Raw genomic sequence first — 112,038 nt, 5'->3', positions numbered from 1 at the left:
GGCGGCGTGCGGCAGAGGCCGTCTGAAATAAAATAAAGCTGGCAGGCAATCCTTGCTTTGTTATAAAATGTAATTGAAACCAGAAGGGCATAACTGCTTTATTTTTAATTTGTTATTTCAAAAAGGAAAACAAAATGTTTCCAGAATACCGTGATTTGATTGCTAAACTGAGACGGGAAGACGCACACTTCGCCCGTTTGTTTGACGAGCACAACGATTTGGACGACAAAATTACCGGTTTGACCAATAATCCCGTTACCGGCGGTTTGGATGAAATCGAGGTGCTGAAAAAACAAAAACTGCATCTGAAAGACCAGTTATACGCTATTTTGCGTAAAACCGAAGCCGAAAACGCGTAAGTGCCGAATAATGTGAAAAGGCCGTCTGAAAAGTTTCAGACGGCCTTTTTTACGGATTACAGACGCTTACATGCAGCAGCTGCCGAAACGCAGTTTTTTGCTGAACACCAGCTCGTGGGTGAGCTGTTTGAACACCAGAATATTGGTGTTGTTTTCCAGTGCGCGGATGCTGTGGGCTTCGTGCGGTTCCAAGCGCACCACTTGCAGACCTTTGGTATCGAGCGTTTCTTTTTCGGTGATGATTTGCGCGCTGCCGTTGAGCACGATCAGCAGGAGGATGGCATCGGTTTCGTAGGTAGGGATTTCGTTGTCTTTCTGAAGGGAAAGCTGCACGATTTGTTGGTCGTTGTCTTCGGCAATCACGCCGCCGATTAAGGCGTGGGGATCGAGAGTGTATTGCTTCATGGTTTTACCTTTGATGGGAAAGAAAATTACAGCCGGAATTATAAAGTTGCGGAAAAAGCGCAGGCAATTTTTTCAGACGGCATTTTGATGTAAGGCAAGTTAAGGGGAAGCGGCGGGCGGTAGCGGGTAGGGAAGAGGCCGTCTGAAAACAAACTTTCAGACGGCCTGCCGGCGGTTATCGCGTATTGCCGCTTTTGGCTTTCGAGGCCAGCATCGCCTGCAAACCGGCTAGATTGCTCTTGCCTTCTTCCTTACTCACAATCGGCTCGCCGCCTTTTCTGCCGAGGATTTTCAAATCTTCCTGCGGCATTTCGTCGATAAAGCGGCTGGGGTCGGGAAACTGCCATGTGCCTTGCCGTTTGCGCTTCACACAGTGGGTGAGCGTGAGCTGGCGTTTGGCACGGGTGATGCCTACATACATCAAGCGCCGCTCTTCCTCGACGTTACTCTCTTCGATGCTGTCGGCGTGGGGCAGCATGCCTTCTTCGCAGCCTACAAGAAACACATACGGATATTCCAAGCCTTTGGAGGCGTGGAGGGTAGAAAGTTTAACCGCATCTGTTTCTTCTTCGTTTTTGCCTTCTAGCAGCGTCATCAGGGCAATGGTTTGGGCGATTTCGATGATGTTTTTGCCGTCTTGCTCGCCTTTGCGCGCCAGCCAGTCGGTGAGGTCGGTAACGTTGCGCCATTTGATTTCGCCGGCTTTGCCTTCTTCGCTGCCGAGCAGATGGGCTTCGTAGGCGATGTCGGCCAGCAGGTCGTTGACGAGTTCGCCCGCGTCGTCGTGTTCGGCACGGGCGCGGTAATCTTCCATCAAGGCCATGAATTGTTGCAGGTGCTCGCGGTTTTGGGCGTTTAAGACGGCCTGTGCTTCGGGGTTTAACGCCGCTTCATACAGGCTGCATTCGTGGCTGTGGGCATAGGCGTTAAGTTTGCCGAGCGTGGCTTCACCGATGCCGCGTTTGGGTGTGGTAACGGCGCGTAAAAAGGCGGGGTCGTCGTTGGGGTTGGCGAGCAGGCGGATGTAGGACAATACGTCTTTGATTTCGGCCTTATCAAAAAAACTCTGGCCGCCTGAAAGCTGGTAAGGCACGCGCGCGCTGCGCAAGGCTTCTTCAAACACCCGCGCCTGATGGTTGCCGCGGTAGAGGACGGCGAAATCGGCGTATCGGGTTTTGTCGCCGCCCACCAGTTTTTGTTTCACAATCTGGCTTACCACCCATTCGGCTTCGTGCTGTTCATGCTGGCAGGCGACGATTTTGATGTGTTCGCCCATGCCGAACTGCGACCACAAGGTTTTTTTAAACAGCTTGGGGTTGTTTTCAATCACCTTGTTGGCCACTTTCAATATCCGCGCGGTGGAGCGGTAGTTTTGCTCCAGCTTGATTACCTTCATCTGCGGATAATCTTCCTGCATTTGGCGCAGGTTTTCCATGTTTGCGCCGCGCCATGCGTAGATGGATTGGTCGTCGTCGCCCACGGCGGTAAACATGCCTTCCGCGCCGGTGAGCAGCTTCATCAAAGTGTATTGGCAGGCATTGGTGTCTTGGCATTCGTCCACCAGCAGATAGCGCAGGCGGAGCTGCCATTTGTGGCGCACTTCGCTGTTTTGCTGCAACAGCACGGCAGGCAGGCGGATTAAGTCGTCGAAATCAACGGCCTGATAGCTCTCCAGCGTGGCCTGATAGCCGGCATACACTTTCGCCATTTGGCTTTCCCACTCGTTGGAGGCCGTCTGAAAAATTTCTTCGGGCGTTTTCAAATCGTTTTTCCACAAAGAAATCTGATGCTGGGCTTTGAACACCGCTTCTTTGCCGGTGCTGCCGAGCAGCTCGTTGATGATTTTGGCACTGTCGGTGCCGTCGAGAATGGAAAAGTTTTTCTTGTAGCCGATGTTGGCGGCTTCTTCACGCAAAATGCGCATACCGAGCGAATGGAAAGTACATATGGTCAGGCCGCGCGTTTGGCTTTTCGGCAGCATTTTGCCCACACGCTCCTGCATTTCTTTAGCGGCTTTGTTGGTAAACGTGATGGCGGCGATGTGGTGGGCGGGATAATTTACTTGGGTAATCAGGTATTTGATTTTCTGGGTAATCACACCGGTTTTGCCGCTGCCCGCACCTGCCAAAACGAGCAGGGGGCCGCCAAGATATTGCACGGCTTGTTGTTGCTGGGGATTGAGTTTCATAGAAGAGGCCGTCTGAAAGAAATGCGGGGCAGATTATAGCATTTTGTTGTTTTCAGACGGCCTTGGTTCGCTTGTTGAGTTAAAGGCGGAATAGCGAAACCGGTATAGTTAATCCACTTAAAAACCGCCTTAATACCATACCGGAGTGTAAATGGCTGACGGTGAATAAACGGCTACTGACGGTTTGAGCGGACAGACGGTATCAGGAATGTGATTTTTTTCTGAAGGCCGTCTGAAGTCAGCCGGAAAATTTAGGCAGGCGGCCGGCGAGGGCAATGCTGTCGGCCACAATGTTTCCGCTGCTTGCCAGATGGCATTCGGTTTCCACAATCAAAAGATTGGACGGCCGGCCCGCATGCAGGCTCATGCGCATTTCGGCAGGCACAAACGGCAGCTTGCGGGCGGCGGCGAAGGCTTGGGCACGCCGGTTGGCCAGATTCAGCATCGGCAGTAGGGTAATGTCGAGGTGGAAGCGGCGCACGCCTAAAACGATAATGCGGGCGGCAAACCAGTCGGCTTCTTCGGTAAATACGTTTGGGCTGGGCTGTTTGAAATCATGGCGCATCGCGGCAATCAGCGCGGCGACGGCGCGAATTTGCGGCAGCATGGCTTCACTTACCAGTGCGGTGCCGGCTGTTTCGGGCAGTTGCAGCGAAAACAGATCAGGACGGTGGGTATTGCCGTCTACAATGATACTACAGCGGTGCAATGGTGCCGGGTTGCTTTGGTTTGAGGTGTTTAACATAACGGCGGCTTTCATTTTTATTTACTCCTTGGGCTCTCGGGCGGCAAATAAAAAGGCCGCCTGTGAATTCGGGCGGCTCTATTTCGCGTTTGCTTAAAGTTTATCTGTATTTCAGACAAGCGCAAAAAAGTACCGCACTGTTGTGTGGTACCAATAAAAATAAGCAAAGGGGCGGTTGTTTGATGTATTCATGTGCGGCAGGTTAAAACAAAGTATTGATTACTGTCAACGAGTACCCAGAGTAAAAATACTTTATAAATTTTTAATTCATTGTAATAGAAAGATTTATTTTTCTCCCCATTTAGTCATCAAGGTGTGCGGAATGCGTAATTGGTCAAGAATACGTGCTACAACGAAGTCAATTAAATCATCAATACTCTGCGGATGATGGTAAAAACCGGGTGCGGGCGGCAGGATAACCGCTCCGAGTTGCGAAAGTTTCAGCAGGTTTTCCAGATGCAGTGATGAAAGCGGCGTTTCGCGCGGCACGAGTATCAGCGGGCGGCGTTCTTTCAGGCACACATCGGCGGCACGTTCGATAAGGTGGTCTGAAGTGCCGTGCGCCACTGCCGCCACCACGCCCATGCTGGCGGGGCAGATAATCATAGCATCGGCGGGATTGGTGCCGGAGGCGGGTGGGGCAAACCATTCGTCTTTGCCGAATACGCGCAGTTGCTCTGCGGGTACATTGAATTTTTCGCATAAAAACGTTTGGCAGGCGGTAGGGTTGGAAGGGAGGGAAAGGTTCATTTCCTGCCCGGCCACCACTTGTGCGGCCTGCGAATACAGCAGCCAAACGGTTTTGCCGCTGTGCAGCAGGCATTCCAGCAGCCGGATGCCGTAAGGCATGCCCGATGCGCCGGTAAAGGCGAGGGCAACGGTTTGAATCGGATGTGTTTGATGGTTCATAAGGTATCCGTCAATAAAACAGCGGGGTGCAAACGGTTAAACGGGCAATGTCGGGAGGCCGTCTGAAAAAGTCGGTTATACGTTGTCGGCGCTGCGTTCGATTTCTACACCGACTTCGCGCACATCGGGCAAAATGCCGGGCTTGATGATGCGCACACGTATCCATTGTGCGCCGAAATCCTGCAATACCAGTTCGGCTACATGTTCGGCCAAGGCTTCCAGCAGCAGGAATTGCTGGTTTTTCAGGCTGCTGCGCACGGCATCGCATACGTCGGCGTAGTGTATGGTGTCGTCGATGTTATCTGAAACGGCGGTTTTTTCGGGAATGCCGATAACCAAATCCAGCACCAGCGTCTGCATTTGCTCGCGTTCCCAATCGTATACGCCGATCAACGTTTCGGCTTTCATGCCGTTCAAAAAGATTTTGTCCATTTTGTGTTGCGCCGTTTTCACGTTAAAATTACGCTTTCATTCTAAAACAAAAGTAACGGTAATGTTTAATTTATTGGCGGTTATCACTTCTTATTTAATCGGTTCGCTTTCGTTTGCGGTAATCGTGTCGAAGCTTTTCGGTATGGCCGATCCGCGCACTTACGGTTCGGGCAATCCGGGGGCGACCAACGTATTGCGCAGCGGCAAGAAAAAAGCGGCGGCGTTAACGCTGCTCGGCGATGCGTTGAAAGGGTTGGTTGCCGTACTGTTGGCCTTGTGGGTGCAGGAGCCGCTCGGTTTGGATAACAGCACCATTGCGCTGGTAGCCGTGGCCGCGTTGGTGGGGCATATGTGGCCGGTGTTTTTCGGCTTTAAGGGCGGCAAAGGCGTGGCGACGGCTTTTGGTGTGCTGTTGGCTTTGTCGTGGCCGACTGCTTTGGTTTGCGCGGTGGTGTGGCTGGTGATGGCGTTCGGGTTCAAAGTGTCTTCGCTGGCGGCTTTGACGGCAACCGTTCTCAGCCCGGTTGCCGCTTACTTTCTAATGCCTTACGGTTCGTGGGTGTGGGCGACGGCGGTGATTGCCTTGTTGGTGCTTTACCGGCATAAAAGCAATATCCAAAACTTGCTCAGCGGCAAAGAAGGCAAAATCGGCGATAAAGCGGAATAGCAAAATAGTCGGGAAACGGAACAGGCAGCTTGGGCTGCCTGTCGGCTTTTGTGGCAAAATATAACGTGTAAATCCGATTTTTTTGCCATATGACAGGAATGCCATCATGCGAATTTCTTTTTCAGACGGCCTGAAAAAATGTTGTGTGTTATCGGCAGCGTTGCTGCTGTCGGCCTGCGCTCTGGTGCGTTATCCGCCTGTGGCGGCCATCAGCCGGATCGATACCGAAAAAGGCTACCGCCTGCAACATGCTTTGGAGCGGCAGGAGGGCGACGATACGTTTATCGTGCTGATGCTTTCGGGTGGCGGCACACGGGCAGCCGCACTGGGTTACGGTGTTTTGGAAGAATTGAGCAGGCAGAAAGTCTATATAGGCGGTAAAGAAATCAAATTGAGCGAAAGTATCGACCTGACCTACGGCGTATCGGGCGGTTCGGTGCTGGCGGCATATTTTTCGCTGCACGGGCAGAACACGATTCCTGCATTCGAGCGCCGCTTCCTAAAGCAGAATTTCCAACGCCAGTTTGCCAAGCAAGTGTTTTCGGCCGCCAATCTGCCGCGGCTTACCTCGCCTGAGTTCGGGCGCGGCGATTTGTTGCAGGAGCAGTTTGAAGCGACGCTATTTCGCAATGCCACCTTCGGCGATTTGGAAAAACGCCGCAAAGGGCCTTTCGCCGTGATTACCGCCACCGATATGTCGCTAGGCAACCGTTTGGATTTCACGCAGGAATATTTCGATGCGATGTGCCTGAACCTTTCCGACCTGCCCCTTGCGCGGGCGGTGGCGGCATCCAGCGCGGTGCCGCTGGTGTTCAGCCCCATCACGCTCAACAATAACGGCGGCAACTGCGGCTATACTTTGCCGCCGCGTTTGGAAAAAGCGGTGGAAAGGGATAGCGGCAAGCTGCAACGACATACCCGCAAAGAGTTTAAAGAAAATCTCAAACAATACGAAGACAGCAAAGCGCGCCCGTATATCCACCTGATCGACGGCGGCCTTACCGACAACCTCGGTTTGCGCAGTTTGCTCGACGTTACCGAAATTTATCCGAAAAACGTGCTTTACCGGCAGTTTATCGAAGGCAAAGTCAACAAAATCATCGTGATCAACGTTAACGCGCAAAACCAGATGAGCACGGCCATCGACAAAACCGCCGCCGTGCCGGGTTTTTACGATGTGTTGAACGCCATTATCAATATTCCCATCGACCAGTATTCGCAAGAATCCCTGCGCCGTTTCCGCGCGTTTACCGACCAATGGAACGAAGCGGTGGCAACCGGCTCCGGCGGGCGCAAAGTCAGCATGTATTTCGTGAGCCTGAATCTGCGCGATTTGCCGGAATCGCAGTTGCGCAAGAACGTATTGAACATTTCCACCAGTTTCTACCTGCCCCCCAACGACATCAACGATTTGAAAACCGCCGCGCGGGTGTTGATGGCGCAGTCGCCCGAATACAAACGGCTGTTGGATGATTTGTCCGCCGAACCGGTGCAGACTCCCGCGGCGGTTCACAAGCCCGTTTGGTTCGTCGGCGACGGGCCGCAACTGCCGGTGAAAGAGCCACAAAATTATGATGCGGCTTTGTTTGGCGGCAGTTAGATTGCTGTGCGGTTGAATGCGGATATTCGTGTGGAGGCCGTCTGAAAAACGCTTTTTCAGACGGCCTCTTTGTTATTGTTGTTGCTGCGGTTTGGGTGGCATGGGTATGGTGCGGGTAGCCCTCGCTTCAGCCTTCTCGCACGGAATAGCAGACGGATGGTTACCGGTTCGGGCGGGGGAAAGGCGCGCATGTGGGGTTGGGTGCGGATATTTGTATAGAGGCCGTCTGAAAAGATGTTTTCAGACGGCCTCTGGTAATTATTAGTGATGCGGTTCAGATAAGCATACGGGAAGAAGCGGGCGGCTTGCCGGTTATTTATGCAGGCCGCACTCTTTGCTGTCTTTATTTTCCCACCACCAACGTCCGGCGCGGATGTTTTCGCCGAGTTTTACCGGTCGGGTGCACGGTTCGCAGCCTATGCTGGGATAGCCTTGCCGGTACAGGGCGTTGAGCGGTACGCCGTATCGGTGCGCGTATGCCCACACGTCGGCCTCTTCCCAATCGAAAATCGGATTGAACTTGGCGATGTTGCGGGCGGTGTCGCGTTCTTCAAATTCCAAGCCGCTGCGGGTGTCGGACTGACTACGCCGTTGCCCGGTCAGCCATGCCGGTGCGCGGCATAGGGCGCGGTTGAGCGGTTCGATTTTGCGGATGTGGCAGCATCGGCGGCGCAGTTCCACGCTTTCATACATGGCCGCACTGCCGAATTGCCGTTCAAAGTCGGCAGCGGATTCGGGGGCAGGGCGGTACACTTCGATTTCAAACGGGTAGCGGGCATTGGTTTCTGTAATCAATGCAACGGTTTCGGCGTTGAGTTTGCCGGTATCGAGGGTGATGATGCGCAGCGACAGTTTCAGACGGCCTATCCGGTCGGCAACAACCATGTCTTCCACCGCCAAACTGGAGGCGAAAACGGCATGCGGATAGCGGTCGGCGATATGTTGCAGACGTTGGTTTAGCGCGGTTTCCAGTGTTTTCAGACGGCCCGAAGCGGCTGCGGCGGCAGGGGGAATCTGCCAGAGTTTGGGGGCGTATAACGACATGGCGGAGGTTCCTCGGGGTGGGTTTGCCGTATTTTCCGCCGTCCGCCGCGGTTGCGGAAAGAATGGTTTTTTATTTGGTTATAACCAAAGTACGGAGAGGCCGTCTGAAAAATTTTTTTCAGACGGCCTCGGGTGTCGGGCGAAAGGTTAATCCGCTTTGCCTTTGCGCAGCGTTTCCAGTTCGTCCAAAAGTTGCAGAATCAGTGCGGTGGCAGGCACGCTGGCTTCGAAATCGCGGCTGATGCGGCGGGCGCGTCGGATGCGGGCGAGTTGGAAGCCGCTGAAGCTGGCTTGTTGCGGGCTGCCGCTCACGGAGATGATTTCTTCTTCAATCACGCTTACCACCCAATCGGCATCGTTGCCGCAGGCATCTACGATTTCGTTGAAAGTCAGTTGTATGTCTTGATCTTGGTTCATGGCTTATCCTTTCGCGCCGTAGTGTTCGGCCAGTTGCTGCCATGCGGCTTTGTCGGCTTCGCTGTCGGCACGCGGCAGAACGATGTTGATGGTCAGATACAGGTCGCCGGCTTCTTTGGCGGGAATGCCTTTACCTTTCAGGCGCAGGTTTTGACCGGTGCGGCTGTTGGCGGGAATGTTGACGTTCAGACGGCCTGCGGGGGTGTCGGCTTCGATTTTGCCACCGACGGCCGCCGTCCACGGCATTACGTCGATGCGCCGGTAAACGTCTTTGCAGTCTTTCACATACAGGGTGTCGGATTCGCGGAAGCGCACTTTCAAATATAAATCGCCGTTGCCGCCGCCGTTGAATCCGGGCAGCCCTTGCCCGCGCAGGCGGATTTGCTGACCTTCGCCGATGCCTTTGGGGATTTTGACGTGTAGGGTTTTACGTTCGTAAGCCATTCGGCCGTCGGCGGTGAGGGTGGGCATGTCGAGGCTGAGGCTACGTTCGCCGCCTTGATAGGCGGCGGCAATGTCGATGCTCAATTCGGCGTGTTGGTCTTCGCCGCGTATCGGGCCTGCGGAGCGGGATGCGCGGCTTTGTCGGGCGTGTCCGAAAGCAGAGAAAATGTCGTCGAAGCGGAAATCGCCGCTGCCGAAAGGCTGGCCGTCGCCGAAACGGTTTTCGTCGAAACCGTAATAGCGGTAGCCGCCCTGAGCGGGATCGAAACCTTCGAAACCGTGGAAGCCTGATGCGCCGCCGTCATACTGCTGCCGTTTGAACGGGTTGGCGAGCATTTCGTCGTATTCGGCGCGTTTTTCAGGGTCTTTCAAGGTGTTGTAGGCCAGATTGATTTCACTGGTTTTCTTGTCTGCATCGGGGTCTTTGCTTACGTCGGGGTGGTATTTCCGCACCAGTTTGCGATAGGCTTTTTTGATGTCGTCGGCACTGGCATCTTTAGAGAGGCCGAGCACCTCGTAATGGGTTTTTTCGGTTGCCATATTTGCTTTCCGTTGTCGGTTTGTTAAGTGGGTTGGATGTTTGTCGCTACGGGAAAATATCCGGTTGCCGTTGCGGATACAGATATTTTCGAGGTAATGGCACAAACGGATAAATCAAGAGTCAAATCAAGGCTTTCGTTGGAGAAAAGGCCGCCTGAAAAGTTTCAGACGGCCTTTTGCATTGTTCGGGGCAAACAATCAGATTTCAAACATATTGCCCGGTTCGCCGGTGGTTCGGATCATACCGGCGGCGACGGTGTGGTTGGTGGCTTCGTCGATGAGGATGAACGCGCCTGTGGCGGGGTTTTCGGCATAAGTGGTAACACTTAACGGCTGTTGTGTTTTCAGGCTTACGCTGCCGATGTCGTTAAGGTTGAGGCTGTCTGCCGACTGCACGCGGCTGAGGGTGTGTACGTCCCACACATAAGCGATGCCGCTCACTTTTACCGCGGTGGTTTGTGTGCCTTGTTTCAACAAGTATTTGCGGCGCAGGTTGAGCGGAGTTTCGTCGAACCAGCATAAGGCCGTCTGAAAATCGCGGCTCGGCGCAACGCTGCTGTCGGCAGCCACAATGCTGTCTCCGCGGGAAATGTCGATGTCGCTGTCTAATGTAATCGTCAGCACATCGCCCGCCCGTGCGGAATCGGTTTTGCCGCCCACATGGTAAATGCCGTTGATTTTGGCGGTTTTGCCACCCGGCAGCACTTTGATTTCGTCGCCCGTTTTCAGACGGCCTGCTTCCAAACGGCCTTGGTAGCCGCGGAAGTCGTCGCTACTGCTGCCGTCTTGGCGGGCGACCCGCTGTACGGGGAAATGGGCGGGCAAGTTATCGGCGCGATTGTGGACAACGGGCAGCGATTCGAGCAGCGGCAGCAGCGGCAGGCCGTCGTACCACGGGGTGTTGCCGCTGGGGGTAACGATATTGTCGCCGTTCAGTGCGCTGATGGGGAGAAAATGGATTTGTGCGGTTAGGCCGATTTGTGCGGCCAGTTTTTGGTACGCTTTAATGATTGCCTGATATTTTGCGGCATCGAAACCGAGCAGGTCGAGCTTGTTTACCGCCACGATAATATGCGGCGTGCCCAAAAGTTTCAACACCGCACTGTGGCGTTTGGTTTGCGGCAGCAGTGTCGGTTCGCTCCCGTCGAAGTCGACGCGGGTGGCATCCACCAGCACAATCGCGGCATCGGCAGTAGACGCGCCGGTTACCATGTTGCGGGTGTATTGCTCGTGCCCCGGGGTGTCGGCAATGATGAATTTGCGTTTTGGGGTGGCGAAATAACGGTAAGCCACGTCGATGGTGATTCCTTGTTCGCGTTCGGCGGCAAGGCCGTCGGTTAGGCTTGCGAAGTCGGGCGTTTGTCCGTTTTGCGCAGCATGGTCGAGTTTGGCAAGCTGGTCGGCAAGCAGGGTTTTGCTGTCGTACAACAGGCGGCCGATTAAGGTGGACTTGCCGTCGTCAACGCTGCCGGCGGTGATGAAACGGAGAAGGGGGGCGGTGGTTGCGTTCATTGGAGTATCCTTTTTTCAGACGGCCGGAGAAGGCTTGTTGATGGCGGATACTGTAAACAGGCCGTCTGAAAAAAGGAAAGAATGGTTGGTTTTAATTTAAGATGATTTTGTTATATGAATTTGTTTTGTAAGGAAGGTTATCTTTGATTCACAGCAAAAAACGGTATTTATTTTTGTAAAGGCGGCAACGGGCAGGGTATGATGCCGAGTATCCGTTTAACAGGCTTTAACGTTTGCTAACCGGATGGATTTTGATTTCGGATTGTGCGTTTCATATCTGATATTGAGTTTGCTAAAAGGTTGTTTCATATTCTAATTTTAATATTTCAAAGGAAGGAAGTTGTCATGGCTGCGAAACTGTCTGTGTTAACCGTTTCTTTAATCGGCGTATTCCCGTTGTTGGCGGCGGAACAAGCATTGGCCAATAACCAATTCGGCGATTACGGTAAAGAAACATTATCCACTTTAATCAACCAATATGCAGGCCGATATTCGGGAACCGACAAAGAATTAAAGTCCGGCGACTATATGAAAGAGCGGATGACGTTCGGCGGGTATAACGGTGCGCCGCAGAAACAGCAATTCACTTTCAAAGCAGGCCGCGGCGTGTTGGCCGGTCAAAACGTAACCAGCAACAACATCGTGGTTACCAAGCAAGGTGTGGGCAACACAGGTAAAACCCTGTATGTGGGTGCACATTACGATACCGCAGCCACCGATAAAAGCAACGACCGCTCCAAACTGCAAGGCTTGGATGATAATTCTTCCGGTGCGGCCGTTTTAACCGAGCTGGCACGAAACCTCAGCGGTGTCGAAACCGAGCATAACCTGACCTTTATCGGTTTCGGCGCGGAAGAATACGGGCTGATCGGCTCAAAACATTTCGTCAGCCAAATGACCGATCAAGAAAAGAAAAACGCTATCGGTATGATTAACCTCGACAGTTTGATCACCGGCGATAAGATGTATGCCAACTCAGGCGACAGAGCCTATGACAAAGCCAAAAAAATGCCGGTTAAAAAATATTCCGAGCTGAGGGAGCATGCTTTGCGCATCGCAAAAGAAATGGGCATAGACTTGCAGATTAACAAAGGCGATAAAAACTTCCCCGGCACCAAAGAACCCTATAAGCCCTTCGGCGTAGGCTGCTGCAGCGACCAAGAATCTTTCGATAAAGCAGATATTCCCGTTTTGGGCTTTGAAGCGACCAACTGGGATATCGGCGATTTCGACGGCTATACCCAAACCAATAACCCGAAAATAGAAGGCGGTAAAACGTGGCACGACCAGAAAAAAGACAGCTACGAATACCTTACCAAGGCTTTCGGCAAAGAGAGAATCGACCAACGTATGCGTGATTTTTCCAAAATCATTTCCCGTTTGATTGTCGAACAAACCAATGCCGATGTTATCCAATCAATGAAAACAGCGGCTGCCGATCAGAACAGAATCAGCAGTTATTTGAAAGGATCGATCAACCAAGATACCGATGCCGTCAAATACCATGCGGACAACCTTGCCCTCAGCCCCACAGCGGCCGAGCGCGGCGCGAATTTCTGGGTAGACGGCAATTATCGCTATAACGATACGCACGACAACGAAGGAAACAACAACGTGCAGCTCGGCCTTTACGGAGAATTTGCCGTACAACCCAAATGGGCGGTAGGCGCAGGGGTGAGCCTGAAGCAAAGCCGCAATAACGACTTCATCGATAAAGACAACGCCTACGGCGTGAACGCATATTCGATCTACGGCGGCTCCGATTCCCCGTTATGGAACGTATCCGTTATCGGTTTGCACAAACACAAATTAGATTTGGAGCGTGAAGTAAAAGTGGGCGGAGGCAATACCCCCATCATCGTTCACAATAAAGAAGCAGGCAAAACCGATGCCACCGTGTTCAGCCTGAGCAACGAATTGGGCTACAACTTTATCCATCAGCCCAAAACCAAGCACGGCGCTTATCTCGGCCTGAACTACAACCGCGCGGTGGTCAACGCTTACGACAGCGGCAAAAACACTTCGAGAACGGCTCTTCACATTGATAAAACCAAAGACGACCAACTGGATTCGGAACTTGGCTATCAAATCAAGCACCAATTTACCCTTGCCAACAGACCCGTCGAATTGAAATCGCGCTTGGCTTATGTGCACGAATTCAATAACAAAGGCATCGAAAGCGTTACCGCCAAATCGTTTGCCGACGGCAAAGTAAGAGAAGGCCGCTATAAAGCCGATAACGACAAAGACTACGGTAAATTCCGCATCGGCGTGAACAGTGCCCTAACCGAAAAACTGCATGCCTATCTGCACGCGGATACCACGTTTGCCAAGAAAGACAACGACCGTTCCGTACAAGTGGGCGTGCAATATAAATTCTGATCGAAAGCAATAAATACCGGTCATATTCTCACCGGCAGACGGCTGTTTCGTCTGCCGGTTTTTGATTACGCCTTCCGGCAACACTTTAAATTTCAAAACAGCAGGTTTAAACTTCACAACCCGCAAATTTCAAAAAACAAAGGAAAAATTATGAATTGGAAAACCCTGTTTGCCGCCGCCTGCCTGACCGTGCTTGGCGGTTGCGCCGCTTCTTCCGAACCGGCTCCCGATCTGAAAAGAGTATGGATGCTCGACGAATGGCCCGGCTTTAGCCGCGAACAACTCCATCAGGCCAAAGCCGAAATGAATTTCACCGGCTTACCGAATGTATCCGCCTACATGGGCTGTAACCGCATGATGTTTGAAGCCGATATAGCAGACTCTTCTCCGACAGAGGGAAGGTTGACAATCGGCGTAATTGCCTCCACCCGGAAGCTCTGTGCCGACGGAATGGCTTTGGAGCAAGACTTCGGCAACCGTATCGGCAGCTTTACCCGCTATCGGATAGAAGGCCACCGCCTGATTTTGGAAAACGAGCAAGGCGAAACCGCAGAGTTTGTAGCTCAGGATTGAATATTTGGGATTCAGGTTAATGGTTGTTTCCGAGTGCAAGAGGCCGTCTGAAAAAAATTTTCAGACGGCCTCAGTGTTATAGACAGGCAAGTCGGTAGGGCGGGCATTTTTGCCCGTCGTGCACTTGTATGAGCTTGTTACCACTTGCCATCTTGGGTTTTTTGCTCTGCCGAGCAAACGGCGGGTAGGGATGGACGCCCTACGGTTTAATCGTGATATAAATTTTGAATTTCAGACGGCCTTTTTTCAGGTAGCCTGTTTTACTTCTCCCCCAACTTCTTCAAAACCGCTTTCACCGTCTGAATCCGTGTTTCCACATCTTCCATCACCGCGCTTACGCGTAATTTGTCCGCACCGGCCATGCGGTAGTTTTTGTTGCTTTGCATCAACAGGATAATCTGCGCGGGATCGATGTTGTGGTGTTTGCCGAAGGTAAGGGTAACGGCTTCGGCGGTGGCATCGATTGCGTCTATGCCCATTTCTTTGGCCGTCAGGCGGATGCGGTGGCTTTCGATTAGGGTTTTGACGGGTTGTTCGGGCAGGCCGAAGCGGTCGACGAGTTCTTCGTGCACGCTGTTGATTTGGCCCTCGGTTTCGCAGGTGGCGAGGCGTTTATAGAGCACTAGCCGCTCGTGGATGTCGGGGCAGTAGCTTTCGGGCAAGAGCGCGGGGCTGTGCAGTTTGATTTCGGTGGTTACGCCCAGCGGTGCGTCGAGGTCGGGCTGGCGGCCTTTTTTGAGGTCGCGCACGGCTTGTTTGAGCATTTCGGTGTAGAGAGTGAAGCCGACCTGCATCATTTCGCCGCTTTGCCCTTCTCCGAGGATTTCGCCTGCGCCGCGGATTTCCAAATCCTGCATGGCCAGCGTGAAGCCTGCGCCGAGTTCGTCGGCGGCGGAAATGGCATCGAGGCGTTTTTCGGCATCTTTGGTGATGTATTCGGGCGTGAGCAGGTAGGCGTAGGCTTGGTGGTGGCTGCGGCCGACGCGCCCGCGCAGTTGGTGCAGTTGGGCAAGGCCGAATTTGTCGGCGCGGTTGATGATGATGGTGTTGGCGTTGGGGATGTCGATGCCGGTTTCAATGATGGTGGAACACAGCAGCAGGTTGAACCGCTGTTGCAGGAAGTCGCGCATCACTTGTTCGAGTTCGCGCTCGCGCAATTGACCGTGGGCAACGCCGATGCGGGCTTCGGGCAGCAACTCTTGCAGGCGTTCGCGCATGTTTTCGATGGTTTCGACTTCGTTGTGTAAAAAGAATACTTGCCCGCCGCGTTTGAGTTCGCGCAGCACGGCTTCGCGCACGCTGGCTTCGCTGAAGGGCTTGACGAAGGTTTTAACGGCCAAACGGCGGCTGGGCGCGGTGGTGATGAGCGAGAAATCGCGCAATCCTTCGAGCGCCATGCTGAGGGTGCGCGGAATGGGGGTGGCGGTGAGGGTGAGGATATCGACATTGGCGCGCAGGCGTTTGAGCTGCTCTTTTTGGCGCACGCCGAAGCGGTGTTCTTCGTCGATGATAACTAAACCTAAGTTTTTGAATTGAATATCGTCTTGCACGAGTTTGTGCGTGCCGATAACGATATCGACCGTGCCGTCGGCCATGCCGGCGAGCGTGGCTTTGGTTTCTTTGCTGCTGTTGAAGCGGGAAAGCTGGGCGACTTTAACGGGAAAATCGGCGAAGCGGTCGCTGAAATTTTGTGCGTGTTGTTCCACCAGCAGCGTAGTAGGCGCGAGCACGGCCACTTGTTTGCCGCCCATCACGGCCACGAAGGCGGCGCGCAGGGCGACTTCGGTTTTGCCGAAGCCGACATCGCCACACACGAGCCTGTCCATCGGTTTGCCTTGGGTGAGGTCTTTGAGTACGGCGGCGATGGCGGCGGCTTGGTCTTCGGTTTCTTCGTAGCCGAAGCCGTCTGAAAAGGCTTGGTAGTCCAATTCGTTGAACTGGAATTTAAAGCCTTCTTGTGCGGCGCGTTGGGCGTAAAGATTGAGCAGTTCGGCGGCGGTGTCGCGGGCTTTTTCGGCAGCTTTGCGTTTGGCTTTGCTCCACGCGGCGGTGCCCAAGCGGTGCAGTTGCACGTTTTCATAGGCATGGCCGGAATAGCGGCTGATCAGGTGCAGCTGCGACACCGGCACATATAGCTGGGCTTCGTTGGCGTATTCGAGCAGCATCATTTCGGTGCTGCCTTCGCCCAAATCCATGCTGACCAAGCCCATATAGCGGCCGATGCCGTGCTCTTCGTGTACCACGGGGTCGCCGATGTTGATTTCGGCCAAATCGCGCAAAAGGCCGTCTGAAACTTGGGCGTGTTTCTTGCGGCGCGCGGTGCGGCTGCGGGCGACGTATTGGTAGAGATCGGATTCGGTGATGACGGCGAGGCCGGTTGTAGGCCGCGACATTTGCGCCGATTGTATTTTGTCGGATTCGGGAATCCGACCTACGGGTTCGGCCGATTCGGAAACACCGCCTGCGTTTTCAGACGGCAGCTGAAACCCGTACGCCAACTGCGTGACGGCAATACACAGCGGCGCATCGCTGTTTAAAAACGCCTGCCAGCCGTCCACGCTTTTCGGTTTCAGACCGTGCTGGGCAAAAAAGCCGAGCATGGTTTCGCGGCGGCCTGCGCTTTCGGCACACAACAGAATCCTGCCTTCAAAGGCCGTCTGAAAACCGTGCAGGGCGGCGAGCGGGGTTTCGGATTGGCGGTTCACGGCCACATCGGGCAATTGGTGCTGCTTGCCGTGAAAGTCGAGCAGGATTTGCGGATAAGGTTTCAGACGGCCTGCAAACTGGTCTTCACTGAGATACAAATGCTGTGGATGCAAAGGCGGGTAAGCATCATCGCCCTGCGCCATCGCATAACGGGTTTTCACGTCCGCCCAAAAGCGCGCAGCTTCGGCGTGCACGTCGCCGAGGCACACGACAACGGCTTCTTCGCCGATATAGTCGAACAATGTGGCGCATTCGTTTTCAAAAAACAGCGGCAGATAATATTCCACGCCCGCACCGAAATGGCCGTTGCTCACGGCTTTGTACACGGCGGCGGCGTTGTAGTCGCCCTCGATTTCTTCGCGGAAACGGCTGCGGAAGATTTTTTGCGCGTCGTCATCGGTGGGGAACTCGTGCGCGGGCAGCAGGCGGATTTCGCTTACCGGAGCAAGCGTGCGCTGGGTGTCGGGGTCGAAAGTTTTGATGCTGTCGATTTCATCGCCGAACATATCGAGGCGGTAGGGCAACTCCGCCCCCATCGGAAAAATATCCAAAATACCGCCGCGCACGGCAAATTCGCCGGCGGCAATCACGTTGGAAACATGGCTGTAACCCGCTTCAATCAAGTTTTCGCGCAACGCGTCGATATCGAGCGTTTGACCCGTTTTCAGCCAAAACGTGCGCCCGAGCAGAAACGACACCGGTGCGAGCTTCTGCATGGCGGTGGCCACCGGCACCACCAACACGTCGGCCTGCCCGTTTTTCAGCTGCCACAAAGCAGAAAGCCGCTCCGAAACTAAATCCTGATGCGGCGAAAAACGTTCGTAGGGCAGCGTTTCCCAATCGGGCAGAAACACCGCCTTATCCTGCGGGCGGAAAAACTGCCACGCGGTTTGCAGCCGCAAAGCCTGCTCCACGTCTTGCGTGAGAATGATTTTTACAGGTTGTTCAGGCAGGCATTCGGTAAGCATCAAAGGCAGGCTGCCGCGCGAAAGGCCGAGCCAGCGGGATTTTTGGGCGGGGGCGGGGATGGGATAATTCATATGGATACGGGTAGCAGTTTAGGCCGTCTGAAACATTTTCAGACGGCCTGTGTTGAAGATGCGCTTATTTTATCATGTATCCCCGTGCTCCATTTACAGGCCGTCTGAAAAAGGTTTAGCATGGAAGCATTGTTTGTTATTCAGGAGCCAATCAAATGTATCCGATTCAAGAGCCTTACAACAGCGGCTTGTTAAAAGTATCCGACATCCATCAGATTTATTGGGAAGAATCCGGCAACCCGCACGGTATTCCGGTAATTTTTCTGCACGGCGGGCCGGGAGCGGGGGCATCGCCGAAAGCACGCGGCTTTTTCAACCCCCGCAAATACCGCGTGTTGATTATCGACCAGCGCGGTTGCGGGCGTTCGCTGCCCTATGCCGAAACGCGCGAAAACACCACTTGGGATTTGGTAGCCGACATCGAAAAAGTGCGCGAAATGCTCGGCATACACAGTTGGCTGGTATTCGGCGGCTCATGGGGCAGTACGCTTTCTCTGGCTTACGCGCAAACCCATCCGGAACGTGTGCGCGGCTTGATTTTGCGCGGCATCTTCTTGGGGCGGCAGAGTGAAATCCGCTGGCTCAACGAGCAAGGCGGTGCGGAACACATCTACCCCGAACAGTGGCAGCATTATCTCGCCCCCGTGCCCGAAGCAAAGCGCGGTGCAATCGTACAGGCGTATCATGAAATGCTGTTCGGGCAAGACCGCGAACAGGCTCTGCGGGCGGCGAAAGCATGGGCGGAATGGGAAAGCTGGCTGGTGCAGTTCGACCCGCAACCGGTGGAAGAAGATGCGGAACAGGCGTTGGCGATTTCACGCATCGAAAACCATTATTTCGTCAACGGCTGCTGGCTGGAAAACGAAAAAGCGTTGCTGGCGAATATAGACAAAATCCGCCATATCCCCACCGTGATCGTGCAGGGGCGTTACGATATCTGCACACCGATGCAGAGCGCGTGGGAATTGAAGCAGGCGTTCCCCGAAGCCGATTTGCGGATTGTACAGGGCGGACATGCGGCGTTTGAGGGCGAAGTGGCCAAAGGCTTGGTGCAGGCGGCAGACGAATTTGCAGACAAGTTGGCCGTCTGAAAAGAGCGGCCCGTGTTTTCAGACGGCCTCAAACCGCAGGCTTTCAGGCCGTCTGAAATCCCGTACAATACGCCGACCGTTTTTTAAAGGAATCCGCCCCGATGAATACCGTAAAAATCAAAAACACCGTGCTGGGCGCAGGCAGCCCGAAAATCTGCGTGCCGTTGGTAGCCAAAGATTCAGACGGCCTGCAAACCGCCTTGGCAGGCTTGCAGGGCTTGGCTTTTGATGTGGTGGAATTTCGTGCGGACTTTCTCGAACGCGCGGCCGACAGCAGCTATGTCATGGAACGCCTGCGCGAAGTGCGCGCCGCCCTGCCGGATACGCCGCTGCTGTTTACCTTCCGCCGCGCCGAAGAAGGCGGCGAGTGCCCCGTGCCGCCGGAGGTTTATTTTTCGCTGGTTCAAGCGGCCATACGCTCCGGCCTGACCGACATCATCGATATCGAACTGTTTGCAGGCGAAGGCAAAGTGAAAGAAACCGTTGCGCTGGCCAAAGCCAACGGCGTGGCGGCCTTGCTGTGCAATCACGATTTCGACAAAACGCCGCCGAAAGAAGAGATAGTAGGCCGTCTGAAAACCATGCAGGATTGGGACGCGGACATCTGCAAAATCGCCGTGATGCCGCAATCCGCGGCCGACGTGCTGGTACTGCTCGATGCCACGCAAACCATGTTCAACCGATATGCGCGGCAGCCGCTGGTAACGATGGCGATGGGCAGACTGGGCGTGGTGAGCCGCTTGGCGGGCGAAACCTTCGGCTCGGCCATGACTTTCGGCTCGGCGGGAACCGCTTCCGCGCCCGGGCAGATCGGCGTGAACGATTTGCGCTTTATTTTGAATGTGTTGGCCGGGAAGTAAGCGGGTGTTTAGCAAGCATTCGGGCCGTCTGAAAAAGTTCAGACGGCCTCTTCTAGTTATTCGGTAGTAGTTATAAAGTGCAGTGTTGGGCATTTTGCTTCAATGTTAAAAACATTGTTATTCCGATTGCAAGAGGAGAGAGGATGAAACCGTATCAAACCGCTTTAAAAGCCGCTCTGGCCGCCGTTTTGATGGCTGCGTCCGCATCGAATGCGCTTGCCGCCGACATTACCGTGTCTGCCGCCGCCAGCCTGAGCAATGCGTTTAAAGACATCGCCGCCCAATACGAAAAACAGTATCCGCAAGACAAAATCAAGCTGAACACCGCCGGTTCCGGCACATTGCTTCAGCAAGTGCTGCAAGGCGCGCCGGTGGACGTGCTGGCGTTTGCCGATCAGGAAACCATGGATAAGGCGCAGGCTCAGAATGTGATCGATACCAAAACCCGCCGCAATTTCGCCCTTAATTCTTTGGTGATTGCCGCGCCGAAAGACAGCAAACTGAAAGTGAACACACTGGGCGATTTGGAAAGCGGGCAGTTCGACCGCATTGCCGTCAGCAATCCCGCTAGCGTGCCGGTGGGCCGTTATGCCAAAGCCGCGCTGGAAAAAGCGGGCATCTGGAATGCGCTGCAACCGAAAATCATCAACACCCAGCATGTGCGCCAATCGCTCGATTACGTGGCGCGCGGCGAAGTGGACGCGGGCTTTGTGTACAACACCGATGCCGCGTTGATGAAAGATAAAGTAAAAGTATTGAAAACCGTGCCGACCGAAAAACCGGTTTCTTACCCTATTGCTGTCGCCAAACAAACGGCGGTACGGAAAGAAGCCGAACGTTTCGCGGCGTTTGTACTGTCGCCCAAAGGACAGGCCGTGTTGAACAAATACGGGTTTAAAAAGCCCTAAGCCGTTTTAGGCTTGGTTGGAGGCCGTCTGAAAACCAGCCCGCAGCTTGACAGGCGGAAATGTTTCAGACGGCCTCGTTATGTGATTAAAAGGATTTTCCATAATGGCAGAAGCCGTTACCGTTACGCTGCTGCTTTCTTTGAAAGTAGCGGGGCTGGCGACCTTGCTGAATATCATCCTCGGCACGGCAACCGGGTTCGTGTTGGCGCGTCGGCGTTTTGTCGGCCGCAACGTGCTCGATACCGTGCTGACGCTGCCGATGGTAATGCCGCCGACCGTGCTCGGCTATTATCTGCTGGTGCTGCTCGGGCGCAACAGCGCATTGGGCGGCTGGCTGAAAGATACGTTCGGCATCAATCTGATTTTCACATGGCAGGGCGCGGTGATTGCCGCAACGGTGGTTACGTTTCCGCTGGTGTTCAAACCGGCGAGGGCGGCGTTTGAAGCCGTAAACCCCCAACTCGAACAGGCTGCGCGGGTGCTGGGGCTGGGCAAGTGGGCGGTGTTTTTCCGCGTGAGTCTGCCGTTGGCTTGGCGCGGCATTCTGGCTGGCGTGTTGTTGGCGTTTGCCCGCGCTTTGGGCGAATTCGGCGCGACGTTGATGATTGCCGGCAGCATTCCGGGGCAGACGCAGACTTTGTCGATTGCCGTTTACGAAGCGGTGCAGGCGGGCGACGATGTGCTGGCCAACCGGCTGGTGCTGCTGATTTCGGCGGTGTGCGTGGTGATTTTGCTGGCAGCCGGCCGTTTGGTGCGGGCGAGAGACGGGAGAGACTGATGCTGTTTGATATTGAAATCCGCAAGCGGCTGCCGTCGTTCGATTTGGAGGTGTGCATTCGATCCGACGTGCAAAAATTGGCTTTGGTGGGGGCTTCCGGTTCGGGAAAAAGCCTGACTTTGCAGCTTGTATCGGGGCTGTTGCAGCCGGATGGCGGCCATATCCGCATCGGCAGCCGAACATGGTTCGACAGCAAATCCCGCACCGATATTCCCGCACAAAAGCGCGGTGTAGGGCTGATGTTTCAGGATTACGCGCTGTTTCCGCATTTAACCGTGGCGCAGAACATCGGTTTCGGCTTGCGGCAGGGGTTGTTGAACCCTAAAGGCAGGCCGTCTGAAAAAGTGCGGTATTGGCTTGATTTGTTGCGGCTTTCCCATGTGGCGGGGCATTATCCGCATCAGATTTCAGGCGGCCAGAAGCAGCGTACCGCGCTGGCGCGCGCTTTGATTGTGCAGCCCGAACTGCTGTTGCTGGACGAGCCGTTTTCCGCGCTGGATGCCGACCTGCGCCGCCATACCCGTAGGGAACTGCTGCAATTGCAGGCGCAAAGCGGCGTGCCGATGATTTTGATTACCCATGACTGTGCCGATGCCGAAGTGCTGGCGGATGAAATCTGGCGTATGGACAACGGGCGGGTGGTAAAAGAGCCGGCATAAGCCCGTTTAGTCGACGGCGTTTGCAAAAGGTTTCGATGGGCATGGGTTGGTAAAGGGCCGTCTGAACAGATGTTTTCAGACGGCCTTTGCATGCCCGTTTAATTTTCGGGCTGCGGCACTTTGTGTTGCACGGCATACACGGCGGCCTGTACGCGGCTGGACAGCTCCAGTTTTCGCAAGATGTTCTGAACATGCACTTTGATGGTGGATTCGGCCAAATCCAAACGCCGGGCAATCACTTTGTTGCTGTGGCCGGCGGCAAGATAGCCGAGAATTTCCAGTTCGCGCGGGGTAAGGCTGGCCAGTTCGTTGTTTTTCGGCGACACAGAGGGAGAAATCAACGATTGCACCAAGCGGGCGGTCATTTCGGGGGAAAAAACATTGTCGCCGTCAACCGCTTTGCGGATGCTGTCGAGCAGAAAATCGGCGTTGATGTTTTTCAGCAGAAAGCCGCGCGCACCGATGCGCATGCACTCGGTTAAATCGTCGCTGTCTTCGGAAACGGTAAGCATTACCACGGTTTGCTCGGGGCGGGTGCTGAGGATTTGGGCGAGGGCTTCGCGGCCGTTCATCACAGGCATGTCGAGATCGAGCAATACGATGTCGGGGTTGAGCTGTTCGACCAGCTTGACACCGGATAAGCCGTCGGCCGCTTCGCCGATTACTTCCAAATCTTCTTGGCGCGATAACAGGGCTTTGATACCGCTGCGGAACAAGGTATGGTCGTCGATAAGTATGATTTTGATGGTCATGTGGCTGTTCTCTTGTTTTGTGGCAGTGTTAGTGTAATGCAGGTGCCTTGTTCGGGTTGCGATTGAATATCGAGCGCGGCTTGTATGCGACGGGCGCGTTCGTGCATGATGCCCAAGCCGACATGTTCGCCGGAAAGGTTTTTCAGGCGGTTTGTGTCGAACCCGGTGCCGTTATCGCAAATACTCATGGTGAAGTCTTGTTCGTTGGTAATCTCCAGTTTGACATGCTTGGCTTGGGCGTGTTTGCGGATGTTGGAGAGGCTTTCCTGCAAGATGAAAATCATTTGCAGTTGTTCGTCGTTGCTCAGGGGCAGGCCTTCTCCGCTCCAGTGGATTTCAACGGGAATCTGGGTTTGTTGTTCAAAACGTTTTACCAATGTGCTTACGGCATCGTTGAATTCTTTTTTGGTGATTTTGGTACGGAAGTTGAGTAACAGTTCGCGTACATCATCGTAACATTCCTGTACGCCGTCTTTGATAAAGCGCATATTTTCTTCGATTTGTTCGTGCTCGTCGGCCGCCAGTGCGCTTTCCAGCATCTGTACTTGAAGGTTGAGGAAAGTGAGGGTTTGGGCGATGCTGTCGTGCAGGCCTTGCGCCATCAGGTTGCGTTCCTGCAATACGGCAAGCTGGCGGCTTTCCTGCGCCAAGCGGCTGTTGGCAATGGATACGCCGAGTTGGCCGCACAGGGCTTGTAAAAATTCGGTGTCGGAAGGAGCGAGGGAATGGCCGTCTGAAAAATAGAGTGTGAAGATGCCGAGTTCTTGTTCTTTATAATAAACGGGGAATACGGCCACATCGCTGAAACCGGCGTTTTCACATAAGGTAGGCGGCGATTTCGACGGATGGGTGTCGAAAAAATATACCGGCTTTTCATTGGCTTCGCTGGCTGCCGCCCCGCACAGGCATTCTTCGAGACGTTCGCATTGCTCGGCGGTTTGCAGTTTATCCGGCAGGCCGATACTGGCGGCCAAGTCCATGCGTTTGCGGTCGAAGTCGATCAGCCGCACGCTGCCGGCTTGTGCGGACACTTCGGGCAAGATGCGGGCAAGAAATTTTTCGGCGGCGCGGGAAGGGGTGTGGCTTTGGTGTAAATCGCGGGTGGTTTGGTAAAGTGTTTCCAATTCGCGGTTTTTACGGGCCAGATTTTCGGTTTGCAGGGCAACTTGGCCTTCAAGATCGGTATAGAGCGTTTGCAAATGGGTGCTCATCAGGTTGAAGCCGTTGCCGAGCTGGGCGAATTCGCTCACTTTGCCGGTTTCGACCTGTGTGCCGAATTCGCCGCGCCGTATCGCCTGCACGCCCTCGCGTAAAATGTCGATGGGGCGGATCACCCATAAATAAAGCAGCACAACCATGACGGAAGAACCAACGATAACCAAAATCATCAAGGCCGTCTGAAACAGGCGTAAAAGCTCGGTGTTGCGGGTGTTGACGGTTTCAACGGAGCGCACGAAATTGTTGATAATGTTGACGAATTGAGTCAGTTCGGCGGCGGTGGGGGCTTCGCTGCGCTGTAGGCGGGGTTTGATGCTGTTTTGCCAGTCGTGTTGCATGGCCTGCATGTGCGAATGGATTTCGGGTTCGTCGGGCAGAAACAGCGGGCGGGCGGGATCACCTTTGCGGATGGTGTTAAGCGTATGTTCGAACGATTGGATTTGCTCTTGGATATTTTGCGGCGCGGCATGCTGGGTGAGCATATAGGCCAGCCGGTAAGTGCGCATCCGCAGGCTGCCGGCATCGTTAATGGCTGCTCCCGCGCCTTCTAGCCGCCAAGACAATACCAAAGTGAAGGCAATCGAAAATAAAGCCGCTCCCACCCAAACGCAGGTTAGCAGTTTCAATCGGGCGGAAAGGCTGAGGCCGTCGGACGGCGCAGGTAACATTTTCATTTGTAAGATAAATCATTGGAACTACTACTAAAGTATCATTTTATAGGGTTATATACAATCCTCCTAAAGGCTGAGGAGGGATTCGCCGAACGGTGCTGGGTTTTGGGGTAAAATTCTGCCACTATTCATTCAAATTTAGAGAAACCGTTTTTCAGACGGCCTGAACCGATATGATTACTATCTTATATTTCGGTGTGTTGAAGCAGCATCTGAACACAACTCGGGAGCAAATCGACTGGCAGGGAGGCACAGGCCGCACACTGCTGGCTTGTTTGCAGGCACGCGGCAGCGAATGGGAAAACGCGTTGGCGCAGGACAAAATTTTCCGCTTGGTGATTGATAAAAAAATCAGCGGCTGGGATGATGAAATTCCCGACGGAGCCGAAGTCGGCCTGTTGCCGCCTGTAACGGGGGGCTGAACCATGCAGCCGGTAATCCGCATTCAAACCGCCGATTTCAATCTGCAAAACGAATACCGGGCATTGCTGCAACAAGGCGGCAATATCGGCGCGGTAACGGGATTTGTCGGGCTGGTGCGCGACCGCGATACCGACATGCCGCTTGCTAGTCTCTTCCTCGAACATTATCCCGAAGTAACCGAAAACGAAATCGCCCGTATCGTTCAGACGGCCTCGCAACGTTGGCCGCTGACCGCCTGCACGATTATCCACCGCGTAGGCACATTGGCGGCGGACGAACAAATCGTGCTGGTGCTGGTTGCTTCCGAGCACCGCAAAGCAGCCTTCGCCGCCGCCGAGTTTATGATGGACTATCTCAAAACCGAAGCGCCGTTTTGGAAGAAAGAAATCTTTTCAGACGGCCTCGAAAGATGGGTGGAAGCCAAACAAAGCGATCGGGTCGCCGCCTTGCAATGGGAGGAGCGCCGATGAACGTAGGCGTACTCATTATGGCGGGCGGAGAAGGCAACCGCATGGGCGGGCAGGATAAAGGCATGGTAATGTGGAAAAACAAAGCCTTCATCGACCATGTAATCGACCGTATCGGCCCGCAAGTTAGCCACATCGCCATCAGTGCCAACCGTAATCTGGAAGAGTATGCCAAGCGCAGCACGCATGTTTTTCCCGATGCCCGCCAATGGCAGGGTTTGGGGCCGCTGGCCGCGTTGTGTACGGCCGCCAACGATATCCAACTGGCCAAAACCGATTGGCTGCTGATCGTGCCGTGCGACAGCTTGAACCTGCCTCACAATCTGGTGGAAACCTTTTTAAACGCCGCCCGCAAATCGCCGGTGGCCAGCGCGTTTTACGCCCAAACCGGCGCGCAGCCGCATTACAGCATCATGTTTATCCGCCCGCAGCTTTTGCAGAGCACGGTAGCCTATCTCTACACCGGCATGCGTACCCTGCGCGGCTGGTTGCAGCAGCAGCGTGCCCGTCCGGTGCCGTTTGCCTCCGAAGCCGAATTCGTTAATTACAACTCCCCGCAAGATATGGAGAACACGCCATGTTAGATTTCGAGATTGCCCGCCGCCGGTTGCTTGACACCCATCCATGCACGCTCGGCTGCGTCAACTTAACACTGGCGGAGGCGGCCAACCGCATATTGGCGGCATCACTGCCGGCCAAATATCCCAGCCCGATGTTTGATAACAGCGCGATGGACGGCTATGCCGTTTGTGATCCGGAAGGCCGTCTGAAAAACTTTACCGTCGTCAGCCGCATCCAAGCGGGCGAGATAGCTGCCGCACCGTTGCAGGTGGGAGAAGCCGTCCGCATTTTCACTGGCGCGCCGCTGCCCGAAAATACCACCGCCGTCGTGCCGCAGGAGCAAACCGAAACCGACGGCGAAGCCTTGCATGTTAGCGCCGATATCGAACCCGGCCAGCATATGCGCTTAAAAGCCGAAGAAATCGAAGTAGGGCAGGAATTGCTCGAAAAAGGCAGCAAACTCAATGCCGCCGCGCTCGGTTTGGCGGCATCGCAAGGTTATGAGCGTGTGCCTGTGTTTGAAAAACTGAAAGTAATCGTATTTTCCAGCGGCAACGAAATCACCGAACCGGGTATACCTTTGGCCGAAGGAAAAATCTACGATGCCAACCGCTACCAACTGATTGCATGGCTGCAAACCCGCGGTGCACAAGTGATGGACGGCGGTATTCTGCCCGATGATTTGGCCCGCACCGAAACGGCCTTGAGCTACGCCGCCAAAAAATTCGACGTTATCGTAACCAGCGGCGGTGCTTCGGTGGGAGAAGCCGATTATTTGAAGCAAGCGATTGAGAACATCGGTTCGCTCACCACCCATACGTTGGCCATCAAGCCCGGCAAACCGTTTGCATGGGGGTATATCGGGCCGGCAAAAGTGTTCGTTCTGCCGGGCAATCCCGTGGCCGCTTTTGTAACCGCCCATATGCTGTTGTTGCCGGTGTTGAATTCTTTAATGGGTAAAAAACACCGCAATTTAAGTTTGCCGAAAGTAACTGCCAAAGCCGCATTTGATACCCGTAAAGCCATCAAACGCCGCGAATTTTTGCGTGTTGCCACAGAGATCAACGAAAAAGGCGAAACCATTGCCAAACTGCTGCCGAACCAAGGGTCGGCTATGCTCAGCACATGTGCCGTAGCCGATGCTTTGTGTGAAGTGCCCGCCGGTACGGTGGTGCGGGAAGGCGATACGGTTACGCTGTATCTGCTGCCCGGCTAGCAAAGAGTATGGAGGCCGTCTGAAAAGGTTTTTCAGACGGCCTTTGTGTATAATGCACGGGTTAGAAAACCAACCACGGAAACATTATGCAAACCGAAGTCGAACTGAAAATCTTAAACCCCAAAATGGCAGACATGTTGCCCGCCTATGCAACGCCGGGTTCCGCAGGGTTGGATTTGCGTGCCTGTATTGATTCCGCCGTTACCCTCAAGCCGGGCGATACCTTTCTGGCACCTACCGGAATCGCCATCCATTTGGCCAACCCCGCCTATGCGGCCGTACTGCTGCCGCGCTCGGGGTTGGGGCACAAACACGGCATCGTGCTCGGAAATCTGGTCGGGTTGATTGATTCGGACTATCAAGGCGAATTGAAAGTGTCGCTATGGAACCGCGGAAAAGAAGCGTTTACCATCGAACCGATGGAGCGCATAGCCCAAATGGTTATCGTGCCGGTAATGCAGGCGGCATTTAAAATCGTTGAAGAATTCGATGTCAGCGAGCGCGGCGAAGGCGGTTTCGGCAGCACGGGCAAGTCCTAACAATGTCGGGCACTTTTGAAAAAACAACTCATTGATTATTGATTTAAGAGTTATTACAAAAGCAATGTTTGAGTAAAGGTTGCAATTTGTGCGAACTTTTGAAGAGACGCAACTATCTTAGTTAACAGTTGCTTTCGGATTAATGTTGGAAAGTTTGCATATTATTACTGAAAAATATTTGGTAAAAATATCCATTCGGGGCTACAATCGGCACCTATTTCTACCGAAATATTCTAAAACCATAATAACGGAGTTAAAAAACAATGACAGCTAAAGGACAAATGTTACAAGATCCTTTTTTGAACGCCTTGCGTAAAGAGCATGTGCCTGTTTCTATCTATCTTGTAAACGGCATTAAATTACAGGGGCAAGTTGAATCATTCGATCAATATGTTGTGTTGTTGCGCAACACATCGGTTACACAAATGGTTTACAAACACGCCATTTCGACCATTGTTCCGGCCCGCGCCGTAAGCCTGCAACATGAAAACAAACAGCCCGCAGCCGCGGCACCCATGCAGGTGGAAACCACACAACCTGCCGAATAAACGGTAGAATTTAAGATACCTTACCATGTTTTGGTAAGGTATTTTTTATCGTGCCGGCTCAAATAAAAGCTCCGGCTTTTTCGGTTTGTGATTTCCCCATGCTGTTGAAAAACATCCTCCCTTTTACCCATTATCTGCTCCGCGGGAAAATCCGTGATGGAGATACCGTACTCGACGGTACGGCAGGCAATGGGCACGACACGCTTTTATTGGCACAGTGTGTCGGCAAAGAAGGGAAGGTATGGGCGTTTGACGTGCAGCAGCAAGCCTTGGATGCCACGGCAAGCCGTCTGAAAGAGGCGGGGGTGCGTGAGCGGGTAAATCTCGTATTAAGCGGGCACGAAACGCTTGTAGATTATGTGTGCGGGCCATTATCCGCCGCCGTATTCAATTTCGGATGGCTGCCGAACAGTGATAAAAATTGTACCACACAAACCGATACCAGCATCCGTGCGCTTCAGGCTGCGCTGGATTTATTGCAAAACGGCGGTTTGCTGTTGGCCGTACTTTATCCCGGACATGAAGAAGGGCGGCACGAAGCAGACGCGATAGAACATTGGGCGGCGGAATTGCTGCAACACCGGTTTGCCGCGTTGAAATACGGCTTTGTTAACCGCCGCAACCGACCGCCTTATCTTTTGGCTGTGGAAAAGCTGTGTGAATAATCAAGGTTCGGGTAAAATACGCGGTATCAAACCATATTGTTAACTATAAAGAAACCGCTCACCATGCAATATCTGATCGTCAAACACAGCCACATCACTTTTGTAGCCATCACCATCCTGCTATTCAACCTGCGTTTTTGGATGCGTTGTGCCAAACCTGAAAACCCTCTGCCCAAATTGTTGAAAATCATTCCGCATTTCAATGACACTTTATTGCTGTTTACCGGTTTGTGGCTGATGAAGATCACCCACTTTACTCCGTTTGGCAATGCCGATTGGCTGGGAGTGAAAATTTTAATTTTATTGGCTTACATCGGTTTGGGCATGATGACGGTAAAAGCCCGGCCGCGCACGCCTAAAGCCAATTTTGGTTACGTTTTATCCATGGCGTGCATCGTATCCATAATCTATCTTGCCCATTACAAACCTTTCTAAGGCCGTCTGAAAATGCCGACGCATACCTTAAAAACAGCCGTTATCGCTTTGGGCAGCAACTTGCAAAACCCCGCAGGGCAAGTGGAAGCGGCCTTGAAAGCGATTGCCGCACACGATCAGATTGAACTGCAACAAGCCTCTTCACTTTACATAACCGCCCCAATAGGCTATGCCGACCAGCCCGATTTTGTAAATGCAGTCTGTATAGTGGCGACAACTTTGAGCGGTAAAGATTTATTGGCGGTGTTAAACGGCATCGAACAGGCATTCGGGCGTAAACGCAGTTTTCGTAACGCTCCCCGTACGCTTGATTTGGATATTATTGATTACAATGGTGAATTTAGCGAAGATCCGCATTTAACCCTCCCGCATCCGCGTGCGCATGAGCGCGGGTTTGTTATGTGTCCGCTGGCTGAAATTTCTCCCGACTATGTTATCGGCAACTACGGTACGGCAAAAGAATTGGCCGTAAGAACAGGTAGTGCCGACATACGTATTTTGAAAAACGATCAGACACAAAAGGCCGTCTGAAAATACATCTGCAAGCATTTAAAACAGGAAAACTCACTAAATGAATTATCGTTATATTGTTGTAGAAGGTTCAATCGGCAGCGGCAAATCCGAACTTAGCCGTCGTTTGGCGCAATACTTCGATGCTCTGCATCTGACGGAAAGCCCGGAACGTAACCCTTTTCTGGAGCAGTTTTACCTGAATGCCGCCCACCACGGTTTAGCAACCGAATTGTATTTTCTGATGCGCCGTGCCGAAGCAGTGGAGATGATTAATACTGAAGAAGAAAAAAACGAGCGTATCATCGCCGATTTCCTGCTTGAAAAAGACCAGATTTTTGTACCGGTTGTATTGAAAGGCAGCGATCAGGGCAACGAACAAACATTGTTTTGGCAAATGAAACGCAAAATCATGCCGGAGTATCCCGTGCCCGATTTGGTGATTTATCTGCAAACTTCCGATGAGAGTGCACAAAAACGCTTGCAAAAACGCCACGACGGCATGTTGAATCTGTTTCCTGCGGGTTATTTGGGCCAAATCCAAGACGAGTACCGCCGTTTCTTCCATCTGTACCAAAATTCACCGCTGCTGATTGCCAATGCCGATGAAATGGATTTCATCAATAATGACGACCATTTTGAAATGCTGCTGCGGGCAATGAGCAATATGCAGGGCAGCCGCCACTATCTGAATTTAAGTGAAGGGTAGGGCACCGGATAGCTGATAAACCGAATAATTTATAGTATTGAAACCTGACCATCAGATGGGATTGCCAATATTTTAAGAATTGTCGGGTTTTGCGGTTACGATGAAATACATAAGCACTAAAGCTCACTTAGACCATGCGGAAAGGCCGTCTGAAAACTTAATTGTTATGCCTATTAAGTTTCAGACGGCCTATTGGCTATTTGTTGGATAGAGTGAATCAAGAGTCGATATTCTTGCGCCACAAAACCAATAATTTGCCGATATGTTGTACCAGCTGTGCATCTACCGCTTCGCACAATGCCCCGCAAATGGCAATACGTTCGGCACGATCATCGCCTGCTACACGCACTTTGATCAATTCGTGGGCGGTTAAGGCGGCATCGGTTTCTTTGATGACCGATTCGGTTAAACCGTGTTGGCCGATCATAACCACCGGGTTTAAATGATGGGCGCGTGCTTTAAGCTCCAAGATTTCTTTAGTGTTGAGTTCTTCAGTCATTTTTACTGTTTCGGTGAAAGAATAAATAAACACGTATTGTACGCGAACCGCCGACTTTCAGGGAAAATATAGAACGGATAGGCCGTCTGAAACGGGGTGTCGATTTCAAATTCTGTCGATGATAACGTACAATATATTTTTTTATTTTTTCGGAAAATTTATGTCTGTCCGCTCCAAATCTTCTAAGGCTTGGCTGAACGAACATGTGAATGACCACTATGTTCACATGGCGCAAAAAGACGGTTATCGTGCAAGGGCCGCTTACAAACTTTTGGAAATCAACGAAAAGGACAAGTTGATAAAACCCGGAACGGTATTGGCCGATCTGGGAAGCGCACCGGGTAGTTGGTCGCAAGTGGCTGCCAAGCTGGTTGGGAAATCGGGTCAGGTTTTTGCCTTGGATATTCTGCCGATGGATGATATAGAAGGCGTGTCGTTTATTCAGGGCGACTTTCGCGAAGACTGTGTGCTGGCCGAATTTGAATCATTACTCAAAAACCGCCCGTTGGATCTTGTAATTTGCGACATGGCACCCAATATGTCGGGCAACGCCGTGACGGATCAGGCACGCAGTTTTTATTTAAGTGAGCTGGCTTTGGATTTTGCCGTTAACCATTTGAAAAAAGGCGGTAATTTTCTGGTTAAAGTATTTCAGGGCGCAGGCTATCAGGAATACATGGTTGCTATGCGGGAAGCATTTTCTGCCGTGCAAACCCGTAAACCGGAAGCTTCACGCAATCGCTCCAGTGAGATTTATTTATTAGGAAAAAATAAACGCTGACAATGCGGGTGGCCTGATTTACAATTCGTTTTTCATTTTGACCCTTATATGGAGCCTGTTTCAGTGGGGAATATTTTCAAAAATCTTTTGGTTTGGCTGATATTGGGTGTTTGCCTGATGGCCGCATTCAATGCCATCAGCGACAAACAAGAAAGTAAGCAGCAGATTGAATATTCACAATTTATTGAGCAAGTGAACAAAGGCGAAATTGCCAGCGTTAATATTGAAGGCTCGGTTGTGAGCGGCTATCTGATTAAAGGCGAACGTGCCGATAAGAGCCAGTTTTTTACCAACGCTCCGTTAGACGACAAGCTCGTGCAAACGCTTCTGGAGAAAAAAGTACGCGTTAAAGTAACGCCGGAAGAAAAGCCTAGCATGTTGACCAGTCTGTTTTTCAGCTTGCTGCCGGTAATGTTGTTGATTGGTGCGTGGTTCTATTTCATGCGCATGCAAGCGGGCGGCGGCGGTAAGGGGGGCGCTTTTTCATTCGGCAAAAGCCGCGCCAAACTGTTGGATAAAGACACCAATAAGGTAACCTTTGCAGATGTTGCCGGTTGTGACGAAGCCAAAGAAGAAGTTCAGGAAATCGTCGATTACCTTAGAGCACCCAACCGTTATCAAAGCCTGGGTGGACGTGTTCCGCGCGGTATTCTGCTGGCGGGCAGCCCCGGTACCGGTAAAACCTTGCTGGCCAAAGCCATTGCGGGTGAAGCTCAAGTACCGTTTTTCAGCATTTCAGGTTCCGACTTCGTAGAAATGTTTGTCGGTGTTGGTGCCAGCCGCGTGCGCGATATGTTTGAACAGGCTAAGAAAAATGCACCTTGCATCATCTTTATTGATGAAATTGATGCCGTAGGCCGACAGCGTGGAGCAGGTTTGGGCGGCGGTAACGACGAACGCGAGCAAACCTTGAACCAATTGCTGGTTGAAATGGATGGTTTTGAAAGCAATCAAACCGTGATTGTTATTGCTGCTACCAACCGTCCTGATGTACTTGATCCGGCATTGCAACGTCCCGGACGTTTCGACCGCCAAGTAGTGGTGCCTTTGCCCGATATCCGCGGTCGCGAACAAATTTTGAAAGTGCATGCGAAAAAAGTGCCATTAGATGAATCGGTAGATTTGGTTTCTTTGGCACGCGGTACGCCGGGCTTTTCCGGTGCCGATTTGGCGAACTTGGTAAACGAAGCCGCTTTGTTTGCAGGCCGTCGCAATAAGGTTAAAGTGGATCAAAGCGATTTTGAAGATGCTAAAGACAAAATCTACATGGGTCCGGAACGCCGCTCTATGGTGATGCACGAGGATGAAAAACGTGCGACAGCCTATCATGAAGCAGGCCATGCTATTGTGGCTGAAAGTTTGGACTTTACCGATCCCGTACATAAAGTAACCATCATGCCGCGCGGACGTGCGCTAGGATTAACTTGGCAATTGCCTGAGCGCGATCGTCTCAGCATGTATAAAGACCAAATGTTGAGCCAGATTTCGATTTTGTACGGCGGTCGTATTGCCGAAGACCTCTTTGTCGGCCGTATTTCTACCGGTGCTTCCAATGACTTTGAACGCGCAACACAGATTGCCCGTGAAATGGTAACGCGTTTTGGTATGAGCGATAAAATGGGTGCAATGGTGTATGCGGAGAATGAAGGCGAAGTATTCTTAGGTCGTTCGATTACCCGTTCGCAACACATTTCCGAAAAAACCCAGCAGGAAGTAGATGCCGAAGTGCGCCGTATTCTGGATGAGCAATATGCAGTGGCATATAAAATCTTGGATGAAAATCGCGACAAGATGGAAACCATGTGTAAAGCTCTGATGGAATGGGAAACCATCGACCGTGATCAGGTGTTGGAAATCATGGAAGGCAAGCAACCCAGCCCGCCTAAAGATTACAGCTACAATATCCGTAAGGACGAAGAAGTGGTTCCTGTTCGGAAGGAAGAAGTTTTGGGAATTGATCATGCAAATTCTGAAACTACTGAGAATCTCGAAGTCTCTACTTCTGACAATGTTGTTGAAGATAAACGGAATGATGCTCAAACCATTGCTGCTGAAGAAACACGCAGCAATACAAATGATAAAGTTTGATGGTTTGAATAGATAGAAAAACGGCAACCGGTTTTAACCGGTTGCCGTTTTCCATAGCGTAAGACTTTATTTAAAAGCTCCAGCTTTGCAATTTTTATAACAATGGTAATGGAATCGGTTCGGGATTTGTTTGTATTGTCTGTGAGCCATTGTTTCCGGTTATAAGGGTTCCGTTATAAATACAGTTTTTCGGTACGGATAGTGCATCATATGAAGGTAAGTGAGTGGCGAGCATTTTGCAAACAAAAGTATAAAGCTCCAGATTTATTTCTTATATGCTTTACCTACCACATCAATATTTCAAAATAAAAGGCCGTCTGAAAACTTTGAGAGGAAGCCTGCATCATGTTTTCAGACGGCCTTTAGAGGGAAAGATCAAGGAGTTTTATACTGCTTATTCCCACTCAATCGTGGCAGGCGGTTTGCCGCTTACGTCGTACACCACGCGGTTGATGCCGCGTACTTCGTTGATGATGCGGTTGGACACTTTGCCCAGCAGCGAATAAGGCAGTTCGGCCCAATGTGCGGTCATGAAGTCGCTGGTTACGACGGCACGCAACGCAACCACATATTCGTAAGTGCGACCGTCGCCCATCACACCGACAGATTTTACCGGCAGGAACACGGCAAATGCTTGGCTGGTGAGGTCGTACCATGAAGTGCCGTTTTCATCAAAAGAGTTACGCAATTCTTGGATGAAAATATCGTCGGCACGGCGTAGGAGGTCTGCGTATTCTTTTTTCACTTCGCCGAGAATGCGCACGCCCAAGCCGGGGCCGGGGAAGGGGTGGCGGTACACCATTTCGCGCGGCAGGCCGAGTGCCACACCGAGTTCGCGCACTTCGTCTTTAAACAGGTCACGCAGCGGTTCGAGCAGCTTCAGGTTGAGGGTTTCGGGCAGGCCGCCTACGTTGTGGTGGCTCTTGATAGCGTGGGCTTTTTTGGTTTTGGCACCGGCGCTTTCGATCACGTCGGGGTAAATCGTGCCTTGTGCCAGCCATTTGGCGTTTTGGCGTTTGCCGGCTTCGGTTTGGAACACTTCTACGAATTCGGCGCCGATGATTTTGCGTTTCTGTTCGGGGTCGGTCACGCCGGCGAGTTTGCCCATGAAATCGTCGGTGGCATCCACGTGAATCACGTTGACGCCCAAGTTGCGGGCGAACATGTCCATTACCATTTGACCTTCGTTCAGGCGTAGCAGGCCGTGGTCAACGAACACGCAGGTGAGTTGGTCGCCGATGGCGCGGTGGATCAAGGCGGCGGCCACGGAAGAATCCACGCCGCCGGACAAGCCGAGAATCACTTCGTCGCTGCCGACTTGCTCGCGGATTTTGGCCACGGCTTCATCGATGTAATTGGGCATGGTCCAGCTGGGTTGCGCACCGCAGATGTCGAGCACGAAGCGGTTGAGCAAGGCGCGGCCTTGTTTGGTGTGGGTGACTTCGGGGTGGAATTGGATGCCGTAGAATTGTTTTTCGGCGAGCTCCATCATGGCAACGGGGCAGTTTGGCGTATCGCCGATGATGCAGAAGCCTTCGGGCAGCTTGGATACTTTGTCGCCGTGGCTCATCCATACGTCGAGTGTGTTGGGTTGGCCGTCTGAAAGACCACGGGTAAGTTCGCTGTCGATGGTTTTGACTTGGGCGTAACCGAATTCGCGTTGGTCGCCGGGCGACACTTCGCCGCCGAGATGGTGCGCCATAAACTGCATGCCGTAGCAGATGCCGAGCACGGGAATGCCTAAATCGAACAAACCGGTATCAGCCTGATAATCGGAGTTGTAAACGGAATTGGGGCCGCCTGAAAGAATAATGCCTTTGGGATTAAAGGCTTTAATATCTTCCAAAGGCATATCGTAAGAGTGCAGTTCGCAATACACATGAGCTTCGCGCACGCGGCGGGCGATAAGTTGGGTAACTTGCGAGCCGAAGTCGAGAATGAGGATTTTGTCTTGAATCATGGTGGCTTCTTCGGGTTGGGATGTGTTAAATGCGGACGGCGGGGAATAAAATGAGGCCGTCTGAAAAGTCTGATATTGTACCATTTTTCAGACGGCCTGAAGAGATTCCGTATAAAAGGATAGGCTTATTTGTCGAGCAGTTTGTCGTGCTTGTAGGGTACTATGTTGCTGCGGGAAAGAAGCAGTAGGCAGCCCAGTATCATCATGCCCAAAGCAATCAACGGCGAGTAGCCGAGCAAGTATTGGCTTTTCAGATAAACGGCTGCTCCGATGTAAATCAGCAACGGGCCGGATACGATAGATTGTTTGTTGATGCCGTCTATAATCAGCACGACGACACCGGCAATTGCCAATGCACCGGCGATTAATGTGGTGGTGGCTGGTAGGATACCGGTTGTTTTTAAGAACCAAACGGCACCGGCGATAATGAGGAATAAAGGTAAAGCAAGTGATGATTGGGGCATGGCGGTTTTCCGAAAAGTTTCAGACGGCCTGCATTGTATAAATGGCGGGCCGTCTGAAAAAGATTTGGATAGAATTCTTGCGTGTTTTTACTCAAATGGTGCAAGGGCCTGTTGTAAGAGTGTTCGGTACGGCTGAAATGTTATGCCGGTTTGAGCAATCTGCTAGGGAAAAGCGGCTTCAAATGTTGAAACCGATTATCCTGCGTTTTTCATCAAGCGCTGTTTTTCGCGTTTCCAGTCGGCTTCTTTTATGCTTTGGCGTTTGTCGTGTTGTTTCTTACCTTTGGCCAAGCCGATGTCCATTTTGATTTTTCCGCGATGATAGTGCATATTTAAGGGCACGATGGTGTAACCTGCCCGCTCCGTTTTTCCAATGAGCTTGTTTATTTCCGATTGTTTCAGTAGGAGTTTGCGTTGGCGGACGGGATCGGGTTTCACGTGGGTGGATGCGGTGGGCAGGGCGGTAATATGGCAGCCGACCAGATAGAAAGCATCTTTTTTCCAATGGATATAGCTTTCCTTCAACTGCACGCGGCCGGCACGGATGGCTTTGACTTCCCAGCCTTCCAACACCAAACCGGCTTCGATCTGGTCTTCAATAAAGTAATCGTGAAACGCTTTTTTATTATTGGCTATGCTCATGGTGGATATCGCTTAAATGTTTTTCAGACGGCCTCGGTATTTTAACAGAGGCCGTCTGAACAATCAGAATGATTTGACGCAGGTGAAGCGCGACAGTTCTTGGCCGTTGTCGGTTATTGTTTCCGCAAACATACCGGCGGGGCGTACCCATAATCCGAAGTCGCCGTATAAAGCGCGGTATACAACCATTTTTTCTTCGGTTTCGGAATGCTGCGCGGTGCCGATCACTTCGTATAGATTACCTTTGTAATGGCGGTAGATGCCGGGTTTAATCGTGGTCATGGCGGATGTGGCGGCGGTAGTATCGGTCGATATTGTGTATGGCTTGGGTGTCTTCAGGTTTGAGAGTATGCTTCAAACTGTTGAGCTTGATCAGAATAATGTCTTCCTGCTCGGCAACGGTACAGCTTACTTCTCCGGTGGAGCGGAAAAAAACCATTAATTCGTCGAGTTGTTGTAAAGCACGTTGGTAGTCGGGATTCATAGGCCGTCTGAAAAAACGAATGGCAGGTTAAAAACCCGCCATAGTTTGGTTATTGCAGCCGGAAAAAACCGGTTCAATCAAATTAAGCAGCCTGAATGTTGGCGGCTTGCTTGCCTTTAGGGCCGGTAGTAACTTCGAAAGAAACGCGTTGGCCTTCTTTCAATGTTTTGAAACCTTCCATGTTGATTGCAGAGAAGTGGGCGAACAAATCTTCACCACCTTCGTCCGGAGTAATAAAACCAAAACCTTTAGCGTCGTTAAACCATTTAACAATACCGGTTGCCATTGCACTTCCTATACTAAAAATAACAAAAAAATAACGAAAACAGCAAATATAGGCAAAGCGGACAACTTAAAAGTTTTGAGTTTCTCCAAACCATTATGCTTTATGCCGGGATGCCAAGCTCTGCTTAGGAAGGCTTTTTACCTATGTTAAGGAGTGTAGTCAAGTAGTGTTTGGGAAAAAAGCCGAAATTTATTAAAATAACGCAAAAAACAACATAAACCATATTTAAAATACCTGTAAAAATTAATATGAGCAAAGTTAATATCAAGCATAAAATTGAAAATGAAACCGTTAAGGAAAACATTCCTCCGCCTAAAAAAATCGGTGTGTTTTTATTGAATGACGACTACACCACGATGGATTTTGTGGTGCAGGTGTTGACCGAAATTTTCATGTTGCCGCAAGATAAAGCGGTAGCGGTTATGTTGCTGGTTCATCATGAGGGTAAAGGATTGTGCGGTATTTATACGCGCGATATTGCTTATACCAAACAACAGCAGGTGATGCAGTGGGCGAAGGCCGAGGGACATCCGCTGCAATGTATTATTGAGGAGGTTTAAATTAAATGATTTCCACCGAACTTGAGCAGATTTTTCAGTATATTTATACACATGCGCGGGAGAAAAAACATGAGTTAATCAGTTTGGAACATTTATTGCTGGCGCTTATCGAGCACAGTCAGGATGTGCGCAATGTATTGGAGCAATGCGGGGTAGACAGCGATATTTTGTCGCGTCAACTCGAGGAAAGTATTGAAGAAAATACACCTGAATTGCCGCAGCACCTGTTTGATCGAACCGAAACGCAACCTACCATTGGTTTCCAGCGTGTCGTGCAGCGGGCCATCATGCATGTACAGTCGGCCGATAAAAAGGAAGTATATCCGCTCGATATATTGGTTGCCTTGATGAGCGAGAGCGAAAGCCATGCCGTATATTTCCTGCAATTGCAGTCAGTAAGCCGTTACGATGTTTTGCGTTGCTTGGCTTACGGTACGGCATCTGAAAACCATCATGAAGATGGCAACGATTATTCGGACGATGGTTCTGCATCTTCAGAAAACAGTGATGCTTTGGACAACTATACCGTCAACCTGAATGCCGAAGTGAAAGCAGGGCGTATTGATCCTTTGATTGGCCGCAAGCATGAAATGGAGCGTTTGGTACAAGTATTGTGCCGCCGACGCAAAAACAATCCGATTTTAGTTGGAGAAGCCGGCGTAGGTAAAACAGCATTGGCTGAAGGATTAGCGTATCAGATTGTAAACGGCAGCGTGCCGGAAACTTTGGGTGGTGCAACGGTGTTTTCGCTGGATATGGGTTCCTTGTTGGCAGGAACTAAATATCGCGGTGATTTTGAGGCACGGGTAAAGGCCGTCTTAAAACAGCTTGCCCAGATTCCGAACGCTATTTTGTTTGTGGATGAAATTCATACTATTATCGGAGCAGGCAGTGTTTCAGGAGGAACGATGGATGCTTCGAATCTGTTTAAACCTGCTTTGGCCAAAGGTCAGTTGCGCTGTATCGGTGCCACTACTTACGACGAATACCGCACCATTTTCGATAAAGACCACGCCCTGAGCCGCCGTTTTCAAAAAATCGACATTGTCGAACCCAGCGTTGCTGAAACCGTGCAGATTTTGCGCGGCCTGAAACCGATGTTTGAAAGTTTCCATCAGGTGCGCTATACCGGTGGGGCATTGGAAGCGGCTGCCGAGCTTTCGGCCCGCTATATCAACGACCGCTTTCTGCCTGATAAAGCAATCGATGTGATGGATGAAGCAGGAGCCGCACAGCGGATTCTGCCAAAGTCCAAACAGAAAAAAGTAATTGGTAAGGCACAAATTGAGGCGGTAGTGGCAAATGTGGCGCGTATTCCGGAAAAAACCGTTTCGCATGATGACAGACAGGTGCTGCAATATTTGGGTCGTAATCTGAAAAACATGGTATTCGGGCAGGATAATGCCATTGATGCGTTGGTGGCGGCCGTAAAAATGGCACGTTCGGGTTTGGGGCAGCCTGAAAAACCCATCGGCAGTTTTCTGTTTTCCGGTCCGACCGGTGTCGGTAAAACCGAAGTGGCCAAGCAGCTTGCTTTTTCGCTCGGTGTGCCGTTGCAGCGTTTCGATATGTCCGAATATATGGAACGTCATGCGGTATCGCGCTTGATCGGTTCCCCGCCGGGATATGTCGGTTTCGAACAGGGCGGTTTATTGACCGAGGCCATCAGCAAGCAGCCGTTCTGCGTATTGTTGTTGGACGAAATCGAAAAAGCGCACCCCGATATTTTCAATGTACTGTTGCAGGTGATGGATTACGGCAGACTCACCGACAATAACGGTAAAAGCGCCGATTTCCGCAATGTAATCATTATCATGACTACCAATGCCGGTGCGGAAAGTTTGAGTAAGCCCGGAGTGGGATTTACACCGAAGCGTGAACGCGGCGATGAAATGCAGGCCATCAACAAACAGTTTTCTCCCGAATTCCGCAACCGCTTGGATGCCGTGATTTCTTTTGCTCCTTTGGATGAAGCCGTGATTGTCAAAGTGGTGGACAAATTCCTGCTCCAGCTTGAACAGCAATTGCTTGATAAAAAAGTGGAAGTTGAATTTACTCCTGCATTGCGTCAATATTTGGCGAAAAAAGGTTTTGATCCGCAAATGGGTGCCCGCCCGATGAACAGGCTGATTCAAGACAAAATCCGTAAAGCTCTGGCTGATGAGTTGCTGTTTGGAAAACTTGCAGACGGTGGATTTGTTAGGATAGACTGGCATATGGAAAAAGAAGAAGCCGTTTTAAGTTTTAAAAGGCCTTCCGAGAGTAAGAAAACAGTGGAAGTAGCTGTTTGATTGTTTTTTGGAGAGAGGCCGTCTGAAAATAAGTTTTCAGACGGCCTACGCTTATTGATTTTTTAATTTTGATAAAAAACTGCCGCTGTTTTGATAAAGCGGCAGTCTTTGCTACCAAACCGTTACAGGCTGTTGGTAAAGGTACGGGCGATAACGTCGCGTTGCTGTTCGGGAGTCAGTGAATTGAAGCGAACGGCATAACCTGAAACGCGAATGGTTAATTGCGGATATTTGTCAGGATTTGCCACGGCATCTTCCAATGTTTCACGGGTAAGTACGTTTACATTCAAATGTTGGCCGCCTTCTACTTTTGGGCGGACAGAAATGTCAACCGGAACCTCTTGGTAAGAAACTTCACCCAATGCAGACAAAGCAACTACTTCGTCTTCTTTGAATTTGCCGCCTTTAACGCACAAGCAGCGTACTTCTTTAGTATCTTCGTCGAGCAGCCAGAATGAGTTCAGCAGGGCTGAGTCGGCAGCTTGAGTAATTTGAATACCTTTGATCATGTTTTATCCTTTCTCGTGTTAAATTGAATTTAGTATTTAATTCATTAATTAGATAGAACATTGTATACCTCGCGTATGAATTTAAATTGACTTAAATCAAGTTACGGAGGGCTACACGGAATAAGCCGGGTAAATGGATAAAAAGTATATTAACTCGTTATTTGTAAATATTATTTTACTTTTCTGAATGGTTTTGTCGTTAAGTACGATTATTATGTAGATATTCCAGATTGCGTGAAATTATGTTACAAATATGCACGGATTTATAGATTTTTTGATTAAAGGTTAATATTGGTTAAGAGTTATGTAAAGTTGAAAAAGCAGCCGGTTTTTGTTTTGGTACTGCTATTGAGAACTTTTGGCGCTTAACGGTATTTTTGTATTCTGCGGAGTAATTAATTATGTTTTTTCTTCAATTTGCCATTGTTTTGTTGTGCATTTTGATGGGTGCCCGGGTTGGTGGTATCGGTTTGGGGGTTTTTGGCGGTATTGGTTTGGCCGTGCTCGCATTCGGTTTCGGCTTGCAGCCTACCAGCCCGCCTATTGATGTGATGTTGATGATTATGGCGGTGGTGTCCGCTGCTGCTGCCATGCAGGCTTCGGGCGGTTTGGATTATATGATTAAAATCGCTACGCGCATCCTGCATAAAAATCCAAAGTACATCACTTTTGTCGCACCTGCGGTAACTTATACTTTCACTGTATTGGCCGGTACCGGGCATGTTGCTTATTCGGTGCTGCCGGTTATCGCCGAAGTGAGCCGTCGTAACGGTGTGCGCCCCGAACGGCCGCTTTCTATGGCCGTAATTGCTTCTCAGTTTGCAATTGTTGCCAGCCCGATCGCTGCTGCGGTTGTTGCGTGTGTGGCTTACTTGGAACCGCAAAATATTACATTGGGCGATGTATTGAAAGTAACGGTTCCGGCAACAGTATTAGGTATTGCCCTGGCTTGCGTATTTGTAAATAAAATGGGTAAAGAGTTAAAGAATGACCCGCATTACCAAGCCCTTTTGAAAGACCCTGAATATTTGGCTATGAATAATGCCCAAGTTGATACAGGCGAGACTGAAGTAAGTAAAACCGCTAAAGTATCTTTGGGTATTTTCCTTTTTGCTGCGCTGTTGGTTGTGGTAATGGGGGCGATACCCGGGCTACGTCCGGTATTCGAGGGTAAACCGATGGGTATGGCGCATACGATTGAAATTGTAATGCTTTCTGCCGGCGCGTTGATTATTCTGTTTTGCAAACCGAACAGTGATGATATTACCAAAGGTTCTGTATTTCATGCGGGTATGCGTGCGGTAATTGCGGTATTTGGTATTGCTTGGTTGGGCGATACTTTGATGCACGGCCATTTGCCGGAAGTGCAGGAAGCTGTATCAGGCTTGGTGCAAACTGCGCCGTGGACTTTTGCCTTTGCGCTGTTTGTGTTGTCTGTGTTGGTAAACAGCCAAGGGGCTACCGTGGCAACTTTATTCCCGGTGGCGATTTCTCTGGGCGTACCTGCACCGATTATTATCGGTACGTTTGTGGCAGTAAACGGTTATTTCTTCATTCCGAACTACGGTCCGATTATTGCTGCAATTGATTTTGACAGTACAGGCTCAACCAAAATCGGACGCTTTATTTTTAACCACAGTTTTATGATTCCGGGTCTTTTGAGCATGGTATTCAGTTTGGCATTCGGTTTATTGTTTGCTGAGTTATTTTTATAATAAATCTGAAGTTCTTATGGTAAAAGAGGCCGTCTGAAAACTTTTCAGACGGCCTCTTTACTTTTGCATACTGTCAAGGTTTGACTTCTTTGCCGTTAATTTTCACACCGGTGAGTTTGAGATTGTAGGTTTTGCCGTCATCGGTGTAGCTGATTTGGGCTGGAATATTATTAAAATCCGGTGCAAACGCATAATTGACCGTACTGTCGCCGCGTTGGATACGGTATTTGTTGACTGTAGTTGTGCCGCCACCGATTTTATATTGCGAACTGCCCGCGCTGTTCAGGCTGCCGACGCGGTAGATTTTTTTGCCGTTGGTAATACGCAGGCCGGACGGGAGTTTGGCATCGTTGGCGGCAAGTTGCCATGCGAGAGTAAATAAATCCATCGTGATGCCGGAAGAGACTTCGGTTTTCTGTTCACCGGTTTTGCCGTAGGTAACTTGGCCGTTACCGAATTTGGCTTCCGCATAAGTTTTGCCGCCGCGCACATCTTTATAGTAGGCGGGTTTGAGCGTGTTGCCGGATACGGTGCCGCCGGACTCGAAGCGGATGCTGTATAGCGGCACTTTGATGCGCGATACGATTTTGTAGCTGTTTCCGCTTCGGGTAAAAGTCATGGTAGCGGGAATGCCGTAGCTGCCCGAATATTTGAGTTCGGCAGATTGGGGAAGCTCCGAGGCAAATACCGGTGAAGCAAATACGGCGGAAAGTAGGGTCAAATTTAATTTTTTCATGCGGTTTCCTTTCTCGGGAAATCAGGCCAGCAACGGTTGTTTTTCCGGACGGTGCCGCGGATTCATCACGCGGTTGCCGTTGATTTTCAGACGGCCTTCTACAAAATCGGCCACAGCCTGGGGCAGAAGGCGGTGTTCCACTTCCAATACCCGTGCGGCGATATTGTCGGCGGTATCGTTGTCGTAAACCGGCACGACACCTTGCGAAATAATCGGGCCGCAATCCAGCTCGGGCGTAACGAAATGGATGGTGCAGCCGGCAATCCGGCAGCCGGCTTCCAGCGCGCGTTCGTGTGTGTGCAGGCCGGTAAAGGCCGGCAGCAGCGAAGGGTGGATATTGATCAGGCGGCCTTCGTAACGGCGGCAGAACTCGGGCGTGAGAATGCGCATGAAACCCGCCAGCACCACCAAATCGGGGTGGTATGCGTCGATTTTCCGCATCATAGCCTGATCAAATTCAAGGCGGCTGCCGAAACTTTTATGGTTGAGACAGTCGGTGGCGATGCCGCGTTCCGTAGCCCAAGCCAAACCGGCGGCGTTTTCATTGTTGCTCAATACGGCGGCGATGCGGGCATTGGGAATTTCGGCATTGACGACGGCCTGCATGTTACTGCCGCGGCCGGAAATCAGGATAACGATGTTTTTCATGTTTAAACGGTATGGAAAGGATGGGTTAAGATATAAATCTACGGAAAAGGGTACGCAAGCAGGTTAGCTTGATTTAACAGCTTTTTAAAGTTATAGGCCGGAAATAGAGTGTTATTGTAGCTAAATATAGAGAAGGCCGTCTGAAAACTTTTTTCAGACGGCCTTTGTATATCATACGGATTTAATTCGATGCGAATGTGTTGCATTGGTTGATGTCGCCGCTTTTCAGGCCGCGTTTGAACCATGTCAGGCGTTGTGCGGACGAACCGTGCGTGAAGCTGTCCGGCACAACGTAACCTTGTGATTGCTGTTGCAGGCGGTCGTCGCCGACGGCTTCGGCGGCATTGAACGCTTCTTCCAAGTCGCCTTGTTCAAACAAATTGTCGTTGGCGGCGTAATGCGCCCATATGCCGGCGAAACAGTCCGCCTGAAGTTCGAGTTTGACCGACAAGGCGTTGGCCTGCGCTTTTCCGGCGGTTTGCTGTGCCTGATTCACTTGCGGCAATACGCCGAGCAGGTTTTGCACATGATGGCCGACTTCGTGGGCGATTACATAAGCGAAGGCCGCATCACCCGAAGCACCAAGCTTTTTGTGCATGTCTTCGTAGAAAGACAAATCCAAATAAACTTTGCGGTCGGCAGGGCAGTAAAACGGCCCCATGGCGGCTTGTCCCGTGCCGCAGGCGGTTTGCGTGCCGGCGGTGTAGAGCACGAGTGTGGGTGGAGCATAACGGCTGCCGTTTTTGGCAAAATACTCGCTCCATACGGTTTCGGTGCTGGCAAGCGTTACTTCGGCGATTCCTTTCAGTTGGGCTTCCAGTTTGCTGTCGAGTTTGGTTTGCTGCACGGCGGGGGAGCCGATGCCCGGGGTGCCGACTACGCCCGATAAGTCTACGCCGTAATATGCGCCGATCAATAAAATGATGATGCCGATAATGCCGGTGCCTTTGCCGCCCGGAATACGCCCGCCTTGGCCGCGGCGGTCTTCTACGTTTGAACTTCGTTTTCTTCCTTCCCAGCGCATGGTCGGATTCCTTTTGTATTGATTGTTGTGGGTATTATACGGTATCTGTTTGTTTTGCCGAACCGAACTGTTTTCAGACGGCCTCAGATAAGCTGTTCGCCCCAGTGCAGTTTCTGGCGCAGGGTTTTGTAGTATTGGTAGTCGGTGGGGTGTAAAACGCGTAGCGGGTGGCGGTAGCGGTGGATTTGGATGCGGTCGAAATTTTGTACGTCGACGAAAGACTGCCCGTCGAAATGAACGCGGGCATCACCGCTTTTGGTAATCAGGATTTCGATTTCGCAGGTGTCCGAAACGGCAATCGGCCGGTTGGTCATCGATTGCGGGCAAATCGGCACCAAAGTGAATGCGCGCAAACTGGCCTGCATAATCGGGCCGCCGGCAGCAAGTGCGTAGGCGGTGGAACCGGTGGGCGTGGATACAATCAGGCCGTCTGAACGCTGGGTATAAACGAATTCTTTATTGATAAAAACTTCAAATTCAATCATCTGGCCTGCACCGCCGCGGGAAAGTACTACATCGTTAAGTGCCAGTGAAGTAGTAATCATCTCGCCGTTACGTAACAGCGAGGTTTCCAGCAAAATCCGTTCTTCGGGCAGGTATTTGCCGGTAAGCATGCCGCTCAAGCCGTGTACCATGTTTTCGCGCGGCACTTGGGTTAAGAATCCCAGATGGCCTTGGTTGACACCGATAACCGGAACGCGGTACGGAGCCAGTTTGCGGGCAACGGACAGGAATGTGCCATCGCCGCCGAGCACGATGACCAAATCACATTTTTTGCCGAGGTTTTCCTTATCGGCAATGTGGCAGAGGGCTGCGTCTTGCACTGCCGCCGTATCGTCTTGAACGTTGGCTTCGTCAAGATAAATATCCAGTCCGGCGTTATGCAGGAAATTCACCAGAGTATGCAGATTTTCCTGAATGCCGGGCGTTTGCGGGCGGGTAACGATGCCGATGTGTTTGAATTGGCTGTTCATGGCGCAATCTGTTGCAGGTGTCGTAAATTTAGATTATAGCGGTTTTTCAGACGGCCTGAAAACGTATGTAGTCGGAAGGTCGGGTAAACATTTGGAATATGCCGGTAAACCTTCAGGCCGTCTGAAAATAATTCAGGAAGCCCTCGGGTACCGTGTTCAGATACTCAGTTGTTCCAACAGGGCCTGTTTCAGTGCAAGCTGGGTTTTCGGCGTGTCGAGTTCGAGGCTGTACAGCAGGAAGCTGTCTTCCACGCGCTCGTCTAGGGTAGTGATTTTGGCGTAGCGTACGCTGATGTTTTGGTCGGATAACACACCGGCCACATCTGCCAGTAGGTAGGGGCGGTTGACGGCGACAATTTCCAGCGTGTACCAGCCGGGAGCATCTTCTTCGGGTATCAGCAGCACGTTCGGCGTAATCGGTAGATGGCGGCTGCGGCGGCTGCGAGCCGTGCGGTATCCGTCGTTGTTGTTATTGGTATAACCGTGTACGAAATTATTCAATTCTGCTTCCAAGGCACTTTGGATATTGGGATAGTCAGCATAACCGTATTGTGGCGGTATTTGCACGATAAACGTATCGAGAATGTAGTTGTGTTCGGTAACGAAAGCGCGGGCGGTTAGGATATCCAAACCGTGACGGCTGAAAATACGGCATAAGCCGGCAAACAGGCGCGGGCCGTTGGGCATGAAAGCCATTACCTGAAGCGTATCGCTTTCGGGCAACAGGCGGCTGCGTATCTGCGGTTCTTCAAGGCAATGGACGAGGTTGGCGGTGTGCCACAGGATTTCCTGCAATTCGTGGCGCACGAAATAAGCCGAGCCGAGCGCGCGCCAAAGCTGCTTTTGTTGTTTTTCAGGAGTTCCCGTACAGGCAAGCTGGTCGGTTGCCCCCTGTTGGCGGCGACTGACGATAACGTTGCGGTTGCCGCTTTCCCCGGAAAAACGGCGTGCAGCGGCGTGAAACAGATTTTCCAACAAGCCGGCACGCCAGCCGTTCCAGAGTTTGGGGTTGGTGCCGCGTATGTCGGCCACGGTGAGCAGATAAAGCGCGGTTAAGCGTTCGGGTGTTTTCACTTTGCCGCAGAAATGGTTGATAACATCGGGGTCTTGGATGTCTTCTTTTTGGGCGGTGGCCGACATCAGCAGATGGTTTTCCACCAGCCACACCAGCAATTCGCTTTCTTCCGTGTCCAAAAAATGGTCGGCGGCAAAATCACATGCGTCGGCCATGCCCTGTACGGCATGATCTCCGCGCCGTCCTTTGGCAATATCGTGGAAAAACGCCGCTAAATAAAGCACATGCTGTTTGGGGAATGAGTGCATCAGCGCGGAAGCCGACGGCAGTTCGTGGCTGTGCGAATCTAACGCGAGGCGGCGCATGTTGCGCACCACCATCAGAATATGGTCGTCTACCGGATAAACGTGAAACAAATCGTGCTGGAGCAGGCCGACGATTTTTCCCCATGCGGGCAAATAACGTCCCAATACGCCGTATAGATTGAGAAAACGCAATATATGGGTTAAGCCGTCACCATTTTTGAAAAATCCGGCAAAACGCCGGCGGTTGGCGGGGTTGTCATAAAAACCACGGTTGATTTTGCGGGTGGCCGCCCACCATGCACGCAGGGTTTTGGGGGCGAGCGAAGTGAGATCGTTGCGGCTTCGCAGGATTTCGACGATTTTGAAAATATGTTCGGGGTGGTGTGCAAACAGCTCTTTATTTCTCACGGCAATCTGGTTGCCGACCTGATAATAATCTTCGTCTATGTCGTGTACCGAGCGCGGCAGCAGCGAATAAATACGCCCGCGCAGCATGGGCAGCAGAATGCCGTTGAGCTGTTTGACGATTTTGACAGCGCGGTAAAACACACGCATCAGCTTTTCGCTTTTGATGTGTTTTTCATCGTCCTGCCAGCCCATATTTTCCGCTACTTGGCTTTGCAGATCGAAAATCAAGCGGTCTTCGGCGCGGCCGGCAGCCAAATGCAGCTCGATGCGGATGGAGGCCAGCCGTTTGTGGCTGTTCATCAGCATGCCCGCTTCGGTGCGGGTAATCACGCCTTGGGCGATTAGTGTATGTATCGGTGCGTCCAAATCTTGCGCTTTGGCCAGCCACAAAATGGTATGGATGTCGCGCAACCCGCCGGGGCAGGTTTTGATGTTCGGTTCCAACACCGCGCCGGAACCTTGCGATTTGGTATGCCGCTGCTCCATTTCCAGCAGTTTGGATTCGATAAACGAGGCGGTATCGCGCTGCAAACTCAGACATTGCAACAAGCGGTCGGCCGCTCGGCGGTTGCCGGATAAAAAACGCGCTTCGAGCAGGGCGGTATCGCCGGTGATGTCGTCATGCACGCTGTCGCACAATTCTTCTATGCCGCCGCTTTTCACGGCCGGTGCGAGTTTCATGTCCCACAGAATCTGCACGAATTCGGTAATTTTTTCCTGCTCTTCGGACGTGAGCGGATCGGGCGACACCACGGCCAAATCCAAGTCGGAAAACGGATATATTTCTTCGCGCCCGAATCCGCCCGTGGCCAGCAGGCATAAATGGCTGTTGCCGAACAGTTCCTGCCACAACCTCGACAGCATTTTTTCTAATGCCTTGCCGTAACGCTCGAAAAACATCATCGGCTGGCGTTTGCTGCGGTAGGCTGCAACGGCTTGCTGCTTTTCCGATTGCAGCTCTTGAACGGCGGATTGAATCACGGTTTGCATGGCGGGTTTCCGTAGCAGGCCGTCTGAAAAGGTTTCAGACGGCCTCTGCAAGAGGGTTGGCGACTTTGTTATTATATCCGACTACACGGGGCGTTGTTGATGGCTCAAAAAGGCTTGAGGCCGTCTGAAAAGGTTTCAGACGGCCTCTGCACCCGATATGCTCAGGCTTTAGGAATAATCAAACAAATCCGGCTGCTTATGCTCGCTGGTAACGCGCACGTCGGTTTCGCCGTCGGCAAACATAATGTGCAGTTTTTGACCCTGCTTCAAAGCATGAGCGCTGCGGATGACTTGCCCGCGGCTGTTTTTAACCACGCTGAAACCGCGTTCCAAAATGTGCTGCGGCGACACGGCTTCGAGCAACGCGGCCTGTTTTTCAAGACGCTGGCGGTACAGCGCAAACAAAGACAGTCGGCTTTGCTGTAAGGCCGTCTGAAAACGTGCCACGTCGCGTTGTGCCGCAGATATATCGGGGCGCAGATGAATCAGGCTTTGTTGCCGGCGGGCAAGCTGCTGGACGTTGAAACGGTGGTTGTTGTGCATGGAAAAGCGCAGCGACTGCTGCAAGGCGGCAAGCTGGCCGCGCTGTTCGTTCAATTTGTGTTGAGGGTGGCGGATTTGGCGGGCGAACCAATCCACTTTTTGGCTGGCATCGTAATAACGCTGCTCCAATGCCGTTTTCAGACGGCCTTGTGCCTGCGCAAGCTTGTGCAGCGATTCCAAGCGGTTGGGGCTGACCAGTTCCGCCGCGCCCGTGGGCGTGGGGGCGCGCACGTCGGCGACAAAATCCGCCAGCGTGAAATCGGTTTCATGCCCCACACCGCTGATCACGGGAATTTCGCACGCCTCAATCGCCCGCACCACAGGCTCTTCGTTAAACGCCCACAAGTCTTCGATGCTTCCCCCGCCGCGGCACACGATTAACACGTCCGCTTCGGCACGCGCAGAGGCCGTCTGAATCGCTTGGGCGATCTGAAATTCGCTGCCCGCGCCTTGCACAGTGGTCGGGTACACAATCACGGGGATTTCCGGCGCGCGGCGTTTCAATGTGCTGACCACGTCGCGCAAGGCTGCTGCGGCAAGGCTGGTTACGATGCCGATGGCGCGCGGATGGGCGGGCAGCGGTTTTTTGCGTTCCGCCGCAAACACGCCCTCAGCCTGCAATTGGGCTTTCAGCTTTTCATAGGCTTCGTAAAGCTGCCCCAAACCTTTCAAGCGCACTTCGTTTACGGTGATTTGAAACTCGCCGCGAGCTTCGTAAATGCTGATTTTGCCGGTCAGCTCGATGTGGTCGCCTTCTTTCAGCGGTGCAGCCAATTTAGCTGCCGTGCCTTTAAACATGGCGCAGCGCACTTGGGCACGGCTGTCTTTGAGCGAAAAATAGTAATGTCCGCTGGCGGCGCGGGTAAGGTTGGATACTTCGCCCGCTATCCACAGTCCGAACAGGTTGTCTTCCAGCAGGCTTCTGGCTAAGGCGTTGAGTTCGGAAACGGAAATGGCGGCAGGAGCGAAAAGTTCGGACATGGCGGTTCGGGCGGTATCAATAAAGAGGGATTTGAATACAGCACTTTGAATACAGTAGATTAAGTATGCATTAAAACAATAAAGGCGGCAATCGCCGCCTTTATTTACTCTTGGCGTTGATGTACAACAGTAACTTTTGCCGAACCTAGTGAGTTTGCTTTGGTTAGGAAACCAACCCGGGCAGCCATGGATTCCGAAGTAATATTGGGCAGCTTGTCTATTTTTAAAGCAGTCAGGGTTATTTCATAGCGGTGTTTTCTACCTTTAGGAGGACAAGCGCCACCATAACCGGGTTTACCGAAATCAGTGCGGGTTTGTATTGCTCCGGCCGGCAAATTTTTTCCGTCGGCGGTGATGCCGGCCGGTAATTTATTAACATCGGCCGGAATATTGGCAACTACCCAATGTACCCAACCCAAACCTGTCGGAGCATCTCTGTCATAAATGGTAAGTACGAAGCTTTTAGTACCCTTGGGAGCGTTTTTCCAAGACAAGGCGGGGGAAATGTTTTCGCCGGTACAGCCGGAACCGTAGTCTGAACTTAAAACTTGTTGCTGACTGAAACGTCCATTTTTAATATCGTCTGCTTTCAGAGTGAATGCACCAGCTGCAAATGCAGATGAAGATAAACCGCTGATAATAACCGCGGTAAGTAATTTTTTATACATATAAAAGACTCCTTTAACATAGAAAATTGTAAGATAAAGAGGAAAGTAGCATAATATATCATGTTACTTTAAATTAATTACTCTAAATTAATCGCCGCCATTATACATAATAATAATAATCATTGTATATAGGACAAGGATATTATATTAGGTATATTAATAAAGCGATGGGATTGGGAAAGTCTAAATTGGAACTTTATTACTTTTATTTTAAATAAATATAGTTTCATCCCGTTTTTTTGGAGAAGAAGAAATCAGTACAAGTGATTATTTTTATAGATATATTCAAGGGATAAACCTATCTTTGAAAGGCGTTTGTGCCCAAAGGTAGTAGGGTAAGGTAAAATATTCTTAACGTGAATATTCCGAGAGTCCGTCTGAAATGCCCAAACTCTACCAAATCATCGAACGTCATTGGCAAACCCCCAATCCCGTACTGACTGTCTTACTGAAACCTTTGTCGTATCTGTTTCAGGCGGCCTCCACTATTCGTCGCGAACGTTATCGTAAAGGCCGTCTGAAAAGCGAAAAGCTGCCGGTGCCTGTTGTGGTGGTGGGTAACATTCATGCGGGCGGAGCGGGTAAAACGCCGGTGGTTTCCGCGTTGGTAGCAGGATTGCAGGCGCGTGGGATTAGGGTGGGCATCATCAGTCGCGGTTACGGCCGCAAGAGTGCGGCAGTGCATGTATTGAATGAAAACAGCACCGCGGACGATGCGGGCGACGAACCCGTGCTGCTGTACCGCCAAACCGGTGCGCCGACGGCCGTAGGCAGTAGCCGTGTGCAGGCGGGTAGGGCGTTGTTGGCGGCATTTCCGGATGTACAGGTGATTGTGGCCGATGACGGCTTGCAGCATTATGCTTTGCAGCGCGATTTGGAAATTGCAGTTTTTCCGTTTGCCGATATGGGCAGGCGTGATTTGGATTTACTGCCCAATGGCGGCTTGCGCGAGCCTTTTTCGCGGTTGCAGTCTGCGGATGCGGTGGTGGTGAGCGGCTGTAAAGGCGGTTTGGACAGAGCTTATTTCAGGCCGTCTGAAAACCTGTTTGCAAGCCGTGTGGAGGCAGGAGAGATTTACCGCCTGAACCGTTCGCATGAAAAACTGGATATTGGCGGTTTGACAGGCAAAAACGTGGCGGCGGTAGCGGGAATTGCCAAGCCGGAACGCTTTTTCGACACTTTACGTGGCATAGGCATTGCATTGGCGGAAACCCGTGCGCTGCCCGATCATGCCGATATTTCCACCGCCAAATTGCCCGCCGCCGATATTGTGCTGGTTACTGAAAAAGACGCGGTAAAATTTTCAGACGGCCTCGCGGAAAATGTGTGGGTGCTGCCTGTTTGTGCGATAATCGAACCTGATTTGGCGGCGTTCGTGGCAGGCCGTCTGAAAGACATCAGGGAGAAGTGATGAAGATGAAAAATAAATGGGCATTGGCCGCTACTTTGTGTTTGGCAGCAAGTTCGGTTTGGGCGGCGGAGGCAAGCAAGGCTTCGTTGGAAAAGCTGTTTGAAGTGCAGCAGTTCGATAAAATGCTCGATGAAATGAACAGGAATGTTCCTTCATTTGCCAAAGAGCAACTGCAATCGCAAGATTGGTTTAAACAAATTCCGGTCGCCAAACGCGATGCGGTGGCCGCTAAAATCAACCGGTATGCCGAGCAAATGGTTAAACAGATGAATACGCCGCAAATGCGTGCCGAAATCCGCAAGGTGGGCATTGAGGGCGGGGCGAAAGTGTTGACCCAAGAAGAAGTGGATGCATTGATTAAGTTTTACAGCTCACCCATCGGCAAATCCATCAATGCCAAAATGCCGCAATATTTGCAGGCGGTGATGGTGCCGATGAATAATCTGATGCAAAAACAGCTCAATGATTACCAACAGCAAAACGCGCCGTGCTTGAAACGCGAAATCAACCAGTTGATTTGCGGTAAAGATGAATGTAATTGAAAAGGTAAATAAATCGATGGAAAAGAAATTTTTGGATATTCTCGTCTGCCCGGTCAGCAAAGCACCGTTGGAATACAACCCCGAATTGCAGGAATTATGGTGCCGCCAAAGCAAGCTGGCTTATCCGATTAAAGACGGCATTCCTTACATGCTTGAAAATGAAGCCCGCCAACTCACTGAAGAAGAATTGCACGCATGACGGAATTTATCGTTTTGATTCCTGCCCGTTTGTCGTCTTCAAGGCTGCCGCTCAAAGCGCTGGCCGACATCCACGGCAAGCCGATGGTGGTGCGTGTGGCCGAACAAGCCGCCAAGAGTGTGGCAGTTCGCGTGGTGGTAGCAACCGACCATGCCGATATTCAGACAGCCTGCAAAACCCACGGCGTGGAAGTGGTGATGACTTCGGATAAACACGAAAGCGGCACCACCCGTTTGGCAGAAGCTGCCGAAAAGCTGAATTTATCTGCCGAAACCATCGTAGTAAACGTGCAGGGAGACGAGCCGCTGATTGCTCCCGAGCTGATCAATCAAACGGCAGAGGTGTTGGCGGAAAACGGCGCACCGATGGCCACCGCCGCGCATGAAATCAGTGATTTCGACGAATTCCTTAATCCGAATGTGGTGAAAGTAGTGCTGGCAAAAAACGGCAACGCCATCTATTTCAGCCGTGCGCCGATTGCTTATCCGCGCGATCTGATGCGCGAGGGCAAGTGCGAAGTGTCGAAAGAAACCGTGCCGCTGCGACACATCGGTATTTATGCCTACCGCGCCGGTTTTCTGAAAGATTATGCCGCCATGAGTGCATCGCCGCTGGAAAGCACGGAATCTTTGGAGCAACTGCGTGTGTTGTGGCACGGTCACCCGATTGCGGTAAGAGTCACCGCCGAAGCTCCCGCCGCCGGTGTGGATACGCAGGAAGATTTGGATAGGGTAAGGGAAGTGTTCCCGCAATAGTTTTAATGATAATGAAAGGCCGTCTGAAAGATAGTTTCAGACGGCCTTTTCGGTTGGTTCGTCAATCCCTTACGTACACCACTTCCACATCATAATCGTCGTCGTTCCAATCGTCGTCTTCATCGTTGCCGATTTTTTCCTGCCACTCTGCTTCATGGCTCAAAGAAGAATCCAAACCGGCTTCCAAGCGTAATACCGAAAGCAGGTGATACATATCTTGCGGAATCGGCGCTTCAAACGACACCGTTTCGCCGGCGGCGGGATGGATAAAGCTCAAACGGTAAGCATGCAGAGCTTGGCGCGCCAAACCTTTTACTGCTTCTTTGGCGGTGCCGGAACACGAATGGCGCGGATTGCCGTAAACAGGATCACCGGCCAGCGGATGATTGGCTTCGCGCATATGCACGCGGATTTGATGGGTGCGGCCGGTTTCGAGCGAACATTCGATGTAGCTGTGGGCAAGATAACGCTCAAGCACTTTAACGTGGGTAACGGCCGGCTTACCGCCGAATTTGACTACGGCCATTTTCAGGCGGTTGTGCGGGTCGCGGCCGATTAAAGTATCGATTTTACCATCGAAAGGCACGATGCCGTTGGCTATGGCGCGGTAGATGCGCTTTACCGTGCGTGCCTGAAGCTGCTGTACCAATGCGTTTTGCGCAGGCAAGGTTTTGGCAACTACCATCAGGCCGCTGGTGTCTTTGTCCAATCGGTGCACGATGCCGGCACGCGGAATCTGGCTTAATTCGGGGCAATGCGCCAACAGGCCGTTGAGCAGCGTGCCCGTCCAATTGCCGGCTGCCGGATGCACCACCAAGCCGGCAGGCTTGTTCAGCACGATTACCGAGTCGTCTTCATAGATAATGTCCAAATCTATTGCTTCGGGTGTGAAAGCGAGGTTTTCTTCGCTGGGGCGTACGGTTACGTCGATGAATTCGCCGCCTATCATTTTGTCTTTCGGCTGAGCGGGTTTTCCGTTAACCTGCACGCTGCCTTCTTTAATCCACGAAGTGAGGCGGCTGCGGGAATAATCGGGCAGCATTTTTGCCAGCACTGCATCTAAACGTATACCGGCAAAATCGACAGGAACGGTTAAATTAATGCAACTTTCTGTATCAGGGGCTGCCGAAAATTCTAAATCATCGTTATAATCGGCTTCATTTTCAAAGGAAGAGTTCTGCATGAAAAAAATTCTTTTAGTAGTTGCTTTAGGTTTTGCCTTGGGCGGTTGCGCTTCCACGGGTACGGTCGATAAAGATGCCCAGATCACTCAAGATTGGACGGTGGAAAAACTGTATGCCGAAGCTCAAGACGAATTAAACAGCAACAATTATACGCGAGCCGTTAAATTATATGAAATTTTGAAATCGCGTTTTCCCAACGGACGTTATGCGCAACAGGCACAGTTGGATACAGCCTACGCCCACTATAAAGATGATGAGCCGGAAAAAGCACTGGCGGCCATCGACCGCTTCCAACGCAACCATCCGCAGCATCCCAATATGGATTACGCTTTGTACCTTAGAGGTTTGGTGTTGTTTAACGAAGATAAATCTTTCCTAAACAAGTTGGCTTCGCAAGACTGGTCCGATCGCGACCCTAAAGCCAACCGTGAAGCGTATCAGGCTTTCTCGCAGTTGGTTTCCCAATACCCCAACAGCAAATATGTAGGCGATGCTACCGAGCGCATGACTAAATTAGTTGATGCCTTGGGCGGCAACGAAATTTCCGTAGCCCGCTATTACATGAAGCGCGGTGCTTACTTGGCTGCGGCTAACCGTGCACAAAAAGTGGTGCAGCAATATCAAAACACCCGTTTTGTGGAAGAATCGCTGGCTATTATGGAGCTGGCTTACCGCCGTATCAACCAACCCCAATTGGCAGACGATGCCCGCCGTGTTTTGGAGAAAAACTTCCCCAAGAGCCCATATCTGCAAAAAGAATGGCGTTTGGACGGTATACCTTGGTGGCGTTATTGGAAGTAATGGAAATGAAGCCGGTGTGATAAACATTAAGGCCGTCTGAAACACTTGTTTCAGACGGCCTTTGCTTGTAAAAGGCAAACATGACCCCATGTGCGGTAAAAATATTCGAGAGAATCTTGTCATGAATTTAGCAGATCATTTTCTGGTAGCCATGCCTTCGATGGACGACCCGTTTTTCGAAGGCAGTGTGGTTTATTTATGCCAACACGATGAAAACGGCGCGATGGGCATTGTCATCAACAAGCCCTCGCCGGTAACGATGGATTTGATTTTTGCTGCTGCCGATACCCATATCCCCGACCGTTTCCAAAACGAATGGGTAATGATGGGCGGGCCGGTGCAGATAGACCGTGGCTACGTGGTGCATACGCCTGTGGGAGAATGGCAGAGCAGTTTGGTGGTAAACAGCGACGTTGCCTTAACCACTTCGCGCGATATTATTGAAAATCTCTCAAGGCCCGATGCGGTGGATAAGGCCGTTGTCAGCATCGGATATGCAAATTGGGAAGCAGGCCAGCTTGAGCGCGAGTTGGCGGAAAATGCATGGTTGACCGTGCCTGCGGACATGCATATTTTGTTTGATTTGCCTTATGCCGAGCGGTACGAAGCCGCGTTTGCCAAAATCGGCATCAACCCCAGCCTGATTATGAACGGGGCGGGGCATGCTTAAAGCACCGCACGGCACAACGTTGGCATTTGACTTCGGCGAAGTGCGTATCGGCGTGGCGGAAGGCGATGCCGAAGTAGGCACGGCGCACCCGCTTGCCACCGTTGCGGGAGAGGGCAATGATGCCAAATTTGCCGCGATTGCCAAATTGGTCGACGAATGGCAGCCGGTGCAGTTGGTGGTGGGGCTGCCTGTTCATGCCGACGGAACCGAGCACGAGCTTACCCGCTTGAGCCGTAAATTCGGCCGCCGTTTGCAGGGGCGGTTTCGGTTGCCGGTTTATTGGGTGGACGAGCGGATGTCGTCACTCTATGCCGAAAGCCTGTTGGCGGAAGCGCAAGTGTTCGGCCGCAAACAAAAACAAGTTTTAGACCAAGTGGCCGCACAAGCTATTTTGCAGAGTTTTTTCGAAGGTGGTGCAGCCGAATATTTTAACGGCGGGGAAACCAGTTGAAAATTAAATGGAGGCCGTCTGAAAACAAGGTTGCAGCTTTGCCAGAACTCTGTTTTCAGACGGCCTTTCTCATGTGGTGATATTCACTTGGCACACCAGATTCCGTTTGGAGTCCGCTCTTGTTTCACGTTATAATTCTTTTTCAGACGGCCTAAAGCAACACAGGCCGTCTGAAAACGTATCTAACCTGAGCCAAAGCCCGCCTGAAACCCTAACCATGCACATATATTCAGCTTGTGTGCATCATTAGTGTTTTAGCGGCTGCGGCTCTTCTTGAAAGGAACGAAATGTTCAACAAACACGTTAAATCTTTCCAATACGGCGAGCACACCGTTACCCTCGAAACCGGCGAAATCGCCCGTCAAGCCGCGGCAGCCGTGAAAGTTTCTATGGGCGACACCGTGGTTTTGGTGGCCGTTACCGCCAATAAAGACGTTAAAGAAGGCCAAGACTTTTTCCCCTTAACCGTTGACTATCTCGAGCGCACTTACGCTGCGGGTAAAATCCCCGGCGGTTTCTTCAAACGCGAAGGCAAGCAGAGCGAAAAAGAAATCCTCACCAGCCGCTTGATCGACCGCCCCATCCGCCCGCTGTTCCCCGAAGGTTTCTACCACGACATCCAAATCGTAGCGATGGTGGTTTCGGTTGACCCCGAAATCGATTCCGACATCCCCGCCATGATCGGCGCGTCTGCCGCGCTGGTGTTGAGCGGCGTGCCGTTTGCAGGCCCGATCGGTGCCGCGCGCGTGGGTTATGTGAACAATGTTTATGTGCTGAATCCGACTAAAGCGCAACTGGCGAAATCGCAAATGGATTTGGTGGTTGCCGGTACGCAAAAAGCCGTGCTGATGGTGGAATCCGAAGCGCAAGAGCTGCCCGAACATGTGATGTTGGGCGCGGTGGTGTACGGTCACGAGCAAATGCAGGCTGTAATTAACGCCATCAATGAATTTGCCGACGAAGTCAACCCCGAAGTGTGGGATTGGAAACCTGCCGAAACCAATGCCGAATTGGTAGAAAAAATCCGCGCAATCGCAGGCGAAACCATCGGCGAAGCGTTCAAAATCCGCCAAAAGCAAGCCCGTTCTGCCAAGCTCGACGAAGCATGGAATGCGGTTAAAGATGCGTTGATTACCGAAGAAACCGACACGCTCACCGCCAACCAAATTAAAGGCATTTTCAAACAACTGGAAGCCGATGTGGTGCGCGGTCAGATTTTGGACGGCCAACCGCGTATCGACGGCCGCGACACCCGCACCGTGCGCCCGATCAACATCCAAACCGGCGTATTGCCGCGCACCCACGGTTCCGCCCTGTTTACCCGCGGCGAAACCCAAGCTTTGGCAGTAGCCACTTTGGGCACCCAGCGCGACGAGCAAATCATTGATGCCTTGAGCGGCGAATACACCGACCGCTTTATGCTGCACTACAACTTCCCGCCGTACTCTACCGGCGAAGTGGGCCGTATGGGTGCGCCGAAACGCCGCGAAATCGGCCACGGCCGTTTGGCCAAACGCGCGCTGGTTGCCGTGCTGCCTTCGCCGGAAGAGTTCAGCTACACCATGCGCGTGGTTTCCGAAATTACCGAGTCTAACGGCTCGTCTTCTATGGCTTCCGTGTGCGGCGGCTGTTTGAGCCTGCTGTCTGCCGGTGTGCCGCTGAAAGCACACGTTGCCGGTATCGCCATGGGCTTGATTTTGGAAAACAACAAATTCGCCGTGTTGACTGACATTCTAGGCGACGAAGACCACTTGGGCGATATGGACTTTAAAGTAGCCGGTACCACCGAAGGTGTTACCGCACTGCAAATGGACATTAAGATTCAGGGTATTACCAAAGAAATCATGCAGATTGCTTTGGAGCAGGCCAAAGAAGCGCGCTTACACATTCTGGCGCAGATGAAAGAAGCCGTTGAAGGCCCGCAAGAGCTGTCGCAACACGCTCCGCGCCTGTTTACCATGAAGATCAACCAAGACAAAATCCGCGATGTGATCGGCAAAGGCGGCGAAACCATCCGCAGCATTACCGCCGACACCGGCACCGAAATCAATATTGCCGAAGACGGCACGATTACCATTGCCGCCACCACTCAGGAAGCGGGCGATGCGGCGAAAAAACGCATCGAAGAAATTACCGCCGAAGTGGAAGTGGGCAAAGTGTACGACGGCACGGTATTGAAGCTGCTTGATAACAACGTCGGCGCCATCGTTTCCGTAATTCCGGGCAAAGACGGCTTGGTACACATCAGCCAAATCGCCCACGAGCGCGTGAAAAACGTGAGCGACTACCTGCAAGTCGGCCAAAACGTGAAAGTGAAAGCTCTGGAAGTGGACGACCGCGGACGCGTGCGCCTGTCGATGAAAGCCTTGATCGAAGCGCCCGAACGCGAACCGCGCCAAGAGCAACCGGTAAGCGGCGAATAAGCGTTTCACCGCATAAAGGCCGTCTGAAAATCATTCAGACGGCCTTGTTTCCATCTATTTCTTTATTGAGGCCGTCTGAAAAAACGGCAAAAGAGAACAATCATGCATACAGAATCCGTATTGGCCGTTTTGAAAATGCTGCAAAACCAAATCTGTGAAGCCTTGGAAGCGGAAGACGGCGAAGCCTGTTTCGTAGCCGACCAATGGCAAAGCAAACTCGGTAGCGGCGAGAGCCGCGTATTGAAAAACGGCAAGGTATTCGAGCAGGCCGGTGTTAATTTTTCCCATGTGAAAGGCGATGCCATGCCCGCATCCGCCACCGCACACCGCCCCGAATTGGCCGGCGCGCGCTTCGAAGCGATGGGCGTGTCGCTGGTTATTCATCCGAAAAACCCCTATGTGCCCACCAGCCATGCCAATGTGCGCTTTTTTATCGCCTATCCCGAAGGCAAAGAGCCGGTGTGGTGGTTCGGCGGCGGCTTTGATTTAACACCGTTTTATCCGTTTGAAGCAGACATTCTGCATTGGCACCAAACCGCCGCCGCCGTGTGTGCGCCTTTCGGCGAAGATGTTTATCCGCAATACAAAAAATGGTGCGACGAGTATTTTTATCTCAAGCACCGCGGCGAAACGCGCGGCGTGGGCGGGCTGTTTTTCGACGACTTGAACCGCTGGGATTTCGATACCTGCCTGAATTTCATCCGCGCCGTCGGCGAAGGCTATATCGAAGCCTACCGCCCCATCGTTGCCCGACGCAAAGATACCGCATACGGCGAGCGCGAACGCCAATTCCAGCTTTACCGTCGCGGCCGCTATGTGGAATTTAATTTGGTGTGGGACAGAGGCACGCTGTTCGGCCTGCAAAGCGGTGGGCGCACCGAAAGCATTTTGATGTCGATGCCGCCGCTGGTGCGTTTTGAATACGCCTACGAGCCGGAAGCAGGCACGCCCGAATCGCGCTTAAACGAATTTCTGAAACCGCGCGATTGGTTGGAAGAATTGGCTTAATTAATGTGGAAAGGCCGTCTGAAAAAGTTTCAGACGGCCTGTTTCATTATGGCGGATAGGGGGAATACTGTTATTTTTCCCTTTTTAAATCTATCAATCTCGTACCGGCCAGATAATCGTATAAGAATTGACGGTCAGGGTTTAACAGTGCGAACCCCCATGGCAGAATCCACCAAATCAATGCTGCACCGAATGCAGGTTTGGGTGGAATACCGAGCAAGTGGCGCAAAGCGGCATAAGCCAGCAGGGGTATAAAAACAATAAACACGCATGCCCACATAAAACGCAGGCGTAGTTGCGGCAGCGGCGGGCGGGTGCGGTGAAAATTGGTCAGGCCGATTTTCCAGACGCGCATAGGCAGCGTTTGCCCCTGTTTGTGCCAGTTTGCCTTGAAATAGAGCCACCATGCGCCAAGCAGCAATAATGTGGCGGCGAGGCTGGCAAGGATCGGGGAAACTGCCTTTAACACCATCGCTACGGTACCAGCGAGCAAAGAGGCAACAGCGGTAACGGCACCGATAAGCAGGGCTTCGTAAAGCATGGCAGCTAAACGGCGTTTAAGCGGGGCGGAGGGGAAATCAGGCATGATGAACTTGTTTGAAAAGACTGTACCGATATTAACAGAAACCGTGTTGTTTGGGCAGGCTGGCTCGTCGGCTTGGGGCAACAGCAGTTGAACGGAAGAAGGGCGGTCAGGATTTTTCAGACGGCCTTTTGTGTTCACAAAGGCTGTTGCAGCCGGTTAGGTGCGCGTAAAATAGTCATTCGGTTGTTTAATTTTAATAAGGATAGGGCCGGAACCTTGGCGAAATTAACATTTGTAGGGTCGTACCGTATCATTTACGGCTTGCCAGCTTGTTTATTTGGTTAATATACAGACGTTTTTTTAATGATGCTCATATCCGGCCGTCTTAAAATATCCTGAAACAGAAAGAAAAACATGAATAAGCCGTTTGATGTCGCCGTTATCGGCGCAGGCCCTTCGGGTTCGGTTGCCGCCGCATTGCTGCTCAAAAAGGGATTCAGCGTATGCGTGTTGGAAAAACAGCATTTTCCGCGCTTTGTGATCGGCGAAAGCCTGCTACCGCATTGTATGGAAATGCTTGAGGAAGCGGGATTTTCGGATGCCGTAAAAGCCGAGCCGTCGTTTCAGTTTAAAAACGGTGCGGCTTTTACCTGGGGCAAGCGCTATACTTATTTTGATTTTACCGACAAGTTTTCAGACGGCCCCGGCACCACTTTTCAAGTGCGCCGCGCCGTGTTCGATAAAATCTTGATTGACGAAGCCGCCAAGCAAGGTGCGGAGGTGCGTTTCGGCCACGGTGTTACCGCGTTCGACAACAGCGGCGATGCGGCGGTTTTGAGCGTGGCAACCGATAAAGGCGAACAATATGAATTGCGGGCACAGTTTGTGTTGGATGCCAGCGGCTACGGGCGGGTGCTGCCGCGCCTGCTTGACTTGGAAACGCCTTCCGACCTACCGCCGCGCATCGCCCATTTCACCCATATCGACGACAATATCGACAACCCTAAATTCGACCGCAATAAAATCCTGATCACTACCCATCCCGAACACCGCGACGTATGGCTGTGGACGATTCCTTTCGGCGACAACCGCTGTTCCATCGGTGTGGTCGGCCTGCCCGAAACATTGGTCGGCGATGCGGAAACCGTGCTGAAAAAATTTGCCCTCGAATGCCCGATGCTGGCTGAAATTCTGGATAAAGCCGTGTGGGAAAACGAATTTCCGTTTCGCAGTATCCAAGGCTATTCCGCTAATGTAAAAACTTTATACGGCAAGCATTTTGCTTTGTTGGGTAATGCCTCCGAGTTTCTCGACCCCGTGTTTTCATCGGGCGTAACCATCGCCATGCATTCGTCTAAGCTGGCGGCCGATTTGCTCGGAAAGCAGCTTAAAGGCGAAATTGTCGATTGGCAGGCCGGATTTGCCGAACCGCTGATGCTGGGGGTGAACACTTTCCGCACTTATGTTACCGGCTGGTATAACGGCCGTTTCCAAGACGTGATTTATGCCGAAAACCGCAATTCCGACATCAGCCGAATGCTGTCGTCGATTTTGGCGGGTTACGCGTGGGATACCGAAAACCCTTATGTGGCGAAGTCCGAACGCCGTTTGGATGCTTTGGCCGAATTGGTAGGCGAAGCAAAACAGCATTAATAGGATATAAAATCGTGCAGGCCGTCTGAAATTTTCAGACGGCCTGCTTGTGTGATTATTCGTACCGTGCGACGGTTCGGTTGCTTCACTATATAATGGCTGCCATGAAACAGATTACTTCAGCCCATAACGAACAACTCAAGCATCTTTCCAAGCTGCTTTCTCAAGCCAAAGCGCGGCGCGAACACAGGCAAACGGTACTGGAAGGCGTACATCTTTTGCAAGCCTATTTACAGGTAGGCTTGCCCGTGCAACAGGTTTATGTGCCTGAATCTAAAGTGCATCAAACCGAAATCGGCGAATTGTTGGCATTATTGCCCGAGGGTGCCGTTACGGTGGTAAGCCATGCCGCTTTGTCGAAAATCACCAGTCTTTCCGAGGCGGAAGACGTGATGGCTCTGATTGTGGTTCCCGAACCGCCGACATTGCCGAAGCAGGGCGATTGCGTGGTGCTGGAGCGCGTGCAGGACCCCGGCAATGTCGGCACGATTATCCGCAGTGCTGCGGCTTCGGGGGTAAAACAGTTGGTTTTGAGTGCGGACTGTGCCGATGTGTGGTCGCCGAAAGTATTGCGTTCCGGCATGGGCGCACATTTTTTACTCGATATTTTTCCCCGTGTCGATTTGCCGCAATGGTGTGCGGATTACTCCGGCAAAATCTGGGCGACGGCTTTGTCGGAACGCAATAATCACAGCCTTTACGGGATGGATTTGCGCGAACCTGCGGCATGGATATTCGGCAACGAAGGCAGCGGCATCAGCAGGCAACTGCTGGCGCAAGTGAATGGTTGCGTGAAAATTCCTATGACCGGGCAAACCGAATCGCTGAACGTGGCAATGGCGGCAACGGTGTGTTTGTTCGAGCAAATGCGCCAACGGCTTCAAATAAAGTCCGTTTAACCCAAAATCATTCTTTTCAGACGGCCTTATATTAGAATTTCCAAAAAAGACTTAATATAAGGAATAACCATGCAATTGCGACCGTTTGATGAAGCCTCTCTGCAAAGGCTGTCCGAGTTGCTTGATGCCAAAGCGGAAACCGCCAATACCATGCGTTGCGACGAAGTGCAGGCATACATGATGGCACTGCTTTCCGGCCCTGACGATTTGAATACATCCGAATGGCTGCCGGAAGTCGTCGGTGATGAAAGCCTGTTCAGCCAAGAAGAATGCGATGAAATCGAATCGCTGGTGATGAGTATGGTGTTGGACATGCGTATGAAGTTTCAAGAAAAAATGCTGCCTGATTTATGGCTGTATGAAGATGCGGCGGAGCATCCCGATTTCCATACTTGGTGTAATGCCTACCTTTATGCGCTTGATGTTGTGCCTACCGATTGGTTTGAAACCATCGACGATGAAGAATTTGAAGATTTGTTTTACCCGATTATGGCGTTGGGTGGCATTTACGACGAAGACGAAAACGGCGAAATGGTACTACACCTTACCAATAGGGAGCTGACCCAGCTCGAATCCGAACTGCCGCATGTGTTGTTGGATATTTATCACTACTGGCAAAGTGTGATTAATAAACCGAAAACCATACGCCGCGAAAGTGAAAAAATAGGCCGCAACGATCCGTGTACGTGCGGGAGCGGTAAGAAGTATAAGACTTGCTGCGGTAAAGGTGCCGCCGATGGCAGCCGGTTGATTTGAAAAACATAAGAGGCCGTCTGAAATATTTGTTTTCAGACGGCCTCTTTAATTCGGTATCGCAGCAGCAAACCGCGAAAGCCGTTTATCAACCTAAGACTTCCTGAACTTTTAAAATATCATCCAAAGTAACATCGGATTTGATACCTTCGAATTTTATCGAATTGTGATAAGTTTGGCCGTCTTTCATACCGCGGAAAGATAAAACATGCTCTTCCTGATCCCATTCCAGAAAGTGCCGTTTTTTATCCAGCAGTTCGGTAAACACCAATTTGTCTTGGTCGAAATTGAAGTTGACGATAGTATCGTGGCCGCTGTCGCTGTTGGTAACGAACACGTAACTGTCTTTTCCCGCACCGCCGAATAAATAGTCGTCGCCGGCTCCGCCGATCAATATGTCGTTGCCCGCTTCGCCAAGCAGGGTATCGTTACCGCCGTTGCTGCTGTGGTCGAGCAGTCGCGACCAGTTTTCTTCAATGAAATAACGTACGGCATGGTCGTTTGTACTGCCGAGATGTTCGCCGACATAGCTTTTCAAGGCGTGGAAGGCATCGCTGCCGTCTTCCGCTTTGAAACCCAGCCCAAACGTGCTGATGTTGTCGCCGAATAAAATATCGTTGCCGTTATTGCCTTCCAGAGTATCGTGGGTAGCTTTAACGGTATAGATTATTTTTTCACCGTTGATTTCCAATTCGGCACTATTGCGCATATCGCCGATTAAAACATCTTTACCCATATTGCCTTGCAGCTCGGCATTCTCTCCGCGGGCGTTGTTGCCTGTTTCCAATCTGTATTCGTAAGGATTGCCGGCGGTATCGTTTACGCGGATAGATAATACGGAGTCATCATAATCCGGCTCTCGCGGAAAGGAGCGACGGATACCGGGAGCAAGCTGGGTGGTAGAATAGTAAACAATATCGGGGACACGTCCGGTGAAATCGGCAAGAGGGGTGAATGTATAGCGGTCGTTTTCAATTTTGATGGTGCCCACATCATCGATGTCTATCGATTCTCCAACACGGGCATGTTTTCCTGCCACGGAAAAAGAAGTGATGCGCGGCGAAGCGGCGCGGGAATCGGGATGTAGGTTATCGAATAGAGAACCGGTAATTTCTTTGCCTTTGACGGTCCAAACATTTTCATCTTCATCAATCATAATCACACCGCCGGGTTTGCGGCCGACACTGATGTGAAACAGCTCTGATGCAAGATTGCCGTCGGCATCGATGGAAGCTACGTTGATAACATGGTTGCCGGGAGGAAGGTTGTCGAGCTTGTAGGAAAAGTTGCCGTCTTCATCAATTGATTGTGTGATGTTTTTCATATTGTGGCCGGGTTTTTCATAGCCTGTGCTGATGCGGACCACTTTACTGCCCGGTTCCACTTGTCCTTTGATTTCCAAATTGTTGGAATAGCTGTGCCATGCGTTTTCATTGTCTTTGATAACGCCGCTGTCGGAAATAATATCGATTTTCTGATTGTTTCCGTCCAAATATCCTGTCATTTCCGTCGTGGTTACGTTACCTTGTTTATCGAATGTTTTTAATTCGGCACGGACGTTGCCGCTGATTGATGACGGAATGTTCAATTCTGCTGAAAAAGTGCCGTCTTTATTAATGTTGTTGGGCGATACTTGAGAATGTTGTTCGAATATTTTGTTGTTTTTATCTCTTTCAGGGCTGTAAACGTGAATTTCGATTCTGTCGGTTTCCGAGGAAACTTGACCGGTAAGTTTAAGCATCCCGTTATTGGATTTGAATTCTTTATTGTCAATGTCGCGGCTTTCGGCACCATTGATTCCCAACCATTGTTTTATACTCATCATCCATTCTCCATTTTGTGAAAAATAATAAAGTTAAATTTAGCGGCAAAGGGTGTTTTTTCCTTTGTATGCATGAATAAGGTGGATCGGTAAAAATATTTCTAGTGAGTATGGCTTTATATTTTTCTGAATCTGTAAGTAAATATTTGTTTCAATATTTACGATGTGTACGTGTTAAAGAGTGCTGACGGTAGTGAAAGTTCTGCTGCCTTGCCGGTTTGATGCAGATTGCCGTTATTGAGTGGAGATGGGGGCCGTCTGAAATATTTGTTTTCAAACGGCTCTTTTATTTTTTGAACGGGATTTGTTTCCGGCTGTCTGAAAAAGGGGGCGACATTTATGTAAGTTTTAACGGAAAGGTACGTCCATTTCTGTATGTAGATTTTTCAACAGACGATTAGGTAATTAAATGGAAAAACTGATTCAAAAATTCCGACAATCGGATTTTGATATTTTTGCTCTTCGTGCCGGTGTGTTTCTGGTTTTTTTAGTTTACGGCATTTTCAAATGGATGCAGTTTGAAGTGGACGCTTTGGAAGCTATGCTGCCGAAAACTTGGTTGGTTTTTCTTTATCCGCTTCTAGGCGCGCATGGTGTCAGCTATCTGCTCGGTGTTGTAGAAGGCGTGGCTTATATTTCTTTGTTTCTGGGCTTTTTCAAACCGCGTTTGAGTATTATAGGAGATATTTTAGTCGTCGTTACCGGCTTTGTTACCTTAAGCCTGTTGCTGCAGCTCGGTTTTAATGGTTTCGTTTTCAAAGATGTGATGCTAATAGGTGCCGGTTTGGTGCTGTTGAAACATGATTTGAAAAAGCCGACATAAAAATAGGTTATCCGTTTTTTACTATGAAGGCGATTATTTAGTTAATACCGCCAGCCGGTGGTATTTCCAGTATATTTTCATTATGTATGAAGATAAAGGCCGTCTGAAACAGATTAATGTTTTCAGACGGCCTTTGCTATGAGGCGGTTATCTGCAAAGCCGCGATAATACGGTTGCGCAACCAGCGGGCGGCAGGAGCGATTTCGCCGGACAGCATACCGATTTCACCGATTTCCGAATCTCTCAATACATCTGCTGCCGCACCATGCAGCCATACGCCGCCGCATACCGCTTGCTCCGTGTCGATACCTTGAGCCAGCAGGCTGCCGATGATGCCGCTTAATACGTCGCCGCTGCCTGCGGTAGCCAAGCCTGCGTTGCCGCTATGGTTGGTGTAAAGATTGCCGTAGGGGTTGCATACCAGCGTTTGACGGCCTTTCAGTACAGTATAGGCGTTGAAATTGCTGCTGATGCGGTGTGCGGCAGCAGGGCGGTCGGCTTGCACTTCGGCAGTAGAAATACCGAGCATACGGGCGGCCTCGGCAGGATGGGGCGTGAGCACCAAAGCGCGGCGTTGTTTCGCTTTTTCTGCTGATTCGGGATGACGGGCCAATAAGGTAAGTGCATCGGCATCAAGCAGCAGAGGGGTTTCGGTATGCGCGGTTAATCCGGTGTGCAGAGTAGTAAGTGCATTTGCGTCCAAACCCAAACCGCAACCGATTACCCATGCACTGACATCATCGCGTTGCTGCAATATCGGCGCGGTGGCAAGCATAATTTCAGGGCGTTCGGGAATAACAGGTAAAGGCAGGGCGGGTTGATTAAAACCCGCCCACACTTTGCCGCAGCCGGTATAAACGGCCGCCGTTGCTGCCAGAACAACCGCACCGCTCATACCTGTGGCCCCGCCGATAATGCCCAGCGTGCCGTGCGTACCCTTATGGCTGTTTTCGTCGCGGAGGCTGAATACTTGCGGAAACCGTAAGGCCGTCTGAAACTGCGTGTCGAAATCCAAAGTTTGATAAGCGGCGGAAAACATAATGATTCCAGAATACAAATTGGTTACAATAACCGGACACAAACCATCATAAATGAAAGTAATATATGAAGCAAAAATTAAAAGTATGGGATTTACCCACACGTATATTTCACTGGACGCTGGTTCTGGCGATTGCCTTTATGTGGTATAGCGCAGAAACAGGCGGAAACATGTTGTTGTGGCATTTGCGCGTAGGGCTGTTGATTCTGGGGTTGGCCGTATTCCGAGTGTGCTGGGGGCTTTGGGGGAGCGATACCTCACGGTTTTCTGGCTTCGTCCGTGGCCCTGCACAAATTAAACGCTATATCCGCGGCGAAATTACCGAAAACGAACAACCCGGGCACAACCCTCTGGGGGCTCTGATGGTGCTGGCCTTGCTCGGAGCAGTGCTGTTTCAGGTAACAACCGGTTTGTTCTCGCCCGACGAAAACACATTCGACAACAATGGATATCTGAACGCTTTAATCAGCGAAGATACCGGCAGTGCAATACGCAAAATCCATATCACTTTTTTCAATATATTATTGGGCTTGGCCGCAGTACACGTTGCCACGATTTTGCTGTACCGCTTTGTGAAGAAACACAACCTTGTCACTCCGATGATCACCGGTTATAAATATCTCGAAGGCAAACTGCCCGTGCTGAAATTTGCCGGTGCCGGTAAATTTATCGCCGCCGTTGCGGTGGCTGCGGCAGTGGTGTGGCTGGTGTTGGGTTTATCTTAACAGTTTGAAATTTTAAAAGAATATAATAGGCCGTCTGAAATGCCAAACAGCTTTTTCAGACGGCCTTTATTTGTTGGCCAAACAGTGTGTTTACGGCTGTTTCAATTCCCGGATATCGCGCCAGCCGTCGTTGGTTTTAACCAGTGTGGCGGTTTGGTGAACGTCTTGTTTTGCATGTGCCCAGTCTTTGCCGCTTTCTTTCAATAGTTTTTCCGCCCAGCGTTCCGGTTCGAAGCGGGCTTCGTAAGATACTTTGGTCATGATCACGCCGTTGTAGGGAGCGGGTTCGGTAAACCAGTTGATTTTTTTAACAGTTTGTTTGCCGAGGCAGAAACGCGGGCCCTGCGGGGTTAGCCGGGTGCGGGCTTGGCCTTTTTCGGTTAATGTGTATACGCGGATTTTAATATTGTTTTTGCTGCCGAGTATGTTCAATGTTTCGGATTCGCCTTTTTTATACAGGCCTTCGCTGTCGAGAATCTGCATTTGTTTGATGGCTTGTTCGTTAACGTTTTTACCGTCGAGGTTTTTTTCGACGATTTTGATAACGGGTTCTCCTAAAACGGTGTCGGTTGATATGATATTGATACCGTTGTGGTTTTGTACGCTCAAGGCAATGGGCAGGCAAACGCTGTTGCCTGATGCATAGCGGTTGATGGTTTTTTCGAAGGTTGTTTTATCGGCATTGTTGCCGTTGGAACAGGCAGCCAACAGCAAGGCGGCTGCGGTTAGGGTAAGTTTATTCATGCGTATCTCCAAGATGTAGGGAACGGCTGCTAGCATAGCCCTTTTCATGCTTCATGACAAACCCTTCCGGTATCCGTACAATACAGGCCGTCTAAAAATATATTGAAGTGAATCCGATGACGATTATTTATGGTATTCCAAACTGCGACACTGTTAAAAAAGCCCGTGCTTGGTTGGCGGAAAACGGTATTGTTGCCGAATTTGTCGATTTCAAAAAAACGCCGCCCGATGAAAGATTGGTTCAAAGCTGGCTGAGGGATATTCCGCTGGAAACACTGCTGAACAAACGCGGCACCACTTGGCGCAAACTTACCGCTGAAGAGCAGGCACTGGCCGATACTCAGGAAGGTGCCGTGGAGTTGATGGTTGCACAGCCGAGTTTGATCAAACGCCCTGTTTTGAACTGCAACGGGCGGTATTATGCCGGTTTTCAGACGGCCTCTTACGAAGAGATTTTTGCTAAATAAAGGATTGGCAACGCAAGGCCGTCTGAAAATATGCATTTCCTTTTTGAATTCGGAGTACGGTTAAATTCATTCGAATCGCGCTGCTGATACCGGAAGTTTTCAGTATATCGGCTCGCAAGTAAACTGCACCTTCATTAAGTTGGAGGTGCAGTTTATATTTTCAGACGGCCTGTCGGTATATACAAGGTATGTTTGTATCGTTACAGCGGTTTCTACGTGTTTTTTTCCGTTATCGGCTGGTTTCGGAAAATGCCGACGGGCAAAATAATCACCGATTAAAGCAGATTAACCCCAGCTTGCATTTCTTAACTCCTTATGCTGAAATGCCGTCAATCAGAATAATGCCAATATTGAGGAGTGAGTGTATGGATGTATTGAAGAATTTTTTCGACACCGTCGGCAGTTGGGTTTGGGGACCGGTGATGCTGATATTGCTGGTCGGCACGGGCGTGCTGCTGACGTTCATGTTGAAAGGCTTGCAATTCAGTATGTTGGGCTATGCTTTGAAGCAAGCGTTCAGGCCGCATACGAAAAAGGAAGACGGTAGCGATCACGATGGCGATATTTCGCATTTCGGCGCGTTGATGACCGCGCTTTCGGCTACCATCGGCACGGGTAATATCGCCGGCGTTGCTACGGCGGTTGTGGCGGGTGGCCCGGGAGCGGTATTCTGGATGTGGATTACTGCTATTTTCGGTATGGCGACCAAATACGGCGAAGGCGTATTGGCGGTGAAATACCGTACCGTCAACAGAAAGGGTGAAATGTCCGGCGGCCCGATGTATTACATTGAACGCGGTTTGGGCCGCAAATGGAAATGGCTGGCTTATGCTTTCGCTTTTTTCGGTACGGTGGCTTCGTTCGGTATCGGCAGTTCGGTGCAGTCGAACTCGGTAGCGCAGGCGATTCATATCAGTTTCAATGTCGATCCTGTTTATACCGGCATTGTTTTGACGATTCTTACTGCGATTGTGGTGTTGGGAGGTATCCGCAGCATTGCGACCGCCTCTTCGTTTATCGTGCCCGTGATGGCGGTGCTTTATGTGTTGGGCGGCTTGGGCATTATCTTGCTTAACCTGTCTCTGGTCGCACCCGCTATCCAGCTGATTCTGACCGATGCTTTTACCGGGCAGGCCGTGGCCGGCGGTGCGATCGGCAGCGTTATCCGTTACGGTGTGGCGCGCGGCGTGTTTTCAAACGAAGCCGGTATGGGTTCGGCTCCGATTGCGGCGGCGGCAGCCAAAACCGACCATCCCGTGCGTCAGGCACTGGTTTCTATGACCGGCACGTTTCTGGATACCATCGTGGTGTGTTCGATTACCGGTATTGTGTTGGTAATGGGGTTGCTCGGTGCTGACGGCGGGTTTGTGAAACCCGAAATTTCAGGTGCGGCGTTGACGACCACGACTTTTAACCGGCTTTTGCCCGGCCCCGGCGGTTGGATTGTTACCATCGGTTTGATTTTCTTCGCGTATTCCACTATCTTGGGGTGGTGTTACTACGGCGAAAAATGTGCGGCCTATGTGTTCGGCGACAGTTTCGCAAATTTATACCGGGTGTTTTATGTGGCTACCGTGATGTTGGGTACGGTGGTGAGCCTTGATTTGGTTTGGCTGGCGGCAGATACGTTCAACGGTCTGATGGCGATTCCGAACTTGATTGCCCTGATTCTGCTGTCGAAGATTATCGTCAGCGAAACGCAGGATTTCAAAGCCAAGCGCAGAAGCGGCGAACTGCCTTAATCTTTACCGTTTTGCTGCAAAGGTTTTTCAGACGGCCTGAGTGTATTGCTCGGGCCGTTTTGTATGAGGCCGTCTGAAAAGCCTGTGAGCCGTATTGTTTTGCATGGCGATATAATGTTGCCGATGAGTGAGGATGAATATTTGAAAAGGCCGTCTGAAAACATGAAAACCGTTTGTTTCGTTACCGGCACCGACACCGAAGTGGGCAAAACGTTCTGCACCGCCGCCTTGCTGCATGCCGCATCGCGGGCGGGGTACCGCAGTATCGGATTCAAGCCGGTGGCTTCGGAAGCGGATGCCGAAGGATACAATGCCGACGTATTGGCTCTGCAAGCCGCTTCCGCCGTGAAGTTGCCGTATCACATGCATAATCGTTATACCTTTGCCGAAGCCACCGCTCCGCATCTTGCCGCGGCGGACGAGGGCAGAAAGATAGAGATGCAAGTATTGAGCCGCGGGCTGCAAGCGGTTAAAGAAAAAGGCGATTTTATTTTGACGGAAGGAGCCGGAGGTTGGTTTACACCGTTGAGCGGCGGAGCTGATTTTGCCGATTGGGTGGCGGCAGAAAAATTGCCTGTTATCTTAGTGGTGGGCATGAAACTCGGCTGCATCAACCATGCGCTTTTGACGGTGCAAGCCGTTAAGCAGGCCGGGCTGCCTTTGGTGGGATGGATTGCCAACTGTATCAGCGCACAGCCGCATCGTTTGGATGATTATTTGGCCGCTTTGAAGCAGCGCATTCCCGCGCCTCTGCTCGGTGTGATGCCGTATTTGCCGGACGGTGGGGCTGAAGAGGCGGCACGTTATCTGGATGTAAAACCGTTGGAGGCCGTCTGAAACCATGTTTGTCGTGCAAAGAATTTACGATTACCAACCGGAACGGCAAGATTTTCAGACGGCCGTATTTATCGACCGCCTTTATCCGCGCGGAATTGCCAAAGAAAAAATGGCTGCGGTGGAATGGTTGAAAGACCTTACGCCGAGCACGCCACTGCGCCGTTGGTATCACGAAAACCCCGAGCAGCATTTTGAAGAGTTTGCCGTACGCTATGTCGGGGAATTGCAAGGAGAAAGGCAGCAACAAGCGATAGGCCGTCTGAAAACATTGGCGGCTGGAAGCCGCGCGGTATTGCTGTTGACCGCCGTGAAGCATCCTGTCCGTTCGCATGTGTCCGTGCTGGAAGAATATTTGGGAGAACGGTTTATTTATCGGTAGCGGCAAGGCTTTAGGCCGTCTGAATCTTTGAATTGCCTTTCAAAGTTCGAACACGATTGCATCATCAAACGGCGGATATCAAGCCGAGGGAAAAGACCCGACTGTGGGGCAAGTTCATCTTTTCAGACGGCCTTCCATATGGAAAGAAGCGGATGCAGGGGGATTAATCTCTGTATAAACGCCAGAAATGCGCCAGAGGGCCGCGGCCTTTGCCCAACCGCCAGCCTGCACCCCGTTCGATGGCTCCGTGCAGATAGGTTTTGGCCGCAGCAACGGCGGTATTCAGATTGGTATGCTGCGGGCGCAGGGCAGCGATAGCGGCGGCCAATGTGCAGCCCGTGCCGTGGGTATGCGGTGTGTCGATACGGCTGTTGCGGAAGCATTGGGGCTCGTGTTCGTAAGGCATCAGCCAATCGCGCGCTTCTTTGCTGTTTTCCCAATGTCCGCCTTTGAGCAGCACGGCTTTTGCGCCTTTTTCCAGCAATTGTCGGCCTTGTTCCAGCATTTCGGTTTCGTCTTTTGCCAAAGGATTGCCGGTCAGTTGGGCCAATTCGTTGAGGTTGGGGGTAATTAAATCGGCCAACGGCAAAAATTCTCCACAGATGGTTTCGACGGTGTCTTCCAAAGCAAGTTTGTCGCCTGAGGTGGCTATAAGCACCGGATCAAGCACTATAAACGGAACGCTGTATTTACGCAGGGTAGTTGCCACGGCCAGAATGGATGCCGTGTCGGGCAGCATGCCGATTTTGACCGAGTCGAAACGGATGTCGGAGAGGACGGAATGACATTGCTCGGCAATCATTTCCGGCGGAATCACATGCACGCCTTGTACGCCTTGCGTATTTTGTGCGGTAACGGCGGTAATCACGCTGGCTCCGTAAGCGCCGAGTGCCCCGAATGTTTTCAAATCTGCCTGAATACCTGCGCCGCCGCCGGAATCGGAACCGGCTATGGTAAGCGAGCGGGTGAGCGGTTTGTTCGGCATAGCGTTTCCTTTTAGTGTGTGTGTTCGGAGTATCCGACCGTTCTGCCCGTATGGCGGGCGGACGGGCAGGGTGGGTTTTAAATAGATGCAAATGTTTTATTTTAGTTTCATCGGGTCGTCTGAAAATCAGGGGGCGAGCCTTTCTTTAACCCATGTGCCGTTTTCGAGACGGTATTGGATGCGGTCGTGCAAACGGCTCGGGCGGCCCTGCCAGAATTCCACGCGGTCGGGAATGATGATGTAGCCGCCCCAATGCGGCGGACGCGGTACGTGCAGCGGGTGTTTCAGTCCGACCGCCGCCGCCCGCGTTACCAATACGGTTTTGCTTGAAATAACCGTGCTTTGCTCGCTGGCCCATGCGCCGATGCGACTGGTGTAGGGGCGGGAATCGAAATATTGGTCGGAAGCCTCTGCGCTCAGTTTTTCAACGCTGCCTTCCACGCGCACCTGACGTTCCAATTCCGGCCAGAAGAAGGTTAGCGAAGCGAACGGATTGGCTTCCAGCGCCTCCCCTTTGCGGCTGCGGTAGTTGCTGAAGAACACGAAGCCTCTCGAATTGACTTCTTTCAGCAAAACCATGCGGCTGCTCGGACGGCCGTCGGCATTGACGGTGGCGACGTTCATCGCGGTCGGTTCGTTTACTTCCGCCCGTACTGCTTCATCGAGCCAGTGTTCGAACTGTACAATCGGGCTGGCATCGCATTCGTTTTCAGATAATTCCTGCTTGCTGTAATCTTCGCGGATATGGTGTAAATCCATGATATTTCCCAAATAATCAATAAATCGGATCATTGTGCGTTTCAGGCGCACGGTTCGGCATTGCGCCGACATCTTCCAATCGTAGCAGAGTATGAATGGTAAGCCATTTCAGTATAAAGGCATACCGATGTTTTCAGACGGCCTCATCTTACTTCCGGCCACCATTCGCGTGTAACCGTATTTTGGTCGAACACCTGCCCTAAAACAGGCGTAAGTGGCTCGATGCCGTATTGTTTGACCAGCGGCACGCTTCGGCAAACGGGATCGTTCCATGCGTGGATGGAAAGGGCGTAAGCACCCCAATGCACGGGTACGAAGCGTTTGGTTTTTACCTCGCGGGCGGCTTGGGCGGTTTGTTCGGGCATCATGTGGTTGTCTGTCCAAGCGGTGTTGTATTGCCCGTTTTCGATGAAAGCGATATCGAAACCGCCGAAACGTTTGCCTATTTCGGCAAAATGACCGGGGTAAGACGAATCTCCCGAATAATAAATCTGCCCGGTAGAGGTTTGAAACACCCAACCCGCCCATAAAGACCGGTTGCGGTCGAACAAACTGCGCCCGCTGTAATGCCGCGCAGGTACAGCATGGTATTTTACGCCGTGATATTCAAGCGATTGCCACCAGTCCAGTTCGTGTATCCGTTCCGACCGGATGCCGTATTTTCGCAGCAAAACACCAAAACCGAGCGGCACGATAAATTGCACCGGTTTATCGGCGAAATGGCGCACTGCATCTTTATCGAAGTGGTCGTAATGGTCGTGGCTGTACACTACCGTATCAATGGGCGGCAGTTCTTCCCAGCCGGCCGGCGGAGGTTGGAAGCGTTTGATGAATGCCGGAACGGGCGAGGCGTAGTCCGAGAACACAGGGTCGATTAAGATGGTTTGATTGTTCAGGCGCATCATTAAAGTGGAATGGCCGAACCAGATAAATTTGCCGTCCGAATCGGGAGCCAAGAAAGCCTGCCAATCAGGTTTCATCATCGGCAAAGGGGAGGGCGGAGCCAATTTCGAGCGGTTGAACATGATTTCCCATTGTGCGGAAAGCACGCCTTTTAAATCCATCGCACCAATCGGCGGGGTGTTGAAAAATTTCTTTTTCGTAGGGCAATAGTGATCGCCGGCGGGATAAACGGGACGACGGCCGGGTCGTAAAAAGGCAGCCGAACCGAGATACGACAAAACGGCGGAGGTATGGTGTTTGAGTTTCAAACCGCGTTCCTATACAGGGTGTGGGAACGGATATTATAGCCTTGAATGTCGGGCGCACGATAATAGGAGCGATAGCGGGCGGGCTTTAATCAAATTGAAACAAACAGGCCGTCTGAAAAGTTTCAGACGGCCTGTCGGTTCGCTTAAAGCGGGAGTTTATCGATATTGTTGCAGCAGTTTATCGGCGGCCACGATGGCATCGTATACCATGTCGGGCGTTACTTTGAACGGCTCGTTGTGGATAGTTTCCCCTTCCGCGCATGCAAGTTTCGCCACTTCGTGCCATTCGGCTTCTTTAAATTCTTTCAAGCCTAAGTCTTTCAGGGTAAGCGGCAGGCCGACGGCTTTAATAATGCCGATAACTTCTTCCAATTCTTCGGTCGGCGCACCTTCCAGCACCAGTTGAGCCACCAATCCGAACGCCACTTTTTCGCCGTGCATGGCCCCGTGCAGGTCATGAACGGCGGTCATGCCGTTATGGATGGCGTGTGCGGCGGCCAATCCGCCCGATTCCGCCCCTACGCCGCTCATGTAAATAGTGGCTTCGATCGTGCGTTCCAATGCCGGAGTAACGGATTTGGCGGCAACGGCGCTCATGGCCTGAGGGGCATAGTCGCGGATGGTTTCGTAACACATTTTGGCAATACCCAAGCCGGTTAGGCTCGGCTGCATCAATACCAAATTGATACCGTTGGTGGCGTAGCAAGTGCGTGCTTCAAAATAAGTGGCCAAACCGTCTCCGACACCGGCTGCAAAAAAGCGTGCGGGTTCGGCAGCCAACAGCTTGGTGTCGGCCAATACCGCGTCCGGATTGTTGGGCAGGAACAGATAGCGGTTGAACGAGCCGTCAGGGTTGTATATCACGGTTAAAGCCGTGCACGGTGCGTCGGTTGAGGCTAGGGTGGGGAAAATAACGACGGGCACTTTTTGGTAATAAGCCACCGCTTTGGCGGTATCAAGCGTTTTGCCGCCGCCGATACCGACAACGAATTCGCAATTTCCGGTACCGAATTCCGTTTTCTGGCGTTCGATTTCTTCATCGGAACTTTCGCCGCCGAATACGCTGAATATTGCCTTTAAGCCGTGTTCTTCCAAACTGGGTCGTGTTTCGGTTTTGGCTTTTTCAAGAATGAACGGATCGCAGATAATCAAACCGGCATTGCCGTATTGCTTGATGTGTTTGCCCAAATCGCCCAACAAACCGGCTTGGATGAGGAATTTCATAGGGGAGGTGATGGATTTGACGGTTGCCATTTGCGTTCCTTTCTTGAATGTTTCGGATACGTGAAATTTTCTTACATTTATACGCCGGTTATGGCGGGCTCTGTTTGTGCCAAGTCAAAGATTTTTTTATATATTAAATATTTACGTAATCTTTAATTTTGTGAACGTATTGCGTAACGGCAGTTTGGACGTGCGGAAAATCGTTGCCCCGGTAGAGGACGGATATAAAGGTCGGCGATTCGGTTATAATGCTGTCGAAAGCAATATCGAATGCGAGGGATAAAGTGGAAAAAGAAAAAATATATTATGCCGCCGTTATCCTGATTTCTGCGGTTTCCGTTTTGCTCGGCCCGTTTTTTTATGTGCGCCGCGGCAATACCGTAAACGGCCGCCATGTCAAACGCCAATGGAAAACGGTGTGGGTAAGTAATATATTGATTGCATTGATATTGTTGGCAATATGGTGGTTTTGGCTGCGTTAAGGGGCCGTCTGAAAACCATCACTTCCGATAGCAAACCAACATGAAAAATAAGGAAAACCGATGAAAACGATAAAATATTTTCTGCCACTGTTTTTGATTGCCGCCTTTCCGGCATCGGCCGCCTCCGTTTATGAGTGCGTCGATAAAAACGGCCAGCGTATTTATACGCAAAATCCCGGCAGCAGTTGCAACAAAACCGATTTGGGCCGTCCGGCTGTTTATACGTCTGTTCCTGCGACCGTCGTGCCAACCCGACCGAGTTCCGATACGCCTGAAAAACACGCCGGTAATGCAGTATCTGCCGATATTCGTGCTGCACAACAACTGTTGGAGCAGGCTAAAAAAAATTTAACCGAAGGTAAACAGGTGCGCTATGGCAATGAACGTAATTATGCGAAATATCAAGAGCGCATTCGGGGTTTGGAAAAAGCGGTAAGCGACGCACAGAAGAAATTGGATGGTTTGAAAAATAGTGCGGCAGACGCTTCATCTGCGGAAACACTGAGATAATCGAAAGAGGCCGTCTGAACTTTCAGACGGCCTCTTTCGATTATCAGCCGATATTAAGCGGCAAAGCGTTTGGCTACTTCGTCCCAATTTACGATTTCCCAGAAACCTTTCAGGTAGTTGGGGCGACTGTTGCGGTAATCGATGTAGTAAGCGTGCTCCCACACGTCGCAAGTCAGCAGCGGGGTATTTTCAGTAGCCAGAGGGGTAACGGCGTTGTCGGTAGAAACCAAGTCCAATTCGCCGGCAGGCGTTTTTACCAACCAAGCCCAACCTGAACCGAATGTGCCCGCAGCGCAAGCATTAAAGGCTTCTTGAAACTTCTCGAAGCTGCCCCATTTGGCATCGATTGCAGCGGCCAACTTGCCGGAAGGTTTCCCTTGGCCTTTGGGGGTGAAGCTGAGCCAATAAAAAGTATGGTTCCAAGTTTGGGCTGCGTTGTTAAACACGCCGCCTGAAGATTTTTTTACAATTTCTTCCAAAGACGCATTTTCAAATTCGGTGCCTTTGATTTGGTTGTTTAAATTGGTGATATAGGTTTGGTGGTGCTTGCCGTAGTGGTATTCCAACGTTTCTTTAGACAGATGAGGCTCCAAAGCATCTAAAGCATACGGTAATTGTGGTAGTTGGTGTTCCATGGGGTACTCCTGTTGTGGTTTGTTTTATTTAGTGCGGCCGACTACCAGCTGCTACTGGTTTTTATTGACGGCTGCAAAGGTTTGCGTCGTATGTATCTGCAAAAAGATACGTTTTGAATTTTACCCGTTCCGCTTTTAAAAGACCAATAAAAACTTCCGTTCGGCTATAATACGAAGTTTCGCAACATACATCCGTTTTAAGGATACTCCATGGACGATTACACCGATATGATGCAGTCTGAAGACCGTGAAGTCAGTGCATTGTCATTGCCTCCGCATTCGATGGAAGCGGAGCAGTCGGTGTTGGGCGGCTTGCTGCTTGAAAATGCAGCATGGGATAGAATCGCAGATGTCGTTTCAGGCGAAGATTTTTACCGGCACGAACACCGTCTGATTTTCCGGGCAATTGCTGCTTTGATTAACAGCAGCCGCCCTGCCGATGTCATTACCGTGCAGGAAGCATTGGAGCGCAGCGAAGAACTTGAGGCCGCCGGTGGATTTAATTATCTGATTACCCTCGCACAAAACACGCCGTCGGCAGCCAATATCGGACGTTATGCCGAAATTGTGCGTGAACGTTCGATTATGCGCCAACTGGCGGAAGTGGGAACGGAAATCGCACGCAGTGCATACAATCCGCAAGGCAGGGATGCAGGGCAGCTTTTGGATGAGGCGGAAAACAAAGTATTTCAAATTGCAGAGAGTACGGCTAAGGCCAAGCAGGGGTTTCTTGAAATGCCGGAGCTGCTGCGGGAAGTGGTTGCCCGTATCGACATGCTCTATTCACGCGATAATCCCGATGAAGTAACCGGTGTCGCTACCGGTTTTATCGACTTGGATAAAAAAACTTCTGGTCTCCAACCCGGCGACCTGATTATCGTAGCGGGCCGCCCGTCTATGGGTAAAACAGCGTTTTCCATCAATATCGCCGAACACGTGGCGGTAGAGTCAAAACTGCCCGTTGCCGTATTTTCAATGGAAATGGGCGGTGCACAACTGGTTATGCGTATGCTCGGATCGGTAGGCCGGCTTGACCAGCATGTTTTAAAAACGGGCCGTTTGGAAGACGAGCATTGGGGCCGTCTGAATGAAGCGGTAGTAAAACTTTCGGATGCTCCGATGTTTATCGACGAAACGCCGGGCCTAACTGCACTTGAACTTCGCGCCCGTGCCCGCCGCCTTGCTCGCCGGTTCGACGGCAAGTTGGGATTGATCGTTATCGACTATTTGCAATTAATGGCAGGTTCCGGCCGCTCCGATAACCGGGCATCTGAACTGGGTGAAATTTCACGCTCGCTCAAAGCGTTGGCAAAAGAGTTGCAAGTACCCGTTATTGCTTTGTCCCAATTAAGCCGTACTGTGGAACAGCGTACCGATAAGCGCCCGATGATGTCTGATTTGCGAGAATCCGGAGCGATTGAGCAAGATGCAGATTTAATTATGTTTATGTATCGTGATGAGTACTACAATGCCGAAACGCAATTTAAAGGCTTGGCAGAATGTATTATCGGTAAACACCGTAACGGCCCTACCGGTAAAGTATTTCTCACGTTCATCGGTCAATTTACCAAATTTGAAAATGCAGCTTATGTGCCGGAAGCGGCAATGATGGAAGATTGATACAGATTATTGTAAAAATTAGCCTGATTTCATATTTTATTAGGCTTATGATGTCTTTGTCGTTTACAATAAGAGGCATAATTTAAATAAAGTTTGCATTATGAGTTGCAACTAATCTTACACATTACTTAAATATAAATAACGTCATCAGGTTTGCTCATGCGCCCTAAACAACAAGGCTTCACTTTAATCGAGCTCTTAATTGTAATTTCCATTGTTGCAATTATGGCTGCTATCGCACTTCCCAATATGAACCATTGGATCGCCTCCCGCCGTGTGGCTTCGCAGGCAGAACAAATGGTCAATCTTTTACGCTTTGCCCGAAGCGAAGCAATTCGTTTGAACCTCCCTGTTTACGTTTGTCCTGTACAGATTAGAAAAGATGGAAATCCTAATGCATATTGTAATGAACAATATGCAGGCCAAGGGTTGGCTGCCTTCGCAGATAGAAATGGAAATGGAAAATACGAGCGCAAAGTAGATACGGATTTGCGTGCTATTATTTTTAACTCAAATAATGAAGCCAAGCGAGTAATTCATACTTTTGAAACTTGTGATTTCAATAATGTTTGCACTAAAGGTAATTTGGGATGGGGTTTCTTCTCTAACGGTACATTTGGCTATTCAACGTTAACGAAGGGTAACGGAGGTGGTATCGATATTAAAGCTCTTAAAAGATCTGCTGGTTATGTCAAAATTTCTATGACAGATGCTTCTGTAACGAATGAAAATGCTAAAAAAGAGCGATCAAGAGTGGTATTAATTAATAGTGGTGGTAGAGCAAGTGTGTGCTTGAATTCAGACGATAGCAAAAAATGTGAATACAAAGCCCCTTCAAGCAAAACTTAAAGTAACAATAGAGAATATTATTAATTGCTATGAAAAAATCATTTCAAAAATATTTAAATTCCCGTAATCCCCACTTTAAGCGTGAACAAAGCGGTATGACGCTTCTAGAAGTTTTAATTTCGATGTTTGTACTTGCCATAGGTGTATTAGCTTTATTGGCGACGCAACTACGTACGGTATCCAGTGTACGTGAAGCAGAAGGGCAAACAGTAGTTGCACAGGCTGTACAGAATTTAATTGAAGGGATGATGATTAATCCGACATTATCTAAGGAAATTAATACAACACCCGAGGGTGAAAGGAAGGATACAGGAAGAGTAAGAAAAAGATATGATGATAATAGTAGAAATTTAGGTCGCAATAAGGAATTAAGCTATCGAGTTTCAAACCCTAGAAAAGCTAGGACATGTGAAGCTAGTAGATGGTGTAAATCGGGAGACAGTTTAACTTCTTTGGATAAGCGGGCTTTATTAGAGGATCAACTTGGTAGATTTGAAGACGCATTGGTTAAGGCACTTCCTGATGCCACAATTTATTATTCGGTGTGTAATGATTCGTCGGGCAGAGATATGACCATCACCAATGGGAGAGTTGTACATAATTGTCAAGGTAGCGATGGAGACCCACTTGTTATTAAAGTAGTTTGGCAAATGGATATTGAAAGTGGTGGGAAAGATACAGAAAATCGTAAAAGCCCATTAAATCAAAATGGTACAAGTATTGTTTATTCTTATCAAGCTCGGGTGGGAGAATAAATATGAATTTGAAAAAAAATAATATATACCCACACATTACAAGCAATCAAAAGCAACAAGGTTTTAGCTTGATAGAATTTTTAATAGCAAGTGTGTTGAGTATGATTGTATTGATTGCAGTTGGTTCTGGATATTTTATTGCCAGGCAGTTAAATCATACGGCAGGGTCAAGGCTGGATGTGCAGCAGGATTTAAGAAATGCATCCAATTTAATTGTTCGTGATGCACGGATGGCCGGTAGTTTTGGATGTTTTAATATGGCAACTCATACTAAAGTCAATGCGTTAGATAGAAGCACACTTTCTGGAAATCCTGCTTTTCAGTTAGTGAGTCGAGGAGGGAGAACATCCGATAATTTAATTCCAATTAGGGTAATAGCTCAAAGTGATTTTACTGCAAAGAACTTTATTCCAAGTTCAAATGCACTGGTTTTCCAATATGGAATAGGTTCAGGTTCTATTGCAAATCCGACAGAGGAAATACCGACTAATTCACAAATTGTTTTAAGTAGCTGTAATAGTTTGGTACGTCCCGTTAGTAATGAATTAAACAATGTTATTAGTAATAATCTAGTGCATTTAGGGAATCCCGGTCCTGATAGGAGAGGAGATATCTCTGTAATGCAATACATTGTTAATGCTTATGCAGTAGGAACAGTTGGAGAACAAAAGGGGTTATTTCGTTTCCAATTGGCTAATGATGGCAATTGGGGAGAACCTCAGCTATTGATATCTGGTGTTAATAATATGGCTATTCAATATGTGTATGTTAATAACTGCCCTAAAGATCAGTCTCTAACAGAAACTTTTGAATTTACTGATACATTAAAAACTGGTGCAGATGCCGTAGCACCAACATTGATACGTTTCACATTGAATAATAATTCAATTAACGCAGAGAGAAAAGTTGGAGCTGAAGCTAATAACGTTAATGTTTATACTATTGAAGCTGCTGTTCGCGGAGGAAATACATGCGCAAATCGTACATTTTAAGACATAATTTGAAAGCCGCACAGCAAGGATTTTCACTGTTTATTGTATTAATAGTAATGCTTGTTATTGCATTTTTGGTTGTGTCGGCTACCCAATCTTATAACACTGAGCAACGTATCAGTACTAATGATGCAGATAGAAAATTTGCTTTATCTTTGGCTGAGGCGGCCTTACAAGTAGGGGAAGCAGAGATTTTAAATTTCAAAGATTCTCAGGTTGTTTTTTCAGCCGATTGTAGTAATGGCTTATGTGCTGCTGCAGGTTCTGAAGTATCTACAACTCCACGGAGGGTTGTGCAGGCAGGTGGTGATACTCCGGCATGGAAAAGAAAAAAGGAATGCGGAGGCTCTTTGTGTATTGATACGAATGGTAAGATTTATAATGTAGGTTCTTCAAGAGGTAGACGTAACGCCAGATATATCGTGGAATATGTTGGTACGCAGCCGGATGGCTCCCCTATTTACCGAGTTACTTCAAAGGCATGGGGCAAAAATAATAATACGGTTGTTATGTTGCAATCTTATGTATCTGTCGAGTAAAGGTAGAACTAAATGGATTTAAAAAAAATAAAATATTGTAGAGGATTTACTTTAATAGAAATGCTGATAGTGGTAGCTATTATTGGTATTCTTACAGCTATTGCTTTACCTTCCTATTCTCATTATGTTGAAAGAGGCCATTTAGCAGAAGCTCATGCGGAATTGATTGATATTAATACTGCACTAAAAACAGCAAGAATAAGAGAGCCTTCTAAATGGAATACTGAGGCAGAAGTAACTAAATTTGTAAATGGCTATGCTCAAAAGCCTGAGGTAAAAAAAAGATACGAAATTTCAGTAAAAATACCAGATCCAAAGAGTAAACGTTATAATCTGCGCGTGGTACCTAAAGCAGGTACGAATTATACATTATCCATATGGATGGATAGTTTGGGTAATGCTTATCGCTGTGAAGATGCAGTTTCTGCTACAAGGTATGATACTAGTGGAAAATGCGAACAAATCGGTGGTAAAAAGCAGTAAGCAGTAATAAAAAATAGAGGCTAATTTACATTAGCCTCTTATTTATTAATATAAAGCATATTTATTTCCTATTCTTTCTACAAAATGACCAAGTGATATAAATCATTGTTTTGATTACTAACACTGTATATTTTTTAAAGCAAAATGCTTTTTTGCGGCTTTGCAGGCTTCATTTTCAATCTGCTGCGTAAACAATGCAGCTATCACTAATACGTTATAATCGTTTGAATACAACAATCGGGATGAAATCATGAAAAAATGCGTGATTCTTACCGGGGCAGGTATTAGTGCTGACAGTGGCTTGAAAACTTTCCGTGATGCTGGTGGTTTATGGGAAGGGTATAGAGTAACTGATGTTTGCACACCTGAAGCTTTTGAGCGCAATCCGCAGTTGGTATTGGATTTTTATAACGAACGTCGCCGGCAAGCCAATGCGGCAGAACCGAATGCTGCTCATAAAGCATTGGTAAAGTTAGAACAGTGTTACTATGTAGAGATTATTACTCAAAATGTCGATAATCTGCATGAACGCTCAGGCAGCCAAAATGTGTTGCATCTGCATGGAGAATTAAACAAGGTTCGCAGCAGTGTGAATGACAATGATGTGCTTGAATGGAGTGGCGATCAGTCTTTAAACGACACTGATTGCAACGGCTATCCGATGCGCCCGTATATTGTGTGGTTTGGTGAAGAAGTACCATTGTTCCCTCTGGCGGTTGAAATCATGAGGGATGCCGACATCGTGGTGGTAATCGGTACTTCGTTGAAAGTGTATCCAGCGGCTTCGTTGCTTCATTTTGCACCGCCGACGGCTGAGTGCTATTTGGTTGATCCGAATCCGCAGCAAGTAGAAGTAGGTATAGAAGTGATTGCCAAAAAAGCTGAAGACGGAGTGCCGGCCTTGGTGGATTATCTGATTGGAAAAGCTGTTTGAAAAAATAATATTATAATTTAATGAATTAGGTAAAATTTTGCCCTAGCAACACCGAAGTCATGCTTAACGATCCGCCGACAATTTCATCATTAAACAGTCTAGCTTCATCATCGCCATCGCGCAACGCCATAATGTAGAGCAGGGGTAGATAATGTTCGGGCGTAGGCATGGACAAAGCAGCAGGCTCACCCAAGCGCAGATAATGAACCAATGTTTCGTTATCTCTATTCAAAATAGCCTGGTTGATGCCGTTGCGAAAAATTTCCGCCCATTCGTAAGCTGCACCCGCTTGGCGGATATGGGCAAAGCTGATGACACGTAGGTTGTGAACGATATTGCCGCTACCGACAATCAATACACCTTGTTTGCGCAATGGTTTGAGCTTTTGAGCCAGCGCGAAATGCCATTCAGAGGGCTGATTTCGGCTTATACTCAGTTGCACGACAGGAATATCGGCTTCGGGATAAAGATGCTTGAGTACACTCCATGTGCCGTGATCGAAGCCCCGCTGCCTATCTACAGATACCGTTTCGGGCGCAAGCAAACGCTGCACTTCGACGGCCAGTTCGAGGCTGCCGGGAGCAGGGTACTGTACTTGGCTTAGCTCTTCGGGGAAACCGTAAAAATCATAAATCATGTCAGGAGTTGCGTTGCCGGATACTTGCAGATCATCACTGTACCAGTGGGCGGAAATCATCAAGATGGCTTGGGGTTTAGGAAACTTTTCCGCTGTCTGTTTAAAGCCGAAGTTAAACGGATTATTGGTCTCGATCGCATTCATCGGGCTGCCGTGGCCGAGAAATAAAGCAGGGGTTTTGTTCATATTGCTACCTGAAATATCGCGGTTTTTGTTTAAAACAGATAATATAGGTTTGGTAAAACTATGACAAATAAATTGAATAAAGTAGCATATCCATCATGTTCGAACCAAGCTCAAACATGACGGAACAGATAATGATAAAAAAACAGGTTGTTAAAAAAGCTGCCTTGCTTATACGATAAGTAAGAGGTCACCATAAATTAAGCAATATGGATTCTCTTAAATAAAGGAAAGAGCAAGACAGCTTCGAACGGCATTATGCTTTTTTACCTAATTTGTTATCCAAAGCCCAACTGCCACCGCCAGCTGCTGCGATATACAGGAAAATAAAGCAGAACAATGCTGCCGGTTCGCCCCCATTCATCAGCGGCAATAAAGGGGCTTGAGCCGCGTGGGCCATGAAATAAGCAACGGCCATCATACCTGACAATATAAATGCTACTGGACGGGTAAATAAACCTAGTAGAAGTAACGTGCCGCCCACTACTTCGAGAATGCCGGCCAAACCGTAAATCGACATTAGCTGCAAGCCGTCAAACATCTCAATATGCGGTAATGCAAAGAGTTTTGCTGTGCCATGCAACATAAACATATAGGCTGAAGTGATGCGAAGAATAGATAATAAAACAGGTTGGAAACGCCTCAAATTGTGATTGGTATTAGTCATAATGATTATTTATTTCATGAGAGTGGAAAGATGGGGCAGTATATATTTTTCTTTCTGATAGATATATACTATTTTTGTTTAATAATTATTTTTTAATAGGAAATAATGAACATTCTGTTCAGCTTCAAAGTTTTCTGCTAAATAGTTGAAAACGGTAGCTTTATTTGAGCTGGCGACAGAGTAGTGCGCCTGCTGCCCGATTACCATTTCTTGACTGCAAAACTTTATGCAGCTTATGTGGGTCGCGCTTTTTTGAGTGAGAAGGTTAAGGAGGGATTGCTAAAGGCCGTCTGAAATTTCAGACGGCCTCCATTTATACTGATTGATTGCTACCTGATTGCTACGGTTGAAGCCAATCAATCAAACGCCAGCTTATCCCCGTCCGCTTTCACATGAATCACGCTTTCAGGCTGATATTTGCCTTCCAGCAGCGCAACGGCCAGCGGGTTTTCGATTTCGGCTTGGATGGCGCGTTTGAGCGGGCGTGCGCCGTAAACGGGGTCGAAGCCTGCTTTGGCGATGATGTCCAGCGCGGCATCGTCGACTTTGAGATGCAGGTTTTGCGCGGCAAGGCGTTTTTCCAAGCCTTTGAGCTGGATTTTGGCGATGCTGCGGATATTGGCCTGATCCAAGCCGTGGAACACGACCACTTCGTCAATACGGTTGATCATTTCGGGGCGGAAGTGTTCTTTCACGTCTTCCATCACCACTTCTTTCACCGCATCGTAGTCGGCTACGCCCATTTGCTGGATGTGTTGGCTGCCGATGTTGGAAGTCATCACGATCACGGTGTTTTTAAAGTCTACCGTGCGGCCTTGCCCGTCGGTTAAGCGGCCGTCGTCCAGCACTTGCAGCAGGATGTTGAACACGTCGGGGTGAGCTTTTTCCACTTCGTCGAGCAGGATCACGCTATAAGGCTTGCGGCGGACTTGTTCGGTTAGGTAGCCGCCTTCTTCGTAGCCGACGTAGCCGGGAGGCGCGCCGATTAAGCGGGCAACGGCGTGTTTTTCCATGTATTCCGACATATCGATGCGGATTAAATGGTCTTCGCTGTCAAACAGGAAGCTCGCCAATGCTTTGCACAATTCGGTTTTGCCGACGCCGGTCGGGCCTAAGAAGAGGAAGCTGCCGTAAGGTTTGTTGGGGTCGGCCAAGCCTGAACGCGAGCGGCGGATGGCATCGGATACGGCGCGCACGGCTTCGTTTTGGCCGACAACGCGGTTATGCAGCACGTCTTCCATTTTCAGCAGTTTTTCGCGTTCGCCTTCCATCATTTTGCTCACGGGAATGCCGGTCATGCGCGATACGATTTCGGCCACTTCGTCCGCGCCCACTTTGGTGCGGAAAAGTTTGTTGGCCTGTTTTTCTTCGGGATTGCTTTCCAGCGATTCCAGTTGGCGCGCAAGTTTGGGCAGTTCTCCGTATTCGAGTTCAGAGGCACGGGCAAAATCGCCTTGGCGTTTGGCCTGCTCGATTTTGACTTTGATGTCGTCGATTTGTTTTTTCACGTCGGCGGTGCCGGCGGAAGCGGCTTTTTCGGCTTTCCAGATTTCGTCTAAATCGGCGTATTCTTTTTGCAGGCCGGCGATTTCTTCGTCGATCAGTTCCAAGCGTTTTTTGCTGGCATCGTCGCTTTCTTTCTCAACGTGCATTTTTTCCATTTTGAGTTGGATGATGCGGCGGTCGAGTTTGTCCATCTGCTCAGGTTTGGAATCCAATTCCATTTTGATGCGGCTGGCGGCTTCGTCGATCAAATCAATGGCCTTATCGGGCAGAAAGCGGTCGGTAATGTAGCGGTTGCTCAATTCCGCGGCAGCGACAATGGCCGGGTCGGTGATGTCGATGCCGTGGTGGATTTCGTAACGCTCCTGCAAGCCGCGCAGAATGGCGATGGTGTCTTCCACGCTCGGTTCGCCCACCAATACTTTTTGGAAGCGGCGTTCCAGCGCGGCATCTTTTTCGATGTATTGGCGGTATTCGTCCAAAGTGGTGGCACCGATACAGTGCAGTTCGCCGCGGGCAAGGGCGGGTTTGAGCATATTACCCGCGTCCATCGCGCCGTCGGTTTTACCCGCGCCAACCAAAGTATGGATTTCATCAATGAAAATCAGTGTGTTGCCGTCGTCTTTAGCCAAATCGTTTAAGACGGCCTTCAGGCGTTCTTCAAACTCGCCGCGGTATTTGGCACCGGCAATCAAGGCGGCCAAATCAAGCACCAGCAGGCGTTTGTTGCGCAGGGAATCGGGCACTTCGCCATCGACGATGCGTTGAGCCAAGCCTTCCACAATGGCGGTTTTACCCACGCCGGGTTCGCCGATTAACACGGGGTTGTTTTTGGTGCGGCGTTGCAAAACTTGAATGGCGCGGCGGATTTCGTCGTCGCGGCCAATCACAGGGTCGAGTTTGCCTTCGCGGGCGCGCTGGGTTAAATCGAGTGTGTATTTTTTCAGGGCTTCACGTTGGTCTTCGGCATTGGGGTTATCCACAGCGGCTCCTCCGCGTACCGCATCAATGGCGGCGTTGATGTTTTGTTCGGTGGCTCCGGCGTTTTTCAGAATTTTGCCGGTGCTGTCGTTTTGCTGTACCAGTGCCAGCGGGAACAGTTCGCTGGCGATATAGGCATCGCCGCGTTTCATGGCGGCTTTGTCCATCAGGTTTAAGACGGCCTGTAATTCGCGGCTGGGCAGGATTTCGCCGCCTGTGCCGGATACTTTGGGCAAGTTGTTTAAGGTTTGGGTAAGTTGTTGTTTTACTTGGGGTACGTTTACACCGGCGTGTGAAAGCAGGGCTGCGGTGCCGCCTTCGGCATCGTCGAGCAGAGCTTTCAATACATGGCCTGCTTCGAGATAACTGTTGTCGGCAGCCAAAGCCAAGCTCTGGGCATCGGCCAGCGCTTGTTGGAATTTTGCGGTTAGTTTGTCGAATCTCATCTGTTTTCTTTCTTTAAAGTTTGTGTATTGTTCGGATGAAAGCTATATGGGTTCGCCTGTGGGTAAGTCAATATCTTTTCTATCCAACAGATTAAAATATTTTATAAATTCATGAATATTAATAAAATATGCTTGTGGATAAGTTTGATATACCTCTACGAAAAACGCGGCGGATTGTGTGTAAAGGCCGTCTGAAAACCGTGTTTGATGTATAATCCGCCACTTGATTTTTATGATTGCCGTTTCAGACGGCCTCTGTTTGAACAGGCCGTCTGAAATCTTATTTAAAGAGAACAAAATGAATAAAAAACGTGTTTTAACCGGCGTAACCACCACCGGCATTCCGCACTTGGGCAACTACGTCGGCGCTATCCGCCCTGCGATTGCGGCCTCGCATGCGCCGGATACCGAATCTTTCCTGTTTCTCGCCGATTACCACGGCATCATCAAATGCCATGATCCCGAGATGATTCACGAATCCACCCAAGCCGTTGCCGCTACTTGGCTGGCTTGCGGTTTAGACCCCGAAAAAACCACGTTTTACCGCCAGAGCGACATTCCCGAAATCATGGAGTTGAACTGGATTCTGACCTGCATTACCGCCAAAGGTCTGATGAACCGCGCCCATGCCTACAAAGCGGCGGTGCAGGAAAATCTCGATAAAGGGCAGGAAGACCAAGACCACCAAATCGAAATGGGTTTGTACAGCTACCCGATTCTGATGACCGCCGATATTTTGATGTTTAACGCGCAAGAAGTGCCGGTGGGCCGCGACCAAATCCAACACGTTGAAATGGCGCGCGATATTGCCGGCCGTTTCAACCACCGCTTTAAAGAAGTGTTTACGCTGCCCGAAGTGAAAATCGACGAAAACGTAGAGTTGCTGGTAGGCTTGGACGGCCGTAAGATGAGCAAGAGCTACGGCAACACCATTCCGCTGTGGGAAAACGATAAGAAAACCCAAAAATCGGTGAATAAAATCATCACCAACTTAAAAGAGCCGGGCGAGCCGAAACAGCCAGACGAAAGCCCGTTGTTTGAGATTTACAAAGCCTTTGCCACACCTGCCGAAACCGCCGAATTCACGCAAATGCTGGCCGAAGGCTTGGCATGGGGCGAAGCCAAAAAAATGCTTGCCGCGAAAATCAACGCCGAATTGGCCGAACCGCGCGAACGCTACAACGCCTTAACCGCCAACCCCGCGCAGATCGAAGATATTTTGCAGGCAGGCGCACAAAAAGCCCGGAAACAGGCGCGCGTATTGCTTGATCAAGTGCGCGATGCCGTGGGCATCCGGGCTTTGAAGTAGAATAAGAAAGTTGGGAGGCCGTCTGAAAAAAGTTCAGACGGCCTTTATACCTTTATAATGGAATCGGGTATGATGCCGCTGTCGTTACTTCGGCGATTTTTTGCAGCAGGAGCAGAAAAGAGATTTATTTGACGATGCCACGTGCTTTCAGCAATGCGCTTTTGAAGTCCTCTTCATAATCTTTTTGCAAACCGGGAATAGGAGCCAGCTTATCTTTGCCGGCCATTTTCAGATGGTAGATGATGATTTCGTCGGAAAGCTCGGTAAGCGGTTTGTCAAAACCCGCTTCATCGGCAATTTTTTGCAGAATTTGCATTAAATGCATTTCTGGGTCTTGTTTCCAATACGGTTCGAGCAGTTCCAACAGTTCACGCAGGCGGTGTGAGCGCATAATGTTTCCTTTTCTTTGATATGCCGATAAAAGTGTTTGAATGCATGGTTGGCAGTTTAAAGAATTTGCTGATGAATTTCAAAGACAGCCGGCTACATTTCCAGACAGCCTCATTTTATATAGGGAGGCCGTCTGAAAAAAATATTTTGCTATAATCTGCCGTATCAGCGTTATTTGGTTTGGAAATATCATGAATACGTGGCATGAGGCCATCGGCGCAGAAAAACAGCAGCCGTATTTTCAACATATCATTCAAAGCGTGAAGCAGGAGCGTGCATCCGGCCGGATTATTTACCCGCCTGCTTCCGATGTGTTCAATGCGTTTAAAGCAACTGAGTTTGATCAAGTTAAAGTGGTGATTTTGGGGCAAGACCCTTACCACGGCGCGGGGCAGGCGCACGGGTTGGCATTTTCGGTACGGCCGGATATTGCCGTTCCGCCGTCGTTGGTAAACATCTATAAAGAATTGGCGAACGATATTGCCGGTTTCCAAATTCCGCGCCACGGTTTTCTGCAACATTGGGCGGAGCAGGGCGTGCTGCTGCTGAACACAGTGCTGACCGTGCGGGCGGGGCAGGCGCATTCGCATGCTTCTTTGGGTTGGGAACAGTTTACCGACCGCGTGATCGCGCAGTTGAACGAACACCGCGAGCATATCGTGTTTCTTTTGTGGGGCAGCCACGCGCAGAAAAAAGGTGCGTTTATCGACCGCAACCGCCATTTGGTGCTGACTTCGCCGCATCCTTCGCCTTTGTCGGCACACCGCGGCTTTTTCGGCTGCCGCCATTTCTCGCAAGCCAACCGTTATTTACAAGAGCACGGTGAAATGCCGATAGATTGGCAGATATAGCACAACAGATGAGGCCGTCTGAACGTTTCAGACGGCCTCGATGCGGCATGATGAAGCCGTTGATATGATAAGGAAAGTTCATGAACATTTTGTTTATCGCCGACCCGATGGCGACTTTTAAAACCTATAAAGACACCACTTATGCAATGATGCGCGAAATGGCTATGCGTGGTTGGCGTTTATCGCATACCTTGAGCAGCGAGTTGGCGGTTAAAAACGGCGTGGTAACGGCTCAGGCTGCGGCGTTTGAGTTCGGCGGCGCGAAAGACGATTATGATAAACAGTGGTTTAAAGCCGCCGATAAAATTCAGACGGCCTTAAAAGACTTTGATGCCGTGATTATGCGCACCGACCCGCCGTTCGACATGCAATACCTTTACGCCACCCAGTTGCTCACATTGGCAGAACAGCAAGGTGCGAAGGTGTTTAACAGCGGGCAGGCCATGCGCGATTTCAACGAGAAGCTGGCGATTCTGAATTTCAGCCGCTTTACCGCACCTACTTTGGTATCGACCCGTTCCGCCGATGTGCGCGCGTTTCTGAAAGAGCATGGCGACATCATCGTGAAACCGCTCGACGGTATGGGCGGCATGGGCATTTTCCGTTTAACCGAAGCCGACCCCAATATCGGCAGCATTCTCGAAACCCTAATGCAGCTTGATACGCGCACGATTATGGCGCAGCGTTATATCCCCGAAATCGTGCACGGCGACAAACGCGTGCTGGTGATAGGCGGCAAAGTGGTGCCGTTTGGGCTGGCACGGATTCCGCAGCAGGGCGAAACGCGCGGCAATCTGGCTGCCGGCGGGCGCGGTGTGGCGCAGGAACTGTCGGCCCGCGACCGCGAAATCGCCGAAACCCTTGCACCCGAGCTGAAACGCCGGGGTATCCTGCTCGCCGGTTTGGACGTGATCGGCGACTATCTGACCGAAGTCAACGTAACCAGCCCCACCGGTTTTCAGGAAATCATGAAGCAGAAAGGCTTTGATGTAGCTGCCATGTTTGCCGATGCCGTGGCCGAATGGTCTGAGGCCGTCTGAAAACATGGAGCATAAGCTGCAAACTTATGCTGCTTCGATGAAAGGCGGCCGCGGAATCAAACGCATCATCCGTGCCTTGGGCTATTCCGCCGACGGCATGCGTTCGGCTCGCGAAGAGCAGGGATTCCGCCAGCTTTTGTGGATTCATGCCGCTTTTTTCGCCGGGCTGTTTTTTGCAGGCTTTACTTTGGCGGTGAAAATGATATTGGTGCTGGTGTCGGTGATGTCTATCGTAGTCGAACTGATTAACACCGGTTTGGAAGCGGCGGTTGACTATACTTCCGAAGAAATGCACAAGCTGGCGAAAACAGCTAAAGATGTCGGATCTGCCGCGCAATACATCACTTTGGCGGCTTTGGTAGTGTTGTGGATGATGGCGTTAACAGGATAAACCATTATGTCGAACGAAAACTATGCCTGCCAAAAGAAAGGCAAAAAAGGTATCCGCCGCATCATCAACGCAGCCGGATATTCGAAAGACGGCCTGCGTGCGGCCTACCGTTATGAAAGCGCATTCCGCCAGCTGGTATGGCTCAACGGCTTGCTGATTGCGTTGGCGGTTGTGCTCGATTTCGGGCCGGCAACCCGTATGATGCTGATTATCGCGTCGTTTATATCGCTGATTGTCGAGCTGTTCAATACTGCCATCGAAGCGGCGGTCGATCATACGTCAACCGCCCGCCACGAGTTGGCGAAACGTGCCAAAGATGCCGGTTCGGCAGCCCAAATGCTTGCTTTGCTGTTGTTGTCGGTATTGTGGTTTATGGCGGTTTGGCGCGAATACGGGTTGAACCTTTTTTAATGTATATCAACAGCCGTTTTAGTTTTTTGCCGTATACAGTAACCGACGGCAACCGTATTTTTCTATGCACAAAGACAAAGGAGCGAATATGAAAAAATTATTAGGCGTATTAGTGCTTTCCGGCCTGTGCCAAACCGCGCTGGCGGGCGGCATCGACGTGGATGACGCTTGGGCGCGGGCTACCGTAGAAGGCATGACCATGGGCGGTGCGTTTATGGATATTAAAAACGAAACCGGAACCGATGATACTTTAATCGGCGCTTCCAGCCCCGTGTCGGAGCACATCGAAGTGCATACCCACATGAACGACAACGGCGTGATGCGTATGCGTGAAGTGAAAGGCGGGATTCCCCTGCCTAAAGGGCGCGAAGTCGAGCTTAAACCCGGCAGCTACCACATTATGTTCATGGGCTTGAAACGTCCGCTGAAAGAAGGTGAAAAATTTCCGCTGACCCTGAAATTCAAAAAAGCCAAGCCGAAAACCGTAGAAGTGGAAGTAAAAAACACGCCCGGAGCAGGGCATCACCACCATCATCATTAACATGATCACAGGCATAAACATGTCCGTTGATTAAGCCGCAAGTAATCAAGCAGGCCGTCTGAAAAACTTTTCAGACGGCCTGCTTAATGGCCAAGCGGGTTATTTGCCCGCTTTGATTTCCTGCCATTGGCGGATCATATATTTCAAAGTTTCCGGTTCTATCGGCACCATGATAAAGCTGTTTTCCAAATCTTCATCGGTGGGGAAAATCGTATTGTCGTTGCGGTATTGTGTTTCCATTAAATCTTTGGCAGGTACGCTGGAAGGGGCAAAAGTAACGAAATTGCCGTTGCGTGCGGCCACTTCCGGTTTCAGGAAGTCGTCGATATAGCGGTGTGCGTTCAGCACGTTTTTTGCGTCTTTCGGGATGGTAAACGAGTCCACCCAAATGCCCACGCCTTCTTTGGGCATCATCACTCTGATTTTTTCTTTACCGCCCGCTTCTTGGGCGCGGCGTTTGGCAATATTCAGGTTGCCGCCGAAGCCGATGGCGACGCAGGTATCGCCGCGGGCCATGTCGTCGGTAAAGCTGGACGAAGTAAAGCGTTTGATGTTCGGGCGGTTTTGTTTCAATAATTCGGTGGCGGCATCCAAATCTTCGGGATTGCTGCTGTTGGGGTTTTTACCCAAATAGTTCAAAACCATCGGATAAACTTCGGCGGCGCTGTCGAGATAACTGATGCCGCATTTTTTCAGTTTGGCGGTGTATGCGGGGTTGAATACCAAATCCCATTGGTTGTCGGGCAGTTTATCGGTGCCCAAGGCTTTTTTCACGCGTTCGGTATTGATGGCGAAAGTGTTGGTGCCCCAAAAAAACGGCACGGCGTATTCGTTGCCGGGGTCTACGCTTTCCATCAGTTTCATTAATTTGGGATTGAGGTTTTTGTAGTTGCTAATCAGGCTTTTATCGAGTTTTTGGTATGCGCCCGATTGGATTTGGCGGCCTACGAAAGTATTTGAGGGGGCTACGATGTCGTAACCGGATTTTCCGGTTAATACTTTGGCTTCAAGAGTTTCATCACTGTCGTATTCGTCGTAAGTGATTTTAACGTCATTGTTTTTTTCAAAATCGGCTAGAGTGGTAGGGTCTACGTATTCAACCCAGTTATAGATTTTCAATTCACGGGTTTCAGGAAGGGGGCCGGCTTGTGCCGCATTCGGAGGCTGGGTTTCAGCCTTGTTGCCGCAACCGGTAAGCGCCAGTGCGATAAGGCCGCACAAAGACAAATATTTATTCATTATATTTCCTTTGATTTTTGATTTAAAAAGAGAAGCCGGCTTGATTATAGAGTAGGGTCTGGTTTTCCGATAGTTTGAAAGAGGGGGAAAGGATATTATTGATTACGGACAATAACTGCCGTATGCCGTTGATAGTAGGCGGTAAACAAAAACTGCTGTAATATATATAAGATTTTATTTTAACTTTTCAGACGGCCCGATGCAGTTGGAGAGGCCGTCTGAAATATTTTAATTGATATACAGAAAATATTATGAAAACCAACGAACTCCGCCAAAAATTCCTCAAATTCTTTGAAAGCAAAGGCCATCAAATCGTTCACTCGTCTTCACTCGTGCCGCACGACGATCCCACCCTGCTGTTTACCAACGCGGGCATGAACCAATTTAAAGACGTATTCTTAGGCTTCGACAAACGCCCCTACAACCGCGCCACCACCGCACAAAAATGCGTACGCGCAGGCGGCAAACACAACGACTTGGAAAACGTAGGCTACACCGCCCGCCATCACACCTTTTTTGAAATGATGGGCAACTTCTCATTCGGCGACTACTTCAAACGCGACGCCATCCATTTCGCTTGGGAATTTCTCACCGCTCCCGAATGGCTGAACCTGCCCAAAGAAAAACTCTTGGCCACCGTTTACGCCGAAGACGACGAAGCCTACAACATTTGGCTCAACGAAATCGGCATGCCGTCTGAAAAAATCATCCGTATCGGCGACAACAAAGGCGGCCGCTACGCTAGCGACAACTTCTGGCAAATGGGCGATACCGGCCCCTGCGGCCCCTGCTCCGAAATCTTCTACGACCACGGCGACCACATCTGGGGCGGCCCTCCGGGAAGCCCCGAAGAAGACGGCGACCGCTTTATCGAAATCTGGAACTGCGTGTTCATGCAGTTCAACCGCGACGAACAAGGCAATATGAACCCGCTGCCCAAGCCTTCGGTAGATACCGGCATGGGCTTGGAACGCATGGCCGCCGTCATGCAGCATGTGAACAGCAACTACGAAATTGATTTGTTCCAAAACCTGCTCAAAGCCGCTGCGCGCGAAACCGGCACCGAATTCAGCATGGACGTACCCAGCCTGAAAGTGATTGCCGACCACATCCGCGCCTGCTCGTTTTTGATTGCCGACGGCGTGCTGCCGAGCAACGAAGGCCGCGGCTATGTGCTGCGCCGCATCATCCGCCGTGCCGTGCGCCACGGCTACAAGCTCGGCCAAAAAGGCGCATTTTTCCACAAACTCGTGCCCGATTTGGTGGCCGAAATGGGCGCAGCCTATCCCGAATTGAAAGAACGCCAAAGCCAAATCGAAGAAGCCTTGAAAAACGAAGAAACCCGCTTCGCCCAAACCCTCGAAACCGGTATGGCCTTGTTGGAAAACGCCCTTTCAGACGGTCGTAAAGTGCTGGACGGCGAAATCATCTTCAAACTCTACGATACCTACGGTTTCCCCTACGACCTTACCGCCGACATCTGCCGCGAGCGCGGTATCGACATGGACGAAGACGGCTTCAACCGCGAAATGGAAGCCCAGCGCGCCCGCGCCCGCGCCGCACAAAGCTTCAAAGCCGACACCCAAATCACCTACGACGGCCAAGATACCGAGTTCAAAGGCTATACCCAACGCCAAACCGAAGCCAAAGTATTGGCCTTATATAAAGGCAGCGAAGCCGTAACCGAACTGAACGAAGGCGAAAGCGGCATCGTTGTGCTCGACCAAACCCCTTTCTATGCCGAATCAGGCGGACAAGTGGGCGATGTCGGCCATATCGTTTCAGACGGCCTCAACTTCCGCGTGGAAGATACACAAAAAATCAAAGCCGCCGTTAACGGTCACTTCGGCAGCGTCGTAACAGGCCGTCTGAAAGTAGGCGACAGCGTCAGCGCGCAAGTCGATAACGCCATCCGCGATGCCATCACCAAAAACCACAGCGTTACCCACCTGATGCACCAAGCCCTGCGAGACGTGCTCGGCACTCATGTCGAACAAAAAGGCTCGCTGCAAAACGCCGACATCACCCGCTTCGACATTTCCCATCCGCAAGGCATCACCGCCGAAGAAATCGCCGAAGTCGAACGCCGCGTCAACCACGCCATCATGCAAAACGTGCCCGTAGAAGTCAAAACCATGAGCATGGAAGAAGCCCAAAAAACCGGAGCCATGATGCTGTTCGGCGAAAAATACGGCGATTTCGTGCGCGTTGTGATTATGGACGAATACTCCACCGAACTGTGCGGCGGCACCCACGTTACCCGCACCGGCGAAATCGGCTTCTTTAAAATCATTTCCGAAGGCGGTATCGCAGCAGGCATCCGCCGCGTCGAAGCCATCACCGGCCAAAACGCCCTGCAATGGGCGCAAAACCAAGAGCGTTTGATCAACAACATCATCGCCGAAGTCAAAGCCCAAACCGAGCGCGACGTATTGGCCAAAATCCAAGCCAACGCCGCCCAAACCAAAGCGCTGGAAAAAGATTTGGCCAAAGCCAAAGCCGAGCTTGCCGTACACGCCGGTGCAAAACTCTTGGATAACGCCAAAGACGTAGGCGAAGCCAAACTCGTGGTGGCCCAAATCGAAGCCGACGCAGCCGCCTTGCGCGAAATCGTTACCGATCTTACCGGCAAATCCGACCAAGCCGTCGTGCTGCTCGCCGCCGTAAACGACGGCAAAGTCTCCCTATGTGCAGGCGTTTCCAAACCGTTGACAGCCAAAGTGAAAGCAGGCGATTTAGTGAAATTTGTTGCCAAACAAGTAGGCGGCAAAGGCGGCGGACGGCCGGACTTGGCACAGGCTGGTGGTACGGATGCCGCTAAACTGCCCGATGCTTTAAATAGCGTGGATGATTGGGTTGGCGGCAAGCTGGCTTGATTTGCATTTGATTGGAAAAGGCCGTCTGAAAAATTCCAGACGGCCTTTATAAAAAACTTCTGTAATCAATCTAATCTAATGGTTGAATAGATCAAATTGGTCATTTTCTAAAGGTTCCACATCTTCTAAAAATAAAGTCGGCTTCTTATCAGGAATTAAGTGGTTTTTCATTAATCTGCTAACATAACAATATATCTTACATTTTAGAAAAAGTGAGGATTTGTATTGTCTAATGGATCCGCGTGCAGGATGGCAGTTTAAGATCACTCCTTTGTATTCAAATCCAAGGGAATTAGTTTTTTCATTTCCTCTTATGAGTTTACCTTCTAATTGAACTTCTTCTCCATGAATAAGCTCTGGAAAAATAATTTCTTCTAGTTCTTCATCTTCTTTCTGTAAAAACAAAGGCTTATCTTTAATGGTAATAGATGTTGAGTCAAATTTTTCTTTATTTTTAACACCAATGGATAAATTTTGTCCTGCCATTACTCCTTTAACCATCTTTTCTAGGGATTTTTTTGGAATTTTCTTAAACCATTCTAATTGCTCAACTGGTATATAGATTAATTTTCCAACTTCATTCTTAATTGATACAACATATCGATCACCATGTTGTTCAATTTTGTAATCCTCGTAATTCCACTCAAAATTTCCTTTTTTATGTTTAATTAACTCAATAAGATTTTTAAGGGCTTCAATTGACTTTTTGAAAACATCAGACAATCCAATGTCTTTAAAGTCATTTTCTGCCATTTTTTCTGCTGCTTTTTTTAAATAGCTACCTACAAAAATACTTGAACCAGTAACAACAGTACCTAATACCCAAACAACCCAAGAACCTTCTTCAGTTTTGACAGGTATTTTATAATCGTATGAATTTATTGTAGGTAATTGCTGTTGATTAAAAAATTTTATACATTCATCAAATCCTAACAAAGCTTGTCCAGCTATATCTGCTTGAATAATACCTTTCTCTACTCGCTCTCCATAAAATTTCATGTATCCGATATAATTATTTTCATTCATGTAACCCCTCCTTTATATTAATGATAAATTATTTTCTGGTAAATTATATAGATTTAGTATAGTAGAATATAGTTATTAGAAATTTACAATGTAGTCAAGACTTACATGATTGGTTTTTTCTAAAAAAGAGTGTAAATGAACTAAATTTTGGAGTCTTTTGAAAATTGTAGGCGGCCTTCGGTTTTCAGCCAAACACCCGTAGGGCAGGGATGCTCGCCCTATTTGTTGCAACCATTTCAGATTTTGGTTCTGTCGGGTTCGGCCGGCTTGCTTGTGTTTGTGCCGCATGCTTTGCATTTTTAAACAGCCGTTCAAGCTCTGCCATAAAAAGGAGGCCGTCTGAAACTTTTCAGACGGCCTCTTTGTTATCAAGCTGCGCTATCAACGGTTATCGTCGTTATCCCGATCATCGTCTCTGTCGTCGCTTTTATCTTTCCGGTTTTCGTCGTGGTCGTTATCATGATCGTCTCTATCGTCGCGGTGGTCGCGGTCATCTCGGCGGTCGTCGTTGTCTTGCTCGTACTGCCGATTGTGTTCGCGGCGGTCGGAATCGTTGTCGCCGAGGCCGCATGCGTTGAGGCTGAGGGCGGCGGCGAGGCTGAGCAGTAACAGTTTGATGCTTTGTTTCATCTTTCTTCCTTTCCGTATGAAGTTGTTTGTCGGTATTTCTCGGATAGAAGTGTTTTGCGGGCGATGCGGCAAAACGGGCGTTCTATGTTTTAGATGTGATAGAGGCCGTCTGAAAAGGTTTCAATCGGCGGGTGCGGGCATATCGAGCGGCTTTTAAATGGGTTAGAATAACGGCTTTTTATTGCGCCTTAATGTTATGAATATCTTATCTGTCGAAAATGCTTCTTTTGCCGTCGGCCATGTGGCTCTTTTGGATAAAACGTCTTTCCAGCTCGACAACGGTGAAAAAATCGGCCTGATCGGGCGCAACGGGGCGGGGAAGTCTTCGTTTTTGAAGATTCTGGCGGGGGTGCAGAAGCTCGACGACGGGCAGGTGATTATTCAGAATAATCTGAAAATCGTGTATGTGCCGCAGGAATCGTTTTTCGATTCTGCCGCTTCGGTGTTTGATGTGGTGGCCGAGGGCTTGGGGGAGATGCGCGATTTACTGCGCCGTTACCATCAGGTAAGCCATTTGCTCGAAGGCGGGCAGAACGACGAATTGCTGAAAGAGTTAAACGAGTTGCAACTTGCGATCGAGGCGCAAAACGGTTGGCAGACGGATGCGGCGGTAAAGCAGACTTTAAGCCAGCTCGGTTTGCCTGAGCATGAGCTTATCGGCAATCTTTCGGGTGGACAGAAGAAGCGGGTGGCGTTGGCGCAGGCATGGGTGCAGAAGCCTGATGTGCTGCTGCTGGACGAGCCGACCAACCATTTGGATATTGATGCGATCATTTGGCTGGAAGGCTTGCTCAAGCAGTTTGACGGCAGTTTGGTGGTGATTACCCACGACCGCCGTTTTCTCGACAATATCGCCAGCCGCATTGTGGAATTGGATCGCGGCGTGTTGCGTTCTTATCCGGGTTCGTTTTCCAAATACAGCGAGAAAAAGGCGCAGGAATTGGCGGTTGAGGCGGAGCATAACCGCTTGTTTGATAAGTTTCACGCGCAGGAAGAAGCGTGGATACGCAAGGGCATCGAAGCGCGCCGCACCCGCAACGAGGGCCGTGTGAAACGTCTTGAAGAGTTGCGCCGCCAGCGTGCGGAACGCCGCAATGTGCAGGGGCAGGTAAATTTCAAGCTCGACAGCGGCGAGAAAAGCGGGCGCATTATCGCCGAGTTGGAACATGCTTCGTTTCAATACGGCGATAAGGTGATTATGGATAAGTTTTCCACGGTAATTCAGCGCGGCGACAAAATCGGCTTGATCGGCCCCAACGGTATCGGCAAAACCACGTTTTTGAAGCTGATTTTGGGCGAACTGCAACCTACGTTCGGCAAAATCCGTTTGGGCAGCAAGCAGGAAGTGGCTTATTTCGACCAGTTCCGCAGTGCGTTAAACGAAAACGACACGGTGTTTTATACGCTGGGGCAGGGCAACGATTATGTGGAAGTGGGCGGCAAGCGCAAGCATGTGATGAGTTATCTGGAAGATTTCCTCTTCCACCCCGCCCGTGCGCAAAGTCCGGTTTCGTCGCTTTCCGGCGGCGAGCGCAACCGCCTGCTGCTGGCCAAGCTGTTTACCCGCCCCGCCAATATTCTGGTGCTCGACGAGCCGACCAACGATCTGGATATCGACACTCAAGAGCTGCTGGAAGATTTGCTGCGCGATTATCAGGGCACGGTGTTTCTGGTGAGCCACGACCGTATGTTTCTCGATAATGTGATTACGCAGAGCATTGTTTTTGAAGGAGGAGGCCGTCTGAAAGAATACATCGGCGGCTATCAGGACTATATCGATGCCAGAGATCGCGAGGAAAAAATCCAAACCGCCGCCGCGCCGAAAACGGTTCAGGCCGAGCCGGAAAAAGCCAAGCCGAAAGCCAACCGCACGGTAAAACTCTCGTATAAGGAACAGCGCGAATTGGATGCGCTCCCCGACGAGCTGGCCGCGCTTGAAGCCGAGCAGGGCGAGTTGAACAACCGCCTTTCCGACCCGGAAATTTTCAAAGATTACCAAGAAGCCGCTAAATTGCAGATGCGTGCCGAAGAAATCGAAATGTTGCTGTTGGAAAAGCTGGAACGTTGGGAACAACTGGAAGCGAAGCAAAAAGGAATTGAGTAATGCGGAGGCCGTCTGAACAAGCCGTTTCAGACGGCCTTTTGTATCTGCAGGCTCCGATGCACGGCAAGCCCTTGCGCTGCGGCAAAACTTCTTTTGCAGAGTTTATCTAAACTATTGAAAGTAAAAGGCCGTCTGAAAAGAAATACAAGGCCGGACGTGTGTTTACATGCAATGCCCTATGCGAGAAAGGATGATGCGATGAAAATTTATACCGCCGCCGAAATGCGCGTGCACGAGCAGGCCGCCGTTGATGCGGGCACGAGTTTCGAGCAATTGATGGAAAATGCGGGGCAGGGTGCCGCCGCCGATTTGCTGCAACGCCGTCCGCAGGCGGGCCGTGCGTTGGTGGTGTGCGGCAAAGGCAATAACGGCGGCGACGGATTAGTGATGGCGCGGGTGTTGCAGCGGTACGGCTGGCGCGCGGACGTGGTGTTCGTGCTGGGCGAAAATCTGTCGGAGCTGGCGGAGCTGAACCGCCGCCGTCTGACGGATTTGGCGGGCATCGAGTTTATCGGCACGGAAAGCATGGAAGGCCGTCTGAAAACGGGCTACGACGTGATTATCGAAGGCATTTTCGGCACCGGTTTCACCGGCAAACTGCCCGATACGGTTGCGGCGGTGTGCCGCCGGCTCAATCTTTCAGACGGCCTGAAAGTGGCTTTGGACATTCCCACCGGTTTGAACGGCGACACGGCCGAAGCTGATGCCGATACGTTCCAAGCCGACATTACCTATACATTCGCCGCCTACAAGCCCGCGCATTTAACCGAGAGCGGCAAGAAATTCTGCGGCGAGATTGTGTGTTTGGATATCGGAATCGATTAGCGGTTTCCGTGATCAACGGAACATCTGCACCGTCGTCATACCCAGCACCGTCAGCAGCAGCGAGCCGAACAAGTGTAGCGAAGCCGTTGCCGCCGCCGCGCCCCAACGCTGCATCTGCAACATGCCCACCACTTCGAGCGAAAAGCCTGAAAAAGTGGTTAAGCTGCCTAAAAATCCGGTGATGAGCAGCAAACGCCAATGCGGGCTGAGGGCGGGAAACAGTTCGGACACGGCGGCGGCAACGCCGATGATGTATGCTCCCAGCCAGTTGGCGGCCAACGTACCGAAAGCAGCCCACGAAAGCGTGTGCGCGAACCACAAGCCCAAAGCCCAGCGCAACACCGCACCGAAGGCCGCGCCGATAATAATGGCAGAAAGATTGTTTAACATTTTGTTTTACCGTGTATTTATATTGTAGAGGCCGTCTGAAAACATAATTCGGACGGCCTGAAACTTTATGATTTCCAAATTTCGTTTTTAGAGCGCAGATAGCGGTTGTCGTCGAAAGTTGCCAAAAACTGTGGGCGCAAGGCTACGAAAATAGCGGTGAAAATGCCGGTTAAAAAAGCCTCGCCCCATGCCAGCAGAAAAAATACGGGGAATACGGATGTCCATAACACTTCGCCCGAATACGCTCCCGCTGCTTGTAACAGTACGGCCAAGAGTGCGCCGGTCAGTATCATGCCGAGGGCGGCAGTAATAAAGCCGTTGAAGAAGATATAGATAAACAGATTCGCCGGCAGTTTGGCAGCAATGCGGCGGCACGACAGGTTCAACGCGGCGGAAGGCAGAATGAGAAACAACACGTTCAGGCTTACCGCATGCAGGTTTTCCGCCCCGTGCAGCCAAGTGTAGGGCACCAATAGTAGCGTGCCCAACCACAAAGCGGCGGGTGCGCCGAGCATCAGCGCGGCAAGGCTGATGCCGAGCAGGTGGAAATTCATGCCCGCAAGCTGCCCGCCGCCCACGCCCGCGTTCAAGCTCCACAGCACCGCTAAAAACACCGCCGCCGCGCCCGCCGCGGCAGGCCGTACGGACACGGCGGCAAAAGCAGGTTTGGCACAAGCGGCCAGCAATGCGGCCAAAATAAAATGTGCGGCAAGTGCGGAGGCGGGGTTGAACCACGCAGCAAGAAAATTCATAAAAATCCTGCGGAAAGGGGTTGGGAAAATCCGGCCATTATACAGATGCGCGGAGGCGGGAAAGCGGGAAAACACGTTTCAGACGGCCTCAAGGCGGCATGGTATCGTTGCGGCGTATTCTGCAACCGTTTGGCACGGCTTGTTTCCGCCGTATCGGATTTGTTATAGTGAGGCCGTCTGAAAAAGGATAAATATCATGTCGAACACGCTTGAAATCATTGCCGTTCCCGCTTTCAACGACAACTACATCTGGTTGGCGGTACATCAAAACCAAGCTGCCTGCATCGACCCTGGCGATGCCGCGCCCGTGCTGGATTATCTGCAAAAGCGCGGCTTAACGTTGGCTCAAATCTGGATTACCCATGCCCATCACGACCACACCGGCGGAGTGGCCGCTTTGAAAAAAGTATTCCCGGCCTGCACGGTTTACGGTAACCGTGATGTTACCGGTGCAGACAAAACAATAGGAGAAGGCGGCAAACTCGAATTCGGCGGGTACGCCATCGAAGTATGGGCCACGCCGGGGCATACCGATACCCACTTAGGCTATCTGCTGAATCTTTCAGACGGCCTGCATATTTTCTGCGGAGACACCTTGTTTTCAGGAGGTTGCGGGCGCGTGTTTACCGGCACTGCGGCGCAACTTTTCGCCAGCCTGCAACGTTACAACGGCTTGCCTGAACACACTTTGTTTTATCCCGCCCACGAATATACTGCCGCCAACCTGCGCTTTGCCGCCCATATCGAACCCGATAATCCCGATATTCAGACGGCCTTAGCACAGGCAAACCGTACGCCGACCTTGCCGGTTACATTGGCGCACGAGCGCAAAATCAACCCGTTTCTGCGCACGGCAAAATCCGAAGTAGTGGCGAGAACGGCCGAGTTGTCGGGCGTAGGGCTAAACGGAGAAGCGGCGGTTTTCGCGGCGTTGAGGGAATTGAAAAACAGTTTTTAACCGCGCAGATTGAGAGAGGCCGTCTGAAACATGTTTTCAGACGGCCTTTGTATCATCGCGAAGCACAGGTAAGCAGAGACGGCTTTGCCGTATTCGGGCGAAGGGAGGGCTGTTTTTTCTGCCGGAAAGAGCCGCCGGCCGCCATACGCGGGCTGAGGCCGAATATGGCGAACCGTGATAAAGCAGGTTTATTCAGTTGCCGAGGTTTTATTTGATTTGCGCATCCAAAACAAACCGCGCCCCGTTGTCTTGCCGCAAAATTTCCGTCAGCGCTGGCAGGGTTTCTTGAAGCTGTTGTGCGAGCAGATAAGGCGGGTTGATCACAAACATACCGCTGCCGTGCATGCCGAAACCGTCGGCGCGGGGGGTGTGCACATGCAGTTCGGCATGCAGATAATTGTCGGGCGACAGTTTTTTGAGTTGCTCCGGCAGCTTGCGGCTTTCTTCGCGGCTCAGGCAGGGATACCACACCATATAGCAGCCTGATTCAAAGCGTTTTCGCGCTTCTTTCAAGGTGTGAACCACGCGGGCGTAGTCTTGCTTTTCTTCGTAGGGCGGGTCGATCAGCACCACGGCACGGCGGGTGGGCGGCGGCAGCAAGGCAATCAAACCTTGGTAGCCGTCGGCCTGCGTGATTTGCCCGCACCTGCCCAAGCGGGCTTCGTGCATATTGTTTTGCAGATGCTGGAAATCGGCAGGGTGCAGTTCAAACAGCCGCAATTTGTCGTTCGGGCGGGTGAGCGATTGCGCCAGCCACGGCGAGCCACAGTATAAATTCGGTGCGGGCAGAATGTTTTTCAGACGGCCTGTGAAGTTTTGCAGCGGCTCCGGCAGATGGGCGGCTTGTTGCAGCAGGGCAATGCCTTGTTTGTATTCGCCGACTTTTTGCGCTTCGCCGCTATGTAAATCATACAAACCGGCACCGCTGTGGGTGTCGATATACCAATAAGGTTTGTCTTTGCGGTTGAAGTAATCCAGAGTGAGATAGAGCACGAAATGTTTGAGCATATCGGCATGGTTGCCGGCGTGGAAGGCGTGGCGGTAGCTGAGCATAGTGGCGGGGCCGTCTGAAAAAGTTTGATGGAGAATGCGCTATTTTACGGGATTTTCAAGTTGCGGGCTTGCGGATAAACGGCGGAATGTTGCAGGCCGTCTGAAAACGGTTTGCTTGCCGGTTTTCAGACGGCCTGTTTGTGGGTCGAGCCGGAACTGATTATTTTTTATCGTCTTTTTCTTTTTCGTCCGTTTTGGCCGCTTTGACGGTTTGTGCAGCCGTCTGAACAGGAAAAATCAGGTTGAGCGGGTTGGCTTTTATCTGTTGCCATATGCTTTTGACCAGATTGGGAATACTGCCGATACTGGTATCGCGGGCACGCAGGGCAACCAATAGGGCCAGCATGAAGCTTACCCACAGGTTGACCAGGCCGATCAATAATACGTTGGCCAGATTGATGAGGAAAGAAAAAACGCCGATATGTCCGCTTACCGCAGCATAGCCGATATTGGCGGAAGAAAAAGCCACGTGGCGGATATCGAGCGGCAGGTTCAGCATATGCCCGAAATAGCCGGTCATACCCAACAGCATGCCGAAGACGAAATTACCGGCAAGCGAGCCGTAATTGTTATGCATATATTCAGCAAAATGCGTGCGGGCTGAAGCAGGCAGGCATTTTTTTAAAAACGGGTTTATCGTCAATCGGCGGCGCAAATCAAGATAGGCGGCGCGGTTGTCGAAAAAGCCTGCAATAATGCCTGAACAAAACAGCCAAACGCCGGCAATAGCGGCATACCATAGCGTAGGTTGGGTAAACGGCTGCACCGATTTGATTTGATAAGCAACATTTTCCATACTCAATAACGGCTGGGCGGTTTGTGCGGTAAAAACGGCGGCAATCAGCGCAGCGAGCAGCACGGCTACGCTTACGTTCCCGAAAACGGCTACGCTTTGCGAACGGGCCACATCTACCAGCAGCTTGGACAGTTTAAGCTCTACCGCACGGCCTTTCTCGTTGCGTTCCACCTGTTCGGCAAAACTGGCAGCAGTCATGGCCGGTTGCTTGGTTGCCACGGTAAAGTGCAGCATGTGAATCAGCATGAAGCCGATGCCGTAATTCAAGCCGTTTAAAAACGAAGTGGTAAATTCGCCGAAGCCCATTTCGCCGATATGGATTTTGTTTAATGCCATCAGTGCGATCAAAGCGCCACCTCCGGCGGCCGAGCGTAACATCGCCCAATATTCCTTGCGTGTGCGCGTGATGTAATGTTCGCCGTGGCCGCTTTTGTTTTCGCTGATGCTTTTGGCCAGCATTTTGATGCTGCGGCGGCGCAGCAGGGTGGTGCTGTGCTGCTCGACAGCGGCGACAACCATTGAATTCATCAATTTGACGGCCAAACGGCGTTGGTCTTCGGGATGGGTTTGGATTTCCAGCAGCAGACTCAGGCGCTCCAAAGTTTGCGACAAACGTTCGAGCAGGTGTGCCACCTTAACCGACGAGCCGGAACCTGCCCCCGTGCCTTTTCTTTGCAGGCGTTCTACTTGATTGCGGCATTGGTCTAGCATCACCTCGATGTGTGCCGTGTCGTAAGGTGCGGTTTCGGTTTGGTAGTGTTCCACCAATTTGGCGATTTCCCGCTTGAGGGCCACAAACGGCGAATCGACATCCAATAGGCGCGGTTCGATGCGTATCAGACTAGGCTCAAGCTCCTCCGCCGCCACCCATACCGACAACATCTCCAGCGCATGCAGCCTTTCCTGAGTAAGCTGACGCGAAGCGGATTGGACGATATTCGGATCGGCATGTGCCAACAGAAGTTGGTGAAGGTTCAGCCATTGGCGTAGATGGATGCTTTGCAGCCATTTTTCGTCGTTTTGCGAGTGGAAAAGATAGAGAAACACATCTTGCAGGTTGTTCAAATCTTTATAAGAAGGGCTGAAACGTTCGTAAATACGGATACCGAGTTCGCGGCTGAAACCGCTTCTGGAAAAAATGCCCAAGCCCACCAAGGCCGGATAAATGTGCACCTTGGTCAGCCACGCGTAAAAACGGCTGCCGAAAGTGCCGCATAGCGTTTTATCGCGCTCCAGCGTGTGCAAAAGCATATCCAGTCTGCCCGAAGCATGGCGGACGCCGCCTTTGCGTAAAAAATCGATAATCGCGTTGAGTATGGTAACGAAGTCGGTGGTTTCCAGACTTTCGGCAAGCAGAGTGTGTAAAGACTGAGGTGTTATTTTTTTCATTCGTATGAGTGTAACAGCTTGATTGTGTTGGGTACAAATAAGGACGATTAGATGAAATTACAGCATTTTATTGAAAAATAAACAGTAAAGTAAATGCACAGTGTTGAAAAACAGGAAATTTATTCTATTCGGCATGATGAAACCTGAGTGCAAAGGCCGTCTGAAATTTCAGACGGCCCGCTTTTATCAGCCGGGTTTAATCGTTCCATAAAGTTTGCTGTTTCCCTTCCGGCATTAAATGTCCGACACCGATACCGATGAGACGGAAAGCATTTTCGTTTTGTGCAGGTACGCGTTTAACCAACGTGTGTGCGGCCTCCGATAAAGCCGCAGCATCAGGCAGTGCCGAAGAATATGTGAGCGAACGGGTAATGATACGGAAATCAACCGTTTTCAGTTTTAAGGTAACGCTACGCGCCAGCACGTTTTTACGTTTGATTTGTTTCCACAAATCATCTGCCAAGTGGGGCAGGTGTTTTACCGTATCTGCCAGCGGCAAATCTTCGGGCAGAGTGATTTCGGTAGAAATCTGCAAACGCTCGCGGCTCGGTTTTACCGGCCGCTCATCGTTGCCGCGCGCCAGATCATATAAACGATAACCGTAACGGCCGAAATGATGCAGCAGTTCCCCTCTTCCGAAACGGCGGAGATCGCCCGCCGTGTGCATGCCGAGGGCGTTCATCTTCTGCAACGTTACCTTGCCCACGCCGGGGATTTTACTAAGCGGGAGCGTTTCCAAAAATGCCTCTACATGCTGCGGCGGCAATACAAACTGTCCGTTAGGTTTGCGCCAGTCGGAAGCGATTTTGGCAAGGAATTTGTTGGATGCAACACCTGCCGAAGCGGTCAGGCCGGTTTCATTGAAAATTTCCGTGCGGATTCTACGGGCAACTTCGCTGGCATAAGCGATTCCGGCAAAATTGCGGGTAACGTCAAGATAGGCTTCATCCAACGAAAGCGGTTCGATTAAATCGGTATAGCGTGCAAAAATACCGTGAATTTGGCGTGAAATTTCACGGTAAAGCTCAAAGTTCGGCGGTATGTAAACAGCGTGCGGACACAGCCGTTTGGCCGTTGCCACCGACATGGCCGAGCGTAATCCGAATTGCCGCGCTTCATACGAAGCCGCACAAATAACCGAACGGGGGCCGTTCCACGCCACCACAACAGGCTTGCCGCGCAGGTGCGGCTGTTCGCGCAATTCTACCGAGGCGTAGAAAGCGTCCATATCGATATGGATGATTTTGCGCGTTTGCATGGCTGGTGTTTCCGAAAGAGGCCGTCTGAAAAACATATTGTAATACCGTTTTGCAGCCCGAATCGGGATATTCGGAGTATCATATTGCTTTATAAAAACAAAGCCGTTATAATTTCATGTTTTCCAACCTTGCCTTTTACTTTCGCATGGTAAAAGGATTTAATAGCCGTAAGGAGATAGCATGCGTCATTATGAGATCGTGTTTATCGTTCATCCGGATCAAAGCGAGCAAGTGCCCGCAATGGTTGAACGTTACAAAACCATGATTAACGAAGCAGGCGGTAAAATCCACCGCTTGGAAGATTGGGGCCGCCGCCAACTGGCTTACCCGATTAATAAAATCCACAAAGCACACTATGTTTTGATGAACATCGAAACCACTCCCGAAGTGGTTGAAGAGCTGGAAACCGCTTTCCGCTTCAACGATGCCGTATTGCGTCATCTGACCATCAAAACCAAACATGCCGTTACCGAAGCTTCTCCGATGATGAAAGAAGAGAAGTCTAAAAACCTGCTGACAGGTGTGGCTAAAGAAGAAACCGAAACAGCCGAAGCGTAATTAAAGATTGAACAATCTTTTCAACCTTACCGCACAAATTGCCGAATGCGGCAGTTTAAGATACACCCCGGCAGGAATTCCTATACTGGAGGTGATATTGAAACATGAATCTTGGCAGCATGAAAACGGGCAGCAATGCTTGGTGAAATTTGAAATGGCAGCCAAGATTATCGGTAAGGATGCGCTAAAGTGGCAGCACCGGCAGAACGTAATGGTAGAAGTAAGCGGGTTTCTGGCACAAAAAAGCCAACGCTACCCCAAGCCGGTACTGCGGATACAGAACATTCAAGAATATAAAGGTTAAACGACAATGGCTCGTCAATCATTCAAACGTAGAAAATTCTGCCGTTTTACGGCCGAAAAAATCCAAGAAGTCGATTACAAACAAGTTGATTTGCTGAAAGACTTCATTTCTGAAAACGGTAAGATCATCCCTGCCCGTATCACCGGTACTAAAGCAGGTTACCAACGTCAACTGTCTGTTGCGGTTAAACGTGCCCGTTTCTTGGCACTGCTGCCTTACACCGACCAACATAAATAATTGACGGAGATTAGTAAGATGCAAATTATTCTGTTAGAAAAAATCGGTGGTTTGGGCAACTTGGGCGACGTGGTTACCGTTAAAAACGGCTATGCCCGCAACTTCTTGATTCCAAGCGGTAAAGCAAAACGCGCTACTGAAGCCAACATGAAAGAATTTGAAGCCCGCCGCGCTGAATTGGAAGCAAAACAGGCTGAAATTCTGGCTGATGCCAAAGCCCGTCAAGAAAAATTGAATGGTCAAACCATCACTATCGCTCAAAAGGCCGGTGTGGACGGCCGCTTGTTCGGTTCCGTTACTAATGCCGATATTGCTGCTGCAGTAGTTGCTGCCGGTATTCAGGCTGTTAAATCAAATGTTCGTTTGCCTGACGGTCCTTTGAAAGCCGTTGGCGAATATGAAGTTGAAGTAGCTCTGCATACCGATGCTGTTGCTACTGTTACCGTAGCGGTTGTAGCTGCTGCCGAGTAATTTGGTTTAAAAAACAAACAGGCCGTCTGAACAGGTTTTCAGACGGCCTTCTGTTATAATTAATCTTTCGCTTTTTGGAATCCATCATGAATACGGCCGTTTCTCCGCAATCCGAATTCTGGCGCGGGGCTAAAGACTGTTTGCCTGTGATTATCGGTATGCTGCCTTTTGCTTTGATTTTAGGCGTACAGGGCGGGCAGAAAGGCATGAGCCCGCTGGAAATGTCGATGATGACGGGGCTGAATTTTGCCGGCGGCTCGGAATTTGCCGCGGTGGGGCTGTGGGCGGATCCGCTGCCGGTGCTGCTGATTATCACGGTAACGTTTATGATCAACACCCGCCATATTCTGATGGGCGCGGCTTTAACGTCGTATCTAAAAGATGTGCCGATGAAAAAAGCGCTGCCTGCTTTGTTTTTTATGACCGACGAAAGCTGGGCTTTGAGT

The 112,038-nt window shown here is 50.5% G+C and carries 117 protein-coding genes (1 of these 117 running past the window's edge); 68 read left to right on the top strand and 49 right to left on the bottom strand.

All coding sequences use genetic code 11. The features are described 5' to 3' along the window. Positions 1–134 precede the first annotated feature (134 nt). Entirely contained in the window at positions 135–359 is a 225-nt protein-coding gene (locus EL216_RS03330) for a YdcH family protein (RefSeq protein ID WP_085390392.1), read from the top strand. Positions 360–425: 66 nt separating this feature from the next. On the opposite strand, the gene EL216_RS03325 is transcribed toward EL216_RS03330, so the two are convergent. From EL216_RS03325 to folB, 5 genes are all read right to left on the bottom strand, one after another. Further along, positions 426–764 carry a cupin domain-containing protein gene (locus EL216_RS03325; protein ID WP_085390393.1) on the bottom strand — a complete coding sequence of 113 codons (339 nt, stop codon included), beginning with the start codon at positions 762–764 and terminating at the stop codon, positions 426–428. A gap of 175 nt (positions 765–939) precedes the next feature. Next, a complete protein-coding gene (rep, locus tag EL216_RS03320; protein WP_085390394.1) occupies positions 940–2,952 on the bottom strand; it encodes a DNA helicase Rep in 2,013 nt (670 codons plus the stop codon). A gap of 238 nt (positions 2,953–3,190) precedes the next feature. After that, the gene (locus EL216_RS03315) at positions 3,191–3,712 is read right to left on the bottom strand and encodes a hypothetical protein (RefSeq protein WP_085390395.1); all 522 of its coding nucleotides are present in this window, start codon (positions 3,710–3,712) and stop codon (positions 3,191–3,193) included. Positions 3,713–3,982: 270 nt separating this feature from the next. Then, positions 3,983–4,606, bottom strand: a complete 624-nt coding sequence (locus EL216_RS03310) for a flavin prenyltransferase UbiX (protein ID WP_085390396.1) — start codon at positions 4,604–4,606, stop codon at positions 3,983–3,985. Between the two features lie 75 nt (positions 4,607–4,681). Then, positions 4,682–5,038 carry a dihydroneopterin aldolase gene (folB, locus tag EL216_RS03305; RefSeq protein WP_085390397.1) on the bottom strand — a complete coding sequence of 119 codons (357 nt, stop codon included), beginning with the start codon at positions 5,036–5,038 and terminating at the stop codon, positions 4,682–4,684. A gap of 61 nt (positions 5,039–5,099) precedes the next feature. On the opposite strand from folB, the gene plsY reads away from it, so the two are divergent. Beyond that, on the top strand, positions 5,100–5,705 hold the full coding sequence (gene plsY / locus EL216_RS03300) for a glycerol-3-phosphate 1-O-acyltransferase PlsY (RefSeq protein ID WP_085390398.1): 606 nt from the start codon (positions 5,100–5,102) through the stop codon (positions 5,703–5,705). Between the two features lie 106 nt (positions 5,706–5,811). After that, the gene (locus EL216_RS03295) at positions 5,812–7,305 is read left to right on the top strand and encodes a patatin-like phospholipase family protein (RefSeq protein WP_085390399.1); all 1,494 of its coding nucleotides are present in this window, start codon (positions 5,812–5,814) and stop codon (positions 7,303–7,305) included. Positions 7,306–7,617: 312 nt separating this feature from the next. On the opposite strand, the gene EL216_RS03290 is transcribed toward EL216_RS03295, so the two are convergent. From EL216_RS03290 to EL216_RS03275, 4 genes are all read right to left on the bottom strand, one after another. Further along, on the bottom strand, positions 7,618–8,349 hold the full coding sequence (locus EL216_RS03290) for a phosphoadenylyl-sulfate reductase (protein WP_085390400.1): 732 nt from the start codon (positions 8,347–8,349) through the stop codon (positions 7,618–7,620). Between the two features lie 147 nt (positions 8,350–8,496). Then, the gene (locus EL216_RS03285) at positions 8,497–8,766 is read right to left on the bottom strand and encodes a chaperone modulator CbpM (protein WP_085390401.1); all 270 of its coding nucleotides are present in this window, start codon (positions 8,764–8,766) and stop codon (positions 8,497–8,499) included. A gap of 3 nt (positions 8,767–8,769) precedes the next feature. Continuing rightward, a complete protein-coding gene (locus EL216_RS03280; RefSeq protein ID WP_085390402.1) occupies positions 8,770–9,750 on the bottom strand; it encodes a DnaJ C-terminal domain-containing protein in 981 nt (326 codons plus the stop codon). Positions 9,751–9,948: 198 nt separating this feature from the next. Next, positions 9,949–11,262, bottom strand: a complete 1,314-nt coding sequence (locus EL216_RS03275; protein ID WP_085390403.1) for a sulfate adenylyltransferase subunit 1 — start codon at positions 11,260–11,262, stop codon at positions 9,949–9,951. A gap of 345 nt (positions 11,263–11,607) precedes the next feature. Between EL216_RS03275 and EL216_RS03270 the strand changes: the two genes are divergently transcribed. Then, positions 11,608–13,644: a M28 family peptidase gene (locus EL216_RS03270; protein WP_085390404.1), complete on the top strand. Its 2,037-nt coding sequence runs from the start codon at positions 11,608–11,610 to the stop codon at positions 13,642–13,644. Between the two features lie 150 nt (positions 13,645–13,794). Then, a complete protein-coding gene (locus EL216_RS03265; protein WP_085390405.1) occupies positions 13,795–14,217 on the top strand; it encodes an META domain-containing protein in 423 nt (140 codons plus the stop codon). A gap of 260 nt (positions 14,218–14,477) precedes the next feature. Here EL216_RS03265 and mfd read toward each other — a convergent pair whose 3' ends face one another. Then, positions 14,478–17,963: a transcription-repair coupling factor gene (gene mfd / locus EL216_RS03260; protein WP_085390406.1), complete on the bottom strand. Its 3,486-nt coding sequence runs from the start codon at positions 17,961–17,963 to the stop codon at positions 14,478–14,480. Positions 17,964–18,118: 155 nt separating this feature from the next. Here mfd and pip point away from each other — a divergent pair, with 155 nt between their 5' ends. The 5 genes from pip to EL216_RS03235 all read left to right on the top strand — a co-directional run bounded on the left by pip (position 18,119) and on the right by EL216_RS03235 (position 22,259). Further along, entirely contained in the window at positions 18,119–19,054 is a 936-nt protein-coding gene (gene pip, locus EL216_RS03255) for a prolyl aminopeptidase (protein ID WP_085390407.1), read from the top strand. Between the two features lie 101 nt (positions 19,055–19,155). Continuing rightward, a complete protein-coding gene (gene aroD / locus EL216_RS03250; protein ID WP_085390408.1) occupies positions 19,156–19,914 on the top strand; it encodes a type I 3-dehydroquinate dehydratase in 759 nt (252 codons plus the stop codon). 143 nt (positions 19,915–20,057) lie between these two features. Beyond that, entirely contained in the window at positions 20,058–20,822 is a 765-nt protein-coding gene (gene modA / locus EL216_RS03245; RefSeq protein ID WP_085390409.1) for a molybdate ABC transporter substrate-binding protein, read from the top strand. A gap of 103 nt (positions 20,823–20,925) precedes the next feature. Continuing rightward, entirely contained in the window at positions 20,926–21,600 is a 675-nt protein-coding gene (gene modB, locus EL216_RS03240; RefSeq protein ID WP_085390410.1) for a molybdate ABC transporter permease subunit, read from the top strand. Then, positions 21,600–22,259 (top strand): ABC transporter ATP-binding protein, encoded by a 660-nt coding sequence (locus EL216_RS03235; RefSeq protein ID WP_085390411.1) that lies wholly within the window; start codon positions 21,600–21,602, stop codon positions 22,257–22,259. Before modB ends, EL216_RS03235 begins: the two co-directional genes overlap by 1 nt. 98 nt (positions 22,260–22,357) lie before the next feature. Here the strand turns inward: EL216_RS03235 and EL216_RS03230 are convergent, their stop codons facing one another. Together EL216_RS03230 and EL216_RS03225 are read right to left on the bottom strand one after the other, a co-directional pair. After that, entirely contained in the window at positions 22,358–23,011 is a 654-nt protein-coding gene (locus tag EL216_RS03230) for a response regulator (RefSeq protein WP_085390412.1), read from the bottom strand. After that, positions 23,008–24,903: a type IV pili methyl-accepting chemotaxis transducer N-terminal domain-containing protein gene (locus EL216_RS03225; protein WP_085390413.1), complete on the bottom strand. Its 1,896-nt coding sequence runs from the start codon at positions 24,901–24,903 to the stop codon at positions 23,008–23,010. Before EL216_RS03225 ends, EL216_RS03230 begins: the two co-directional genes overlap by 4 nt. Before the next feature lie 170 nt (positions 24,904–25,073). On the opposite strand from EL216_RS03225, the gene EL216_RS03220 reads away from it, so the two are divergent. From EL216_RS03220 to EL216_RS03175, 10 genes are all read left to right on the top strand, one after another. Further along, the gene (locus EL216_RS03220; protein ID WP_085390414.1) at positions 25,074–25,322 is read left to right on the top strand and encodes a MoaD/ThiS family protein; all 249 of its coding nucleotides are present in this window, start codon (positions 25,074–25,076) and stop codon (positions 25,320–25,322) included. A 3-nt stretch (positions 25,323–25,325) separates the two neighbouring features. Beyond that, entirely contained in the window at positions 25,326–25,793 is a 468-nt protein-coding gene (locus tag EL216_RS03215) for a molybdenum cofactor biosynthesis protein MoaE (protein WP_085390415.1), read from the top strand. Then, complete coding sequence (gene mobA / locus EL216_RS03210; protein WP_085390416.1) at positions 25,790–26,374, top strand: molybdenum cofactor guanylyltransferase MobA; 585 nt, start codon at positions 25,790–25,792, stop codon at positions 26,372–26,374. Before EL216_RS03215 ends, mobA begins: the two co-directional genes overlap by 4 nt. Beyond that, on the top strand, positions 26,368–27,567 hold the full coding sequence (locus tag EL216_RS03205; RefSeq protein WP_085390417.1) for a molybdopterin molybdotransferase MoeA: 1,200 nt from the start codon (positions 26,368–26,370) through the stop codon (positions 27,565–27,567). Before mobA ends, EL216_RS03205 begins: the two co-directional genes overlap by 7 nt. An 86-nt stretch (positions 27,568–27,653) precedes the next feature. After that, positions 27,654–28,106: a dUTP diphosphatase gene (gene dut / locus EL216_RS03200; protein WP_085390418.1), complete on the top strand. Its 453-nt coding sequence runs from the start codon at positions 27,654–27,656 to the stop codon at positions 28,104–28,106. A 263-nt stretch (positions 28,107–28,369) separates the two neighbouring features. Beyond that, positions 28,370–28,654: an RNA chaperone Hfq gene (gene hfq, locus EL216_RS03195; protein ID WP_085390419.1), complete on the top strand. Its 285-nt coding sequence runs from the start codon at positions 28,370–28,372 to the stop codon at positions 28,652–28,654. A 98-nt stretch (positions 28,655–28,752) separates the two neighbouring features. Next, complete coding sequence (locus EL216_RS03190; RefSeq protein ID WP_085390420.1) at positions 28,753–29,319, top strand: class I SAM-dependent methyltransferase; 567 nt, start codon at positions 28,753–28,755, stop codon at positions 29,317–29,319. Positions 29,320–29,382: 63 nt separating this feature from the next. Beyond that, entirely contained in the window at positions 29,383–29,754 is a 372-nt protein-coding gene (locus EL216_RS03185) for a SirB2 family protein (protein ID WP_085390421.1), read from the top strand. Positions 29,755–29,766: 12 nt separating this feature from the next. After that, complete coding sequence (gene folK / locus EL216_RS03180) at positions 29,767–30,285, top strand: 2-amino-4-hydroxy-6-hydroxymethyldihydropteridine diphosphokinase (RefSeq protein WP_085390422.1); 519 nt, start codon at positions 29,767–29,769, stop codon at positions 30,283–30,285. A 40-nt stretch (positions 30,286–30,325) separates the two neighbouring features. Next, positions 30,326–30,973 carry a deoxynucleoside kinase gene (locus EL216_RS03175; RefSeq protein ID WP_085390423.1) on the top strand — a complete coding sequence of 216 codons (648 nt, stop codon included), beginning with the start codon at positions 30,326–30,328 and terminating at the stop codon, positions 30,971–30,973. A 217-nt stretch (positions 30,974–31,190) separates the two neighbouring features. On the opposite strand, the gene yhbY is transcribed toward EL216_RS03175, so the two are convergent. Beyond that, positions 31,191–31,472 carry a ribosome assembly RNA-binding protein YhbY gene (yhbY, locus tag EL216_RS03170; RefSeq protein ID WP_085390523.1) on the bottom strand — a complete coding sequence of 94 codons (282 nt, stop codon included), beginning with the start codon at positions 31,470–31,472 and terminating at the stop codon, positions 31,191–31,193. Positions 31,473–31,632: 160 nt separating this feature from the next. On the opposite strand from yhbY, the gene EL216_RS03165 reads away from it, so the two are divergent. Both EL216_RS03165 and ftsH read left to right on the top strand, forming a co-directional pair. After that, complete coding sequence (locus tag EL216_RS03165; protein ID WP_085390424.1) at positions 31,633–32,253, top strand: RlmE family RNA methyltransferase; 621 nt, start codon at positions 31,633–31,635, stop codon at positions 32,251–32,253. A gap of 63 nt (positions 32,254–32,316) precedes the next feature. Beyond that, entirely contained in the window at positions 32,317–34,341 is a 2,025-nt protein-coding gene (gene ftsH, locus EL216_RS03160; protein WP_085390525.1) for an ATP-dependent zinc metalloprotease FtsH, read from the top strand. A gap of 394 nt (positions 34,342–34,735) precedes the next feature. Here the strand turns inward: ftsH and guaA are convergent, their stop codons facing one another. From guaA to EL216_RS03130, 6 genes are all read right to left on the bottom strand, one after another. Next, positions 34,736–36,301 carry a glutamine-hydrolyzing GMP synthase gene (gene guaA / locus EL216_RS03155; protein WP_085390527.1) on the bottom strand — a complete coding sequence of 522 codons (1,566 nt, stop codon included), beginning with the start codon at positions 36,299–36,301 and terminating at the stop codon, positions 34,736–34,738. A 125-nt stretch (positions 36,302–36,426) separates the two neighbouring features. Next, the gene (locus EL216_RS03150) at positions 36,427–36,765 is read right to left on the bottom strand and encodes a hypothetical protein (protein WP_085390425.1); all 339 of its coding nucleotides are present in this window, start codon (positions 36,763–36,765) and stop codon (positions 36,427–36,429) included. 195 nt (positions 36,766–36,960) lie between these two features. Next, positions 36,961–37,407 carry an SsrA-binding protein SmpB gene (gene smpB, locus EL216_RS03145; protein ID WP_085390426.1) on the bottom strand — a complete coding sequence of 149 codons (447 nt, stop codon included), beginning with the start codon at positions 37,405–37,407 and terminating at the stop codon, positions 36,961–36,963. A 63-nt stretch (positions 37,408–37,470) separates the two neighbouring features. Further along, positions 37,471–37,689 (bottom strand): DUF1653 domain-containing protein, encoded by a 219-nt coding sequence (locus EL216_RS03140; RefSeq protein ID WP_085390427.1) that lies wholly within the window; start codon positions 37,687–37,689, stop codon positions 37,471–37,473. Continuing rightward, positions 37,676–37,891 (bottom strand): branched-chain amino acid ABC transporter, encoded by a 216-nt coding sequence (locus tag EL216_RS03135; RefSeq protein ID WP_085390428.1) that lies wholly within the window; start codon positions 37,889–37,891, stop codon positions 37,676–37,678. Before EL216_RS03135 ends, EL216_RS03140 begins: the two co-directional genes overlap by 14 nt. 82 nt (positions 37,892–37,973) lie before the next feature. Next, positions 37,974–38,177, bottom strand: a complete 204-nt coding sequence (locus EL216_RS03130; RefSeq protein ID WP_085390429.1) for a cold-shock protein — start codon at positions 38,175–38,177, stop codon at positions 37,974–37,976. 248 nt (positions 38,178–38,425) lie between these two features. Here EL216_RS03130 and clpS point away from each other — a divergent pair, with 248 nt between their 5' ends. Together clpS and clpA are read left to right on the top strand one after the other, a co-directional pair. Beyond that, entirely contained in the window at positions 38,426–38,737 is a 312-nt protein-coding gene (clpS, locus tag EL216_RS03125) for an ATP-dependent Clp protease adapter ClpS (RefSeq protein WP_085390430.1), read from the top strand. A gap of 5 nt (positions 38,738–38,742) precedes the next feature. Then, a complete protein-coding gene (gene clpA, locus EL216_RS03120; protein WP_085390431.1) occupies positions 38,743–41,028 on the top strand; it encodes an ATP-dependent Clp protease ATP-binding subunit ClpA in 2,286 nt (761 codons plus the stop codon). Positions 41,029–41,150: 122 nt separating this feature from the next. Here the strand turns inward: clpA and grcA are convergent, their stop codons facing one another. After that, entirely contained in the window at positions 41,151–41,537 is a 387-nt protein-coding gene (gene grcA / locus EL216_RS03115; RefSeq protein WP_085390432.1) for an autonomous glycyl radical cofactor GrcA, read from the bottom strand. 401 nt (positions 41,538–41,938) lie between these two features. Between grcA and EL216_RS03110 the strand changes: the two genes are divergently transcribed. Continuing rightward, complete coding sequence (locus EL216_RS03110) at positions 41,939–43,252, top strand: anaerobic C4-dicarboxylate transporter (RefSeq protein ID WP_085390433.1); 1,314 nt, start codon at positions 41,939–41,941, stop codon at positions 43,250–43,252. Between the two features lie 73 nt (positions 43,253–43,325). Here the strand turns inward: EL216_RS03110 and EL216_RS03105 are convergent, their stop codons facing one another. The 7 genes from EL216_RS03105 to EL216_RS03075 form a co-directional block, all read right to left on the bottom strand. Next, complete coding sequence (locus tag EL216_RS03105; RefSeq protein WP_085390434.1) at positions 43,326–43,988, bottom strand: DUF3108 domain-containing protein; 663 nt, start codon at positions 43,986–43,988, stop codon at positions 43,326–43,328. A 21-nt stretch (positions 43,989–44,009) separates the two neighbouring features. Then, positions 44,010–44,636 (bottom strand): phosphoribosylglycinamide formyltransferase, encoded by a 627-nt coding sequence (gene purN / locus EL216_RS03100; protein WP_085390435.1) that lies wholly within the window; start codon positions 44,634–44,636, stop codon positions 44,010–44,012. A 181-nt stretch (positions 44,637–44,817) separates the two neighbouring features. Next, positions 44,818–45,660, bottom strand: a complete 843-nt coding sequence (gene ypfJ, locus EL216_RS03095; protein WP_085390436.1) for a KPN_02809 family neutral zinc metallopeptidase — start codon at positions 45,658–45,660, stop codon at positions 44,818–44,820. Between the two features lie 83 nt (positions 45,661–45,743). Then, positions 45,744–46,634, bottom strand: a complete 891-nt coding sequence (locus EL216_RS03090; protein WP_085390437.1) for an NAD(+) kinase — start codon at positions 46,632–46,634, stop codon at positions 45,744–45,746. Positions 46,635–46,790: 156 nt separating this feature from the next. Next, a complete protein-coding gene (gene glnD / locus EL216_RS03085) occupies positions 46,791–49,352 on the bottom strand; it encodes a [protein-PII] uridylyltransferase (RefSeq protein ID WP_085390438.1) in 2,562 nt (853 codons plus the stop codon). Between the two features lie 168 nt (positions 49,353–49,520). After that, complete coding sequence (gene xseA / locus EL216_RS03080) at positions 49,521–50,876, bottom strand: exodeoxyribonuclease VII large subunit (protein WP_085390439.1); 1,356 nt, start codon at positions 50,874–50,876, stop codon at positions 49,521–49,523. A 104-nt stretch (positions 50,877–50,980) separates the two neighbouring features. After that, positions 50,981–51,544, bottom strand: coding sequence for a YbhB/YbcL family Raf kinase inhibitor-like protein (locus tag EL216_RS03075; RefSeq protein ID WP_085390440.1), 564 nt, complete (start codon positions 51,542–51,544; stop codon positions 50,981–50,983). Between the two features lie 382 nt (positions 51,545–51,926). Between EL216_RS03075 and lpxK the strand changes: the two genes are divergently transcribed. The 4 genes from lpxK to kdsB are packed head-to-tail and all read left to right on the top strand — an operon-like array spanning position 51,927 to position 54,451. After that, on the top strand, positions 51,927–52,955 hold the full coding sequence (gene lpxK / locus EL216_RS03070) for a tetraacyldisaccharide 4'-kinase (RefSeq protein ID WP_085390441.1): 1,029 nt from the start codon (positions 51,927–51,929) through the stop codon (positions 52,953–52,955). Continuing rightward, positions 52,955–53,497 (top strand): DUF2059 domain-containing protein, encoded by a 543-nt coding sequence (locus tag EL216_RS03065; protein ID WP_232005260.1) that lies wholly within the window; start codon positions 52,955–52,957, stop codon positions 53,495–53,497. Before lpxK ends, EL216_RS03065 begins: the two co-directional genes overlap by 1 nt. A 16-nt stretch (positions 53,498–53,513) precedes the next feature. Next, complete coding sequence (locus EL216_RS03060; RefSeq protein WP_085390530.1) at positions 53,514–53,696, top strand: Trm112 family protein; 183 nt, start codon at positions 53,514–53,516, stop codon at positions 53,694–53,696. After that, on the top strand, positions 53,693–54,451 hold the full coding sequence (gene kdsB, locus EL216_RS03055) for a 3-deoxy-manno-octulosonate cytidylyltransferase (RefSeq protein ID WP_085390443.1): 759 nt from the start codon (positions 53,693–53,695) through the stop codon (positions 54,449–54,451). The genes EL216_RS03060 and kdsB overlap by 4 nt, the downstream gene beginning before the upstream one ends. Positions 54,452–54,512: 61 nt before the next feature. Here the strand turns inward: kdsB and rluD are convergent, their stop codons facing one another. Beyond that, positions 54,513–55,634 (bottom strand): 23S rRNA pseudouridine(1911/1915/1917) synthase RluD, encoded by a 1,122-nt coding sequence (rluD, locus tag EL216_RS03050; RefSeq protein WP_085390445.1) that lies wholly within the window; start codon positions 55,632–55,634, stop codon positions 54,513–54,515. Between rluD and EL216_RS03045 the strand changes: the two genes are divergently transcribed. The 5 genes from EL216_RS03045 (at position 55,633) to hemF (ending at position 60,988) form a co-directional block, all read left to right on the top strand. Then, positions 55,633–56,436 (top strand): outer membrane protein assembly factor BamD, encoded by an 804-nt coding sequence (locus EL216_RS03045; protein WP_085390447.1) that lies wholly within the window; start codon positions 55,633–55,635, stop codon positions 56,434–56,436. The genes rluD and EL216_RS03045 overlap by 2 nt on opposite strands. A 121-nt stretch (positions 56,437–56,557) precedes the next feature. Then, positions 56,558–57,106, top strand: a complete 549-nt coding sequence (locus EL216_RS03040) for a YqgE/AlgH family protein (RefSeq protein ID WP_085390532.1) — start codon at positions 56,558–56,560, stop codon at positions 57,104–57,106. After that, on the top strand, positions 57,099–57,557 hold the full coding sequence (ruvX, locus tag EL216_RS03035) for a Holliday junction resolvase RuvX (protein WP_085390449.1): 459 nt from the start codon (positions 57,099–57,101) through the stop codon (positions 57,555–57,557). Before EL216_RS03040 ends, ruvX begins: the two co-directional genes overlap by 8 nt. Before the next feature lie 287 nt (positions 57,558–57,844). Beyond that, a complete protein-coding gene (gene pnp, locus EL216_RS03030) occupies positions 57,845–59,980 on the top strand; it encodes a polyribonucleotide nucleotidyltransferase (protein WP_085390451.1) in 2,136 nt (711 codons plus the stop codon). A 102-nt stretch (positions 59,981–60,082) separates the two neighbouring features. Next, complete coding sequence (hemF, locus tag EL216_RS03025; protein WP_085390453.1) at positions 60,083–60,988, top strand: oxygen-dependent coproporphyrinogen oxidase; 906 nt, start codon at positions 60,083–60,085, stop codon at positions 60,986–60,988. Positions 60,989–61,058: 70 nt separating this feature from the next. Here hemF and EL216_RS03020 read toward each other — a convergent pair whose 3' ends face one another. Further along, positions 61,059–61,574, bottom strand: a complete 516-nt coding sequence (locus EL216_RS03020; protein WP_085390534.1) for an RDD family protein — start codon at positions 61,572–61,574, stop codon at positions 61,059–61,061. Between the two features lie 354 nt (positions 61,575–61,928). Here EL216_RS03020 and EL216_RS03015 point away from each other — a divergent pair, with 354 nt between their 5' ends. The 3 genes from EL216_RS03015 to EL216_RS03005 all read left to right on the top strand — a co-directional run bounded on the left by EL216_RS03015 (position 61,929) and on the right by EL216_RS03005 (position 64,822). Beyond that, positions 61,929–63,167 carry an NAD(P)/FAD-dependent oxidoreductase gene (locus EL216_RS03015; RefSeq protein ID WP_085390455.1) on the top strand — a complete coding sequence of 413 codons (1,239 nt, stop codon included), beginning with the start codon at positions 61,929–61,931 and terminating at the stop codon, positions 63,165–63,167. Between the two features lie 104 nt (positions 63,168–63,271). Beyond that, the gene (locus EL216_RS03010; RefSeq protein WP_085390535.1) at positions 63,272–64,066 is read left to right on the top strand and encodes a TrmH family RNA methyltransferase; all 795 of its coding nucleotides are present in this window, start codon (positions 63,272–63,274) and stop codon (positions 64,064–64,066) included. A gap of 69 nt (positions 64,067–64,135) precedes the next feature. Continuing rightward, complete coding sequence (locus EL216_RS03005; RefSeq protein ID WP_085390457.1) at positions 64,136–64,822, top strand: UPF0149 family protein; 687 nt, start codon at positions 64,136–64,138, stop codon at positions 64,820–64,822. An 85-nt stretch (positions 64,823–64,907) separates the two neighbouring features. Here the strand turns inward: EL216_RS03005 and EL216_RS03000 are convergent, their stop codons facing one another. Further along, positions 64,908–66,644, bottom strand: coding sequence for a calcium-binding protein (locus EL216_RS03000; protein WP_085390459.1), 1,737 nt, complete (start codon positions 66,642–66,644; stop codon positions 64,908–64,910). A 406-nt stretch (positions 66,645–67,050) separates the two neighbouring features. Here EL216_RS03000 and EL216_RS02995 point away from each other — a divergent pair, with 406 nt between their 5' ends. Further along, positions 67,051–67,464, top strand: a complete 414-nt coding sequence (locus EL216_RS02995; RefSeq protein ID WP_085390461.1) for a DUF417 family protein — start codon at positions 67,051–67,053, stop codon at positions 67,462–67,464. Positions 67,465–67,600: 136 nt separating this feature from the next. Here EL216_RS02995 and EL216_RS02990 read toward each other — a convergent pair whose 3' ends face one another. After that, positions 67,601–68,503 (bottom strand): NAD(P)H-hydrate dehydratase, encoded by a 903-nt coding sequence (locus EL216_RS02990; RefSeq protein ID WP_085390463.1) that lies wholly within the window; start codon positions 68,501–68,503, stop codon positions 67,601–67,603. 65 nt (positions 68,504–68,568) lie between these two features. Between EL216_RS02990 and EL216_RS02985 the strand changes: the two genes are divergently transcribed. Next, complete coding sequence (locus EL216_RS02985) at positions 68,569–69,228, top strand: cytochrome b/b6 domain-containing protein (RefSeq protein WP_085390465.1); 660 nt, start codon at positions 68,569–68,571, stop codon at positions 69,226–69,228. Between the two features lie 90 nt (positions 69,229–69,318). Here EL216_RS02985 and EL216_RS02980 read toward each other — a convergent pair whose 3' ends face one another. After that, positions 69,319–69,972, bottom strand: coding sequence for a hypothetical protein (locus EL216_RS02980; RefSeq protein ID WP_126300830.1), 654 nt, complete (start codon positions 69,970–69,972; stop codon positions 69,319–69,321). A 116-nt stretch (positions 69,973–70,088) separates the two neighbouring features. Here EL216_RS02980 and EL216_RS02975 point away from each other — a divergent pair, with 116 nt between their 5' ends. The 4 genes from EL216_RS02975 to EL216_RS02960 all read left to right on the top strand — a co-directional run bounded on the left by EL216_RS02975 (position 70,089) and on the right by EL216_RS02960 (position 73,397). After that, positions 70,089–70,439 (top strand): arsenate reductase, encoded by a 351-nt coding sequence (locus EL216_RS02975; RefSeq protein WP_085390470.1) that lies wholly within the window; start codon positions 70,089–70,091, stop codon positions 70,437–70,439. Positions 70,440–70,804: 365 nt separating this feature from the next. Beyond that, the gene (locus tag EL216_RS02970; protein ID WP_085390472.1) at positions 70,805–72,181 is read left to right on the top strand and encodes an alanine/glycine:cation symporter family protein; all 1,377 of its coding nucleotides are present in this window, start codon (positions 70,805–70,807) and stop codon (positions 72,179–72,181) included. Positions 72,182–72,265: 84 nt separating this feature from the next. Further along, the gene (gene bioD, locus EL216_RS02965; protein WP_232005259.1) at positions 72,266–73,018 is read left to right on the top strand and encodes a dethiobiotin synthase; all 753 of its coding nucleotides are present in this window, start codon (positions 72,266–72,268) and stop codon (positions 73,016–73,018) included. Positions 73,019–73,022: 4 nt separating this feature from the next. Then, the gene (locus EL216_RS02960; RefSeq protein WP_085390473.1) at positions 73,023–73,397 is read left to right on the top strand and encodes a DUF488 domain-containing protein; all 375 of its coding nucleotides are present in this window, start codon (positions 73,023–73,025) and stop codon (positions 73,395–73,397) included. Between the two features lie 163 nt (positions 73,398–73,560). Here the strand turns inward: EL216_RS02960 and thiD are convergent, their stop codons facing one another. The 4 genes from thiD to EL216_RS02940 form a co-directional block, all read right to left on the bottom strand. After that, entirely contained in the window at positions 73,561–74,382 is an 822-nt protein-coding gene (gene thiD, locus EL216_RS02955; RefSeq protein ID WP_085390474.1) for a bifunctional hydroxymethylpyrimidine kinase/phosphomethylpyrimidine kinase, read from the bottom strand. A gap of 126 nt (positions 74,383–74,508) precedes the next feature. Beyond that, positions 74,509–75,141 carry a pyridoxamine 5'-phosphate oxidase gene (gene pdxH / locus EL216_RS02950; RefSeq protein ID WP_085390538.1) on the bottom strand — a complete coding sequence of 211 codons (633 nt, stop codon included), beginning with the start codon at positions 75,139–75,141 and terminating at the stop codon, positions 74,509–74,511. A gap of 143 nt (positions 75,142–75,284) precedes the next feature. Continuing rightward, positions 75,285–76,352: an MBL fold metallo-hydrolase gene (locus EL216_RS02945; RefSeq protein ID WP_085390476.1), complete on the bottom strand. Its 1,068-nt coding sequence runs from the start codon at positions 76,350–76,352 to the stop codon at positions 75,285–75,287. 156 nt (positions 76,353–76,508) lie between these two features. Next, entirely contained in the window at positions 76,509–77,606 is a 1,098-nt protein-coding gene (locus tag EL216_RS02940; RefSeq protein ID WP_085390478.1) for a glycerol dehydrogenase, read from the bottom strand. Between the two features lie 218 nt (positions 77,607–77,824). On the opposite strand from EL216_RS02940, the gene EL216_RS02935 reads away from it, so the two are divergent. After that, positions 77,825–78,058: a hypothetical protein gene (locus tag EL216_RS02935; RefSeq protein ID WP_232005258.1), complete on the top strand. Its 234-nt coding sequence runs from the start codon at positions 77,825–77,827 to the stop codon at positions 78,056–78,058. Between the two features lie 60 nt (positions 78,059–78,118). Beyond that, positions 78,119–78,568: a DUF4124 domain-containing protein gene (locus EL216_RS02930; protein ID WP_085390480.1), complete on the top strand. Its 450-nt coding sequence runs from the start codon at positions 78,119–78,121 to the stop codon at positions 78,566–78,568. Positions 78,569–78,621: 53 nt separating this feature from the next. Here the strand turns inward: EL216_RS02930 and EL216_RS02925 are convergent, their stop codons facing one another. Then, positions 78,622–79,203: a superoxide dismutase gene (locus EL216_RS02925; RefSeq protein WP_085390481.1), complete on the bottom strand. Its 582-nt coding sequence runs from the start codon at positions 79,201–79,203 to the stop codon at positions 78,622–78,624. Between the two features lie 210 nt (positions 79,204–79,413). Between EL216_RS02925 and dnaB the strand changes: the two genes are divergently transcribed. From dnaB to EL216_RS02890, 7 genes are all read left to right on the top strand, one after another. Then, a complete protein-coding gene (gene dnaB / locus EL216_RS02920) occupies positions 79,414–80,823 on the top strand; it encodes a replicative DNA helicase (RefSeq protein ID WP_085390483.1) in 1,410 nt (469 codons plus the stop codon). A 159-nt stretch (positions 80,824–80,982) separates the two neighbouring features. Continuing rightward, the gene (locus tag EL216_RS02915; RefSeq protein ID WP_085390485.1) at positions 80,983–81,672 is read left to right on the top strand and encodes a GspH/FimT family pseudopilin; all 690 of its coding nucleotides are present in this window, start codon (positions 80,983–80,985) and stop codon (positions 81,670–81,672) included. Positions 81,673–81,701: 29 nt separating this feature from the next. Then, positions 81,702–82,427, top strand: a complete 726-nt coding sequence (gene pilV / locus EL216_RS02910; protein WP_197720441.1) for a type IV pilus modification protein PilV — start codon at positions 81,702–81,704, stop codon at positions 82,425–82,427. Positions 82,428–82,429: 2 nt separating this feature from the next. Further along, positions 82,430–83,419 carry a PilW family protein gene (locus EL216_RS02905; RefSeq protein WP_085390487.1) on the top strand — a complete coding sequence of 330 codons (990 nt, stop codon included), beginning with the start codon at positions 82,430–82,432 and terminating at the stop codon, positions 83,417–83,419. Further along, the gene (locus EL216_RS02900; protein ID WP_085390489.1) at positions 83,398–83,958 is read left to right on the top strand and encodes a pilus assembly PilX family protein; all 561 of its coding nucleotides are present in this window, start codon (positions 83,398–83,400) and stop codon (positions 83,956–83,958) included. The genes EL216_RS02905 and EL216_RS02900 overlap by 22 nt, the downstream gene beginning before the upstream one ends. Positions 83,959–83,970: 12 nt before the next feature. Then, positions 83,971–84,441: a PilX family type IV pilin gene (locus EL216_RS02895; RefSeq protein ID WP_085390491.1), complete on the top strand. Its 471-nt coding sequence runs from the start codon at positions 83,971–83,973 to the stop codon at positions 84,439–84,441. A gap of 250 nt (positions 84,442–84,691) precedes the next feature. After that, on the top strand, positions 84,692–85,375 hold the full coding sequence (locus EL216_RS02890) for an SIR2 family NAD-dependent protein deacylase (protein ID WP_085390493.1): 684 nt from the start codon (positions 84,692–84,694) through the stop codon (positions 85,373–85,375). Between the two features lie 25 nt (positions 85,376–85,400). On the opposite strand, the gene ygiD is transcribed toward EL216_RS02890, so the two are convergent. The 3 genes from ygiD to clpB form a co-directional block, all read right to left on the bottom strand. Beyond that, positions 85,401–86,198, bottom strand: coding sequence for a 4,5-DOPA-extradiol-dioxygenase (gene ygiD, locus EL216_RS02885; protein ID WP_085390495.1), 798 nt, complete (start codon positions 86,196–86,198; stop codon positions 85,401–85,403). 253 nt (positions 86,199–86,451) lie between these two features. Beyond that, positions 86,452–86,862, bottom strand: coding sequence for a DoxX family protein (locus EL216_RS02880; RefSeq protein WP_085390497.1), 411 nt, complete (start codon positions 86,860–86,862; stop codon positions 86,452–86,454). 356 nt (positions 86,863–87,218) lie between these two features. Further along, positions 87,219–89,792: an ATP-dependent chaperone ClpB gene (clpB, locus tag EL216_RS02875; protein WP_085390499.1), complete on the bottom strand. Its 2,574-nt coding sequence runs from the start codon at positions 89,790–89,792 to the stop codon at positions 87,219–87,221. Between the two features lie 298 nt (positions 89,793–90,090). Here clpB and trpS point away from each other — a divergent pair, with 298 nt between their 5' ends. Beyond that, on the top strand, positions 90,091–91,101 hold the full coding sequence (gene trpS, locus EL216_RS02870; RefSeq protein ID WP_085390544.1) for a tryptophan--tRNA ligase: 1,011 nt from the start codon (positions 90,091–90,093) through the stop codon (positions 91,099–91,101). Positions 91,102–91,225: 124 nt separating this feature from the next. On the opposite strand, the gene EL216_RS02865 is transcribed toward trpS, so the two are convergent. Further along, positions 91,226–91,492: a YihD family protein gene (locus EL216_RS02865; protein WP_085390501.1), complete on the bottom strand. Its 267-nt coding sequence runs from the start codon at positions 91,490–91,492 to the stop codon at positions 91,226–91,228. Between the two features lie 190 nt (positions 91,493–91,682). Between EL216_RS02865 and ung the strand changes: the two genes are divergently transcribed. The 5 genes from ung to EL216_RS02840 all read left to right on the top strand — a co-directional run bounded on the left by ung (position 91,683) and on the right by EL216_RS02840 (position 94,725). Further along, positions 91,683–92,342: a uracil-DNA glycosylase gene (gene ung, locus EL216_RS02860; protein ID WP_085390503.1), complete on the top strand. Its 660-nt coding sequence runs from the start codon at positions 91,683–91,685 to the stop codon at positions 92,340–92,342. A gap of 80 nt (positions 92,343–92,422) precedes the next feature. Further along, positions 92,423–93,382 (top strand): glutathione synthase, encoded by a 960-nt coding sequence (gene gshB / locus EL216_RS02855; protein ID WP_085390505.1) that lies wholly within the window; start codon positions 92,423–92,425, stop codon positions 93,380–93,382. Continuing rightward, on the top strand, positions 93,351–93,773 hold the full coding sequence (locus EL216_RS02850; RefSeq protein WP_085390507.1) for a diacylglycerol kinase: 423 nt from the start codon (positions 93,351–93,353) through the stop codon (positions 93,771–93,773). The genes gshB and EL216_RS02850 overlap by 32 nt, the downstream gene beginning before the upstream one ends. 6 nt (positions 93,774–93,779) lie before the next feature. Continuing rightward, positions 93,780–94,184: a diacylglycerol kinase gene (locus tag EL216_RS02845; protein ID WP_085390509.1), complete on the top strand. Its 405-nt coding sequence runs from the start codon at positions 93,780–93,782 to the stop codon at positions 94,182–94,184. A gap of 88 nt (positions 94,185–94,272) precedes the next feature. Further along, entirely contained in the window at positions 94,273–94,725 is a 453-nt protein-coding gene (locus tag EL216_RS02840; protein ID WP_085390511.1) for a copper chaperone PCu(A)C, read from the top strand. A 99-nt stretch (positions 94,726–94,824) separates the two neighbouring features. On the opposite strand, the gene EL216_RS02835 is transcribed toward EL216_RS02840, so the two are convergent. Beyond that, the gene (locus EL216_RS02835) at positions 94,825–95,964 is read right to left on the bottom strand and encodes a polyamine ABC transporter substrate-binding protein (protein ID WP_085390512.1); all 1,140 of its coding nucleotides are present in this window, start codon (positions 95,962–95,964) and stop codon (positions 94,825–94,827) included. A gap of 251 nt (positions 95,965–96,215) precedes the next feature. Here EL216_RS02835 and alaS point away from each other — a divergent pair, with 251 nt between their 5' ends. Then, entirely contained in the window at positions 96,216–98,840 is a 2,625-nt protein-coding gene (gene alaS / locus EL216_RS02830) for an alanine--tRNA ligase (RefSeq protein WP_085390514.1), read from the top strand. Positions 98,841–98,915: 75 nt separating this feature from the next. Here the strand turns inward: alaS and EL216_RS02825 are convergent, their stop codons facing one another. Continuing rightward, positions 98,916–99,866, bottom strand: a complete 951-nt coding sequence (locus EL216_RS02825; RefSeq protein WP_085390516.1) for a hypothetical protein — start codon at positions 99,864–99,866, stop codon at positions 98,916–98,918. Between the two features lie 381 nt (positions 99,867–100,247). Further along, the gene (locus EL216_RS02820; protein WP_085391309.1) at positions 100,248–100,496 is read right to left on the bottom strand and encodes a hypothetical protein; all 249 of its coding nucleotides are present in this window, start codon (positions 100,494–100,496) and stop codon (positions 100,248–100,250) included. 196 nt (positions 100,497–100,692) lie between these two features. On the opposite strand from EL216_RS02820, the gene EL216_RS02815 reads away from it, so the two are divergent. Continuing rightward, positions 100,693–102,600, top strand: coding sequence for an ATP-binding cassette domain-containing protein (locus tag EL216_RS02815; protein WP_085391308.1), 1,908 nt, complete (start codon positions 100,693–100,695; stop codon positions 102,598–102,600). Positions 102,601–102,798: 198 nt separating this feature from the next. After that, positions 102,799–103,425 (top strand): NAD(P)H-hydrate epimerase, encoded by a 627-nt coding sequence (locus tag EL216_RS02810; protein ID WP_085391307.1) that lies wholly within the window; start codon positions 102,799–102,801, stop codon positions 103,423–103,425. A 12-nt stretch (positions 103,426–103,437) separates the two neighbouring features. Here EL216_RS02810 and crcB read toward each other — a convergent pair whose 3' ends face one another. Both crcB and EL216_RS02800 read right to left on the bottom strand, forming a co-directional pair. After that, the gene (gene crcB, locus EL216_RS02805) at positions 103,438–103,815 is read right to left on the bottom strand and encodes a fluoride efflux transporter CrcB (RefSeq protein ID WP_085391306.1); all 378 of its coding nucleotides are present in this window, start codon (positions 103,813–103,815) and stop codon (positions 103,438–103,440) included. A gap of 65 nt (positions 103,816–103,880) precedes the next feature. Then, positions 103,881–104,567: an energy-coupling factor ABC transporter permease gene (locus EL216_RS02800; RefSeq protein ID WP_085391305.1), complete on the bottom strand. Its 687-nt coding sequence runs from the start codon at positions 104,565–104,567 to the stop codon at positions 103,881–103,883. 45 nt (positions 104,568–104,612) lie between these two features. Here EL216_RS02800 and EL216_RS11395 point away from each other — a divergent pair, with 45 nt between their 5' ends. After that, positions 104,613–104,735 (top strand): hypothetical protein, encoded by a 123-nt coding sequence (locus EL216_RS11395; protein ID WP_267894208.1) that lies wholly within the window; start codon positions 104,613–104,615, stop codon positions 104,733–104,735. A gap of 28 nt (positions 104,736–104,763) precedes the next feature. Next, positions 104,764–105,525: a hydroxyacylglutathione hydrolase gene (gloB, locus tag EL216_RS02795; RefSeq protein ID WP_085391304.1), complete on the top strand. Its 762-nt coding sequence runs from the start codon at positions 104,764–104,766 to the stop codon at positions 105,523–105,525. A gap of 207 nt (positions 105,526–105,732) precedes the next feature. On the opposite strand, the gene EL216_RS02790 is transcribed toward gloB, so the two are convergent. The 3 genes from EL216_RS02790 to dinB form a co-directional block, all read right to left on the bottom strand. Next, a complete protein-coding gene (locus tag EL216_RS02790) occupies positions 105,733–106,578 on the bottom strand; it encodes a 23S rRNA (adenine(2030)-N(6))-methyltransferase RlmJ (protein ID WP_085391303.1) in 846 nt (281 codons plus the stop codon). Between the two features lie 160 nt (positions 106,579–106,738). Continuing rightward, complete coding sequence (locus EL216_RS02785) at positions 106,739–108,763, bottom strand: site-specific recombinase (protein ID WP_085391302.1); 2,025 nt, start codon at positions 108,761–108,763, stop codon at positions 106,739–106,741. Between the two features lie 196 nt (positions 108,764–108,959). Beyond that, positions 108,960–110,021: a DNA polymerase IV gene (gene dinB, locus EL216_RS02780; protein ID WP_085391301.1), complete on the bottom strand. Its 1,062-nt coding sequence runs from the start codon at positions 110,019–110,021 to the stop codon at positions 108,960–108,962. A gap of 181 nt (positions 110,022–110,202) precedes the next feature. Here dinB and rpsF point away from each other — a divergent pair, with 181 nt between their 5' ends. The 5 genes from rpsF to EL216_RS02755 form a co-directional block, all read left to right on the top strand. Further along, positions 110,203–110,580, top strand: coding sequence for a 30S ribosomal protein S6 (gene rpsF, locus EL216_RS02775; RefSeq protein ID WP_085391300.1), 378 nt, complete (start codon positions 110,203–110,205; stop codon positions 110,578–110,580). A gap of 7 nt (positions 110,581–110,587) precedes the next feature. Then, entirely contained in the window at positions 110,588–110,884 is a 297-nt protein-coding gene (gene priB / locus EL216_RS02770) for a primosomal replication protein N (protein ID WP_085391299.1), read from the top strand. Positions 110,885–110,890: 6 nt separating this feature from the next. After that, positions 110,891–111,121 (top strand): 30S ribosomal protein S18, encoded by a 231-nt coding sequence (gene rpsR / locus EL216_RS02765; protein WP_004283421.1) that lies wholly within the window; start codon positions 110,891–110,893, stop codon positions 111,119–111,121. Positions 111,122–111,139: 18 nt separating this feature from the next. Further along, the gene (gene rplI / locus EL216_RS02760; RefSeq protein WP_085391298.1) at positions 111,140–111,592 is read left to right on the top strand and encodes a 50S ribosomal protein L9; all 453 of its coding nucleotides are present in this window, start codon (positions 111,140–111,142) and stop codon (positions 111,590–111,592) included. Positions 111,593–111,678: 86 nt separating this feature from the next. Continuing rightward, a protein-coding gene (locus EL216_RS02755) for an AzlC family ABC transporter permease (RefSeq protein WP_085391312.1) crosses the window boundary here: on the top strand, positions 111,679–112,038 show its 5' portion. The gene runs 351 nt beyond the window's last position; 360 of the gene's 711 nt are visible here — the first part of the coding sequence; it begins with the start codon at positions 111,679–111,681; its stop codon lies off the right edge, out of view.

The sequence above is a fragment of the Neisseria animaloris genome, assembly GCF_900637855.1.
Taxonomy (GTDB): Bacteria; Pseudomonadota; Gammaproteobacteria; order Burkholderiales; family Neisseriaceae; genus Neisseria; species Neisseria animaloris.
The sequence above is the reverse complement of the archived record's forward strand: the minus strand, read 5'-3'. Positions and strand labels throughout refer to the sequence as shown.

Bases quoted from the DNA above. Each gene is read 5' to 3' on its own strand.
- EL216_RS02810 (WP_085391307.1), top strand. From the start codon at position 102,799: ATGAAAATTTATACCGCCGCCGAAATGCGCGTGCACGAGCAGGCCGCC.
- EL216_RS02960 (WP_085390473.1), top strand. From the start codon at position 73,023: ATGTTTGTCGTGCAAAGAATTTACGATTACCAACCGGAACGGCAAGAT.
- rplI (WP_085391298.1), top strand. From the start codon at position 111,140: ATGCAAATTATTCTGTTAGAAAAAATCGGTGGTTTGGGCAACTTGGGC.
- EL216_RS03280 (WP_085390402.1), bottom strand. From the start codon at position 9,750: ATGGCAACCGAAAAAACCCATTACGAGGTGCTCGGCCTCTCTAAAGAT.
- gshB (WP_085390505.1), top strand. From the start codon at position 92,423: ATGAACATTTTGTTTATCGCCGACCCGATGGCGACTTTTAAAACCTAT.
- EL216_RS02970 (WP_085390472.1), top strand. From the start codon at position 70,805: ATGGATGTATTGAAGAATTTTTTCGACACCGTCGGCAGTTGGGTTTGG.
- EL216_RS02785 (WP_085391302.1), bottom strand. From the start codon at position 108,763: ATGAAAAAAATAACACCTCAGTCTTTACACACTCTGCTTGCCGAAAGT.
- modA (WP_085390409.1), top strand. From the start codon at position 20,058: ATGAAACCGTATCAAACCGCTTTAAAAGCCGCTCTGGCCGCCGTTTTG.
- EL216_RS03105 (WP_085390434.1), bottom strand. From the start codon at position 43,988: ATGAAAAAATTAAATTTGACCCTACTTTCCGCCGTATTTGCTTCACCG.
- yhbY (WP_085390523.1), bottom strand. From the start codon at position 31,472: ATGACTGAAGAACTCAACACTAAAGAAATCTTGGAGCTTAAAGCACGC.
- rpsF (WP_085391300.1), top strand. From the start codon at position 110,203: ATGCGTCATTATGAGATCGTGTTTATCGTTCATCCGGATCAAAGCGAG.
- EL216_RS03065 (WP_232005260.1), top strand. From the start codon at position 52,955: ATGAAGATGAAAAATAAATGGGCATTGGCCGCTACTTTGTGTTTGGCA.
- mfd (WP_085390406.1), bottom strand. From the start codon at position 17,963: ATGAATTATCCCATCCCCGCCCCCGCCCAAAAATCCCGCTGGCTCGGC.
- hfq (WP_085390419.1), top strand. From the start codon at position 28,370: ATGACAGCTAAAGGACAAATGTTACAAGATCCTTTTTTGAACGCCTTG.
- EL216_RS03295 (WP_085390399.1), top strand. From the start codon at position 5,812: ATGCGAATTTCTTTTTCAGACGGCCTGAAAAAATGTTGTGTGTTATCG.
- EL216_RS03225 (WP_085390413.1), bottom strand. From the start codon at position 24,903: ATGAAAATGTTACCTGCGCCGTCCGACGGCCTCAGCCTTTCCGCCCGA.
- EL216_RS03235 (WP_085390411.1), top strand. From the start codon at position 21,600: ATGCTGTTTGATATTGAAATCCGCAAGCGGCTGCCGTCGTTCGATTTG.
- ruvX (WP_085390449.1), top strand. From the start codon at position 57,099: ATGCTTAAAGCACCGCACGGCACAACGTTGGCATTTGACTTCGGCGAA.
- EL216_RS03010 (WP_085390535.1), top strand. From the start codon at position 63,272: ATGAAACAGATTACTTCAGCCCATAACGAACAACTCAAGCATCTTTCC.
- EL216_RS03205 (WP_085390417.1), top strand. From the start codon at position 26,368: ATGTTAGATTTCGAGATTGCCCGCCGCCGGTTGCTTGACACCCATCCA.
- crcB (WP_085391306.1), bottom strand. From the start codon at position 103,815: ATGTTAAACAATCTTTCTGCCATTATTATCGGCGCGGCCTTCGGTGCG.
- smpB (WP_085390426.1), bottom strand. From the start codon at position 37,407: ATGAGCATAGCCAATAATAAAAAAGCGTTTCACGATTACTTTATTGAA.
- EL216_RS02935 (WP_232005258.1), top strand. From the start codon at position 77,825: ATGCTGTCGAAAGCAATATCGAATGCGAGGGATAAAGTGGAAAAAGAA.
- trpS (WP_085390544.1), top strand. From the start codon at position 90,091: ATGAATAAAAAACGTGTTTTAACCGGCGTAACCACCACCGGCATTCCG.
- rluD (WP_085390445.1), bottom strand. From the start codon at position 55,634: ATGCAGAACTCTTCCTTTGAAAATGAAGCCGATTATAACGATGATTTA.
- EL216_RS02895 (WP_085390491.1), top strand. From the start codon at position 83,971: ATGGATTTAAAAAAAATAAAATATTGTAGAGGATTTACTTTAATAGAA.
- EL216_RS02900 (WP_085390489.1), top strand. From the start codon at position 83,398: ATGCGCAAATCGTACATTTTAAGACATAATTTGAAAGCCGCACAGCAA.
- EL216_RS03165 (WP_085390424.1), top strand. From the start codon at position 31,633: ATGTCTGTCCGCTCCAAATCTTCTAAGGCTTGGCTGAACGAACATGTG.
- EL216_RS02800 (WP_085391305.1), bottom strand. From the start codon at position 104,567: ATGAATTTTCTTGCTGCGTGGTTCAACCCCGCCTCCGCACTTGCCGCA.
- EL216_RS03000 (WP_085390459.1), bottom strand. From the start codon at position 66,644: ATGATGAGTATAAAACAATGGTTGGGAATCAATGGTGCCGAAAGCCGC.
- EL216_RS03150 (WP_085390425.1), bottom strand. From the start codon at position 36,765: ATGCCCCAATCATCACTTGCTTTACCTTTATTCCTCATTATCGCCGGT.
- gloB (WP_085391304.1), top strand. From the start codon at position 104,764: ATGTCGAACACGCTTGAAATCATTGCCGTTCCCGCTTTCAACGACAAC.
- dut (WP_085390418.1), top strand. From the start codon at position 27,654: ATGCAAACCGAAGTCGAACTGAAAATCTTAAACCCCAAAATGGCAGAC.
- clpB (WP_085390499.1), bottom strand. From the start codon at position 89,792: ATGAGATTCGACAAACTAACCGCAAAATTCCAACAAGCGCTGGCCGAT.
- mobA (WP_085390416.1), top strand. From the start codon at position 25,790: ATGAACGTAGGCGTACTCATTATGGCGGGCGGAGAAGGCAACCGCATG.
- EL216_RS03040 (WP_085390532.1), top strand. From the start codon at position 56,558: ATGAATTTAGCAGATCATTTTCTGGTAGCCATGCCTTCGATGGACGAC.
- plsY (WP_085390398.1), top strand. From the start codon at position 5,100: ATGTTTAATTTATTGGCGGTTATCACTTCTTATTTAATCGGTTCGCTT.
- EL216_RS03310 (WP_085390396.1), bottom strand. From the start codon at position 4,606: ATGAACCATCAAACACATCCGATTCAAACCGTTGCCCTCGCCTTTACC.
- EL216_RS02985 (WP_085390465.1), top strand. From the start codon at position 68,569: ATGAAGCAAAAATTAAAAGTATGGGATTTACCCACACGTATATTTCAC.
- alaS (WP_085390514.1), top strand. From the start codon at position 96,216: ATGAAAACCAACGAACTCCGCCAAAAATTCCTCAAATTCTTTGAAAGC.
- modB (WP_085390410.1), top strand. From the start codon at position 20,926: ATGGCAGAAGCCGTTACCGTTACGCTGCTGCTTTCTTTGAAAGTAGCG.
- aroD (WP_085390408.1), top strand. From the start codon at position 19,156: ATGAATACCGTAAAAATCAAAAACACCGTGCTGGGCGCAGGCAGCCCG.
- rpsR (WP_004283421.1), top strand. From the start codon at position 110,891: ATGGCTCGTCAATCATTCAAACGTAGAAAATTCTGCCGTTTTACGGCC.
- pilV (WP_197720441.1), top strand. From the start codon at position 81,702: ATGAAAAAATCATTTCAAAAATATTTAAATTCCCGTAATCCCCACTTT.
- EL216_RS03315 (WP_085390395.1), bottom strand. From the start codon at position 3,712: ATGAAAGCCGCCGTTATGTTAAACACCTCAAACCAAAGCAACCCGGCA.
- EL216_RS03135 (WP_085390428.1), bottom strand. From the start codon at position 37,891: ATGAATCCCGACTACCAACGTGCTTTACAACAACTCGACGAATTAATG.
- thiD (WP_085390474.1), bottom strand. From the start codon at position 74,382: ATGCCGAACAAACCGCTCACCCGCTCGCTTACCATAGCCGGTTCCGAT.
- EL216_RS03275 (WP_085390403.1), bottom strand. From the start codon at position 11,262: ATGAACGCAACCACCGCCCCCCTTCTCCGTTTCATCACCGCCGGCAGC.
- EL216_RS03020 (WP_085390534.1), bottom strand. From the start codon at position 61,574: ATGCCTGATTTCCCCTCCGCCCCGCTTAAACGCCGTTTAGCTGCCATG.
- clpA (WP_085390431.1), top strand. From the start codon at position 38,743: ATGATTTCCACCGAACTTGAGCAGATTTTTCAGTATATTTATACACAT.
- EL216_RS02825 (WP_085390516.1), bottom strand. From the start codon at position 99,866: ATGAATGAAAATAATTATATCGGATACATGAAATTTTATGGAGAGCGA.
- purN (WP_085390435.1), bottom strand. From the start codon at position 44,636: ATGAAAAACATCGTTATCCTGATTTCCGGCCGCGGCAGTAACATGCAG.
- xseA (WP_085390439.1), bottom strand. From the start codon at position 50,876: ATGTCCGAACTTTTCGCTCCTGCCGCCATTTCCGTTTCCGAACTCAAC.
- EL216_RS03075 (WP_085390440.1), bottom strand. From the start codon at position 51,544: ATGTATAAAAAATTACTTACCGCGGTTATTATCAGCGGTTTATCTTCA.
- pip (WP_085390407.1), top strand. From the start codon at position 18,119: ATGTATCCGATTCAAGAGCCTTACAACAGCGGCTTGTTAAAAGTATCC.
- EL216_RS03215 (WP_085390415.1), top strand. From the start codon at position 25,326: ATGCAGCCGGTAATCCGCATTCAAACCGCCGATTTCAATCTGCAAAAC.
- EL216_RS03325 (WP_085390393.1), bottom strand. From the start codon at position 764: ATGAAGCAATACACTCTCGATCCCCACGCCTTAATCGGCGGCGTGATT.
- EL216_RS02915 (WP_085390485.1), top strand. From the start codon at position 80,983: ATGCGCCCTAAACAACAAGGCTTCACTTTAATCGAGCTCTTAATTGTA.
- EL216_RS03140 (WP_085390427.1), bottom strand. From the start codon at position 37,689: ATGACCACGATTAAACCCGGCATCTACCGCCATTACAAAGGTAATCTA.
- EL216_RS02995 (WP_085390461.1), top strand. From the start codon at position 67,051: ATGGAAAAACTGATTCAAAAATTCCGACAATCGGATTTTGATATTTTT.
- grcA (WP_085390432.1), bottom strand. From the start codon at position 41,537: ATGATCAAAGGTATTCAAATTACTCAAGCTGCCGACTCAGCCCTGCTG.
- dinB (WP_085391301.1), bottom strand. From the start codon at position 110,021: ATGCAAACGCGCAAAATCATCCATATCGATATGGACGCTTTCTACGCC.
- kdsB (WP_085390443.1), top strand. From the start codon at position 53,693: ATGACGGAATTTATCGTTTTGATTCCTGCCCGTTTGTCGTCTTCAAGG.
- EL216_RS02880 (WP_085390497.1), bottom strand. From the start codon at position 86,862: ATGACTAATACCAATCACAATTTGAGGCGTTTCCAACCTGTTTTATTA.
- pdxH (WP_085390538.1), bottom strand. From the start codon at position 75,141: ATGGATTTACACCATATCCGCGAAGATTACAGCAAGCAGGAATTATCT.
- EL216_RS02820 (WP_085391309.1), bottom strand. From the start codon at position 100,496: ATGAAACAAAGCATCAAACTGTTACTGCTCAGCCTCGCCGCCGCCCTC.
- EL216_RS02790 (WP_085391303.1), bottom strand. From the start codon at position 106,578: ATGCTCAGCTACCGCCACGCCTTCCACGCCGGCAACCATGCCGATATG.
- rep (WP_085390394.1), bottom strand. From the start codon at position 2,952: ATGAAACTCAATCCCCAGCAACAACAAGCCGTGCAATATCTTGGCGGC.
- EL216_RS03005 (WP_085390457.1), top strand. From the start codon at position 64,136: ATGCAATTGCGACCGTTTGATGAAGCCTCTCTGCAAAGGCTGTCCGAG.
- EL216_RS02930 (WP_085390480.1), top strand. From the start codon at position 78,119: ATGAAAACGATAAAATATTTTCTGCCACTGTTTTTGATTGCCGCCTTT.
- EL216_RS02850 (WP_085390507.1), top strand. From the start codon at position 93,351: ATGCCGTGGCCGAATGGTCTGAGGCCGTCTGAAAACATGGAGCATAAG.
- dnaB (WP_085390483.1), top strand. From the start codon at position 79,414: ATGGACGATTACACCGATATGATGCAGTCTGAAGACCGTGAAGTCAGT.
- EL216_RS03285 (WP_085390401.1), bottom strand. From the start codon at position 8,766: ATGAACCAAGATCAAGACATACAACTGACTTTCAACGAAATCGTAGAT.
- EL216_RS03265 (WP_085390405.1), top strand. From the start codon at position 13,795: ATGAATTGGAAAACCCTGTTTGCCGCCGCCTGCCTGACCGTGCTTGGC.
- ung (WP_085390503.1), top strand. From the start codon at position 91,683: ATGAATACGTGGCATGAGGCCATCGGCGCAGAAAAACAGCAGCCGTAT.
- EL216_RS03015 (WP_085390455.1), top strand. From the start codon at position 61,929: ATGAATAAGCCGTTTGATGTCGCCGTTATCGGCGCAGGCCCTTCGGGT.
- EL216_RS03045 (WP_085390447.1), top strand. From the start codon at position 55,633: ATGAAAAAAATTCTTTTAGTAGTTGCTTTAGGTTTTGCCTTGGGCGGT.
- EL216_RS02905 (WP_085390487.1), top strand. From the start codon at position 82,430: ATGAATTTGAAAAAAAATAATATATACCCACACATTACAAGCAATCAA.
- EL216_RS02840 (WP_085390511.1), top strand. From the start codon at position 94,273: ATGAAAAAATTATTAGGCGTATTAGTGCTTTCCGGCCTGTGCCAAACC.
- EL216_RS03290 (WP_085390400.1), bottom strand. From the start codon at position 8,349: ATGTCGTTATACGCCCCCAAACTCTGGCAGATTCCCCCTGCCGCCGCA.
- EL216_RS03110 (WP_085390433.1), top strand. From the start codon at position 41,939: ATGTTTTTTCTTCAATTTGCCATTGTTTTGTTGTGCATTTTGATGGGT.
- EL216_RS03060 (WP_085390530.1), top strand. From the start codon at position 53,514: ATGGAAAAGAAATTTTTGGATATTCTCGTCTGCCCGGTCAGCAAAGCA.
- EL216_RS02865 (WP_085390501.1), bottom strand. From the start codon at position 91,492: ATGCGCTCACACCGCCTGCGTGAACTGTTGGAACTGCTCGAACCGTAT.
- EL216_RS02890 (WP_085390493.1), top strand. From the start codon at position 84,692: ATGAAAAAATGCGTGATTCTTACCGGGGCAGGTATTAGTGCTGACAGT.
- EL216_RS02925 (WP_085390481.1), bottom strand. From the start codon at position 79,203: ATGGAACACCAACTACCACAATTACCGTATGCTTTAGATGCTTTGGAG.
- EL216_RS03090 (WP_085390437.1), bottom strand. From the start codon at position 46,634: ATGAACAGCCAATTCAAACACATCGGCATCGTTACCCGCCCGCAAACG.
- EL216_RS02940 (WP_085390478.1), bottom strand. From the start codon at position 77,606: ATGGCAACCGTCAAATCCATCACCTCCCCTATGAAATTCCTCATCCAA.
- pnp (WP_085390451.1), top strand. From the start codon at position 57,845: ATGTTCAACAAACACGTTAAATCTTTCCAATACGGCGAGCACACCGTT.
- EL216_RS03175 (WP_085390423.1), top strand. From the start codon at position 30,326: ATGAATTATCGTTATATTGTTGTAGAAGGTTCAATCGGCAGCGGCAAA.
- glnD (WP_085390438.1), bottom strand. From the start codon at position 49,352: ATGCAAACCGTGATTCAATCCGCCGTTCAAGAGCTGCAATCGGAAAAG.
- guaA (WP_085390527.1), bottom strand. From the start codon at position 36,301: ATGATTCAAGACAAAATCCTCATTCTCGACTTCGGCTCGCAAGTTACC.
- EL216_RS11395 (WP_267894208.1), top strand. From the start codon at position 104,613: ATGCGCGGAGGCGGGAAAGCGGGAAAACACGTTTCAGACGGCCTCAAG.
- EL216_RS02975 (WP_085390470.1), top strand. From the start codon at position 70,089: ATGACGATTATTTATGGTATTCCAAACTGCGACACTGTTAAAAAAGCC.
- EL216_RS02815 (WP_085391308.1), top strand. From the start codon at position 100,693: ATGAATATCTTATCTGTCGAAAATGCTTCTTTTGCCGTCGGCCATGTG.
- ypfJ (WP_085390436.1), bottom strand. From the start codon at position 45,660: ATGCGCTGGGAAGGAAGAAAACGAAGTTCAAACGTAGAAGACCGCCGC.
- folK (WP_085390422.1), top strand. From the start codon at position 29,767: ATGCCGACGCATACCTTAAAAACAGCCGTTATCGCTTTGGGCAGCAAC.
- EL216_RS03220 (WP_085390414.1), top strand. From the start codon at position 25,074: ATGATTACTATCTTATATTTCGGTGTGTTGAAGCAGCATCTGAACACA.
- EL216_RS03230 (WP_085390412.1), bottom strand. From the start codon at position 23,011: ATGACCATCAAAATCATACTTATCGACGACCATACCTTGTTCCGCAGC.
- EL216_RS02845 (WP_085390509.1), top strand. From the start codon at position 93,780: ATGTCGAACGAAAACTATGCCTGCCAAAAGAAAGGCAAAAAAGGTATC.
- ygiD (WP_085390495.1), bottom strand. From the start codon at position 86,198: ATGAACAAAACCCCTGCTTTATTTCTCGGCCACGGCAGCCCGATGAAT.
- EL216_RS02980 (WP_126300830.1), bottom strand. From the start codon at position 69,972: ATGAATAAACTTACCCTAACCGCAGCCGCCTTGCTGTTGGCTGCCTGT.
- lpxK (WP_085390441.1), top strand. From the start codon at position 51,927: ATGCCCAAACTCTACCAAATCATCGAACGTCATTGGCAAACCCCCAAT.
- folB (WP_085390397.1), bottom strand. From the start codon at position 5,038: ATGGACAAAATCTTTTTGAACGGCATGAAAGCCGAAACGTTGATCGGC.
- EL216_RS02990 (WP_085390463.1), bottom strand. From the start codon at position 68,503: ATGTTTTCCGCCGCTTATCAAACTTTGGATTTCGACACGCAGTTTCAG.
- EL216_RS03130 (WP_085390429.1), bottom strand. From the start codon at position 38,177: ATGGCAACCGGTATTGTTAAATGGTTTAACGACGCTAAAGGTTTTGGT.
- EL216_RS03190 (WP_085390420.1), top strand. From the start codon at position 28,753: ATGCTGTTGAAAAACATCCTCCCTTTTACCCATTATCTGCTCCGCGGG.
- EL216_RS03270 (WP_085390404.1), top strand. From the start codon at position 11,608: ATGGCTGCGAAACTGTCTGTGTTAACCGTTTCTTTAATCGGCGTATTC.
- EL216_RS02835 (WP_085390512.1), bottom strand. From the start codon at position 95,964: ATGAATAAATATTTGTCTTTGTGCGGCCTTATCGCACTGGCGCTTACC.
- EL216_RS03330 (WP_085390392.1), top strand. From the start codon at position 135: ATGTTTCCAGAATACCGTGATTTGATTGCTAAACTGAGACGGGAAGAC.
- hemF (WP_085390453.1), top strand. From the start codon at position 60,083: ATGCATACAGAATCCGTATTGGCCGTTTTGAAAATGCTGCAAAACCAA.
- clpS (WP_085390430.1), top strand. From the start codon at position 38,426: ATGAGCAAAGTTAATATCAAGCATAAAATTGAAAATGAAACCGTTAAG.
- EL216_RS03185 (WP_085390421.1), top strand. From the start codon at position 29,383: ATGCAATATCTGATCGTCAAACACAGCCACATCACTTTTGTAGCCATC.